The organism is Actinomycetota bacterium (assembly GCA_035640355.1).
Lineage (GTDB): Bacteria > Actinomycetota > UBA4738 > UBA4738 > HRBIN12 > CALGFI01.
In genome coordinates this window covers 1-113,659 of the sequence record DASQWI010000001.1, presented here as the reverse complement: position 1 = coordinate 113,659, position 113,659 = coordinate 1, and the positions used below count along the sequence as shown (strand labels likewise).

The window sequence follows — 113,659 nt, the reverse complement described above, 5'->3', positions numbered from 1 at the left end:
GCGCGCCGGTGGTCGCGATCGTGCGTCCTTCTGTGAGGTCGCCCGGGGTGAGCAGGTCGTAGAGGCCGAGCGCCCAGGCGAGCCCGGCGGAGGGACCGCCGATCTCGCCGCTCGATATGCGGACGTCGAACGGGAAGCTCTCGATCATCGAGATGCCGACGAGAGGTCGCCCTTCGCCGCCGCAAGGCTCGCGAACGAGCGAGACCATCTCACGATCGCCCTCAACCGTGACGTCGAATACCAGCCTGCTGCCCGCCGGTGCGGCTCGGATGATCAGTCTCGCCTCGAGCACCGTGTCGACAGCGCTCCCGTCGATCGCCGTAACGAGGTCGCCCGGGTACAGCTCGCCGTCCGCGGCGCACCCTCCGACGACTCCTTGGATCAGCACGCCCTCGCCGTGGTCCTTCGGGTAGTCGGTGAGGTCCTCGAGCACCACGTACGCCGCGTCGAGCTTGCTCTGATCCATCTCGGAGATGGTGCGTTCCCGCTCCTGCTGCTCGGTTTCGCCGGGTGCGAACAGCTCGTCTCGAGAGACCACCGACTCGTCGGGGTCGATCCACGCGTCGACGACACCGAACGGCGTGAGCTGGTTGAACCGGACGGACGTGAGCACGAACGTCCCGTCGGATTCGTACCGCGTTCGCTCATCGAAACGGATCAGCGGTTGGACGGCGCGCGCCGGTCCCGGCCCGAGCGAATAGAAGGGCAGGTAGACGGTCCCGCCCACCAGGACGACGGCGGCGGCGGGCACCACGAGCCATGCACGGGAGAACCGGCGCACGACCCGATGGTAGGCGCGCCCCGCCGAATGAACGCGCTCCGCGAGGCTTTGGTGTACCCGGAACCGAGCGGGGTAGGCTCCGGTCGAACACCCCATGGCCTATTTCGTCGTTGTTCTCGCGTCGGTCCTCGTCGGTGCGGGCGCGTACCTGGCGACGGTGCGGCTTTCGCGCGAAGAGGCGGTGCCGGTCGGCGTCGAGCCTGAGTCGAGGTCACAGGGTGATGTGCGCGCGGAGCTTCCGCCCGAGCCGGGCTACACGTACCTGCGCGTGCCGACCACCGGCCCGACCTGGCGCGACCGAGCTCAGTGCGTCGTCGAGCTCCTGGCGTTGCTGTTCGTCGGGTCGGCCGCGCTGGCATTCGGCATCTACCAGCTGGGACACCTCATCAATCTGACGATCGAGCGCTTCCTCGCCCAGTAAGGCCCTACCCCGTCAGTGGGGGCGGACGAGCTGGAACGAGCTCCGGTAGTCGTCGAGGCGTTCGAGCATCGCGCCGGCGCCCATCACGACGGTCTCGAGCGGCCGATCGGTCATATGAACGGGCACCTCGCACTCCTGCGAGAGCAGCAGGTCGAGACCGCGCAAGAGCGCACCGCCGCCCGTGAGGAACGTTCCGGTCTCCAGGACGTCGTGCGTGAGCTCGGGCGGCGCTTCGGCCAACGTCCGGCGAGCGGCCTCGACGATCCGACCGACCGGCTGCGACATCGCCTGACGTACCTCGTCCTCGCCGAGTCGGATCTCGCGGGGCGCACCGGACGAGAGCTCCCGGCCGGTGACGATCGCCTCCCGTGCCCGGGGCGAGGGGACCGCCGAGCCGATCGCGATCTTGATCTGTTCGGCCGCCTTCTCGCCGATCGCAACGCCGTACCGCACGCGGATGTGTTCCCTGATCGAAGCGTCGAGGTCGAATCCGCCGACGCGGATCGAGAGCCCCGATACGACGCCGCCCATCGAGACGACGCCGATCTCGGTCGTGCCTCCTCCGACGTCAACGATGAGGTTTCCCACGGGTTCGTGGATGGGCAGGCCGGCGCCGATTGCCGCAGCGAGCGCCTCCTCGACCAGCACGACGCCGCGGCCACCCGCGGACCGCACGGCTTCCTCGACAGCCCGGCGTTCGACCTCGGAGGTCTCGCTGGGGATGCAGACCAATACCCGCGGCTTGGGAAACTTGGAAACCCCGACGCCGCGGAGGACGGATCCGATCATTCGCTGCGTCACGTCGAACTCGGTCATAACGCCGTGACGAAGCGGGCGAACGGCAACGACGCTGCCCGAGCGCGCGCTGATCTTTTGCCAGGCGTCCTCGCCCGTCGAGACGACCTCGCCGGTGGTCGTGTTCATCGCCACGACCGTCGGCTGGTCGAACACGATGCCGTCGCCCTGCCTGTAGACGAGCGTGTTCGCGGTTCCGAGGTCGAGCGCCAGATCGCGCCCCATCAGCTGCCGTCTCCGGTCACGAGCCCATCACCCAACTCGATTCGCCGGAGACCAGATGCTCCTTCTTCCAGATCGGAACGTCCTGCTTAAGCTTCTCGATCGCATGCCGGCAGGCCTCGAACGCGGCCGCTCGGTGGGGGGCGGAGACGGCGATCGCGACGGACACGTCGCCGATCCCCAGATCGCCGAACCGATGCAACAGCGCGACGCGGCGTACGGGCCACGTGTCGAACAGCTCCTGACCGAGCCCCTCGAGCCTCTTGACCGCGAGGTCCTGCCAGGCCTCGTACGTCAGCCCGGTGACATCGCCCGCGTCGGAGTGATCACGCACGGTACCGAGGAAGGAGCAGATCCCCCCGGCACCGGGATCGGCGACGAAGCCGATCGCGCGTTCGGGAGCAATCGCATTGGGCGAGACGTCGACGAGCAGGTCATCGCGCACGCGGTCCATGGTAACGACCGCGTATCTCGTCGCGCAGGCGTAACCGGGTCGCGGCCGTAGGATGGCCGTGTGAGCCAGCGACCCGAGGACAATCCGCTCGGCGTTCCAACGGGCGACATCTGGAACGACGTGCCGCTGTTCCGCGAGATCCAGCGCGTGCTCTCGTCATCCAGCGGACCCGTCAATTGGGAGCTCGCACGTCAGGTCGGCATCGCTTCCGCGTCGTGGTCGGCCGAGGACCCTGCACCAACGCTGGAGGACCAACGCGCGTTCGAGGAGGCTGTGCGCCTCGCGGAACTCCGGGTCGCCGAGTTCACCGGGCTCGAACCGCCGAGCGACGTGGCGCGCGTCGAGACGGTCCGGCGCTCGCGATGGGTCGAGGCGAACATCGAGGGACTCCGGGCTCTCCTCGAGCCGGCGGCGGCGAAGATCGGCGACGCCGTGGTGCGCGCGCAGCGCGAGGCGCTGCCCGAGGCGGAGGAAGCGCGGGGCATGACGCAACTGGTCGGACAGCTCTCGCCGCTCCTGCTCGGCGCGCAGGTCGGCACGGTGCTCGGAACGCTTGGACAACACGTCCTGGGCCAGTACGACATCGCGCTCCCGCGTGCCCGTAGCTCGGGGATATTGCTCTTCGTCATTCCGAACATCGCCGCCTTCGAGAAGGACTGGAGCCTCGACTCGACGGAGTTCCGCACGTGGGTCGCGATCCACGAGGTGACGCACCGGTTCGAGTTCGCCAGGTCGTGGACGCTCCCCCGCTTACGCGAACTCCTCGACGACTACACGTCGACACTCCGTCTCGACGTCGAGGGATTGCAGAGCCGGCTCCAAGCGCTCGACCCGTCGAACCCCGAGGCGATGCAGGACATGTTCTCCGGCGACGAGGGCATCTTCGGCGCAGTGCTCGACGACGAGCAGCGGCTGAAGCTCGGTCGCATCCAAGCGTTCATGAGCGCCGCGGAGGGGTACGGCGATCACGTCATGCATTCTCTCGGCGCGTCGATGCTCCGGTCGTACGGCAAGATCGACGAGGCGATGCGGCGCTACCGGGAGAGCGAGCGGACGGATCCGGTTCTCGAGCGGCTCGTCGGAATCGAGGTGAAGCGGGAGCAGTACCGGCTGGGGCGCGCGTTCTGCGACGCAGTCGTCGAACTCACCGACGAAGCGACGCTCTCGCGCATGTGGTCCGGCGCCGAGGCGCTCCCATCGCTGCCCGAGCTCGAGGAGCCGCGTCTGTGGTTGGCGCGGAGCGCCTGACGAACTAGGGGCTCGCGCTTCGCTATCCTTGCCCACCAATGCCGGTCGGCGAGCTCGTCTTCGCGAACGTCGTGGACGACCGCGTGTGGGCGGTCGATGGTGAGCGCGCCGCACCCGGCTTGTATCTCGTCGGCTCGCCGGGTCGGGCACTCCCCTTCACGATGTACCGCGCGTGGAAGGTGCCGACCGGCGTCGTCTTCGAGGAGGTCCAGTTCTACGGACCCTCCGGGCGCCTTGTCTATCGATGGGGCCCACACGTGCGCCGGATGCTCGGGAGCATGGACCTCACCATCGAGACCGATCGCGTTGCGGATGCTCACTTCGATGAGACGGGCGCCTACCTCGCGTCGTTCGTCCTCGAGGGCGAGATCGTCGGCGAGGTCGAGCTCCCGATCTATGTGCAGACGGCGGCGACGAAGCTTCCGCGCGAGGTCGAGGACGGGTTTCGCAAGTCCGACGTGATCTGGGTCGGGGTCGAGGTGAACGGCACCCGCAGGTCGGTGCCGGCGTGGTTCGCGTACCGCAACGGGAAGGTGTACGTGCTCTCCAAGCGCGAACCGGGACCGGAGGAGCAATCGATTCCAGGACTTCCCGGAGCACACGAGCTGATCATCACGACCAGGCGAAAGGGCCGCGAAACCGCGCTCGAGGAGTTCCCGGCGGCGGTGCGGCTCCTCGAGGGCCCAGAGTGGGAAGAGATCGCCAAGGTCCTCGTCGACCGGCGACGCAGTCGGGTGGGTCCGCCCGCCGACTCGCTGAACCGCTGGCGAGGCACGTGCGACATCGCGGAGCTGACCCCGCTCGTCGCCTGAGCGATCTGGCGGATCGAAACCTTACGGCTGGTTGACCGGGCGTCCGAGCGTCCGGGCGAGGTCCTCGAGCTCCCTGCCGAGGTCGATGATCTCGTCGGGCGTGAGCGCCTGAGGCCCGTCGCACAGCGCGCTCTCCGGATCGGGGTGAACGTCGATCATCACCGCGTCGGCGCCGGCGGCGATTGCTGCCCGAGCCATTGGAGCGACCAGCGCGCGCTTGCCCACCGCGTGCGACGGATCGACGATCACCGGCAGGTGCGACTCGGCCTGCGCGACCGCCATCCCGGCGAGGTCCAGCGTATTGCGCGTGGACGGCTCGAACGTCCTGATCCCCCGCTCGCACAGGATGATCTGCGAGTTGCCCCGTTGTGCGACGTACTCGGCGGCCTGCAGCCACTCGTCGACCGTCATCGCCAGCCCGCGCTTCAGCATCACGGGACGATTGGTGAGACCGACCTCTTTGAGCAGCTCGAAGTTCTGCGCGTTCCGCGTGCCGACCCGGATGCAGTCGGCGACCTGCGCGATGCGCTCAACGTGTGACACGTCGACGACCTCGACGACGATCGGCAGGCCCGTCTGGCGCCGGCACTCTTCGAGGATCTCCAGCCCGCGTTCGCCGAGACCCTGGAAGGAATACGGCGACGTCCTGGGCTTGTAGACGTCGCCGCGAAGGATCGTTGCACCGGCCGCGCGCGCGGCTTTCGTTGCGATCAGCGCCTGCTCGTCGCTCTCGACGGCGCATGGACCGGCGATGAGCGTGAACGTCCCGCGGCCGACCGAGGTGGCGCCGACGTTGACCGTGCTCGGTTCTGGGTGCAACGTCGCGGCGACCATCTTGTACGGCTTGCCGATCTGGATGACGTGATCGACACCAGGCATCTGCTTCCACTCGATCGCCGCGAAGCGATCGGTGTCGCCGACGAGCCCGATGATCGTGTGGACGGTTCCGCGCGAGACGAACGCCTCACCGCCGGCCGCGCGAACGCGTTCCGCGACGGCCTCGATGTCTGCCTCGCTGGCCTCGCGCCTCATGACTACGACCATCCGTCCGCCTCATCCTTTCCGGGGGTCCGCACAGCGTTCGCTTCGCTCACTGCGCTACCCCCGTCCCCCGCCTACTCGGGAGACGAAGAACCCCGGGCTGTGGGCCCGGGGTGGTCGTCTGCTCCGTTCGGCTCAGGCGACTACGCCGGGCTCCAACCGCCGTAGAAGAACCGAACGCCGCCGAACGCCTTCATGGGCTCGTATCGTGCCAGCACCGACACTGTGTGGCAACCGTCCGGGAGAGCTCAGACTCCCAGCCGACTAGGATGCCGCGCGTGTCGGTCACGGTCGTCGACCACGCGCTCGCGGCTCACCTGCTCGCCCAGCTCCGGGACGAGCGGACTCCCCCGCCGTTGTTCCGAACGCTCGCCAAGCGCCTTGCGCTCGTGCTCACGGTCGAGGCGATCCGCGATCTCCCGACAAGCGACGTCGACGTTCGTACGCCGCTCGAGCCTGCCGCGGGGAAGGTGCTCGGCGACCTCGTCGCCGTGCCGATCCTTCGAGCGGGACTTGGCATGCTCGAGGCCGTCACTGAGCTGTTCCCCGAGGTCGCCGTCGGCTACATCGGGCTCGAGCGCGACGAGGCGTCGCTGCAGCCGCAGTCGTATTACCGGAAGCTGCCCCCGGTCGATGGGCGACACGTGCTCGTCCTCGATCCCATGCTCGCCACGGGCGGTTCGGGGTCCGCTGCGACCAGCGCCGTTCGCGACGGACGTCCAAGGTCGATCCGGTTCGTGTGCGTCGTCTCCGCGCCGGAAGGCATCGCGAAGATGGAGGCGGACCATCCCGACGTTGCCATCTTCACAGCGGCCGTCGACCGGCAGCTCAACGACCACGGGTACATCCTTCCGGGACTCGGCGACTTCGGGGACCGGTTGTTCGGAACGTAAATGCGCGTCTAGGTTCCTGCGGCGCCCTCGTATGCTCGACCCGCGGCGGCGGGCGGGCGCACGCGTCCGACGAATCCGGCGATCGCCACGATCGTGACGATGTACGGGAGCATCCTGATGAACTGCGGCGGCACGTCCCGGATGGCCCAGAAGTCCGTCAGCCCGGGCCGCAGCGGGATAGCCACGGCGAACCCAAACAGCCACGCGAAGAACATCAGCCGGATCGGGTTCCAGTTGGACAGGATCAGTGCGGCGAGGGAGATGAACCCGAGTCCGAGCGTCTGCCCTTCGCGCCAGTTTCCGATCACCTCCGCGGCCAGGAACGCGCCCGACATGCCAGCAAAGGCGCCTGAGAGCAGGACCCCCTGGTAGCGGTAGCGTGGGACGCTGACGCCGAGGGACCGGGCAGCCTCGGGGTTCTCCCCGCACGCGCGCAGGCGCAACCCCCACCGGAGGCGGTTCAGCGCGTACCAGACCGGGAAGACCATGAGAGCCGCGAGGATCACGACCGGCGACAGGTTCTCGAAGGCGCGGTCGAGCCCGCCCGGAAGCGACGAGAGACCGGGAATTGCGAGCGGCTCGAGGTGAGGGCCACCGGGATCGGACTGCGTGGACTGCCCGAAGAACGCCTGCGACAGGAACCGCGCAAGGCCCACCGCTACCAGGTTGAGCACGACACCCGACACGATGTGGTCGACGCGGAAGGTGATGGTGGCGACGGCGTGGGCGCTCGCGAACGCGGCGCCGAACGCCGCGCCCGCCAGGAGGCCGATGATCGGTCCCCACGGCGTTCCGAGCTCGAGCGTGTCGGTGAAGTAGCGCGCGCCCCACGCGCCGCTCACCGTCCCCACGATCATCAGCCCCTCGAGGCCGATGTTGACGATGCCCGATCGCTCGCTGAACAGACCGCCCAGGCCAGTCAGGTAGATGGCGGTGAAGTACGTGAACGAGATCTGCAGCGCCACGGCGATGTCCGTGAACGGCATCAGCGCTCCGTCTCGTCGGCCGGCGCGAACGCCTCCGACCCGCGTTCCACGGGTTCACGGGCGGGCTCGCGGTCGGGCGGCGCAGCGGAGTCCTCGAGCTCGCCCGCAGCACCGGCTCGCTGCAGTTGCCGGGCGGCCAACCTGCGCCTCGCGATCTGGTACGTGATGACCACCGAGAGGATCAGGATGCCCTGCAGGATGATGATGAACTCGCGCGGGACGTCGCTCCCGATCTGGAGCGCCACCTCGCCGCGCGACAGCACGCCCCACAGGATCGCGGCGAAGACGATCCCGATCGGATTGTTCTGCCCCAGGAACGCCACCGCGATCCCGGTGAATCCCAACGCGGTGATGAAGTTCTGCGGAAGGTGACCGCGGTCGGCGAGGATCTGCTGCATCCCGACGAGACCCGCCAACGCACCGGAGATGAGGAACACCTTCAGCTGAACCGCGCCGATCGACGCTCCTCCGGCCCGAGCGGAGCCGGGTGACGATCCGACCGCCCGCGCCTCATACCCCAGTCGCGTTCGACGGACGAGGAACCACACGACGAACGCAGCGGCGATCGCCAGCAGCAGCAACCACGACAGGTGAGCGCCCGGCGTGATCCCGAACATGCGACCGAGGTCGCCGACGAGGCCCTGCTCCGGGAAGTTGTTGGTCCGAAGGTCGACGAACGCCCCTTCCGGAGCGTCGTCGAAGTGGAGCGGGAAGTTCAGTGCCCATCCGGCCAGGCTGAGGGCGATGCCGTTCATCATGATCGTCGTGACGACCTCGTGGGCGCCGGTCGTCACCTTCAGGACACCGGGCACCGCCGCCCAGACCATGCCGCCGAGCATCGCTGCGAGGAGCGCCGTGATGACGAGAAGCGGTCCCGGGAGGAACCCCAACTCGACCTCCGCCCATGCCGTCACGACCATCGCCACGATGTACTGCCCTTCGACGCCGATGTTGAACAGGCCGGCCTTGAACGGGACGGCGACGGCGAGCGCCGAGAAGATCAGCGGCGTCGCTATCGCCAGGACGTATCCGATCCCGTCGACCGACCCCACCGACTCCTCGAGGATCTCGGTGTACACCGAGACCGGGCTCTCGCCGTAAGCCACGATGAGGACCGAGCCCGCGAGCACGGCTATCCCGAGGGAGGCGAGGAGCGCGAGCGCCTGACCGAGCAGCGTGTCGAGCCGCGCCGGGCGCGAGCGGGCGATGGCAACCGGTGCGGCGAGTCCCTCGGTCGTCACGACGCCACCGGTTGTTTCTCGCCGCCGAGCATGCCCACACCGATCTGCTCGGGAGGCGCGTCGGGCGCGAACTCGCCCGTGATGCGTCCCTCGTACATCGTGACGATGCGGTCGGCGAGCGCATAGATCTCGTCGAGCTCGGCCGAGATCAGCAGGACCGCGCGTCCCGCCGCCTTCTGGTCGAGGATCTCCTTCCACACGAACTCGATCGCGCCCACATCGAGCCCTCGCGTCGGCTGCGCGGCGATCAGCAACTTGGGATCGACCTCGAGCTCGCGCGCAAGGACGAGCTTCTGCTGATTGCCACCGGACAGGCTCGACGCTCTCACGTCGATGCTGCGCGCTCGAACGTCGAACAGCTTGACCAGCCGAGCGGCGAGCGCCTTGATCTTGCGGATCAGCAGCACGCCCGGCCCCGCCTCGAACTGCGGGTCGTTCTGCCGGCCCAGCACAGCGTTCTCCCACAGCGTCATGTTGAGCACGAGCCCCTGCTCGTGGCGATCTTCGGGGATGTAGCTCACGCCGACGTGTCGGATCTCGGCGACGTGCCGCCCCGCGATGTCTCGCCCATCCACCTCCATCGTCCCGGAGGACGGCCGTCTCAGCCCGATCAGGGTCTCGGCCAGCTCGCGCTGACCGTTGCCCTCGACGCCGGCGACACCGAGGATCTCGCCGCTCCGGACCTCGAGGCTGATGCCGTTGAGCTTGCCCGCGCCGCGTAGGTCCATGACCCGAAGAACCGGGCCTCCGATCTTCACGTCGGGTTTCTCCAGGCGGAACAGCACCGGTCGCCCGACCATCATCTCCGCGAGCTTGGCCTTGGTCGTGTCGGCCGGACGCGTCTCACCGACGACACGTCCGCGACGAAGCACGGTGATTCGGTCGGCGATCTCCATCACCTCGTCCAGCTTGTGACTGATGAAGACGATGGTTCGGCCGGCCTCGCGCAGCTTGCGCAGATTGCCGAAGAGGTCTCGCGTCTCCTGCGGCGTGAGGACGGCCGTCGGCTCGTCGAGGATGAGGATCTCCACGCCACGGTAGAGCGCCTTCAGGATCTCGACACGCTGCTCCTCGCCTACGGAGAGATCCTCGACGACGGCGGCCGGGTTCACCCGGAAGCCGTATTGCTCGGCGAGGTCGGCGACGCGCCGATTGGCGTCGTCGACGTCGAGGCGCGTGCCGCCCTCCTCGCCGAGGATGATGTTTTCCGTGATCGTGAACGGGTCCACCAGCACGAAGTGCTGGTGGACCATCCCGATGCCGACGGCGATCGCGTCGCGCGGCGACGTGATCTTCACGACCTCTCCGCGCACCAGGATGCGGCCCGAGTCCGCGGGATAGATGCCGTAGAGCACGCGCATCAGCGTGGACTTGCCGGCGCCGTTCTCCCCGATCAGGGCGTGGACCTCGCCGCGGCGCAGGTCGAGCGTCACGTCGTCGTTGGCGACGACCCCCGGAAACCGCTTGGTGATGCCTTCGAGAACGACGAGGGGCGGGGTGCTGCTCCCCCCCGCCCCTTCGTCGGTCACTCCCGTCGACCTACGCAGGTTCCTCGGGGACGGTGATCTCGCCGTCGATGATCTGCTGCTTGAACTCGTCCAGGCGCTCCTGGATGTCCGGCGTGAGCTCGTCGGGGTTCGACTTCGAGTAGTCGAGTCCGTCCTCCGCAAGGCCGAAGACAAGGCTCCCGCCGAACGCGTCGTCGCCCGTTTGCTGGATCGCCGTGTACACCGCCGTATCCACGCGCTTCAGCATCGACGTGAGGATCAGTGGTTGCTGCTCCGGACTCGCCGTGAGGTACTGGTCCGAGTCGACGCCGATCGCGAGCTTGTTCGCGTCGACGGCAGCGTTGAACAGACCTGCGCCTGAGGCGCCGGCGGCGTGGTAGATGATCTCGGCGCCGTCGTCGTACATCGACGTTGACAGCGCCTCACCCCTCACCGGGTCGTTGAAGGCCGTCGTGTCGTCGCCGATGTACTCGACGAGCACGTTGATGTCGGGGTTGATCTCCTGTGCACCCGCCTCGTACCCAGCCTGGAAACGCTCGATCAGTCCCGTGCCCTGCTGCCCGCCGAGGAAGCCGATCGTGTCGCACTCGCACTTCAGTGCGGCCGCGGCGCCGACCAGGAACGAGCCCTCGTTCTCCTTGAAGGTGAAGTCGGCGACGTTGGGGATCGCGTCGGCGTCGTTAGTCAGACCGCACGCCGTGCCGCACGTCGCGAACCCGTCCACGATCATGAAGTTCACGTCGGGATAATCCGGCGCGATCGTGTTGATGCCGGGAGAGAACGCGAACCCGACGCCGATCACCAGGTTGAATCCGGCGTCGGCCAGCGCCTGGATGTTCTGGTCACGATCCGATCCGGTCGAGTTCGCCTCGTTCGTCTCGGTGTTCTCCTCACAGACGAGGCCATCCTCGATCGCCTGCTCGAGGCCGGCGTTCGCGGCGTCGTTGAACGATCGATCGCCGAGTCCGCCGATGTCGTACGCGATGCCAACCGTGATGTCTTGGTTGCACTCGGCCGCGGCGCCGTCGCCGGTACCGCCGGCGCCCGTGTCGCCGTCGTCATCACCGCAGGCGGCCGCGACGACGCTCAGAAGGGCTACGAGGACGAGGAGCCTCGTTCGCCAAGAACCCATACCTTCCCCCCTCCTTGCTGGATGCATCGGCCCGCTTGGCGGGCACGGTCGGAGATTGTCGGTGCCCGCTCCGAACCCGTCAATCCAGATACGGTGGGGCGATCGGTTCGGGATGAGCGAAGCGCGAGAGCTCGACATCAGCATCGGAAGGCGGCGAACGGATTTCCCGTCATGAGTTTGGACCCCGGCGTCGAGAAGGTGCGACACTGGTTCGCCCGTTCCGCGTTCCACACGTCGTTCCTGGGCGCCCGGCTCGGAGACGTGGAGCCCGGCTCGGTTGAGGTCCAGCTCGATGTCGGGACCGATCACCTCAACCTGTTCGGAACCTTGCACGGCGGTCTGATCGCCACGCTCGCCGACACCGCAACGGGTCTCGCCATGCTGACGTCGCTCGACGACGGCATGACGCACGTCACGACGTCGCTCTCCGTCACGTTCCTGGCGCCGGCGCGTTCGGGGACGGTGACCGCTCGCGGGCGCGTGCTGAAGCGCGGTCGCCGGTTCGGGTACGCCGAGGCCGACGTGGTTGACGCCGACGGAGCACTGCTCGCGCGTGCCGCCGCGACGTTCAGCGTGATGCCGGAACGCGAACCGTCGACGACGGCCTAGGCGTTAGTAGTCGACGTCCATCTCCTGCATCACCCGCGCGAACTCCGTGAGGGTGCCCTGGAGCTGCATCAGCAACATCATCGACCCGTTGATGCGGATCTTCCCGGTCATGTACGCGCTGACGGGGTTGAGCTCGCTCCGCGCGAGCGCCGCCGCCGTGTCGTAGTCCTGCTCGATCGTCGCGTCCGCTCGTTCGACATCCCCGGCGCTCAGCTCGACCGAACCGTCGGAGATGCGCAGCCAGTACCGCTTCTCGCCCTCGGGTGTCTGGATCACGTTTTGGATCGTCGCGTCCTTGCCCGAGGCCGCCTTCCGGAAGGGCTCGCTCTCGTTGAGGCGCTGCTGCAACTCCGTGGTCCACTCGTCGGACAGGAACTGGACCGGCACGCTTGCCTCCTCGTGAGGGCTCCTCGCTGGACGCGCCGAGTCTAGACCGCCGGGTTCACGCGTCCTCGAACAGCCGTGGATCGGTCAGGTGCAGGTAGTCGTTCAGGAACCGGACGCGGCGAGCGTCGCCGTCGACGATCACGGAGTTCATCGAGGTGTTCTCGGGGATGAAGAACATCTCGTGGTCGACGCCGAGCAGTGGCGCGATGTACGCGTTGATCACGCCGCCGTGGCACACGACGATGATGTTCCCGCCGACGTCCGATCGAAGAATTGCCTCGATCACCGCTTTCACCCTGGCTCGGAAGGGCGTGATCTGCTCGACGCCGGGCGCGTGACCGTAGATCGGTTCTTGGTTGCGAACGCGTTGGAGGAGGCGTTCGTCGCTCGCCAGGATCTCCTCGAACGGCTTGCCCTCCCACTCGCCGACGTAGCCTTCCGCCAGGTCGTCGTTGAAGATGACGTCGATGCCTGCGGCCTCGGCGTACGGCGTGACCGTCTCACGAGCCCGCCGCATCGGTGACGAATGGACGGCGATCGGCTGCGGCTTCATCGACAACAGCCGTTTCGCGAGGAGCTGCGCCTGATCGCGGCCGATCTCGCTGAGCGGCGGATCCCACTGTCGTCCCCGCGGTGTGACCGTGAAATCCCTCGAGTCGAAGTCCGACGCCCCGTGTCGGATGAGATACAGGATCCGCTCCGTCGGTCGCTTCGTCACTGGGCGATCCGGCGACCCTTCCGGCGCGCGCGGTCGCGCGCGAACGACTCCACGTCATCGCGCCGCCACACCCGTCCCGAGGCGAGGCTCGCGAGAGGCGCTGGGAACGCTCCGCGATCGACGTAGGTGACGACGCGCCGTCGGTCCCAGCCGAGGATCGCTGCCGCTTCGCTGACACCGACGAGCTCGGGGCGCTCCTCCACGGTCAGCGCCAGATCGCCGGCCAGGTGGCGAAGCGCCGATATGCACCCGTCGCGCGTGCGAGCGTGGACCTCGTCGTCGCCCAACCGCCCGATCCAGCCGTCGCCACGTCGCTGCATGGACGCCCGGACGTGCCGAACGGTCACGCCCGCGCTCGGTACAGATCTCGCGTGAGCTGGATCTGGCCCCAGTGCTCCCCCGTGTGGGACTGGACGTGCGCGATGCACCAGCCCGTGGTGTAGACCTCGCCGTCCGAGCCGCGACGCGGATCGTGGTGCTCAGACGCCGGATCGACGGCGTCGAGCCGTTCGAACTGACCGCCGAGCGATGAAACGAACTCACGGAGCGCGGTGACGAGCGTCGCCGGGGACTCGTGAACCCGGAACTCGGCGTCCCGATCGCGCTCGAACGGCTCGTCGAGCGCGATCGAGCACCACATCGACGCCGAGCCGATGGTGTGGCGAACGAGCACGGCGATCGAGTTCGAGTCCGGGGCCGGAGGCCGCCAGTTGATCGCGGCCTCGTCGAGCGACTCGGCCAGCGCCACCAGCTCCGAGAAGGTGTCCTCGAGCTCGGACGAGGCACCGCGGAGAACGGCGTTCACGTCACATCACCAGCCGCGGCCCGGGTGTGGGTCGTCTCTTGGTCCACGCCGGTCATCGTACGGGCTGACGAGGACCCGCCCGATGAGCCTCAACGACTCCGGCCTCGGGTGCGGTTGAGCTCGACGCGCCAGCAGCGTTCGTGCCAGTGTCGGCGTTCGTCAGGTGCGTCCTGAGGGATCAGGACGAGGTGCCACGAGCCGGGGCGCACCTCGAGATCGCAACCAGGACACCGGTACGGCTTCTCACTGGAGACACGTCGGACGTCGACGCCCGGGACGAGCGCCCAGAGCGGCGCGGCGGACTGCGGCATCGTGAGCGGCTGCCGCGGCTCGTCCTCGGCTCGGCGGTTCTTCCGAGGCATCAGCGGGACCTCGCCCCGGCCTTGGAGCTGCGGGCCTTCGCCACTCGCTCCACGAAGGGCGCCGCGAGCTCGGCCAGATCCGCACCGACGTCGCGAGCGTCGGCCCTGCGCCCGCGAACGTTGAACGAGTGGTCACCGCCCTCGATCTCGATGAGCGTCGCCCGGTCCCCGAGCTTGCGAAGCACCCGCGTCAGGACGTTCGCGTTGGCGAACGGATCGGCGGTGCCTTCCAGGAAAAGCATGGGCACGTCGATCCGGTACAGGTGCTCGTCGCGCACGCGCTCGGGCTTTCCCGGCGGATGCAGCGGATAGCCCAGGAACACGAGCCCCGCGGCGGGCATCCCGTCCGCCACGCACATCGATGCCATCCGTCCGCCGAGCGACTTGCCGCCGGCAAGCACCGGGCCGCCGCGCGCCTCGGCATTCGCCGAGTCGAACGCCGCCAGCCACGTCGCGCGCAGAACGCGTTCCGGATCGGGAGAACGGCGGCCGCGCTCGATGTATGGGAAGTTGAACCGCATCGTGGCGACCTTCGCATCGGCGATCGCGCGGCAGAACCCCGCCATGAACGGGTGATCGATCCCCGCGCCGGCGCCGTGCGCGACCACGAGCGTCGCGATCGGTTTCGGTGGACGGATCCACGCCGTCTCGACGTCGGTGTTCGCGACGTCGAGCCGACCGCGAGCTTCCGGCGAGGCCATGCCAGAATCCTCGCAGATGGCAGGAACCCTCTACCTCGGGACGTCGGGGTTCTCCTACGACGAGTGGAAGCACGGCGTCTTCTACCCCGAGGGCCTGAAGAACCGCGAGATGCTCTCGTATTACTCGAGCCGGTTCCCGTCGGTGGAGATCAACTACACGTTCCGTCGCTTCCCCACCGAGAAGTCCATGCAGAAGTGGAGGGACGAAACTCCCGAAGACTTCCGGTTCACGCTCAAGGCGAACCAGCGCATCACCCACTGGAAGCGACTCACCGACGTCGACCAAGACGTGCGCGACTTCCTGGACCGAGCGCGGCTGCTCGGCGACCGGCTGGGGACGATCCTGTACCAGTGCCCGCCGACCCTGCACTACGACCCCTCACTGATCGCGTCGTTCGTCGGCTACCTGCCTCCGGTACCACGCGCCGCGATGGAGTTCCGTCACCCCTCATGGGTCGAAGCACGACAGTTGCTACTCGAGCAGGGCGTGGCGTGGTGCGTCGCCGAGACCGACGAGAAGGATCCGGGACCCGACGACCTGTCCTGGGAACCGTTCGGCTTCCTTCGCCTCCGCAAGACTGAATACACCGACGATGAGCTGGCCGGCTGGGCAGCCCGGATCCGGCCGGCCCTCGGAGCCGGGAACGACATCTACTGCTACTTCAAACACGAGGATCAGGGTGCGAGCACGAGGATGGCCGACCGATTGCGCGCGATCGTCGATAGCTAGGTCGCGGACAGCCGGGCGCGCAGCGCGCGTTCGAGCTCCTCGATCCGTTCCGCGTCGTCGACCTTTCGACCAAGCTCGTCACGCACGTAGAAGGCGTCGACCACGCGAGAGCCATACGTGGCCACCTTCGCCAGGTGTACGTCGAGCTGCAGCTCGGCGAGCGTGCGCGTGATGTCGAACAGCACGCCGATCCGATCGGGCGCGCCGACCTCGATAACGGTGAAGAAGTCCGAGGCGTCGTTGTCGACGGAGACGAGCACCGGCACGTCTCCCCGCGGCGCCGGATAGTGCCTCCGCTTCTCGGCAACCCGGTAGGCGAGCGACAGCCGGCCTTCGATCGCACGGCGGAGGATGCCGCGGAACTCGCGCCATCGATCGTCGCCGACCTCCGCCTCGAACGCGCCCTCCACCTCGAACACGTCGACGGCCACGCCGTCCTCCGTCGTGAACACCTGCGCGGTGAGGATGGAAAGACCTGCCAGCGATAGGGCACCGGCGATGAGCGACAGCAGGCCGGCGCGGTCCGCCGCGACGATCGTGAGCGAGTATGTCCCCGGTCGCTGGCCGGTCTCCGACATCGTCCTGACCTCTCGTGCGGCGAGCGGTGCCGCGATGAGGGGGAACTGACGAGCAACACGCTCGACCGGGACGGTGAGGACGTAGGTGTGAGGCAACCGTTCGAGGAATCGCTCGACGTCTTCGGGGTTCTCGGCACCGAGGCCTTCGCGGATCTGGCGTGCGCGTTCGGCGAGTCGCGCCGCGGTGTCGGGCCCCACGTCGCCACGTTCGAGGACGTGCTGCACCTTCGCCACGAGCTCGCGGGCGAGCGTGGCCCGCCACGCTGTCGACGCCAGCGGACCAGTGGCCTCGGCGTCGGCCACCGTGAGCAGGTACAACGCCGCCAGCCGCTCGGGATTGCCGATGCGCGCGGCGACGTCGTTCACGAGGTCTTCGTCCTCGAGGTCGCGTCGCGTCGCGGTGTCCGAGAGGAGCAGGTGCTCCACGACCATGAACCCGGCCAATGATCTCGTGCCTTCGGCCACCCCCATCCGCGAGAGCGTCTCCTCTGCGATCCTGGCTCCTTCGGCGACGTGCCGTCCGAGACCGGTCTTCCCGATGTCGTGCAGGAGGGCTCCGAGCCGCAGGGCATCGTGATCCGTGACGGCGCCTGCCGCTTCCGCCGTCATCGGTTCCTGTTGGTCGCGGCGATCGAGGAGAAGGGACATCGCCTCGAGCGCGTGCAGCAGGTGAACGTCGACGGAGAACCGGTGGTACGGATCGCGCTGGGGGCGGCAGCGAACCGCCGACCAGGCCGGGATGTACCGGGCGAGCAGTCCGATCCGGTCCAGCATCTCGAGCGCCGCCACACCCGCGGATCCCATCGAAAGGAGCTCGAGGAACGCGTCTCGCACGGCGTCGGTCCACTGCACCTCTTCGGCGAAGGGCGCTTCGGAGACGCGATCGAGGAAGGACACATCAGGAAGACCGCCGTTGCGCGCGAGCCGAACGAACGCACGTAACACACCGGCCGGCGTCGGTTCGAACTGCGGCTCCTCCGACGGATGGCGGAGGTAGCGGTCGAACGCCGACCGCACGACGTGCTCGACCTGACGGGCGTGCTCGAACACGACGCGCATCAGCGCGTCGACCGCCGGTAGGTCGGGTTCGTCCTCGAAGCCGAGGTGCCCTGCGAGGCGCGGCTGCTTATCGAGCGAGAGGCGATCGGTTCGTCGCCGGCTTTCCAGGTGCAGGACGCCGCGAACCCGCTCGAGGAACTCGTCGGCCTCGTCGACGGCCTGGCGTTCGGCGACGCGAAGCAGGCCGAGCTCCTCGAGCGGCGCTCCGAGCGCGATCTGGAACCACGCGAGGAGCTGCACGTCGCGCAGCCCGCCCGCACTCTCCTTCACGTCGGGTTCGAGCAAGGACGACGCAGAACCGAAGCGCTCGTGACGCGTCGTGGCGTCGGCCAGGAGCGCGCCGGCGAACGTGTGCGGCTCGCTTCGCACCAGCTCCACGACGCGGCGTTGCGCCTCATCCCACGCCGGAAGGCCGCCCGCCAGGGCACGGCCGTCGAACATCGCCGTTCGCGCATCGAGGCGTTCCGATGCGAGCGCGACACACTCGTCGGGCGTGCGGACGCCGTGACCGACGGTCAAACCGGCATCCCACAACGGATACAAGACGCGTTCGGCGAAAGCCGCGATCTCCTCGGGCCTCGAACCGTCGTGCAGGATCAGCAGGTCGACGTCGGATGCCGGCGACAGCCGGCGACGTCCGTATCCGCCGAGCGCGACGAGGGTCGTTCGGGAGGGCGGATCTGCCGCGGCGAACAGGTCGCCAAGACACGAATCGACGAGCGAGGCGCGCCTCGACGCCGACCACCTGCCGTGATGACCGCCGGAGTACGCGCGCTCGAGCGCGTCGAGGTCATCCAGGAGACGCGCGACGGCCGCCGGCCGATCGACCCGGGCCTCCATCGGCGTTACAGGGCGTCGGGGCCCATCTCACCGGTGCGAATCCGCATCACGTGCTCCGTCTCGGTGACCCAGATCTTTCCGTCACCGATCTTGCCGGTGCGCGCGGCCTTGGCGATCGCGTCGACGACGCCCTGCGCCTCTTCGTCCTCGCAGAGCACCTCGACCTTGACCTTGGGGACGAAATCGACCTGGTACTCGGCGCCGCGGTACACCTCGGTGTGGCCACGCTGGCGTCCGAACCCCTCCACGTCGGTCGCCGTGAGGCCGGCCACGCCAACGCCGCGGAGGGCCTCCTTGATCTCGTCCATCCTGTGTGGCTTGACGATGGCCGTGACGAGCTTCACGTCGACGAGACTAGTGCAGACACGCCGGCGATCGACGCGCGGACAAGGAGTCGGTTGGTGGCGTCACCCGGCCTTGCGGCGCGCGGTCGTCGTCTTCTTCGCGGCCGACTTCTTGGCCGCCGGCTTGGCGCTCGAGCCCTTGGCACCGCCTGCGGACGCGGGCGTCTTCTCTTTCGCCGCTTCGACCGACGCCTTCAGCGCCTGCATGAGGTCCACCACTCGCGCCGGCGCGGCTTCCGCGGGAGCCTCGATCGGCTCCCCGGCGTCCTTTCGCTCGACGATCTCGATCAGCGCCTCGCGGTACTCGTCCTTGAACGACGACGGGTCCCATGGCTCGGTCAAGTTGTCGATCAGCGCCTTGGCCATCTCCACCTCGTTCTCCCGGACCTTCTCGTCGGCGTCGACCGTGTCGAACTCGGCGGCCCGGATCTCGTCCGGCCAGAACATCGTCTCCAGGACGAACACGCGGTCCTTGAACCGCAGCGCCGCGAGGTGCTCCTTGTCACGGAAGCTGACCTTGGCGATCCCCACCTTATTCTCGTCGTGCAAGGCCTTGCGAAGGAGTGCGTACGCCTTGGCTCCGGTCTCGTCGGGGACGAGGTAGTAGGACTTCTTGAACAGCATCGGGTCGATCTCGTCGAGGTCGACGAACTGCTGGATGTCGATCGCGCGTGAGGATTCCACCGGCACCGCGTCGAGATCCTCGTCCGTGATGATCACGTACCGATCCTTCTCCACCTCGTATCCCTTGACGATGTGCTCGAACTCGACCTCCTCGCTGTCGATCGAGCACACCCGCTTGTAGCGGATCCGGCCCATGTCCTTGTCGTGAAGCTGGTTGAACTTGAGCGACTTCTCCTCCGTGGCCGGGTAGACGGCGACGGGGATCGTCACCAGGCCGAACGAGATGGCTCCCTTCCACATGGCTCTGGGTGGCATCGGCGGCTCCTTCGAGAGCGGCGGGGCCCTGCGACCAGGGCGGATGCAGTTTAGCCCGCCGGGCGGACACGACCGTCGGCGAGGGGACGGCTACGCTGGGCCTCGTGCCGACACGGAAGAAGAAGGTGACGAGCGGCCGGTCGTTCACGGTCGAGTTCCCGAAACAGCTCGAGGCCGAGAAGCGCGGCGACGCGTGGTGGGCCGAGGTCGACGGCCGCGAGCTCCGCCTGTCGAACCTGGACAAGGTCTTCTGGCCCGACGAGGGTTACACCAAGGGCGACCTCGTCGCCTACTACCTCAACGTCGGCGACCTGATCCTTCCGTACCTTGGCCAGCGGCCGTTGACGATGAAGCGAATGCCCGACGGCGCGTCCGGCGGGTTCTTCTACGAGAAGACTGCCCCGTCGCATACGCCCGACTGGATCGAGCGGTGTCCGGTCCAGAGCGACGACGCAAGGACGGGCGTCATCGGCTACCTGATGGTGAACGATCTGTCGACGCTGCTGTACGTGGCGAACCTCGGCTGCATCGAGATGCACCCTCTGCATTCGCGATGCATGTCCGTCGAGCAGCCCGACTATCTGTTCTTCGACCTCGATCCGATGGGAGCGCCGTTCGAAGACGTGATCGCCGTGGCGCTCCACGTTCGCGCCGCGCTCGACGCTCTCGGCCTCGTCGGCTATCCGAAGACGAGCGGGGCGACAGGCGTACAGATCTACGTGCCCATCGAGAGCGGGTACTCGTACGAGCAGGTGCGCGAGTTCGTCCGCCGGGTGGGCAAGATGATCGAGCGGGCGGACACCGATCGGGTCACGATGGCGTGGAAGATCGAGAACCGCACGGGAAAGGTGTTCATCGACCACAACATGAACCGCGAGGGCGCGAACATCGCGGCGGTGTACTCGCTCAGGCCCGAACCGCGAGCTACAGTCTCGACGCCCCTCGAATGGGACGAGCTCGCTGCGGGCGTCACACCGCAGGACTTTCGCATCGACAACGTGTGGGCGCGGTTCGCGGAGGTCGGCGACCTGTTCGCGGGCGTGATCGAGAAGCCACAGGACCTGACCGCCGCGCTGGAGGCGCTGGGGATGCCGAGCGAGAAGGCATTCCCGGGCGCGCCGAAAAAGGTGCGGAAGAGCGGTGCGGCGAAGGACGATCCCGAGAAGAGCCGAACCCGGACGTCTGATGAGGTCATCGCGGCGTCGAGGGACCCGAATCTCGGCGAGTACCTGCGTAAGCGCACGTTCGGACCGGGCGGCACCACGGAGCCCGCCGGAGGCGAACGGGAGGGCGAGGGCAACTCGTTCGTCATTCACAAGCACCGCGCGACGCGACTCCACTACGACGTTCGGTTGGAACGCGACGGGGCGCTGCCCTCATGGGCCGTCCCCCGCGGACTCCCCGTACAGCCCAAGGACAGACGCCTGGCCGTTCGAACAGAGGACCATCCGCTCGAGTACGGGAGCTTCCAGGGCACGATCCCGAAGGGCCATTACGGCGCCGGGGAGGTCCGCATCTTCGACGACGGCTGGTACGAGGCGGTCGAGTGGACCGACAAGAAGGTGAGCTTCAAGCTCCACGGCCGGAAGTACCCCGGCCTCGAGTACCACTTCGTCAAGACGCGAACCGACTGGCTCGCGCTGCTCGCGTCCAACCAGGACGCGCCGCTGATCGACGTCCCTGCCGCGATGCAGCCGATGCTCGCCGAGGGCGGATGGAAAGCGTTCGACGATGCGAAGTGGTGGTTCGAGCCAAAGTTCGACGGGATCCGCTCGACGACGTACCTGGCGACGGACGTGACGCGGCTCGTGACCCGCAGGGGTCGCGAGGTGACGTTCCAGTACCCCGAGCTGAAGGACATCCACGAGCTCGTCGATCAGGTGAACGCCGTGATCGACGCCGAGATCGTGGCGTTCGACGAGGAGGGACGGAACTCGTTCGAGGCGCTCCAGCAGCGCATGAACCTCACGAACGAGCGCGACGTGAAGCGCGTCATGCAACGGATCCCGGTAGCGATGGTGGCGTTCGACCTGTTGTGGCTCGACGGCAGGCCCACGATCGATCTGCCCTTGGAGGAGCGACGCGAGCAGCTCGAGCGAATCGCCGAGACGGACCAACGGCTCCAGGTGGTGACTCACGTCGAAGGCGAGGGCACGAGGTTCGTCGAGGTGGCGAAGGGCCTCGGGCTCGAAGGCGTCGTCGCCAAGCGGAAGGGCTCGCGCTACCAGCCCGGCAGGCGGTCGCCCGATTGGCGCAAGATCAAGCTGACCAACACCCAGGACTGCGTGATCCTCGGGTGGACGCCCGGCCAGGGCGGGCGGTCGGTTTCGTTCGGCGCCCTGCTCGTCGGGGCGTACGTCGATGGCAAGTTGCTGTGGATCGGCCAGGTTGGAACGGGGTTCACGCAGTCGACGCTCGACCGCCTGATGAGCGTGCTTCAACCGCTCGTTAGGAAGACGCCGCCGGGAGACGATCCGGAGCTGGTGACGGTGAAGGGCGCGGCGTTCGTCGAGCCGCAGGTCGTCTGCGAGGTCGAGTACCTGGAGATCACTCGCAGCACCCACAAGATGCGGGCGCCGTCGTTCAAGGGCCTCCGCGAGGACAAGGCTCCCGAGGACTGCGTGCTCGAACGCCCGGCGAAGATCGCCTAGAACGCTTCGAACGGCTCGAAACCGGCGCGGACGAGCATCGCGCGGGCCTCGCGTTCGTCGCTGCCCCGCTGGATCAGCTCCCTGTAGAGCCGAACGGCGGCGAGCGTTCGACCGCACGCGGGGCAGTACTGGAAGTGAGCGTCCAGCGGCATCCGGCACCACGGACAGCTCGTCAGGTCGATCCGGTTGTCCGGCTCGAGACCGGTATCGGAGAGCGCGTCGAGGTATCCCTTCCCGTAGTCCCACGCGATGTAGTCGTCCTCGCGGACCTCGAACGCGGGCTCGTGCATCCGCGGCTCACCCGTCTTGATCAGGTGCTCGAGGTTCTCCTTCAACAGTTCCCACTCGTAGAAGTGGTTCTCGCCGCAGTCCGGGCAGGCGATGACGACGCCTTTAACGCCCTGCGCCTGGAAGACCTGGCGCATGCCGGAGAGATCCTCGATGTCGGCTCGGACGCTCTGTTCCTCGTTGGGGTCGAGCGAGCGCTCCGGGCCCTCCTCCTCGATCGGTTCTTCCATCGGCTCTTCCACTGGCTCTTCCATCAATCCTCGGTGAGATCAAACGAGATGAACCCCTCGGCATATTCGCACCCGGCGATCTTTCCGAGCTCGCCGGCACGATGGCGAACCCAGCCGTCGGCGTCTTCGACGCCCTGCGACTCGTGAGCATGCAGGGCCTCGAGCTTGAGATCCATCGTCTTGGTGATGTCTACGAACGTATCGGGCTCTTCCGTCGCGAGCCAAAGGTTCGGGACCTCGAACGGCTCGAGCCCCTCGTCCAGGAGCTCGGGGAACTGAGGCCGGCTCGGTGCGTCGGGCATGATCGCGCACATCGCGAGCGTCCCCGCCTGCTTGTGGTCCCAGTGGTTGATGTATCCGCCCTTGCTCCACAGGCGCGACGGGTCCGGAGCGACGATCACCTCGGGCCGTACGCCGCGGACGACGCGGGTGACCGCCCTGCGGGTGTCGAGATTCACCTCGAGCTCCCCGTCTCGAAACCCGAGGAACGTCAGGTCGGCAACGCCGAGGACGTCGGCCGCAGCGCGCTGTTCGCGCTCGCGGATCGGGATCATCTGCTCGCGCGAGACGCCCGGGTCGTTCGAACCGGCGGAGCCGTCCGTGACGACGCAGTAGTGGACCTCGGTGCCCTCCTTCGCCCATGCCGCGACCGTGCCACCGCACATGAACTCGGCGTCGTCGGGATGAGCGAAGATGACGAGCGCGCTCGCGAACCCCATCGATCAGAGCGTACCCGACCCCGTCGATACGACGGTCCTGTCAGCTGCGGCGTTCGGCGATCACGGGCACGCCATATCGCGGGCGAAGCGTCAACACCGCCTGCGGCTCGATCGGTGCACCGGGTCGAACCCTCAGCCGCCATCGCCTGGCGATGGTCGCGAGCACGAGCGTCGCTTCCGTCTGTGCGAACGGTCGTCCGACGCATGCGCGCGGACCCGCGCCGAACGGCATGTACGCGTATCGCGGCCGGTCGTCGACCTCCAGCCACCGCTCCGGGCGGAACGTGTCGGGGTCGCGCCACCACCGAGGGTCGTGGTGGAGGAGCCACGGCGAGACGACGACGATCGAGCCCTTCGTGATGGTGTGCTCGCCGGCGCGATGCTCCGCGATTGCGGTTCGTCCGATCGCCCAGGCCGGCGGACGGAGGCGGAGCGATTCCGAGATGACGGCGTCGGTGTACCGCAAGCGTGGCAAGTCTTCGAACGTGGGCTCTCGGTCGTCGACGACGTGGTCGAGCTCGGCGTGGAGGGCGCGTTCGCTGTCCCGATGCTCCGAGAGTAACCACCACGTCCAGGCGAGCGCGTTCGCCGTCGTCTCGTGACCGGCGAGGAAGAGCGTGAGCGCCTCATCACGAACCTGGCGATCTGTCATGCCATCGCCGTTGTCCGAGGCGTCGAGCAGCAGCGACAACACATCGTCCCCGCGAGGGCCGTTCCGTCGCTCCGCGATCATGCCCTCGACGACGCGGTTCAGCTGCGACTCGATGCGCCGATAACGGCGCATCGTCGGCGACGGCAATCGAATGATCAGGCGGTACAGCGGCGAGTACACGCGATCGAAGATCTCCAGCGCCTCGGTCAGTGCGCGAGTGACAACGCGGGCACGGTGATCCCCGACGCCGATGCCGAAGAGCGCTTCTCCCACGACCGCGAGCGTGAGCGCGGCCATCTCCGCGCGCGCGTCGAACGACTGCCCGTCGCGCCAGCAGTCGGACGTCGACGTGGCGTGGCGAACCATTGCGCCGGCGTACGACGCGATCGGCTCACGGTGGAACAGCGGCTGGATCAACCGCCGGTGCCGCTGGTGGTACTCGCCTTCGCTCGTGAGGAGGCTCTCCCCGAGGAGCATCTTCGTCGCCTGGATGGTGGGGCCCTTGTGGAACGAGCGGTGGTCGGTGACGAACACCCCCTGGACGAGGTCGGGGTGGTTCAGCAGCCACGAGTCGGCGCCCGGAACGCGCGCTCGCACGACATCGCCTTCGGCCGCGAGGCGTTCGAGCAGCCCGAGCGGGTCCCGGCGAAACGCCCGAAGCGTGCCGAGCGCGCTGAGCCTGCGTGCCCCCACCGCCGACGAGACCATCTCGGTCGCGACAGGTATCACCCTTCCATTGCGGCGCCTAGGTTCGCTCGCTCCTCTCGACCGCTGGACCGAGCAATCGTTCGATCCCCTCGATCTGTTGGCGAACGCTTTCCGCACTGGGGCCGCCCGGAGCCGCATGTGCGCGGACCGAACGGACCGCGTCGAGGAGCTCGGCGCCGTTCGGAACACCGTACGCCGTCCACTCCTCGGCCGAGAGGTCGCGCAGCGAGCGCTCGTCGGCCTCGAGCGACGCGACGAGCCTGCCGACGCGCTCGTGTGCCTCACGGAAGGAGACGCCGCTCGTGACGAGTGCCTCTGCGATGTCGGTCGCGAACAGGCCGTCGGCCTCCGCGGAGCGGCGCATCGCGTTCGGGTGGAACGCCAGCGTGGCAACGCAGCCGGCGAGCGCGGCCCCCGCGGCCTCGAGCGTGTCCGCGGCGTCGAACACCGCTTCCTTGTCCTCCTGCAGATCGCGGTGGTAGCCGAGCGGAAGCCCGTGAAGGATCGTGGATACGGCGACCAGGTCGCCGAGGACACGTCCGGCCTTCGCGCGCGCCAGCTCCGCGACATCGGGGTTCCGCTTGTGCGGCATCATGCTCGAGCCGGTCGCGAACGAATCGTCGATCGTCACCCAGCCGAGCGATTCGTCCGAGAACCGAGCCACGTCCGCTGCGAGACGAGACAGATGCGTGGCGCAGATCGACGCGCAGGCGAGGAACTCCTGCACGACGTCGCGATCGCTCACGGCGTCGATCGAGTTCTCGAACCGTGCCTCGAACCCCAGCCGCCGCGCCGTCGCGTCGTGGTCGAGCCGCAGTGTCGACGTGGCCATCGCGCCGGCGCCGAGCGGAGAGACGCTCGCGCGCCGCCGCCACCCTCCGAACCGATCGAGGTCGCGAACGAGGGCCCACGCGTGCGCGAGCAGATGATGCCCGAGCGTCACCGGCTGCGCGAACCGCGAGTGCGTCGTCCCCGGCATGACTGTCTCGGTGTGGTCGCGGGCGTGACCCATCAGAGAGCGCGCACACCGCTCGATCACCTCCCGGATCCGCTCCTCGGCATCGAGCAGCCAGAGCCGCAGATCCGTCATCACCAGATCGTTTCGCGAGCGGCCCGCATGGAGCTTGCCGCCGACCTCGCCGAGCCGCCGGATCACACCGCGCTCGATCGCGGAATGCACGTCCTCGTCCGCGGGATCGAACGCGAACGTCCCGGCGCCGATCTCGTCGCCCACCTCGCGGAGAGCCTTCTCGATCTGTCCCGCCTCGGCGGCGGTGAGCAACCTCGCATCCTCGAGCGCTCGAACGTGCGCGACGCCGGCCTCGACGTCGTATGGCGCGAGGCGAACGTCGAACGAGAGACTTCGCCCGAGCTCCGCGGCCTCTGCAGCCGGCGGTCTGGTGAAACGCCCGGACCACAGCGGCGTCTCGCGCTCGGTCACGCGCCGCCCTGCTTGGACGACCACACCTTCAATGGCAACCCCCACAGCTTCACGAAGCCTTCGGCGTGCCGCTGGTCGAACGCATCCTCGCCGCCGTACGTCGCCAGCGACAGGTCGTACAGCGACGACGTCGAGCGCCGACCGACGACGCTGCAACTGCCCGGCGAGAACCGCAGACGGACTTCGCCGTCGACGTGTCGTTGCGTCTCCTCGACGAACTCGTCGAGTGCCAGGCGCAGGGGGCTGAACCACTGACCGTCGTAGACGAGCTCCGACCATCTCCGCTCGACGCCGGGCTTGAAGTGCGCCACCTCGCGCTCGAGCGTCAGATCCTCCAGAGCGCGGTGCGCGAGAATCAGCGCGAGCGCTCCGGGAACCTCGTACAGCTCACGGGACTTGATGCCCACGCGTCGGTTCTCGATCATGTCGACGCGCCCGAACCCGTACCTGCCGCCGACGTCGTCCACGTTCCTGATGACCTCGGCGAGCGACGAAGCGGCGCCGTCGATCGCGACGGTGGCCCCGCGTTCGAAGCCGATCGTCACCTCGGTCGGTTCGTTCGGCCGCTCGTCCTCCGGGGCGGTTCGCGCGAACGCGTCCTCGGGCGCTTCCGCCCACGGATCCTCGAGGGGACCGCACTCGATCGTTCGGCCCCATAGGTTCTCGTCCACCGAGTACGACGCCGCGACGCGCGCGATCGGGATTCCCCACTCGGCCGCGAGCGCGACCGCCTTCTCGCGCGGGATGCCCGGATCGCGGATCGGCGCGAGCACGCGAAGGTCGGGCGAGAGCGCGCCGAACGACAGCTCGAACCGCACCTGATCGTTCCCCTTGCCGGTGCAACCGTGGGCGACCGCGCTGGCACCCACCTCGCGCGCGACCTTGACGACCTCGTCGGCGATGAGCGGCCGCGCCAGGCTCGACACCATGGGGTACTTGTCCTCGTAGAGGCCGTTCGCCTTGACGGCGCGCGACAGGAACTCGTTGGCGAATCGGTCGACCGCGTCGACCACGCGGACCTCGGCCGCGCCCGCGAGGTCGCCTCGGCGGCGGATCTCCTCCACGCTCTCGTGCTGCCCCACATCGACGGCGACGGCGTGCACGTCGTATCCCTGCTCGGTGAGCCAACGGATGGCGACCGACGTGTCGAGTCCGCCCGAGTACGCCAGGACCGCGCGTGGCGTCACCGCTCCTCACCTGCCGCGATCCGTTCGAGCGTTCGCTCGATCGAACGCGCCGTCCGTCCCTTGCGCGGGACGACGAGGATCGTGTCGTCGCCGGCCACCGTGCCCGCGACGGCGTCGAGCTCCGCCCGGTCCACGGCCTCGCCGAGCGCGTTCGCCGCGCCGGGGGGCGTTCGAATGACGAGCAGCTCGCCCGCGCCCTGCGAGAGCGACAGCGCGAACTCGTTCAGAGCGTGCCGCAACACCGCCGACGGCGGAGCGGCGTCCGCGCGCCCCGGAACGACGTACCGAAGTCCCCTCGCGTCGTGGACCCGCGCGAGACCGAGCTCCTCGATGTCCCGGCTGATCGTCGACTGCGTTGCCTCCAGGCCGAGGGCGCGGATTCGCGCGCGGATCTCCTCCTGGCTCGCGAGGCGCTCCCGTCCGACGAGCGAAAGGATCGCCTGCTGGCGTTTGGCCTTCGTCGCGGTGCCGTTGCGGTTCACGGCGCGTCGCCTAACGCGGTTCGGTCGGGCGTGATCATCGTGCCGACGCCCTCGGGCGTGAACAGCTCGAGGACCAGCGAGTGCTCGACCCGTCCGTCGAGCAGGTGCACGCGCGAGACGCCGGCCTTCAGCGCTCGAACCGCGCTCTCGAGCTTGGGGATCATGCCGCCGTCGACGACGCTTCCGCTCGCGAGCAGGTCGAGGGCGTCCTGGACGCCCAGCTCGGAGAGCAGGTCTCCCGCCGGCCCGATCACGCCCGGGACGTCATTCGCGTAGACGAGCTTGTCCGCCTCGAGACCGATCGCCAGCTCGGCCGCCATCACGTCGGCGTTCACGTTGTACGGATGGCCCTCCTCGTCGGCCGCGATCGAAGCGACGACGGGGACGAACCCCTTCGCCATCAGCGTGCGGACGACCTCGGCGTTCACGCGAACGATCTCGCCCACGTAGCCGAGATCGGGCTCGGCCTGCCGTCGGACGACGGCCAGTCCCCCATCCACGCCCGACAATCCGACAGCCGGAACGTCACCCGCGATGAGCAGGCCGACGATACGCGTGCTGATCTGACCGGCGAGCACCATCGTCGCCACGTCGAGCGTCTCGCGGTCCGTGACCCGGACCCCGTTCACGAACGACGCCTGGAGACCGAAGCGTTCGGAGACCTCGGTCACCTGCGGACCGCCGCCGTGGACGACCACCGGGTGGATCCCCGCGTGCTGCAGGAGCGAGACGTCCTCCGCGAACGACCTGGAAAGCGGCGCCCGCTCCATCGTGGCGCCGCCGACCTTGACCACGACGACCTTGCCCCAGTGCTCCCGCATGAACGGGAGCGCCTCGATCAACACGCGAGCCTTCGCGATCGTCCGTTCGCGAATCTGCGGCGGATGCGACGGCGCGGTCACGTGGAGTACTCCGCGTTGATCTTCACGTAGTCGTAGGAGAGGTCGACGCCGATCATCCGGCTACGTCCCTCGCCGTTGCCGAGCGCCACCGACACGACGACGTCGCGCTCCTCGACGAGCGCAAGACGCGCCGCCTGGTTGCCGCCGTCGAAGTACGACGGCGCGATCTCGCCGGCGTCGATCACCTGAATATCGCCGATGAATCCGTTCACGAGCTGGGGAAGGAACGGTACGCCCGACGAACCGATCGCCTGGAGGATCCTTCCGGGGTTCGGATCGCCGCCGAAGATCGCCGTCTTCACCAGGATCGACTCGGCGATCTCGCGCGCGACGATCTGGGCGTGCTGCTCCGTCTCCGCGCCGGAGACCTCGATCAGGATGACGTGGTTCGCGCCTTCCGCATCCGCCGCGAGCTGGAGCAGGAGAGAGGTGGCCACCTCTTCGAGAGCGCTCGTGACCTCCACCCACGCGTCCGTCCCAGGAACGACGAGGTCGCCGCCCGCCGCTCCGCTCGAGAAGAGGAGAACGGTGTCGTTCGTGCTGGTGCACGCGTCGACGGTGAGCGACTCGAACCTCGGCTCGAGCGTCTCGGTCGCCAACCGTCGGATCTCCGGTGGCGGGACCGGGGCATCTGTCGTGATGAACACGAGCATCGTGGCCAGCTTCAGGTCGGGAGCGATCATCCCGACCCCTTTCGCGCACCCGCCGACGCGGAAGCCCGCGCGTTCAGCCGCGGCGACCTTCGGAACGACGTCGGTCGTCATGGTCGCTTCGGCGAATGCGTCGCCACCCTCATCCGACAGCGACGACACGAGCTCCGGGATCGCCCCCAGGTATTGATCCATGTGGAGCGGCTCACCGATCACGCCGGTCGAGCACGCGAGCACGTCGGAGGCCTCCAACTGGAGGGCGTCGGCGACGGCAGCGGTCGTCCGTTCGGAGTCGCGGTCGCCGCGGAGCCCGGTCCCGGCGTTCGCCTGTCCGCTGTTCACGACGACGGCGCGCGGGAGACCGCGAGACACGCGCTGCGCCGAGAGCCGAACCGGTGCGGCCGCGAAGGCGTTGGTCGTGAACAGCCCTGCGACGCTCTGGATGGGGTCCGCCACGAGCAGCCCCATGTCCGGACGCCCGGACGGTTTCATACCGGCGGTCGTGCCGGCGGCCCGGAACCCGCGGGGGAACGTGACGGTCACGGGTACACCCCCACGGCCGGCAGCGCGGTCGCCTCGTCGAAGCCGGCCATGACGTTCAGGTTCTGGATCGCCTGGCCGGCGGCCCCCTTGACCAGGTTGTCGACCGCACCGATGACGATCGCCGTTCCGGTTCGCTCGTCGACCGTCGCCTGCAGCTCGACCACGTTCGACGCGCGCACGCGTTTGGTGTCCGCCATGGCGCGGGGCGGAAGCACGCGAACGAACGGCTCGCCGGCGTACGCGTCCGCGAGCGCGTTCGAGAGCACGTCGGTGGTCGCACCGCCGGCGGCTTCCGCGTAGCACGTCGTGAGCACCCCACGGACGGCCGGCACGAGGTGGGGCACGAACGACGCCTGAACCTCGATGCCGGTCGACAGGGCGAGCGCGTGCTCGATCTCCGGTGTGTGCTGGTGGAGTGGGACGCGGTACGGCCGAACGCTCTCTTCCGAGGACGTGTAGGTCGTCGATTCGGTGAGCGTGCGGCCGGCGCCCGACAGGCCGGTCTTGCCGTCGACAACGAGGCGGCCCGGCTCGATCAGGCCCTCGCGCAACAACGGTGCGAGACCGACGACCACGGGCGTCGGGAAGCAGCCGGGGTTGGCGACGAGCTGCGCACCGAGGATCTGCTCACGGAACAGTTCTGTGAGCCCATACACCGCTTTCTCGGTCCAAGACGATGCCGGGTGATCGAACCCGTACCAGTGCGGGTACGCCTGAGGCGGTAGGCGGAAGTCGCCCGCGAGGTCGATCACGCGGGCGCCGCTCTCGAGGAGCTCCGGCGCTCGAGGCCCGCTCTCGCCGTGTGGGAGCGAGAGGAACGCAACGTCGAGCGACGGAGCGTCGTCCAGCGGACTGAGCTCGACGCCCCCCAGCGGCCATGCGGCCAGATGCGGATGCACATCGCCGAGCGAGCGACCGGCCGACTCGCGGGCACCCAGGAACACGAGGTCCGCGCCGGGGTGATCGAGGAGCAGACGAACGAGCTCGCCGCCGGTCGTTCCCGACGCGCCGAGCACGCCGACCGACACGCGAGACATCGCTGACATTCACCGCATATTTATGCAGAGCGTGCATGAATCGTCAACAGGTTCAATCGGGGCCTCGACTCACTCCGCCCGATCGAACCGAACGTCGGCCAGTAGCGACTCGGCTTGTTCGACCGCACTGGCCAACCATGCGCCGTCCTGCGCTCCTCGGAGATCCTGACGCGGATACGCGAACTGGTTCAGCGTCTCGTCGGAGCCGAACTGGATCCCCTTCGTGGCGAGGTACTCCCCCACGGCGAACTCCCATGAGAACAGGGCGGTTCCGTCCTCGAACGCCTGGACGGAGTACGTAAGGAACCGGTTCGGGTGGGCGGCGTAGACGCGAACGCCCCGCGGGGACCGCTCGGAGCTCGGCTCGAACCCCAGTCGCCCCAGTGCCTCGTCGAAGTCCATTAGAAGAAGCCTACGTTCGCGCAGGCTCCTCCACCGCCACGTCGTAGTGGTCCGCGTGGCGCTCGCGATCGACGAGGAACCGCTCGTCGTCTGGATAGAACACCGCGACGCGCTCGTCGTCTCCCGCGAACGCACGGACGGCGTCCATCGACTCCCAGAGGGAGATCACCTGGAACTCCGCGCGGTCCCCGTCGAGCCGAGTGAACACGAAGACCCCTCGGTTCCCCGGTGTTCCTCGGAGCTCCTTCACACCAGTCTCGCGGAGGTACTCAACGTACGGTTCGAGGTCGCGGGATCTCGTCCAACCACGCCACGTTCGTGCGATCAACGTCGTCCTCCCGTTCGAGGGCGACTAGCGAACAGCCTTCAACGCCGCCTCCGCAAGCGCTGGCTCGTCGGAACGCGCTGCGGCGCGGCCCCGCGCGACGGAACCTCGCGCCCTCCCGAGGCACGAGCGGAGCTCGTCGGCGCCGTTCGCGACCATCGTCGCCGCCTTCACGATCTTGTTCTCCAGCGTGACCTCCAGCCCGTCGAGAACGGCTGCGACCTCCTCGAGCGCGACGCGCGCGTCACCGGCGTCGCCGAACCGGTGCACCACGCTGTACAGGAACAGCAGCACCGGCGCCGCGGTCGAGTACGGCACGATGACGACGCCGCGGGCAAACGCTTCGGCGTGTGCGCGCTTCAACACCGCGTACGCGGCATCGGGCACCGCCGCAACGGCGACCGGGGACGTCACCGCCGGGTCGACGTACTGGGCCACCTCGCGAGCGCGGGCGGCGACCTGTCGTTCGACCTCGCGAGCGCGGACATCGAGCTCGGCCGGATCCGCCGTCTCCAGCGCCTCGAGCTCGGCGACGGCAGTCCACTTGGAATCGACCGGCAGCCGCCGTCCGTCCGGCAGCTCGAGCGCGAACTCGACGATCTTGCCGTTCACGCGCAGATCGGTGACGAGCATCGTCGGCGGCAGGTGGGCCAGTTGTTCCCGGAGGACGTTCTCGCCGGCCCGGCCCTTCGACGCGCCCCCCGCCAGCACGGACGAGAGCCGCCGAACGACCTCCCAGGACTCGCGCTCGCGCTCGCGTCGTTCTTCGTCCTTGAGCGCGAGCATCTCGAGCGCCCGCCTTGCGCCCGCGAGCTCGGAGCGCACGCGTTCCGCTCCTCCGTCCTGGACCGTCGCGCCGTCGGCGAGCCGGCGGAGCTCGGCCGCCTGGACCTCCAGCCGCGCTTCGATCCGCGCCGTGTCGGCAGGCGGTTGCCCCGGTCGGCGCGACGAGATGGCCACCGCCGCTCCGATGCTCAACCCCACCGCGAGGGCAAGCACCACGTACCCGAACGTCTCCATGGCGCGACCGTAGCTTGCCCCTCCGACAGCGTTCGCGGAACGCGTCCAGCCCAACATGATCGCGGCACGGCGGGTCGTCGCGCTCGGGTAGGCTCAGCAGCCCAGACCGATCACTCCCCTCGAAAGGCAGACCAGGCCCCGCGATGCTCGATGTCGCCAAGCAGGCCGTAGATGCGGCAATGGCCGCCGGCGCCGACTATGCGGATGGGCGCGTCGTCACCGACGAGTCGGAGTCGTTGACCGTGCGCAACCAGCAGATGGAAGGCATAGACCGTTCGCGGTCGGAGGGGATCGGCATCCGCGTCCTGGTCAACGGCTATTGGGGGTTCGCGGCGACGGCGCGGCTCGCTCCCGACCAGATCGATCGCACGGGCACACTCGCCGTCGAGATCGCCAGGGCCGCCGCACGTCTGCCGATGGACCCGATTCGGCTGGCCGAGATCGAACCGGCGAGCGGCACGTGGCATTCGCCGATGCAAGAGGACCCGTTCCACGTTCCCCTCGAAGAGAAGGTCGCTCTCCTCATGGAGGCGACGCGGCGGATGCAGGAGGTGAAGGGGCTCGCGTTCGCCGAGGGCGGGATCGACCTGTTCCGCCGGCAGACCTGGCTGGCTACGAGCGAGGGCACGGCGGTCGACCAAGCCTCGGTCCACTCGGGTGGCGGCATCGAAGCGACGGCTATCGGCGACGGCGAGATGCAGCGCCGATCGTTCCCCAACTCGTTCCGAGGTCACATCGCCGCGGCGGGGTGGGAGCACATCCAGAAACTGGGGCTCATCGAGGAAGCCGAACGCACCGGCACCGAGGCCGTCGAGTTGCTCTCGGCACCGCAGTGCCCCACCGAGGTCACCACTCTCGTGATCGACTCGGGGCAGATGGAGCTGCAGATCCACGAGTCGATCGGGCATGCGGTCGAGCTCGACCGCGTACTGGGCATGGAAGAGGCGTTCGCCGGTTCGTCGTTCGTTCGGCCCGACGACCGGGGCAGGCTCCGCTACGCGAGCGACCTCGTGTCGATAACGGCGGACGCGTCGCTCCCCGGCGGGCTCGGCTCGTTCGGATGGGACGACGAGGGCGTACCGGCGCAACGGCTTCCGATCATCGTCGACGGGGTCTTCCACGACTTCATTTCGAGCCGCGAGACGGCCAGCGTGCTCGGCCTCCCCAGCTCGGGTGCGATGCGCGCCGACGGCTGGCAGAACTTCCCGCTGATCCGAATGACGAACATCTCGATCGAGCCGCGCGAGGGAACGCTCGGGGACATCATCGGCGACACGAAGGACGGCGTGTTCATGACGACGAACTCTTCATGGTCGATCGACGACCACCGGGTGAACTTCCAGTTCGGATGCGAGATCGCGTGGCGGATCGAGGACGGGCGTCTCACGCAGATGTACCGGAACCCCAACTACACCGGCACCACGACGGAGTTCTGGCAGAGCTGCGACGCCGTCGGCGGCCGCGAGGACTGGACGCTATGGGGGACACCGAACTGCGGCAAGGGTCAACCCGGACAGGTCGCGCGGGTCGGCCACGGTGCATCGCCGGCGCGGTTTCGCAACGTTCAGGTGGGAGTGCGGGGGTAGCACGTGTACGACACGAACGTCGGGCCGACCGCGCGACAGCGGGTGTGCGGCTGATGCCCGGCGTCGTCGGGCCCGACGAGATCCGCCGCGTCGCCGCTGCTGCGCTCGAGATACCGGGAGCGGACGCCGTCGAGGTCCTGTTCGTTCACGAATGGGGTGGACTCACCCGGTTCGCGTCGAGCTCGATCCACCAGAGCACGTCGCGCGAGGACACGGACCTCAGCGTCCGGGTGGTGATCGGCGATCGCGTCGGCGTCGCGTCGACGAACGATCTGTCGCCCGACGGCGCTCGACGCGTTGCCGATAGCGCGAAGGAGATGGCCGGCGTGGTCGCGCCCGATCCGCTGTTTCCGGGACTCGCCCCGCCGAATCCCGTCGAGGACTCGTCGCGGTTCGACGAGGGAACGGCGTCGACGTCGCCCGAGCGTAGGGCGAACGGCGTAGCGGATCTCGTCGGGCGCCTGTCGAACGGACTCGTCGCCGCCGGCGCGTTCGAGACGATCGGGATGGAGGTCGCCGTCGTGAACACCGAGGGCCAGTTCTGCTGGGCGCCGACGTCACGCGCGTCGGTCACCACGGTGGTCACCGGAGCCGACGGTGGGACTGGCTTCTCGGAGGTGTTCGCCGCGAGCGTCGATGACGTGGACGCCGGGACGGTCGGCGAACGCGCCGCGGGCAAGGCGAACGCATCGAAGAACCCGCGCGACGTGAAGCCCGGGCGCTACACCGTCGTCCTCGAACCGTCCGCCGTCTCGACGCTCGTCGGGTTCCTTGCGTGGATCGGGTTCGGTGGCCGGCAGCTCGTCGAGGGACGCTCGTGCTTGTCGGGTCGCCACGGCGAGCACGTCGCTGCGGATCACGTGACGATGTACGACGACGCCCGGCGTGCGGACACCCTCGGCGTGCCGTTTGATTTCGAGGGCGTGCCGCGCTCACACGTCTCGCTCATCGAGGGCGGCGTGTTCCGCGACGGTGTCTACGACCTTCGAACGGCCAAGCAGGCAGGGAAGGCCACGACGGGGCACGCGCTCCCCCCGCCGAACCCCGAAGGTCCGTTCCCGTTGAACGTGGTCCTCGAACCGGGTGACGCATCGCTCGAGGACATGATCTCCTCGACCGAACGAGGCCTCCTGGTCACGCGGTTCCACTACTCCAACGTCGTCCACCCGATCGAGTCGTCGATCACAGGCATGACACGGGACGGCACGTTTCTCATCGAGAACGGCGAGATTGCGCACCCCGTGAAGAACCTCCGATTCACGCAGTCGATCCTCGAAGCACTCCAGGCCACGACGATGATCGGCAAGGAAAGCGAGCTCGCCAGCGAGTTCTTCTTCAGCGCGTCGCTCGTCCCGGCACTCAAGATCGAGTCCTTCAACTTCAGCAGCACCTCCGACCACTGAGGCGCCCCGGCCGCGTTTGGCCCGCCTGAACGGCACCAATAGACTGACTGACCAGTCGTTCTCGATCGGAGGGATCAGGCATGCAGGTCAGGGACATCATGCACGCCGACGTGAAGAGCACCACGGCGGACGGCAGCTTCGCGGACGTAGCTGCGATCCTGCACGACAACTCCATCTCGTCGGTCGTTGTGATGGACGGCGAACGCCTCGCCGGCATCGTGACCGAACGCGACCTGGTGAACCTCGTGGCCGACGGGGAAGATCCGCGCTCGACGCGCGTCGGCGACCGGATGACGACGAACCTCGACACCGTGTCGCCGCGAACGGATATCGCCGAGGCCGCCGAACACATGGCTCGGCTCAAGATCCGACATCTCCCCGTGGTCGAGGACGACAAGCTGCTCGGGATCATTTCGATCCGGGATCTGTCGAACTGGGCGGTTCGCGAGCTGACGGGGGGGCACGAGCTACCCGATCTGGAGCGCAGCCAGGCCGCGTTGTCGGCCGCGGCCGAGGTCAACCGGGGCGAGCGGTAGCCGCCGTCACACCTTCGCCGCGCGCTCGAACGGTTCGCGCGGTCGCTCGAGCGACCCGAGCTGCGCGAGGTCGCGAGGGAACAGCAACGCGACGGTCCAATCCGCCGCGATCTTCGCCCTCCGGGTGAGCGTCGGCATCGCGTAGAGGTGGTAGGTGCGGTGCGCGAACCACGCCGGGAACCCCTTGACCTTCACGCCCCAGATCTGGGCGACGCCCTTGTAGTGCCCGAGCGAGCACACGGCGCCGATGTTCCGATGCTCGAACGGCTCGAGCTCTCGACCCGCCAACGTCGCCGCGACGTTCCGCGCGAGGCGGTGGCCCTGTCGCATCCCGTACTGCGCCGTGGGCGGCGACAGCGCGCCCGTCGTTCGATCGGGAACGGCGGCCGCGTCGCCTGCCGCCCACGCGTCGTCCACGCCCCGCACGCGTAGGTAGTCGTCCGTGAGGATGCGCCCCGCGTCGTCGACGGGGAGGCCGGAGGCCTTGGCAAGCGACGACGGGCGGACGCCGGCCGTCCACACGAGCGTGTCGGCCCTGAACGAACTGCCGCCCGACAACACCACCGTGCCGTCCAAGTACGACTCCAGGCGCGTGTTCACGGCGATCTCGACGCCGCGCTCAACGAGCCGGTCCTGCGCGTACGAGGCGAGATCGTCGCCAAGCTCAGGCAGGATCTTCGGCGCGACGTCGACGAGGATCCACCGCGGGTTCAACGGCGCGAGCGAGGGATATGTGCGTATCGCGTCGCGAACGAGGTCCTCGAGCTCGCCGAGCGCCTCGACGCCCGCGTAGCCGCCGCCGACGAACACGAACGTGAGCGCGGCCCGCCGTCGGTCTTCGTCATCGCTCGCGGCGGCGACATCGAGTCGCGACAGCACGTGGTTGCGGAGGTGGATCGCCTCTTGCACCGTCTTGAAACCGACGCCGTTCTCGGCGAGGCCCGGGATGGGGAGGACGCGGGATGTCGAACCCGGCGCGATGACGATGACGTCGTACCCGAGCTCACGCTCCGAACCGTCCGCGAGCGTCGCGACCGCACGACGTTGTGCGTGGTCGACGCGGTTCACGGTACCGACGACGATTTCGCAATGCCGGAGTGTGGTCCGAAGGGGAACCACCACCGCGCGCGGATCGATCGTCCCCGACGCGACCTCGGGAAGGAACGGCTGGTACTGCATGAAGTTCTCGGGGTTGACGACGGTGACGCGATGACCGTCGCGTGCCGCTCGTTTCAACCCGATCGCGGCGTACAGGCCCGCGAATCCGGCGCCGACGACGAGGACGCGTGTACGGGCCATGTCGCTGTAGGGCTCAGCGGTTCATCGGGCTCGCTCGCGGAGCGCGGCGAAGTCGTCCGGGGCGCACAGGGCGCCGCCGAGCCGGATCGGGTCGTACCGGGTGCCGTGACAGTCCGAACCGCCTGTCGGCACCAGCCCGAGCTGTTCGGCCAGCGCGCGGTAGCGTTCGCGCTGCTCGGGCGTGTGGTCGCTGTGTTCGACCTCGAGCCCCGCGAGCCCGGCGCCCGCCATCAGTTCGATCAGGTCGGGCGGGAGCGGCGCCTCGCCGTCCCACATGCCGGGGTGCGCCACGACCGCCGCACCGCCCGCCTCTCGGATCAGACGGACCGCGTCGACGGGCGCGAGCGCGTGCTTCGCGATGACGGCGGGCCCGTCGTCCCCGATCCAGACGTCGAACGCCTCTTCCTCGGACTCGACGTGGCCGGCCTCGACGAGCGCCTGCGCGACGTGCGGACGAACGACGTTGCCTCCCCGAGCGATCTCCAGCACCCGCTCCCAGGGAACGGGGACGCCGAGATCGGCTAGGCGCTCGACCATGAGCTCGCCGCGGCGGAGGCGTTGGTCGCGGAGACGACGGAGCTCGCTCTGGAACGCGCGATCGTCGACGTCGACCCAGTACGCCAGGACGTGAACGCTCCTGCGGTCGTGCTCGGCCGAGAGCTCGACTCCGGGGACGACGTGGACGCCGGCACTCGTGCCCGCCGTCCTGCCCTCCTCGAGCGCCTCGGTCGTGTCGTGATCCGTGATCGCGATCACGTCGATGTCTCGCTCGGCTGCGAGACGAACCAGCTGGGCCGGGGTGAACGTGCCGTCGGAGCGGTCGGTGTGCGTGTGGAGATCGATGCGTGACATCGCTGGCATGCTCGCAGACGGAGCGAGCGCGCCTCAACCGGTCCGTCAGGCAGGCGCGACGAACGCCGGCGTGATCTCGCCGACCGTTCGAACACCCGCGAGGGCCATGGCGTTCTCGAGCTCGGCCCGCAGGATGGTCAACACGTCCACGACGCCCTGCTCCCCAGCCACCGTGAGTCCCCACACTGCCGGCCGTCCCACCAACACGGCCGAAGCCCCCAGGGCGAGCGCCTTGAACACGTCGATCCCCCGACGGACGCCGCCATCGATGAGAACGGGGATCCGACCTTCTACCGCCGCGACGATCTCGGATACGACCGAGATCGGCGCGGCGACGCCATCGAGCTGCCGCCCGCCGTGGTTCGACACGACGATTCCGTCGACACCGTTGTCGAGGGCGATCTTGGCGTCCTCCGCCGTCATGAGCCCTTTGACCAACAACGGCAGCGGCGCGAGCTCGCGGATCCACGCGAGGTCGCGCCACGAGATGTGCGGGTCGAACACGAGCTCGCTCTGCGTCGTGCCGTACGGCATCTCGAAACCACTGCGCGTGTCGCGGTGGCGCAGGCCCCCGACAGGAAAGTCCACCGTGAAGCAAACGCCGGCGTACCCCGCTCCGTGGACCCGGCGGAGCATCTCAGCGGTGAGCTCGCGATCCGTGAACACGTACAGCTGCCACCATTTCGGGAACGTCGACGCGGTACTCACCTGCTCGAGCCGGTCGAGCGCCGTGGTCGACACGACCATGATCGTTCCCACCCGCGCCGCCGCGCGCGCCGTCGCCGGTTCGCCGTCGGGATGCGCGAGCGCCTGATACGCCCACGGCGCGATCAGGATCGGACACGAGAGCGACGTCCCGAGCAGCTCTGTTGACGCATCCGGGGGGTAGGCCCCAGCGAGTATCCGCGGACGGATCACCCACCGCTCGAACGCGCGCCGGTTCTCCGCGACCGTCCACTCGTCGCCGGCGCCGCCCGCGTAGTAGTCGTACACGTCCGGCGGCAACAGCTCGCGCGCGGCGGGTTCGTACTCGTCGACGGTGAGGTACCGACGCTGCTCGAGCATCGAGCCGAGCCTACCCGTCAGCGCGCGCGGGCGTACCGCCTGGCACCGCCGAGATCGCGTGACAGGCCACGCGCAACTTCCTTCACCGCCGCGACGACGTCCTTGCGGACGTGTTCCTCCGGCAGCAACCGCTCGACCGGACCGACGACGCCGATCGCGCCCACGACGCGCCCCACCTGCCCGAACACGGGCGCCGCGATCTCCGCCTCGCCGATGACCGCCTCCTGGTTCTCGATCGCGACGCCATCGCGCCGGATCGCGTCGAGGCTCGATCGCAGACCGTCCAGCTCCACGATCGTGCGGCCGGTGAGGCGCGGAAGCGGTCCGTCCAGGAACGAGCCGATCGCCGGCTCGTCCTGGTGCGCGGCCGTCGCGCGACCGAGCGCACACGCGTGCCACGGGATCGTCGCGCCGACCTCGAGGATCTGCAGCGAGTTGTCCGGCCGGAACACGTGGTGAACGATCAGCATGCTCGTCCCGTTCGGAACGCCCACTCGGACTGCTTCCGACGTTCGCGTCGCGAGCGAGTCGGCCCACAGCAGCGAGCGCGCGCGGAGCTCGTGCCGGTCGAGGAACGCGTTGCCGAGCAGCAGTAGCGCCGGCCCGAGCCGGTACTTTCCCGTCTCGACGTCGCGCTCGACGAGTTCGTCCTCCTCGAGCGCACGGATCAGCCCGTACACCGTCGCCTTCGCAAGACCGAGCCGCTCCGCGAGCTCCGTCACGCCGAGACGCGGCTGGTCGGCTCCGAGCTCGCGGAGGATCGCCGCGGCGCGGCGTACCGACTGGATCATGCGTCACCACCCGACGCCGTGCGTTCGAGCGCCGTGAACAGGAGCGCCGTCGACGTGGCTCCGGGGTCCTGATGTCCGACGCTCCGAGGACCGAGGTACGACGCGCGTCCCTTGCGTGCATGTAACGGGACCGTCGAGCGCATGCCTTCCTCCGCGGCGGCCCGCGCGCGCCCCGCCACCGTGGCAAAGTCCTCGCCCGATCGCAGGCCGCGCTCGAACGCATCGATCGCCGGGACGAGCGCGTCGACGATGGTCTTGTCGCCCGGCTGCGCGGCGCCGAGCCGCTGGATCTCCTCGAGCGCGGCGCGAAGAAGGACGAGCAGGTCTTCGGCATCGAACGTCTCGCTAGTGTCGAGCGACCGTCCCATCTGCCGGATGGCCGAGCCGTAAAGCGGACCCGCCGCGCCGCCCACCGACATCACCAGCGTGGTTCCGACAACCTCGAGCAGCGCGCCGGGCGGCCTGCTTGCGTCCTCGTCGATCTTTCGCAGCGCGGCGGCGAAGCCTCGGTCCATGTTCACCCCGTGGTCGGCGTCGCCGATCGCCGCGTCGAGCTGGGTCAGGTAGTCGCGGTTCCGGTGGATCTGCCGAGCGACGTCGTCGATCCACCGCGCCACGAAGGCCCCGTCGAGCCGTTCCGGCCGTCCCACGCCCAGTCCGTTTCTCCCGACCTCTTCCAGATCTTTTCCCACACACGAACGCCCCTCGGATCGATGAGGCGCGTGCTTGGCGTTCGACCATACCGAACAACTGACGGATATTCCAGCCTCGTAACGAGCATGTTGCGATTTGACGGCGTCTCGCGGCAGATGTCTGCTACGCGCGAAGTGCCCGCCGGGGCACGACGAGGGGGTGATCGGCGAGATGTTCCTCGGCGAGGTCGTAGGGACCGCCACGCTGATCCTGTTCGGAGACGGGGTCGTAGCCGGGGTCCTGCTGAACAAATCCAAGGCGCAGAACGCCGGGTGGGTGGTCATCACCTTCGCGTGGGGACTCGGCGTGTACATGGGTGTGCTCACCAGCCTCGCCGTCACCGGCGGCGTCGCGCACCTCAACCCTGCCGTGACGATCGGGTTCGCCGTCGCGGACGCCACCGAGTGGGCCGACGTTCCGGTGCTGATCGCGGGCGAGTTCATCGGCGCCGCGATCGGCGCCGTCCTCGTGTGGCTCGCGTACCTGCCGCACTGGGAACAGACCGACGACCCGGGGCTGAAGCTCGCCGTGTTCTCGACGGGACCGGCGATCCGCAACGTTCCCGCGAACCTGATCACCGAGATCATCGGTACGTTCATCCTGGTGTTCGGGATCTTCGCCCTCGTGCCTTCGCTGCTCGGCGCCGACGCGGCGGGAGGGGCGGACATCGGTCCCCTCGGCGTGGCGCTGCTGGTGGTCGTCATCGGGATGTCGCTCGGCGGACCGACGGGCTATGCGATCAACCCCGCCAGGGACCTGGGTCCTCGCATCATGCACTTCGTCCTGCCGATCGCCGGCAAGGGCGATTCAGACTGGAGCTATTCGTGGGTCCCGGTCGTGGGCCCGGTCATCGGCGGCATCGTCGGTGGCCTCCTTGGCAACGCGGTGTTCTTCCAGTAGGCCGATGAACGCGCGACGGACGGGTGAGGAGAGGAGCCCTGGATGAAGAAGCTGATCAACAAGCCCGAGGGCGTCGTAGGCGAAGAGCTGCAGGGCATCGAGAAGGCGCACCCGGACCTCGTGCGCGTCTTCTACGATCCGAACTACATCGTTCGCGCGGACGCACCGGTGCAGGGGAAGGTCGCGCTCGTCTCCGGCGGCGGTTCGGGACACGAGCCGATGCACGGCGGGTTCGTGGGTGTGGGAATGCTCGACGCGGCGTGTCCGGGTGAGGTATTCACCTCGCCGACCCCCGATCAGATGGAGGCGGCGACGAAGGCCGTGAACGGCGGCGCCGGCGTCGTCCACATCGTGAAGAACTACACCGGCGACGTCATGAACTTCGAGATGGCGGCGGATTTGTGCCGCGCCGAAGGGATCGACGTCGAATCGGTCCTCGTGGACGACGACGTCGCCGTGCAGGACAGCCTGTATACGGCGGGACGGCGAGGCGTCGGGACGACGGTCCTGCTCGAGAAGATCGCCGGCGCCGCCGCAGAGGAACGGCGCCCGCTGAAGGAGGTCGCGGATATCGCCCGCGAGGTGAACGCGAACGGCCGCAGCATGGGCATGGCGCTGACCTCGTGCACCGTTCCTGCGGCGGGCAAGCCGACCTTCGAGATCGGCGACGACGAGATAGAGATCGGCATCGGTATCCACGGCGAGCCGGGGCGCGAGCGGACCAAACTCAAGCCGGCAGCAGAGATCGTGGAGATCATGGCGACCGCGGTCGCCGACGATGTGCCGTTCAAGCAGGGTGATCAGGTGCTGGCGTTCGTGAACGGGATGGGTGGAACGCCGCTGATCGAGCTATACATCGTCTTCAACGAGGTAGCGAAGTTCCTGAAGGGCCGCGGCATCACGATCGCGCGGAACCTGATCGGCTCGTACATCACCTCGCTCGAGATGGCGGGCTGCTCGATCACCTTGCTGAAGCTGTCCGACGAGCTGATCCGGCTGTGGGACGCGCCGGTCAAGACGCCGGGCCTTCGCTGGGGCGCGTGAGGATCCCGGGAGTGGCGGCGACGGAGGAACGTGTGAGCGTCGGTTACGACGACGTCGAACGTGCGATCCGCGCGTTCGCCGCCGTCGTCGCGGAGAACAAGGAGTTCCTGACGCAGCTGGACTCCGCGATCGGCGACGCGGACCACGGGATCAACATGAACCGCGGGATGAACGCGGTGCTCGGCAAGCTGGAGGGTCAACCGAGGGGCGATATCGGCGCCCTGTTCAAGACGACCGGCATGACGCTCGTCTCGACCGTCGGGGGCGCCGGCGGTCCTCTGTATGGAACGCTGTTCCTCCAGCTCGGCGCGGCGCTCACCGGTAAGCAGACGATCGAATCATCCGATTGGGCAGCCGCGCTCGATGCGGCCGTCACGGGCGTCCAGGCCCGCGGCAAGGCCGAGCCGAACGACAAGACCATGATCGACGCGCTCGTCCCCGCCCGCGACGCGTTCAAGGCCGCGCTCGGCGACGCTGCGTCGTTCGCGGACGCGTTGCGGCGCGCAGCGGAGGCGGCGGAGGAGGGGGTGAAGGCGACGGTTCCGCTCGTCGCACGCAAGGGGCGCGCGAGCTACCTCGGGGAGCGGAGCGCCGGACATCAGGATCCCGGAGCGACCTCTTCGTGGCTGCTGGTGAAGACGATCGCGGACACGTGGACGCAACGCGTAAAGGAACCACGGTGAACAAGGAGGTGGGATAACGAATGGTGGACTACGTTGGCGCGGTCGACCAGGGCACGACGAGCACCAGGTTCATGGTCTTCGACCACAGCGGCAGCGTCGTTGGGGTGGATCAGAAAGAGCATGAGCAGATCTATCCGAAGCCCGGCTGGGTCGAACACGACCCAATGGAGATCATCGCCCGAACGCACGACGTCATCGACGACGGGCTGAAGAAGGCCGGGATCACCGCAAGCGATCTGGCGGCGGTTGGCATCACCAACCAGCGCGAGACGACGGTTGTGTGGGACCGAACCACCGGAAAGCCGATCTACAACGCGTTGGTATGGCAGGACACGCGCACGCAGGGCGTCGTCGACGAGCTCTCCGCGGACGGCGGACAGGACCGGTTCCGCGAGAAGGCGGGCCTGCCGCTGGCGACGTACTTCTCCGGGACCAAGGCCAAGTGGCTGCTCGAGAACGTCGAGGGGGCCCGGGCGAAGGCCGAGGCCGGCGACCTGCTCTTCGGCAACATCGACACGTGGGTGATGTGGAACCTCACCGGCGGTATGGACGGCGGCGTCCACGTCACCGACGTCTCGAACGCGAGCCGGACGATGCTCATGAACCTGGAGACACTCGACTGGGACGACGAGCTGCTCGAGGCGTTCGGCATCCCGCGCTCGATGCTGCCCACCATCCAGCCCTCCTCCGCTGTGTACGGGCAGCTGAAGGGGACGCTCGAGGGCATCTCGGTCGCCGGTGACCTCGGCGACCAGCAAGCGGCAACGTTCGGCCAGGCCGCCTACGACATCGGCGACGCCAAGAACACGTATGGCACGGGCAACTTCATGCTGCTCAACACAGGCACCGAGATCGTGCCGAGCAAGAGCGGTCTGTTGACGACGCTCGGATGGAAGCTCGGCGACCAGCCCGCGATTTACTGCCTGGAGGGCTCGATCGCCATCACCGGTGCACTAGTCCAGTGGCTGCGGGACAACCTCGGCCTGATCAAGAGCTCGCCCGAGGTGGAGGACCTGGCGAAGACCGTCGATGACAACGGCGGCACCTACTTCGTGCCGGCGTTCTCGGGACTGTTCGCGCCCTACTGGCGCGGCGATGCCCGCGGCGCCATCGTCGGACTCACCCGCTACGTCAAGAAGGGCCACATCGCCCGAGCGGCGCTCGAGGCGACGGCGTGGCAGACGCGCGAGGTGGTCGACGCGATGGAGGCGGACTCCGGCGTCAAGCTGAAGGAGCTGAAGGTCGACGGCGGCATGGTCTACAACGACCTGCTGATGCAGTTCCAGGCCGACTCGTTGCAGGTCCCGGTGATCCGTCCGAAGGTCGCGGAGACGACGGCGCTCGGCGCGGCGTACGCGGCCGGACTCGCTGTGGGCTTCTGGGACTCCTACGACGACCTTCGGAAGAACTGGGGCAAGGACAAGGAGTGGACGCCCCAGATGGAAGCCTCGGAGATCGAGCGCGAGTACGCGCAGTGGAAGAAGGCAGTGACGCGCACGTTCGATTGGGTGGAGTGATCCTCATGGAGGAACGGGAACACACGCACGGCGACTTCGCCGAGGGCCAGGAACGGGACGAGGGCGATCACGAGGACGAGCACACCGGCTCGTTCGCGGAGGGCCAGGCGGACACGCACGAGCACGGCGGCGCGCACGGCGGCGACTTCGCGGAGGGTCAGGAGGAGTCCGAGGAGCACGAGCACGGCGAGGGCTCGTTCGCCGAGGGCCAGGAGGACGAGTCCAAGCACGAGCACTAGCGCGTACGCGTCGGGGTGCCCGATGGCAGACTCGCGGCGATGACGAGCGCATCGGGCACCCGGCCGTTCCACGTGCTGATCGTCGGCGGCGGGGGAACCGGGGGCGCGCTCGCGCACGACCTCACGCTTCGGGGCCTCAAGGTCACACTGGTCGAGCGAGGCGAGTTCACTTCGGGGACGACGGGGCGACACCATGGCCTGCTGCACTCGGGCGCGCGGTACGCCGTCGGCGACGCTGAGTCGGCGATCGAGTGCATCGAGGAGAACACGATCCTCAGACGGATCTGCCCGGGAACGTTCGAGGAGAACGACGGGCTGTTCGTCGCGATCACCGACGAGGACATGGAGTACTACGACGATTTCGTCAAGGCGTGCGCCGACTGCGGCATCCCCGCGCAGGATCTGACGCGGGACCAGGCGCTCGCGCTCGAGCCGAACCTCAACCCCTCGCTCAAAGCCGCCGTTCGTGTTCCGGACGCGACGATGGACGCCATGCGGATGCCCCTCCGGTTCTTCGCGACCGCCAAACGCAACGGGGCGGATCTCCGCAACTACGTCGAGGTGCTCGACCTCGTCGTGAACGACCGCGTCGTCTCGGGCGCGGTGGTCCGCGACCACGTGACGGGCAAGGTGGGCGAGATCTCGGCGGACATCGCGGTGAACGCGACCGGCCCCTGGAGCGAGAAGGTCGCCGCCATGGCCGGCGTCGACGTCCCGATCCGCCCCTCCCCCGGCGTGATGCTCGCTTTGCGGGGCAGGCTCTGCAACATGGTCGTGAACCGCATGCACCGCTCCGGCGACGGCGACATCATCGTTCCGCAGCGAGCGCTCTCGATCGTGGGGACGTCCTCGTGGACGGTCGACGACCCAGAGGAGCTCGACGTCCCTGAGGATCACGTGCAGCGGATGTACGAGGAAGGCGCCAAGCTGATCCCGGGTGTGACACGAGCAGAGTTCCGCTCGGCATGGTCTGCGGCTCGGCCCCTCATCGGCTCGCGCGACGACGCCGACACAGGACGCGAGCTGTCGCGAACGTTCAAGACGTACGACCATGCCGAGACCGACGGCGTCGAGGGCTTCGTGACGATAACGGGCGGGAAGGCGACCACGCTCCGCGGAATGGCCGAGCTCTGCGCGGACATCGTGTGCCGCAAGCTCGGTGTCGAAGCGGAGTGCCGAACGCGCGAGACGGTGCTGGCGCCGCACACGGAGGTGTACGCGGCCTGACATGAGCATGACGATCGACGCGCGGACAGATATCGACGCCGCCGGAACGGCCGCACCGCCGGCGGGAACACGCCGGTTCCGTGTGTTTCGGTACAAGCGAGGAGACGAGCGGCCCCACTACGAGACGTTCGAGGTGCCGGTCGGGTACCGAACGACGGTGTTCGAATCGCTCCGGTGGATCCAGGTCCACCGCGACCGAACGCTCGCGCTCCGTCACTCGTGTCTGCACGCGTCGTGTGGAACGTGCGGCGTGCGTGTGAACGGGAAGGAAGCGCTCGCGTGCGCGACGATGGTCCACGACGTCGGACGCGAGATCACCGTCGAGCCGATCGCGAACGTGCCGGTCCTCACTGACCTCGTCGTCGACATGCGTGACGTCTTCGAGCGGTTCCCTGACGAGCATCCGATCGTCCGCGAGAGCGAGTTCCTCGACGGCGCGGATACACCCGACGGGATCGCGAGCTACGAGCGCTACGAGGACTGCATCGAATGCGGGCTGTGTCTCTCGGCGTGCCCGGTGGTCGTGACCGCGGAGCGCTACGTGGGGCCGGCTGCCCTCGCGTGGGGCGAACGAGTACTCGAGGAGCCGCGCGGCGCCGACGTGGCGAACCTGCTCTCGTGGGCGAACGATCCCGACGGCGTCTGGCGATGCCACGCGACCTTCGAGTGCACGGCCGCGTGTCCTTCCGGGGTGAACCCCGCGGCGCGGATCATGTCCCTGCGCGGGACGCTGCTTGGCGGGCGCCTCCGGAGGCAGCCGCACGGGAACGACCCGACGTGAGCGACGCCATGGACGAGCGCCGCGTCCGCGGGCCAGTGCAGCGCAAAGGCCTCGGGCCCCGGCCGGTCGGCTGGCTCGACCCGCGCGGGCGGACGCTCGGCCACGTCGCGTTCGTGGGGAACCGGATCACCGGTCTCGGGTTGGTCTTCTATCTGTACCTTCACCTGGCCGTGCTCTCGTTGCTGCTCCGCGGCGGAGAGGCGTGGAACGACTTCCTGGAGCTCGCCACGACGACGGTCTTCCTTCTGCTCGACGTGCTGTTGCTGTTCGGACTGCTGTACCACGGGTTGAACGGCCTGCGCGTCACGCTGGTCGGAACGGGCTACGTGCCGAACCGTCAGAAGGCACTGTGGTGGGCGGGCGCCGTCATCGGAACGCTCGTGCTTGCCCTTGCGGCGTTCCACATCCTGGGCGAGAGCTGACGTGGCGGTTCGAACGGATGAAGGCATCGGGACGGAACGTCGTGGCCGACAGACGCTCGTCTGGCGGGCGACCGCTTCCTCCGGCGTGGCGCTCGTCGTGCTCATCACCGTCCACATGGTGGCGCACCACTTCGTGGTGCAGGGAACCGGCGGCCTGCGCAGCTACCGGCAGGTGCTCGAGTACGTCGCGAATCCCGCCATCTTCACGATCGAGCTCCTGTTCCTGGTCGTCGTGACCGTCCACGCGATGCTCGGCCTGCGGAGCGTGCTGTTCGACCTTGCGACCGGCGAGCGCGCGCGGGCATGGATCTCACGCGCGTTGGTGGTGCTCGGCGTGGTCACGGTCGCGTACGGCATCACCCTCATCGTCACGCTCGCGTCGCGAGCCTGACGCCACAGCGTGGTCGGCATCGTTCTCGTCTCGCACAGCCGGTCCATCGCCGAGGGCGCTGCCGAGCTCGCGCGCCAAATGGGCGGCGAAGACGTTCGGATCGAGACGGCGGGCGGGCTCGACTCGCCGGACCGGGTGATCGGGACGGATGCGGCCCTGGTCGTCCAGGCGATCGAACGAGCGTGGTCCGACGATGGGGTCCTGGTGCTGATGGATCTCGGGAGCGCCGTCCTCTCGGCCGAGATGGCGCTCGACCTGTTGCCGGACGGCCAACGCGACAGAGTGCTGCTCACTGCGGCGCCGTTCGTCGAGGGAGCAGTTGCGGCCGCGGTCTCGGCTCGGATCGGGTCGACGCTCGAGCAGGTCGCGGCGGAGGCACAAGGCGGGCTGTCGGCGAAGGCGGTACACCTCGGAGCCGAAGCTCCTCCGGCCGACGCGCCGCCCGGCACCGGCGAGGACGCCGGCGGCAGCGCGACGGCGGAGTTCGTCGTTCGAACCGCTCATGGGCTCCACGCGCGTCCCGCCGCACTGCTCGTTCGAACGGCGTCGTCGTTCGACGCGGACGTCGACGTGACCAACCTCGACACGGGGCGTGGTCCCGTCTCAGCACGGAGCCTCAACGCCGTGGCGACGCTCGGCGTCACGAAGGGACAGCGCGTCGAGGCCTCGGCATCCGGTCCGCAAGCACGCGAGGCGATCGACGCGCTGCGGGAGCTCGCCGACCGCAACTTCGACGAACGCGACGAGGAGGAACGGCCCGAACCCACGCCCGTCGGTCGCCGGGACGTGAGCGCCGCCGTTGCCGGCCGAACGCTGACCGGCCTGCCGGCCTCACCCGGCGTTGCCGTCGGAGAGGTCCGCTCGTTCCGCGCGCCTTCGCTCGAGGTTCACGACGCCCCCAGCCGCGGGGCGCACGAGGAGCTCCGGGCGCTCGATGAAGCGCTCTCCGCGGCCCGGCGCGACATCGAACGCCAGCGTTCGACGGCGGCGGGACGGGCGGGCGCCTACCGAGCCGCGATCTTCGACGCCCACCTGTTGCTCCTGGACGACGAGGCGATCGTCGGCGCGGCTCGCGAGGGCATCGCGTCCGGCGAGAGCGCCGCGGTGGCGTGGCACGACGCGATCGAGGCGGTCGCGACGACGTGGGAGAACATCGCCGACGAGTACCAGCGCGCCAGAGCGGCCGACGTTCGGAGCGTGGGGACGCAGGTCCTCGCGCGTCTTCTCGGCGTCGAGGTGCCTAAGCCGAGTCTCGAGGCGCCGGGGGTGCTCGTCGCGCCGGACCTCGCACCGGCAGACGCGGCGGCGCTCGACCGTTCGACCGCGCTCGGCGTGGCGACGGCGTTCGGGGGGCCGACCTCGCATGCAGCCGTGCTGGCTCGCGCGCTCGGCATTCCCGCGGTCGTCGGTCTCGGCGCCGACGTTCTCGACGTCGCCGAGGGCACGAACGTCGCGCTCGACGGCGAGGCGGGGATCGTCGTTCCGGATCCGGATGCCGATACGGTCGAAGCGTTCGAAGCGCGGCGTCGCGCTCGTGCCGACACGGATCGCGCCGCTCGCAAGCGAGCGGCCGAACAGGCGATCACCCGCGATGGCGTCGTCATCGAGGTCGCCGCGAACGTCGGTTCGCTCGACGACGTCGCGCAAGCGCTCGACGCCGGAGCGGACGGCGTCGGTCTGTTCCGCACCGAGTTCCTGTTCCTCGACCGAGACGACGCACCCACCGAGGCCGAGCAGGAGGCCGCCTACCGCGCGGCCGCCGTCGCCCTCGACGGCCGACCGATGCTCGTGCGAACGCTCGACGCGGGCGCGGACAAGCCACTGCCCTACCTGGCCGAACCCGACGAACCGAACCCCTTCCTGGGGGTTCGCGGACTGCGGCTCGGCCTCATGCGACCGGACGTGCTCGACGTCCAGTTGCGCGCACTCGTCCGGGTCGCCGCGGATCACCCCGTTCGCGTGATGTTCCCGATGGTGGCGACGCTGGAGGAACTTCGCGCCGCCCGCGGTGCCATCGACCGCGCCCAGAACGCCGTCGTGGTCTCCGGCGCTCGCGTTGCCGAACGGCTCGAGGTCGGCGCCATGATCGAGGTCCCCTCGGCCGCCCTCGCCGCCGATCGACTCGCTCCGGCGGTCGACTTCTTCTCGCTCGGCACGAACGACCTGTCGCAATACGTGCTGGCGGCCGATCGAGGGAACGAACGGGTGGCGTCGCTCGCGGACGCGCTCCATCCGGCGGTCCTCGAGCTGATCCGCCGGACCGCCCAGGCGGCGGCCGCCGGGGGCATCTGGGCGGGTGTGTGCGGCGAGCTGGCCGGCGACCCACTCGCGACGCCCCTCCTAATCGGCCTCGGCGTCCGCGAGCTGTCAATGAGCGCGCCGGCGATCCCTCACGTGAAGCACGCCGTCCGCGAGACGGATCTCGACGCCGCCGGCGCTCTCGCCGTAGAGGCGCTTTCGCTCTCGTCCGCTACCGAGGTTCGTGAGCTCCTGCGCACGCGCGCCCACATCTGAACTGCATCGACGATCGTCGTGCGTGAACGAGGCTACGATGCCGCGTGACCCGGACGAGTGAGGTTCATCGCCTGAGCACCGCAGCCGACACACGCGCCGCCGTGTTCCTCACGGCCGTTACGTGGCTGCGGATCGTCCTCGTCCCGGTGGTTATGGCGCTCGTCCTTGCCGGGCCGGACACGAAGTACGCGTTCGCCGTCGCCGCCGCGCTGTTCGCGATCGCGGCGATCACGGACTTCGTGGACGGGTTCCTCGCGCGACGATGGGCGAAGGCATCGACGCTCGGGAGCTTCCTCGACACGACCGCGGACAAGCTCCTCGTGTCCGGCGCGTTGCTCGCCCTCGTTGCGATCGATCGCGCCTCCCCCTGGCTCGCGCTGATCATCGTCGGGCGCGAGCTCCTCATCATGGGACTACGCGGCGCGGTCGCGGCCGGCGGCGATCTCGTTCGGCCGTCGATCTGGGGCAAGGCGAAGACGAACGTTCAGTTCCTCGCCATTTTCCTGGCCATCGTTCGGCTCCCCGAGCGCGCCGGCCCGCTGTTCCTCGACGAGTACGTGATGATCGCGGCCGCCGCGATCACGGTCGTCTCCGCGATCGAGTACCTCGTGCGGTTCCGCGCGGCGCTCACGCTCGACCGGTAGTGGCTCCGTCGGATCCGGTCCTCATCACGGGCGGAAGCGGTTTCGTCGGACGCGGCGTCATCGAACGCCTCATCGCCGACGGTCGAACTGTTCGGGCGCTCGCCCGAAGCGATGCCGCGGCAAGGGACGTGAGCGAGCTCGGGGCAACGCCGGTCCGCGGCGACGTGCTCGACGGGAACTCACTCCGCTCGGCGGCCGCGGGGTGCACGACCGTGTTCCACGTCGCAGGGGTCAACGCCACGTGCGTGCGCAATCCCCGCCACCTGCTCGACACGAACGTGAACGGTTCGGCGAACGTCATCCGAGCCGCAGCCACAGAGGGCGTGAAGCGAGTGGTGCACACGTCGTCGGCCGCCGCCATCGGCGAGCCCGCCGGCGCGATCGGACGTGAGAGCACGCCGCACCGCGGGTGGTACCTCTCCACCTACGAACGATCGAAGCACCTTGCCGAACGCGCCGTCTTTCGGCTCGGCGAAGAGACCGGCGTCGAGGTGGTCTGCGTGAACCCGTCGTCGGTCCAAGGACCCGGCCGGAGCACCGGATCGGCACGACTGATCATCAACGTCGCGGGTGGCAAGCTCCCCCTGCTCATCGACAGTGTCGTCTCGATCGTCGACGTTGCGGACTGCGCGCGAGGGCACGTCCTTGCGGAGTCGAACGGCGAACCGGGCGAGCGCTACATCCTGAACGGGGCGACGATCGGCACTCGCGAGGCGGTCGCGCTCGTCGACAGGCTTTGGGGATTGCCCCGCCGAGTTCGGTGGATACCGCCCTTCGCAGCAAGAGCGGTGGCCGCCGCGATGGACGCGGCCGGCTGGGTTCTCCGTCGCGACATGCCGTTCTGCGGCGAGGCGGTTCGAGCGGTCCTGCAGGGTCACCGCTACGACGGCCTCAAGGCCGAACATGAGCTCGGCCTGCGGTACACGCCGCTCCTGGAGACGCTCGACCGGACGCTCTCGTGGTACGCGGCGCAAGGGCTGGTGCCTCCCAGCTCGAAGCGCGACGAATCGCTCTCTTCATAGGATTGCCTCGGAGCCGCGGAACGCAACGGAGGTTCGTAACGATGACCGAGCGCCCCGATCGCAACCTGGCCATGGAGCTCGTCCGGGTCACCGAGGCGGCGTCGCTGGCGGCCGGGCGGTGGGTCGGACGCGGCGACAAGACTGCGGCCGACCAGGCAGCGGTCGATGCGATGCGGGCGATGATCGACACCGTTTCGATGGACGGCGTCGTCGTCATCGGCGAGGGCGAGAAGGACGAGGCCCCGATGCTCTACAACGGCGAGGCCGTTGGGACCGGAGAAGGTCCCGAGTGCGACGTCGCGGTCGACCCGATCGACGGAACGCGGCTCACGGCGGTAGGCCAGCCGAACGCGCTCTCGGTGATCGCACTCGCCGCACGCGGCTCGATGTTCTTCCCCGGGGCCGCCGTCTACATGGAGAAGGTCGCGGCCGGACCCGACGCGGCCGACGGACTCGACATCACTGCGCCGCCCGAGGAGAACGTGCGCCTCGTGGCGAAGGCGAAGGGCGTCCGACCGGAGGAGATCACGGTCGTCATCCTCGACCGCGACCGGCATGAGGAGATGATCTCCCGCGTTCGCGAGGCCGGCGCACGCGTGTTCCTGATCACCGACGGCGACGTCGCGCCGGCGATCGCCGCGGCTCGGCCCAACACCGGCATCGACATGCTCATGGGGATCGGTGGAACTCCGGAAGGTGTCGTGGCCGCTGCCGCGCTCAAGTGCCTCGGCGGTGGGATCCAGGGGCGACTGTTCCCACGGAACGACGAGGAGAAGCAGCGGCTGCTCGACGGCGGGTTCGACGTCGAGCGAGTGCTCACGACGGACGACCTGGTGAAGGGCAACGACGTGTTCTTCGCCGCCACCGGGATCACTGACGGCTCCCTGTTACGCGGGGTGACGTACGACGAAGACGGGGTGCACACGTACTCGATGGTGATGCGCTCGAGGTCCGGAACGGTCCGCTACGTCGACGCGCAGCACAGCTTCGAAAAGCTCGAGATCTTCACGGGCCGCGAATACCGCCGCTAGCTGCGAAGCCGATAGACGCCCCTCGAGGTCTTCTCGATCGCGCCGGCGCGGACACCGTCGGCGAGAGCTACGAGGAGCCGCTTCCGAACATCCGGTGTCGCAAAGGGATCGATGTAGCCATGCCTCAGGGCGAGATCCTGGATCTTCGTCCAGTGCAGCGGTTCGCCCTCCTCACGCAAGACCGCGATCGCCGCCTCGAGAACGTCCACGGCCTACAGCTCGCGTAGCTGCGGGACGACGGCCTCGGCGAACAGTTCGACCATCGACGCGTCCGGCATCGCGAACCAGAGCGGTGCCGGACACACGATCAGCTCGCTCACCCCGAGCTCCGCGAACCGCGTCATGCGTTCGACGACCTCGTCGGGCGTTCCCGCCAGACACTCGGCGCGCAGCGTCTCGAGCGAAAGCCCCCCGCCGACGCCCTTCGGCAATCGTTCTCCGATCAGCTCGTACCGTCGTCGAACGTCGTCCTCGTCTTCGCCGACGATCGTGAACAGCCCGAGGGACAGACGAAAGCTGCTCGGGTCACGGCCCGCACGTCCGAGCGCTTGCTTCGCGGCTTCCGCGCGTTCGCGATATCCCTCGGGCGTCCATCGCCACACCGCGTTCCATCCGTCCGCGAACCGCGCCGCGATCGACAGCAGACGCGGACCACCCTTGCCTCCGACGAGCAGCGGCGGTCGCGGTTCCTGCAACGGCCGCGGATGGTTGAACGCATCCCGCAACCGGAACCGTTCGCTCTCGAACGACGCGGGCTCGCCATCGAGCAACGCCCCGAGGTATCCGAGCGTCTCCTCGAGCAACGAGAATCGCTCCCCCACCGAGCCGAACTCGTACCCGAACCCGGCGTACTCGTCCTCGAACCATCCCGCTCCGAGGCCGAGATCCAACCGCCCACCCGACGACCGATCGATCGCCGTCGCCGACTTCGCCAGGATCGCCGGGTGCCGAAACGGCGCCGACAGGACGAGCGTTCCGAGCCGCACCCGCTTGGTGAGAGACGCCAGTCCGGCAAGCGTCGTCAGCGGCTCGAGCGCGCCGTACCGCGTGTCGTCTCCGCCGAACCGCTCGAGTGTGGCGAAGAAGTGATCGGACACCCACACGGAGTCGAACCCCAGCCGTTCGGCATCGATGGCCACCTGGGCCACTCGAGAGAACGAGATCGGTCCCGAGCCGTCACCGAACGAGTAGTCGTACTGCGGGAGCGTCAGCCCGACGCGCATCGAACGCGAACGCTACAGGTATCGGAGGACGTCGGCCGGCCCGGTGACGTCCGTGCCCTCGGGGATCCTGATGTCCGAAGGCAATTTCAGGCGGGGGTAGATCGCCACCTCGTTCGCCAGCCGCACGCCCGGATAGACCGTGACCTCGTCGCCGAGCGCCACGAAACCCTCGATCGTCGTGGGGTGGAACGGCTCCGAGCGCACCTCCGTCATCGAACCGACGACGGCCTCGACGATCCGCGCCGACGGGCCGATGATCGCTCCGTCGCGGATCTGTGACCGCTCGATCACCGCGTCCCGCTGCACTTCGATGTCGTCGTCGAGGTTCGAGCCGGAGATGCGCACGCCGGGATGGATCTCGCAGAACCGTCCGATCCGGACCGCGGGTCCGATCTCGACCGAGCCGTCGCTGAGCTTCTCCGCGAGTGACTTGCCGCTCGTTGAGTCGCGCATCGCGAGCGTCTCCGGCTCGATCCAAACGTGCCGATCCGCGTCGTACGGCGGACCGAGGAGCCGGTCGACGGATTCGAACCGCCCGTCGAGAACCTCGAACATAGTCTCGATGAAGTCCTGCACGTTCCCGAGGTCGCCGATCCGCCGAACCGGGAACGCGTGCACGCGGTGACCGTGCCCGACGAGCCATGGCAACAGATCCTTGCCGAAGTCCAACCGGCGCTCGCGCAAGCGCTGGATGTCCGGATGGCTGGCGAGCTTCCGAAGGCGCGAGGCGTCGACGAGGTAGAAACCGGCGTTGGTCATGAGCGGCATCTGGCGGAATTGCTCGTCGCTCTCGGCGTGGAAGTGCTCGCGGAGGTCGGCCAGTGTCGGCTTCTCGACGAAGTCGGAGATCCGCCGGTCCTCGTCGGCCAGCATCACGCCATACTTCTCGGCCACCTCGTCCGGCTCACGTGTCATCGCGGCGATCGTGGCGATGGCGTCGGTCTTCTGGTGGGCCTGCAGCATCGGCGCCAGATCGAAGTCGATGATCGAGTCAGTTGGAAATACGAGTGCCGGACCGTTGATGTCCCAGTAGTCGATCATCCGGAGGGTGGAGTCGGCACTCCCAGTCGACAGCGCGTCGTACTTGACCGGTGAGTACTTCACGTCGACGCCGAAGCCTTCGCCGTAACCGATCATCACCTTGATCTGGTAACGGTTCTCCTTACCGTGGGCGATCACGTAGTAGTCCTTGATCCCTTCGCTCGACAGGATCTGGATCACCCAGCGGATCAGTCGTCGGCCGAGGAACGACATCGCCGCCTTGGAACGAAGGTACCCGGGGGCCTTGAGGGTGAGCGGCCGGGCTCGGAGACCCTGCCCGCCCGCCAGGCCGATGCCAACGACGTCGGACACTCCGGGCATGTGCCTTGGATGATAGCCGGGCGAGTTTGGCAACAGGAAATCGGACGAGCGAGAAGGGGGGCCACGTGCAGCCGTGGAGTCGCGACTACGCAGGACGTTTCCATCAATTCGAGCTCGACAGCGAGGCACTCAAGGGGAACGTGCTCGGCGATCCGCACGTTCGACCACTGTGGGTGTACACGCCGCCCGGCTACGACGACGATCCCGAGCGCCGGTACGGGTGCGTCTACGTGATCCAGGGCCTGACCGGACAGGTCGACATGTGGAACAACCGCGAGGCGTTCCGTCCGAGCTACCCGGAGATGATCGACGAGTTGTTCGCGACGAACGGCGCACCCCACGTGATCGTGGTGCTCGTGGACTGCTGGACCTCGCTCGGCGGGAGCCAGTTCCTGAACTCGCCCGGCACCGGTCAGTATCAGGACTTCCTGTGCGATGAGGTCGTCGCGGACGTCGACGACCGGTTCCGAACCATCGCCGACCGCGACCACCGCGGGATCCAGGGGAAGTCGAGCGGCGGATACGGGGCGCTCGTCGTTCCGATGATGCGGCCGAGCGTGTTCGGCGCGCTCGCGTCGCACGCCGGTGACGCGCTGTTCGAGGCGTGCTACCTGCCGGAGTTTCGCGAGACCGCGCGGATTCTCCGCGATGAGTACGATGGCTCGTACGAGCGGTTCTGGCAGGACGTGCGATCCCGGCCGTTCGGAACGAAGCCGTACGACGGCACGCTGCTGAACGACTGGTGCATGGCCGCGTGCTACTCGGCGGAGGCCGACGGTTCGGTGACGCTGCCGTTCGACGTCGCGACGGGCCGACTCATCCCGGAGGCGTGGGAACGCTGGCTGGCGCTCGATCCGGTTCGGATGGTGCCGCTGCACGCGGATGCGCTTCGCTCGATGCGAGCGATCTGGCTCGACGCCGGGAAGAAGGACGAGTACTACCTGGACAACGGCGCCGTCGCCGTCTCGAAGGAGCTCGACGCGATCGGGGTCTCCCATTCGTTCGAGCTGTTCGATGCGGGGCACATGTCGATCCAGTATCGGTACCCGCGGTCGTTGGCGTTCCTGGCGAAGGCGCTCGCGGCCTGACCACGTCGCCGGAACTGATCTGGAGCCGTCTGCGGACGAGGGCCGTCTCAGGCCCGTACGCCCGCGTGCCGATGCTCTGTGGGACCATCGATGGACGCCAACGAGGAGGAATCGATGAGCCAGTACACGCCGACGAACCCAAGCGTTCCGTCGCCTGAACCGGAGACGCCGTCGTGGTCGATGCCCGCGCCTCCCGAGCAGCCGGCGCCGCGCCGGCGCCGGACAGGACTCATCGCAGGGTCCATCGTGGCCGTGCTCGCGCTCGGGGTTGCCGCGTTCGCGCTCGTGTCGACGCAGGGCGGCGAGTCGGCGAACGCCAAACCTCTCGCGCTCTCGTTTACCCAGGGGCAGACCGCGACGTACGCGATCCACATGACGATGGACGGCCAGATGTCGTCCGAACTGTTCGGCCAGATGCCACTGCAGATGGACATGAGCCAGGTGCAGACGTGGACCGTACGCTCGATCGACGGTGACGGCGTCGCGACCATCGAGGTCACGACCTCCGAGCTGTCTGGGGTCGTGAACAACGCCCCGCTGCCGGCGACCGCGGTTCCGCCCATCGAGATCGAGGTCGCGCCCGACGGCCGCGTCATCTCCGCCGGCGGGCTCGCGCTCGGCGGTGCCGGTCAGACCCAGGGCTTCGGGTTCCCCGGCTCCAGCCAGCTCACGCCGATCCTGCCCGACGAGGGCGACCGTGTCGCGCCCGGCGACTCGTGGGAGAAGGAGTTCTCCCAGGAGTTCCCGTTCGGCGAGGGGACGATCGAGTACACGGCGTCGAGCACCTACCAGCGGAACGAGGACGTGAATGGCCGGCAGGCGGCCGTCATCGTCACCGAGTTGACCGTACCGATGGACTTCACGCTGCGCTTCGACGAGCTGATCTCCGCGCTCGGCGAGGACGCGCTCGCTGGCGCGGGTCCGGCAGAGATCGGGGCGATCAGGGACGCGACGGTCTCGTACGGCGGGCAGGGCGAGTTCAGCCAGACGAGCTACGTGGACCTCGACGCGAAGGAGATGCTCCGGACCACAGGCGCCGGTGACTTCGAGATCTCGATGACGTTCGAGGGCATCCCGGGGTTCTCCGGCGGCATCGACTTCTCGGGCAGCTTCACGCAGTCGGTCGAGCGGCGCTGATCGGAGGGATGGTCGCCGGCTAGATCCCGGCGCCCGCCCGACCCTCGAGCACGACCACGCCGTCGGCGTCGACGACGCGCACGAGCGTGTAGCCCGTCAGGTCGCGGTTAGCGAACTGACGGAACACCTCGGCGTGACCTTCCGCGTCGAGCTCGTCGATGCGGCCGCCACGAACCACCTCACCGGCGCCGTTCTCGAACTCGACGCGGTACGGGAGTCGATCGGTGTCGCGAGGGTCGAGGCCGTTCACGATCACCAGCGAGAAGTCGAGGATCCTGGGAGAGAGAAGTTGCAACGCCATCCCGCCACCTAGTCCGTCCTCGGTCGGCGTCAAACGACCGAGGCGGGTCTGGCGGTTCAGATCCTCCTCGGGAACGAGCGGGTTCGCCAGGATCGTTTGGAACGCTTCGAGCGCTTGCGTGCGTTGGCGATTCGCCTCCGCGGCGCGCTGCTCGAACTCGCCCGCCCGGTCCGCCATGACCGCGCCCCAGCCGAGGCTGCCCAACGCGATAGCTGCGGCGAGGGCGGAGGCGGCTGCGCCGCGGGCGCGCCGTGGTTTCCGTGGGGCCCCCGCGGCGCCCTTCACGTCACGAACCACGCGCTCCCGAAGCGCATCGGGCAGATCCGCCGGAGGCAGGGCAAACGCGACCGTCGCCGCCGCGTCCCCGAGCTCGGCCGCCTCCTTGCGGCAGCCGGCGCACCAGCGCAGGTGCCGTTCGACCTCCTCGCGATCGCGAGCGGGAAGGACCCCGACCGCGAGCTCCGGTAGGAGGTCCCGGACCTCGAGACAGGTCACGGCCGCTCCTTGTCGTGATTCGCGCGGCGCACCTTGATCAGCGCCGTTCGCAATCGCGTCTTCACCGTTCCGAGCGGGATCCCGTCGGCCTCCGCGATCTCGCGCGCCGTGAGCCCGCCGAAGTACGCGCGCGCGAGCAATTGCTTTTCGGCGATCGACAGACACGCAAGCGCGCGGATCGCGGCATCGCGTTCCATGAGCGGCTCGTCCTCACCCGGCGTCGGCAGCTCCGGAACTTCGTCCACCAGAACGAGGTGCGGACGGGTTACACCGGTCTCCCTACGGAGCCGGTCGACCGCGAGGTTGTGTGCGATCGTCATGAGCCACGTCGAAAGGCGCCCGCGCGTCGGGTCGAACCGGGCGGCTTTGCGCCACGCCGCCAGGAAGACGTCCTGGGTGAGCTCCTCGGCCGCTTCTGCGCTTCCGAGCAGGCGGAGCCCGAGCGTATAGATGGGGCGCGCGTACCGCGCATAGAGCTGTCGCACCGCGTCCTCGTTCCCCGCAAGGAGCCCCTCCACCAACTGCTGCTCCTCGCGCGCGAGGAGCGGTCCTTCTGGCCGTCCGGCCACTCGTCTCCTCCGGGTATACGGACTGGCGGTCGCCGCGAGCTTGGGGCGCGCCCTCATCATCCCACGCGGTGCGATGATGCGGCTGTGAAAACGCTTCGGCGTGCGTTCGCAATCGCATGCCTTGCCGCAGCAGCCGGTTCGTTCGTCGCCGCGCCGGCCGGCGCCCAGCAGGAGCTCCGGGGTTCGATCGTCCAGCTCGAGCTCCGCGGCGTCGTCGACCCGTTCGTCGCCGACTACATCGAGGACGCGATCGGCGATGCCGAGGAAGAGGGCGCCGCCGCCATCCTCATCACGATCGATACGCCCGGCGGCCTGATTTCCTCGATGCGCCAGATCACCCAGGCCATCTTGAACTCGAGCGTGCCGGTGATCGGCTACGTTTCCCCTGAGGGCGCCCGGGCGGCCTCGGCGGGAACATTCATCTTGCTCTCGACGCACGTCGCGGCGATGGCGCCGGCCACCAACGTCGGCGCGGCACAGCCCGTCGGGCTCTCCGGCGCGATCGCCTCTGAGAAGGCCGTGAACGACGCGGCGAAATCGATCGTCGCCATCGCCGAACGGCGCGACCGAAACGCTGAGTGGGCCGAGTCCGCCGTCCGCGAGTCGTCGAGCGCGTCCGCCGAGGAGGCGTTCGAGCTCGACGTGATCGACGTGATCGCGGAAAGCCAGTCGGCCTTGTTCCGGGAGATCGACGGGACGGTCGTCGATGTCGCCGGTGGGGGCGAGGTCACACTCGAACTCGCCGGGGCCACGGTACGCGAGCGCCCGCCGGGTGCGTTCATCCAGATCCTGCACGCGCTGCTCGATCCGAACCTCGCGTTCATCTTCTTCTGGCTCGGCCTCGCGCTGATCGCGATCGAGTTCTTCGTGCCCGGTGGCATCGCCGGAACGATCGGCGGTCTGTCGCTGGTGCTTTCTCTCGTCGCGCTCGGGATGCTGCCGGTCCAGCTGATCGGCGTGGCGTTGCTGCTCGCCTCGGTCGTGTTCTTCGCGCTCGAGATCCTGCATCCGGGCATCGGCGCGCCGGCCATCGGCGGCGTGGTGACGCTCGTGCTCGGCGGGTGGTTCCTGTTCGATTCGTCGGTTCCGGACGTGCGCGTCTCCCCGCTCGTCATCGCTCCGGTTGCCGCTTTCGCAGCGTTCTTCTTCCTGATCGTCGTTCGGGCGGCGATGAAGCTCCGAACGCGGCACGTCGTATCGAGGAGCGACAAGCTCGTCGGCACGGAGGGAACGGTGGTGCGCGATCTGGAGCCGAACGGTGTCGTGCGCATAGCCGCGGAGGAGTGGTCGGCCGAGAGCGTCGGCGGCACCGCCCCGCGCGGAGATCGGGTTCGCGTGGTCGCGATGGAGGGGTTGAAGCTGATGGTCGAGCCCATCGAGGAGACGGCGCCCACGGCGCCCGCTCCCGTGGAAGGGAGGCAGACGTGATCCCGCTGGCGATCGGCGTCGGCGTCGTGGTGTTTGTGCTCATCATCCTGCTGCCCCAGGCGATCCGCATCGTGCGCGAGTACCAGCGGATCATGGTGTTTCGACTGGGGCGCGCGCTGGGCGCGAAGGGACCTGGCCTGGTGATCCTGATCCCGTTCATCGACAAGGGGGTGTACGTCGACCTTCGCGAGCTCTACCTGGAGATCCCGCACCAGACTGCCATCACCGAGGACAACGCATCGATCTCGATCGACTTCATCGTCTTCTACCGCGTGATCGACGCGGTGATGTCGATCATCGAGGTGGGGAACTTCGCCGGCGCGGCGCAGAACATCGCCGCCACGACGCTCCGGTCCGTAGTCGGGGACATGTCGCTCGACGACGTGCTCGCCAAGCGTGAACAGATGAACGAGATCCTGCGTGTGAAGCTCGACGAGGTCACCGAGCGCTGGGGTGTGAAGGTCACGAACGTCGAGATCCGCGAGATCATCCCGCCGCCCGCGGTGCAGGAGGCCATGACCCGACAGATGTCGGCCGAGCGCACGCGGCGCGCCGTGGTGACCGAGGCCGACGGCGCCAAGCAGGCCGCGATCACCGTCGCGGAGGGCACGAAGCAGTCGGCGATCCTGACCGCCGAGGGCGACCGGCAGGCCGCGATCCTTCGCGCGGAGGGCTTCGCGCTCGCTCTCACCGAGATCTTCAGCTCGGCCCAACGGGTGGACGCGAAGACGATGAGCCTGCAGTACCTCGAGGCGCTCAAGCAGATCGGAGCGTCACCGTCAACGAAGTTCGTCATCCCCATGGAGTTCACCAACCTGCTCGCGGGCATCAGCGGTTTCGCCGAGCGGACGTTCGCCGATGGCGACGGCGCGAAGGGGACGTAGCGCGATCGTTCGACCGCCGTGAGGGGCGTGGCCCTCGCCGGAACCGGCCGGTGTCGGGCGGTGTAGGCCTGGCGTAGTGGAGGGTCGTCCACGGCAAGAGCGCGAGCTCGTCGAGCTCGCACAAGAGGGCGATGTCCGCGCGTACGGAGAGTTGGTCGAACGGTATCGGGAGGTGGCGTTCCGGGCGGCCTACCTCATCGCGCGGAACGCCGCCGATGCGGAGGACGCTGCGCAGGACGCATTCGTGAAGGCCTACTACGCCCTCGACCGGTTCCGTCGCGGAGATCCGTTCCGCCCGTGGATCCTCAGCATCGTCTCGAACGAGGCCCGGAACCGCCGCCGTGCCGCGGGCCGTCGCGACCGGTTGGTGCTTCGGGAGGCAGAGCTCCGCGGCCCGGGGGATGCGACCCCATCCCCCGACGCCGCGGCCATCGCGCTCGAGAGGCGGTCGGCCTTGCTCGCCGCGCTGGAATCGCTGCCCGAACGAGACCGTGTGGTCATCGGCTATCGGTACCTGCTCGACCTGTCGGAGGCCGAGACCGCGCGAGTCCTCGGGGTTCGGGCGGGGACGGTGAAGTCGAGGCTGTCGCGAGCGCTCGGCCGGCTGCGCGAAGCGCTGCCGCCGGGGTTGTCGCTGCCGGAGGGTGCGGATGAGTGACCCGCGCCTGTCGGACGAGGTGCTCGGTCTCGCGCTGAGCGCGATGTCGGAAGACGTCGCGTTCCCGCGAACGCCCTCGATCGCACCGGCGGTCGTCACGCGCCTGCACGAGGAACGCGAGGCACACATCAGGCCGCCCTTCCCGTCGCTGGCGCTTTGGAACCGACGACGCGCGCTCGTATTGGTGATCGTCGGGATCGCCGCGGTGCTGGCGCTGGCGTTCGCGGCGCGGCTCACGCTCGGGGCGGCCGAGATCCGCCTGCGGGAGGAGATCACTCCGTCGGGTGCACCGCTGGGGCCGATGGGACTCGGATCCCCGATTCCGGTTCCGCAGATCGACGACGCCGTGCGCTTCGACGTGCGCGCGCCGGCCGCTCCGGTCCCGGACGAGGCGTACCTCTTCCGAACCGACTCCGGTCGTCGAGCCGCGCTCCTGGCGTGGAACGCAGGGGACGACCAGGTCGCGTTGCCCGGCACGCCGTGGCGGATGATGTTGATTCAGGTTCGAGGCGACGAGCGAACGCTGGTCAAGGACGTAGGGGCGTCCGAAGACTCGCTCATGGTCGGGGTCGACGGCCGGGACGCGTTCTGGATCGACTCGCCGCACGAGCTGATCGTGCTGACCGACGAGGGCGCGGAGACGTTCCTGATCCGCGCGAACGTGCTGATCTGGGCCGAGGACGGCGTGACGTACCGGCTCGAGACGACGCTCGGCCTGACAGGGGCGATCGCCCTCGCCGAGACCGTCCACTGAACGTCCCGGGAACCCGACGGCCACATCCGGTGTAGACGGCACGACCTCACCCGAGAGGAGACGCCATGCGACGTCGCATGCTGTTCGTCATCGCCGCGACCGCGGTTGCGGCACTCGCGGCCCCCGCCGCCCCTGCGGTCGCCGGTGGAGGTGGCTGTCACGGTGACGCCACGACCGGCGAGGGAGACACCGTGGAGATCGCCGACGGGTGCTTCGGCCCGACGACGCTGGAGGTCGACCCCGGTGACACGGTGACGTTCGTCAACCTCGACCCCTACGCCCACAACGTCTCCGCCGTGACGTGGGGACACCTCAACGACCTGAACCAAGGCGACTCGTTCCAGACGACGTTCGCCGAGGCCGGCGTGTACCCGTTCGCGTGCCAGTACCACCCGGGGATGGTCGGCGCGATCGTGGTGGGGAACGGAAAGGCGCTTGCGGGCGGAACTCCGGTCGTTTCCGAGACCGACACGAGCACCGCTGATACGAGCACCGAGGTCGCGGCCGCGTCGACGACGGAGTCATCATCGACGAGTGCCACGACGGGATGGCTTGCGGGCGGCGCGATCGGCGTCGCGGCCGGCCTGGCGATCGGACTGATCACACGACGGGCCAAGCAGCGGGACGCCTGAGGGTCGCAGTCGGCGGTCCGTCGAGGCCGCGACGGCGGCCTCGACGGACCGTCAGCCCTCGCCTCGGGCGACGAACCGACAGATCGTTCGCTCCGCGAACGGCTCGAACGAGGCGAGCTCGAGCCTCGGCTGGAGTGCCTCGAGCATTCCCTCGACCAGCCCGCGATGGATCACACACACCAGATCTCGATGATCGTCGAGCAGATCTCGAAACGGGCAGTCGCGGAGTGAGACCTCGACCGCCCCGCGGCCCGCTCGGCGGAAGCGCGGGTCGAACCCCGCACGCGCCATCGCGCCCTGGAGCACGGCAAGGTTTCCACGCGCCGACAGGCGAGTGCCGGGCTTGGGGCCACCTTGAACGGCGAGATACCGGCCCCAGTCACGGGCAAGGTCCTGGGCACGACCACGCGCTTTCGTGCCGGTTGCCAGGCCGGTGAGGATCTCGGCGAGCAGGCGGTAGTCACGGCCTTCGTGGTCGTCCCGGTCGACGGCCACGTACAGCGTCTGCGGCCGGCCGACCGTCGTTGCACCCTTTCGGGTCTCACGGCGGACGAGTCCCGCCTCTTCGAGGCGCCGTAGGTGCGGCCGGAGCGTGTTGGGGTGCAGCGAGAGCCGGGTCGAGAGCTCGCGTACGGACACGGGACGGCCGGAGAGCCCCAGATACCGGAACAGCCGGAACCGCGTGTCGTCGGCGAGGGCCTTGTGCACGGCGAGCGATTCCGCCTCATGCGTCGGCATCGGCAACCTCCGCCGGGCTGTCGACGCCACCTTCGGCGGCGTCGACGCCCCCGGCAGCCCGACGTACCATGGGACTAAGCACGGTCAGCACCGTCCGAATCAGGATAAGTCCGAGAGGGTCCCCTGTTGTCAGTCGACGTTCAGCCCGTCAGCGAGGAGCAGGTCCGGCAGGCGCTCCGGAACGTGCTCGATCCCGAGATCGGCCGTCCGATCGAGGACATCGGCATGCTCTCCGGCATCCACGTCGACGACGGAAATGTCCGGGTCGACGTCCTGATCACGATCGAGGGGTGTCCGCTCAAAGACCGCATCACGAGCGACGTCACACAGGCGCTCGCGCCGCTCGAAGGCGTGCGTAGCGTCGACGTCTCGCTGTCCCCGATGAGCGAGCAGCAGCGGGCCGAGCTCGTCTCGAAGCTCCGTGGTGGCGCAGCAGCTGCGCCTCAGCAGCAACGAACCTTCTTCACCGACGGCGAGACGTCCGTCATCGCCGTCGCGTCGGGGAAGGGCGGCGTCGGAAAGTCGAGCGTCACGGTGAACCTCGCGTGCGCGCTCGCGGCCGACGGATACCGCGTCGGCATCCTCGACGCGGACGTATGGGGTTTCAGCGTGCCTCGCATGATGGGCGTCTCGGGCCAACCCGTGGGGTTCAACGAGATGATCCTCCCACTCGAGTCGCACGGCGTGAAGGTCATCTCGATGGGGTTCTTCGTTCCCGAGGAGACCCCGGTCATCTGGCGCGGCCCGATGCTCCACAAGGCCATCGAGCAGTTCCTCGGCGACGTGTATTGGGGCGACCTCGAGTTCCTGCTCTGCGACCTGCCGCCCGGGACCGGCGACGTGTCCATCTCCCTCGCGTCGTTCCTGCCGGGCGCGTCGATGCTCGTGGTCACCACGCCACAGGAAGCGGCGCGGAAGGTCGCCGAGCGAGCGGGCAAGATGGCCGAGCGCACACAGCTCCGCCCCATCGGCGTGATCGAGAACATGTCGTGGTTCGTCTGTCCGCACTGCGGCGAGCGCGAGCGCATCTTCGGCGAGGGCGGTGGTCAGGAAGCGGCAGACACGCTCGGCGTTCCGCTCCTCGCCCAGGTTCCGCTGGTTCCCGACGTCCGTCACGGCGGCGACGTCGGCGCCCCGATCGTCGTCACCGACCCCGACTCGCCCGCGGGTGAAGCGCTTCGGACCGCTGGACGAGAGCTGGCGCGAGCCACGCGTTCGAAGGTCGGCAGGCCGCTTCCGCTCATGGCCAGCCCCGGCGCAGTCGCCGCCGGAGGCCACCACGGGCACGCGCACTAGCGCGGTCCTCGACCCTCGCACCCGACGAAGCGACTCTCATCGCCTCATCGTTCGTCGACGATCGACTCCTCGGCGATCGGTTCGTCTTCATCGTGTGGCGAACCCCGAACGGACCACACGATCAGCGAGGCGATGCAGATCAGCGACACGGTCAGACCCGTCCACTGGCTTCCCGTCAAGCCGAACCACAGCTTGTCCACCCGCAAGAAATCCTCGATCACGCGCGACGCGCCGTACCACGCCCCGAACGTGAGCGTGAGGACGCCCAGGCGCCTCGGCGTCCTGGACAACGCGTAGAGCAACAGGAACAGCAGCGTCGCGCTGAACATGTCGTACAGCGCGGTCTGGTGAACACCCACACCCGAACTGAGAAGCTCGCCGCTGGCGGACGTGAGCGTTGCTCCGTTCCGGGTGATCTCGAGCAGCTGTCCGCCTTCGAGCGTGGCCCGGCATACGTCCGCGACGCACCCGAATCCGGCCAGGTCGCCGCCCTGGTACTGCCATGCGAGGGCCCACGACGTGGGCTTGCCGAGGTGGTCCCCGATGATCAGGTCGCCGATGCGCCCGAACGCGATGCCGAACGACAGACCGATCACCGCGCCGTCCAACACCTGGAAGAACGAGTAGCCGTATCGGCGCATCAACGGGACGTTGATGAGCACGGCGCCAGCGATCCCGCCGAGAAGCGTCAGGCCGCCGCGCCAAAGCGCGAGCGCCTCGCCGACCGAGTCGAACTCCGAGAAGTGGCCGATCACGTAGAACAGTCGGGCGCCGATGATCGTGCCGACGAGCGACCAGAACACCATCGAGTTGATGTGGTCGACCGACAGGCCGCGTTTCGGCCCCTCGTGCGACAGGATCCACGCGCCGAACAGGTACCCGACGGCGATTCCGATCCCGTGCGGGCTGATCGCCAGGTCGCCGAACAGCTGGAATCGGTCGATCACCGGCCACCCGATCGCGCCAAGGACGGCATCCATCGCGCGCGAGTCTATCCCCGGCCGATGTAGCGACCGCCGCGACGGTCGCTAGTCGCCGGCATACACGACGCAGAAGCGGTTGCCCTCGGGGTCGGCGAGGATCACGTAGTCCGCGTCCGGCGGCAACTTGTCCCAGTGCACCTCCGTAGCGCCGAGTGCTTTCAGCCGTTCGATCTCCGCTGCTTGATCCTCCGCGTAGAGGTCGAGATGGATCCTCGGCGGGATGTGCACTTCCGAACGGACGCGGTCCAACGACAAGTTCGGTCCGATGCCGTCTCGCGGGCGAAGCAGGACGAAGTCGTCCGTCGTCGGGTCGTCGCGAGGAACGTAGTCGAGCGCGGCCGACCAGAAGGTCGTCTGCCGCACAAGGTCGTCGACGCGGATTACGATCGAGCCAACACGAAGCATCGAGCCGACTGTAACGAACGAACCGTCAGTCGCTCAGCGCGACGCCGACAGCACGGCCGAGCAGCAACCCCCCGACCACGTCGGACGGGTAATGCACGCCCAGGTACGAGCGTGACACGCCGACGAGCCCCGCGATCGCCGCTAGACCCGTTCGGCCGAGAGCGCCGACGCGGAACTCTCGCCCGGCGACGGTGACGAACGCGACCAACACCGCCGGATGACTGCTCGGCCACGACGTTGCGCGAGGTTCTCCGATGAGCAGTCGAGTACCTTCGCGATCGTCGAGGTACGGGCGCGCGCGGCCGACGACTCGCTTCAGTCCCTGACCGGCGAGCCACGCGACGCCGGCAGCGGCGAGACCGCGGGCGGCTGCGCGACGACGCCCCCCGACAGCGAGCACCGCGGCAGCGCCGGCCGATGCCCAGATCGATCCGAGCTCTGTGATGCCGCCGAACAGAGCGTCGGCGGCGGGACCGCGATCGCGGTTCAGCTCCTTGAACGCCCGCAGGTCGAGCTCGCGGCCCTTCGGCGACGACGTCCACGCGGCCACGCCGAGAGCGGCCCCGGTGAGTGCGATGGCCTGGAACGCGTTGCGCGCCTTCACGTGCGCGATGATATGCGACGGTCGAGCGGCGGCAGCCGCTCGAGGAACCGCCGGCGAAGCCGGCGCGACGAGAAGGGATCGGCGGATGCGACGAAGCGACGACCTCGAGCCCGACGATCGTGACCGCCGCATCGAGGGCGCGCAGCCGCCCGAACCGAAACGCGATGGCATCCGGCCTCGGCACGTGGTCATCGTCCTTTTTGCCATCGTCCTCATCGCGTTCGCCATCGCCAACTTCGTACCCGTACGCGTGAGCTTCCTGCTGTACGAGACGCGGGCGCGTGTGGTCACCGTCATCGTGGTCGCCGCTGCGCTCGGGTTCGTCATCGGCTACTTCACGGGGCGGCCGACGCGGCTTCAACGAAAGTGGCTGCGAAAACGCGAGGAAGACCAGACCGACTAGCCGGATCGGCCGGTCTCGATCTCTCGCTTCTGCGCGAGCGTCCCGTGGCGAAGGACGTAGCGCGCGCCGCCGACCGTTCGAAGGCTCCCCGCCGCGACCGAACCGAGCGGACCCCCGCGAAATCGGTAGTCGACGACGTGCTCCAGACGGCTCCGCCCCCGACCGATCGGCTCGACGGTCGACGTGACGCTCCCGTCGATCACGCCGCGGAGCTCCACCGACACTCGGCGCGGGGGTTCCCATTCCAGAATGCGGGCGCGCACCTTGGCCCGAACCGTGAGGAACCGGAGCTCGATCGCGTAGGTCGTGCCCTGCCGAAGGCCGTTCCGCGGCGCGCCGATCACCCGCGAGATGTGTCGCTGCCAGTGCGGCAGGTTCTTCGGAGCCGAGATGACCTCCCACACGCGTTCGGGTGGGGCGTCGATCTCGACGGCGACCGACACCTGGGTCATGCCGCGGACACCGTTCCGCTGTCCCATCCGTGCCACCACACGAATTGGGATGCACGGATGCGAACGACGACCGAGTCGCCTTCGGCCCCGGCCGCGCGCACCACCGCGCGCGCCGACGTCGCGCCGCTCTGAAGCCGATCGACGACGTGGATCTCGCCCTCGCCCCGGGCCATCGCGCCGACCATCTCTCTCGCGCGCCACGTCGACGGTCGGTCGATGCAGAGCGCGACGGGAACGCTCGCCGTCGTCACGTCGGCGAGTGACAGGGTCCCTTCCGGCACGACCGCGTAGATCGCTGCGCCGTCGACCGTCCACCGCGCCGGCAGAACGACGGGTCCGCTCCCACCGTCGACGGCAAGCGCGCCGGCTCCCATCGTTCCCACCGCATCTCTGACCGACCGAGGGATCGCCTCGAACGCGGCTCGGCCGGTCCGCGACGCGCGGAATCGATCTCGACTATCCACTCGATCGTGCCACTCCCCCCATCTCTGGACGCCGTCTCCTTCGACCAATGCTGAACGTTCGATCGCGAGCTCGACGAACACGCGACCCGGGGGCGTCCATGCAAACGGAACCTTGTGCGCGTCGAACGCGTATCCGGCGAAGAACCGCGCGTTCTTCCGCGTGAACCGCGCAGAGGCCATGGCGAGCAGCGGCGCGCCGCTCAGCGAACGGCGCCAGGATCGCGGATCGAGGGCATCGTGCGTTGTGGCCGTACCGGTGATGATCAGCGCGGTGCTCCCTGCACGGACGAGGCCGGAGTACCGAGGATCGGTCCGCCAGAAGCGCGCCTTGAGCGAACGACGAGACGTCGTCACCCACAGTCGCCCTTCAGCGAACGCGAACACCATCGGCGTGACGTGGGGAACGGCTGCCGGTGCGGCGACGTAGCACAGCTCGCCCGCGTCGAGGAGCCGTCCGGCCGGGAGCGGGATCTCGGTCACAACGAGACGGCCTCGCGCGACACGACGGGGAACGAGAGCATCAGTCCGGTCCACACGACGTGGCAACCGAGCGGCGCGAGTGCGCCGCCGCTCCACCACCCCAGCGCACTCCACACGAGCCCGCCGACGACCGCGCTGGCGAGGACGGCCAGGTTGCGGCTCGGGGCATTCGCCGCGACGAAGGCCGCCCAGGCGACGACTGCCCCGACCGACGGCTCGAACGTCCGCGCCAGCTCGGGCTGCGCGAACCCGCGCCAGAACACCTCCTCCGCCGTCACCGTCACTCCGACCGAGAGCACGAGCGCCGCGGCGAGCGAGAGGTCGCCTCGCAACGCGTAGAGCTCCGCCGTGTGCCGACGGAACGCATGCCACGACCGAGTGACGGCCACGAATGCACGCGTGGCACCGTAGAACGCGACGCCCGCGCCGATCCCCACGGCCGCCGCGACGACCGGGCTCGCCTCGGACGACCACACCGGCGGACCGAACACGAACGCGGCGACGGCCAACGCCACGAGCACGGGCGTGACAACGCGCCACACTTCGGACCCCCGTGCCGAAACGAACCACCACGCCGTCGCCTCGGCCACGACTCCTACGGCGACGACCGTCTCCTCCATCGCTCAGCCGAGGAACCCGACCTTCGCGGCGAACTCCGCCGTCGTCGCCGTGATGACGGCCAGGTAGAAGAACCCCGTCGCGGCCTGAACGGCGGACGCCCGTGGCCCACGCAACGTGATCCGGATCATCACGCCGATCAGCGCGGTCGCAGCGACCATGCCCAGCGCGATCCACGACGCCAGACCGGCGGACGTGAGCAGTGGATTGAACTCGGGCGTCGCCTCCGTCGGCCCGAACCCGCCAAGGACGAGCGCGCTTGCCTCGAGCGCGACGCCTACCAGGAGCAGGTTCGTGTACCGGTTGATCGGCGCCCGTGTGAGCCCCCGATCGGTCAGGTACCAGTGGCCGAGCAGCAGGCCGTCGAGGACCGCGCCGAGGAACGCGGCTCCGGCGAGGAGCTGGAGGAACGCGACGAGCCACGAACCATCTGCGGTTCCGGCCATCGCACCGAGCAACCCCACGGCGAGCGGCGCCGCGGCGTACCCGACGAACCGCGCCCACGTCGCGCGTCGAACGACGAGCAGCACGACCACGGCGAGGAGGACGAACGTGAGGGCGGATGCCAGACGAAGCGACCACGTCCCTGCGTCGTCGCCGGTGACGCGTCCGGCAGAGACCGATCCCCACACCGCGGCCGAGAACAGAGCGAGGATCGAGCACGTGAGGACGAAGAACCCGCGGCGGACCTCGTTCCACAGCGGTGTGACGAAGACCAGTGCGAGGCCGCCGGCGACGGTCTCGGCCAGCACCAGCGCGGTCACGCCCGCGGGCCCGCTCATGCGCTCTCACCCATCACGCGCCAGCCTACGGCGAGCGGTGCGGAGCTTCGCAACCGGACGCCCCGGTAGGCTGGGCAACCGTGAACGACTGGCGCACCTACGACGACATCGCGGAGACGTACGAGCGGATCCACGCTCCACGCCTCGCGCAGCCGGCGCGCGACCTGGTCGAGATCACCGGCGCGACGACGGGGACGCGTGTGCTCGACGTGGGTACGGGAACCGGCGTCGCCGCGGAGGCAGCGATCGGTCGAGGGGCCGACGCCGTGGGGATCGACGAGTCGCTCGGCATGCTTCGAGTGGGCCGAACGGCACGGCCGAACGTGCACACCGCGGCGGCCGAGGCGATCGACCTGCCATTCCGCGACGGTGCCTTTGACGCAGTGATCGCCAACTTCGTCATCGCGCATTTCACGAAGTACCAGACGGCGCTGTTCGACATGACTCGGGTCCTGCGCTCGGGCGGCCGGATGACGCTCAGCGCCTGGGCCGACGTCGACGACGACCTCACGCGGGCGTGGCTCGAGCTCGTGGAGGGCGTGGTCCCGCGCCCGGTGCTGCGGTCATCGCTCGGCGAGGCGCTCCCCTGGCGTGAGCGCTTCCGCGAGCCTGACGCGCTTCAGGAGGCGCTCACCGACTCCGGCCTTCGGAGCGTGCGAACCGAGCTACGGACCTATCAGTTCCAGTACGCGCTCCACGAGTACGTCGAGGGGATGAGCACGTGGGCCACGGGCCGCCTCGTCCGTTCGATGCTCGGACCGTCGGGCTTCGGCTCGTTCCTCGACCGAGCCCAAAGGACGTTCGCCGAACGGTTCGCCGACCCCGTCAACGACTTCCGGGACGTCGTGTTCGTCACCGGCGTGAAGCCTTGACGACGAGCAGCGTCTAACGCCGTCGACTGGCCGCCTGCGAGAGCACGTACCTCACGAGCGTCCTGACCGGGACGCCGGTCGCGCCCTTCGGCCAGTAGTCACCAACGCGATCCGAGAACGCGGGGCCAGCGATGTCGAGGTGAACCCAGGGGATGTCGCCGACGAACTCGCGGAGGAAGAACGCCGCGGTGATCGCCCCGCCGTAGCGCTTGCCGATGTTCTTGATGTCGGCGATCTCCGAGTCGATCAGTTTGCGGTACGGCTCGTACAACGGGAGCTCCCAGCCCGGCTCCCCGACGGCATCGCCGGCCGCGAGCACGTCGCGGATCAGCTGACGGTCGTTGCCCATCGCGCCCCACACTTCGTCGCCGAGCGCGACCATGCATGCGCCGGTGAGCGTCGCGGTGTCGATGATCGCGCGCGGTTCTTGCTCCGTCAGGTACGCGAGTGCGTCCGCGAGCACCAATCGTCCCTCGGCATCGGTGTTCAGCACTTCCGAGGTCTTGCCGCCGCGGTGCGTCAGTACGTCGCCGGGACGGATCGCCGAGCCGCTCGGCATGTTCTCGCTCGAGGGAATCGCCGCGATCACGTTCACGCGAGGTTCGAGCAGCGCGATCGCGCGCATTGCGCCGAGGATCGACGCGGCGCCGCCCATGTCGCTCTTCATCCACTCCATCCCGTCGGCCGGCTTGATCGACAGCCCACCGGAGTCGAACGCGATCCCCTTGCCGGTGAGCGCGATCGGCGCGCCCGAGCCGTTCTCGTAGCGGAGCTCGATCATCCGCGGCGGCCGAACGCTCCCCTGCCCGACGCCCAGGATGCCGCCGAAGCCGCCGCGTTTCAGCTCGGCCTCGCTCCAGATCTTCGCCTTGAGGCCAACCTGGCGCGCCATCTTCTGCGCCTCGCGGGCCAGCTCGGTCGGGGGGAGGTCGAGAGCGGGCGTGTTCACGAGGTCCCGCGCCCACATCTGCGACTCGGCGATCACCTGCCCCCGATTGATTGCCGCTCTCGCCGAACGCGCATCGGCGCGCGAACCGCCGATGATCGCCACCTCGCGCAGCTTCGGCGTGTCGCCGTTCGAGTTCGACTTGTAGCGATCGAACCGGTAGGCCCCGAGGAGGATCCCTTCGACGGTCGCCTGGACCGCCTCGTCGAACGCTCGACCGGAGACGATCTGCGGCAACGTCGTGGCGACCCGCGCCCGCTTCGACAGCTGTCGCGCGACCTTGCCGATCCCGCGGCGGCACGCGTCCGGTCCGGCCTCGTCCCGCTTGCCGACGCCGAGAAGGAGGATCGCCAACGCCTCCACGCCGTCGAGTCCGGTGTTGGGCACGAGGAGGTACTCACCGCGCTTGCCCTTGTTGCCTGCCGCCTCGTACAGCGCAACGAGATCGACACCGCGCAGCTGGCGAACACCTGGACCCGGCTCGAGCCCCTCGAAGATCGGAAGAACGAGGACGTCCGCACGCACGGACTGCGGCGGCTTCGTCGAGAAGGTGAAGTTCGGCACCCGTCACTCCTTGTCTTCGACATCCGGCTGAACGGTGCGTCAGTCTAGCGAGGCGTTCCTGCTCGGGCGCGCCGAGTACCCTTCGGCGCGATGGACGCGCGAGACCTTCGAGACCTGGTTCATTTCGACGAGGACGGCCCGCGGCACGAGTCGTTGTTCGAGACCGAACGGATCTGGTCCGAGGTCGTCTGCCTGGAGCGGAGTCAGGCGCTCGGCCCGATCGCCGATCGCGACTCGGACGCGATCCTCGTCGTCGTGACGGGCAAGGTCGTCGTTCAGGTGGACCGTGGACGGAAGCGGCGCGAACAATGGGAGGCCGCGCTCGTGCCGGCCGGATCCGAGCTCTCGGTCACGAACGCCACCGATGATCCGGCGGTCGTGTTGCTGGTCGCGGCTCCGCCCCCGCCGAGGCGAGCGGTCATCGAGTAGCGGGCCTGCGGTTCGGGAGTGCAAGGGCAAGGGCGAGGGCGAACGCGACGGCGAAGCTCGGGAGGCTGGCGCCGAGGCGCGAGTCGAACAGCGGGAACGGCAGCGAGAGCCATTCGGCGAAGACGGTCTCCACTGCGTCCGTCCAGGCTTGCGGTCCGGTGGGAACGCACCAGTGGAACAGAACGAACCCGGCGATCCACGGGACGAGCGCCCTGGCGTGGACGCCGGTGCGCTCGAACAAAGTCGCTTCGCCGTATCGACCGCGCGCACGAACGAAGTAATCGGCGGCGAACACGCCGAACAACGGCACGAACACCGAGCCGATCAGGAACAGGAAGAACTCGTACCGTTCCATCGTGAAGGCGAGCGCGAGGATGAAGGAGATCGCGCCGACGATCCCGACGAGCGCGCGCTGCGAGACGTTCGGCGCAGCGTTCTGCGTTGACACGGCCGCGGAATAGATATCGGCGAATGCGTTGTCGCTCTCGCCGACGAGGAGCGCGAGCAGGACCACGCCGCCGCCGGCGAGGATGACGATCGACGTTCCGATCCCGGCCACGTCGGGCGTCTCGCCGGCCGCAAGCGCGATCAGAACGCCGAGCGCGTAGAACCAGACGTTCCCGATCAGGTAGCCGACGTACGTGCCGGCGACGGCACGTGATCCGGGCTTGGCGAACCGCGTGTAGTCGGCGGCGAGGGGCAGCCATGAGATGGGCATGACGATCACGAGGTCGACCGCGAGCCAGAACGGCAGCCCACCATCTCCGGCTCTACCCCACAGCCGTCCGAGATCGGTCTCCCCGAGCACCCCCACGGTGATCCACACTGCCGTCGCGATCAGCACGTAGATCCCGAACCGCTCGAGCCACCGGCGGACGACGAGGATCGGACCGCCGAGGGCGAGCGCCGTGCAGACCACCGCGACGGCGGCGACCCAGAACTCGCGCGCGTCGAAACCGAACAGACGATCCGACGCGACGTTCGCCACCTCGCCGATCGCCCAGAACTCGACGGCCGTCCACCCGACGAGCTGCAGGACGTTGAGGGCAGTGGGAAGGAAGGAGCCGCGCTCTCCGAGGACCGGCCGGAACAGCACCATCGTGGGCACGCCCTCGCGCTGGCCGGCGAGCGCGACGAGCGCGAGCGGCGCGCACCCGATCACGCTGCCGACGGCGATCGCCAGGAGCGCTTGGGAAAGCCCCAGCGCCGGTACGAGCAGCGCGCCGGTCACCATCACCAGCAGACCGACCGACAGATCGCCCCACAGCACCGCCAGGTCGAGGCCGTTCAGGATTCGGCGTTCGGTGGGGATCGAACGGATCCCCCAGGCCGGTGCCTCGCGCTCGAGAACGCGTTCGATGCGCTCGCTCACGCTCGCCATCTGTCAGCGCTCAAGTCGGGACGACGAACGCGCGAAGGTTGCGCATCGCGCCGCGCATGAGGTGCAGCAGGAACGGCCGGTACACCCACAAGGCGACCTCGCCGAGCACGGGGATCGGCAGCGAGACGTCCTCGACCCACCGGAAGTGTGTCCCCTCCGCCTCTGGGTCGAGCTCCCACGTGCCGGTGCCATGGATGAAGCTCATGTGCGTCATCTGCAGACGGCGCGGCGGGTCCCAGCCGGTGACCTCGAGCTCTTCCGTGAATATCGGGACGTTGAACACGCGGTTCCTCACGGCGATCCGCACGCCGAGCCCCTCGCGGTTGTCGGTCAGCACGCGAACGGAATCGGCGTCGCGGATCCACTCCGACTGCTCCTCCCAGCGGAGCAGCGTCCGCCACGCGTCCTCCGGCGGAACGGGGAGATGCGTGGACGTCTCGACGCGCACCTCGTTATAAACCGACCTCGCGTCGAACCCGCATCGAGGGCATCGTCTCACGGATCGAGAGCACCAGCGCCAACGCGACGAGCGTGGGCGCGGCATTGATGACGAACGACGTCCCGAACCCGAACGCATCGGCAGCCCACCCGGCGACGAGCGGACCGAGAACGAACCCCAGGTCGCCCACGAAGCGGAACACCGCGACGGCCGTTCCTTTCAGCTCGTCCGGTGTGACATCCGACAGCATCGGCGCCGGTGGAACCCCGGCGTATCCGCTGGCAACACCGAGCACCGCCATCGCGATGAAGAACGGCGTCGGCGAGGACGCGAGCCCCAGGACCGCGGTCATCGCGGCGAGCGCCGCGAGTGACGGAACGAGCACGGCGCGGCGCCCTCGACGGTCCGTTGCCTTGCCTGCCGGGAACAGCGACGCGAGCTCCGTCGCGGTGACGATGGCCAGGGCGAGGCCGACACCACCGAGGGTCAGGCCGACCTCCTCGACCCCGAACAGCGGGATCAGCGTGGAGAACAGCGCGCCGATCATCCACGCATAGGCGCCGTTGGAGACGAGCACGGCGACGAACGGGCGCGTCCACGGGAGCCGGCGGAGCGCGCCTTTGCGCGTCTCCTCGGCGTGCCTCGCGGGGTTGTGGATGGTGCGCCAGAACAAGGCCGCCGCCGCGAAGCACGCGATCCCGTACACATGGAGCGGGCTTGCCAGGCCGAACAGTCGCGCGACGACGCCGCCGAGCGGACCCCCCGCGATGAATCCGACGTTGAACGAGCCGTAGTACACGCTCATCACGCGTCCGGAACGCTCCGACGGGATCGTTCGCAGGAGGAAGGAGAGCAACGCGGCGAAGAACAGCGACGAGCCGATCCCCCCGACCGACCTGAACACGACGAGCAAGGGGAACGTAGGCGCCACCCCCGCCGCGATCGAGCTGGCGCCGACGATGATCGCCCCTGCCGCGGTCGTTCCCCGCTCGCCGTACCGGTCGATGAACCGCCCGACGAACGGATCGGCGACGAGTCGCGTCAGATTGAATCCAGCGATCAGCAGTCCAACCGCGTCGTAGCCGACGTCGAAGGTTCTGGCGTAGGCGGGGAGGACCGGCAACAGGATCCCGAACCCGAGCATGATCACGAACGTGCCGACAAGCGTGGCTCTGACTTCGCGAATCTTGAGGACGTCGCGGAACCCGGGATCGCCGTCGGGCATCGAGTCAGTGTAGAGATGGTGCACCGATCGCCGTCCGCGAAGTCGGCGCGTTCACTTCGAGGGACTCGTCGGCGTTCGTTGGTTCGATTGAGTGTCAGTGGCTCGGTGTAGCGTCGCACGCATGTTCGAACACATCACCGATCGCAACTCGACATGAGCGAACTGCGTTCCGCCGTCGAGATGCTGCGGTCGGAGTCGCTCGCGGAGTTGCCCGACGCGCGGATCGAAGACGACTTCGGCGAACTGCATCGAGCGGTCGAGCAGCTCGAGGTCGAACGGCTACGCAGGCTGGCCGAGATCGATCGTCGAAAGCTGTTCGAGCGCGATGGGCATCTATCGACGGCGTCGTGGTTGGTGTCGGCGTTCAAGGTCGCCTGGGGGGTCGCCCGCGAGCACGTCCGGTTGGCGAAGGCGCTCGAGCAGATGCCGTCGGCTCGTGCGGCGGTCGACGACGGCGAAGTCTCACTCTCGTCTGTGCGGGTACTGGCGAGCGCGCGCGATGCCGATCCTGAGGCCTTCGCCCGCGCTGAGCCCACGCTTGTGGATGCGGCACGGATGCACACGGTAGGAGACCTAGCGCGCGTCGCGTCGCACTGGCGCGACGTTGCGGTCCAAGAGCGAGCACGGAGCGACCACGACGCGGATGATGCTCGGCGCCAGACGCTGTACGCGTCGAAGACATTCATGGGCCGGGTCCGAGCCGATGCGGATCTCAACGCCGAGACCGGCGAGCTGTTGCTGACCGCGCTGAACGCCGTACTGTCGGCTGAGGCTCGCTCTCGAAATGGCGACGACCGCTCCCCGGCCGAGCGTCGTGCCGATGCACTGGGCGAGATCTGTCGCCAGTGGCTCGACCTCGCCGACAGGCCGGTCGTGGCAGCGGAGCGACCACACGTCACGCTCACCGTGGGCGTGGAAACGCTGAAGGGGCTGAAGGATTCCACGTGCGAGCTCGAGCACACAGGTCCCATGGCGAGAGAAACGGCAGAGATGCTGCTCTGCGACTGTTCGGTGGCACGGGTCGTGCTTTCCGGACGCTCCGAGCCGCTCGACGTCGGCAGACGGACGCCGGCCGTGCCGGCTTCGCTGCGTCGTGCGGTGGTCGTTCGCGATCGTCACTGCCGCTTTCCCGGTTGCGACCCCAAAGCTGGTGCGACGCCCACCATGTTGTCCACTGGACAAGGGGTGGGTCCACGGCCCTGCACAACCTCGTACTGCTGTGTCGGCGACATCACCGGCTGATCCATCATCGGAAGTTCGTTGTTGAGATCGCTGGCGGACAGCCGCGGTTCTACCGAGCGGACGGCTCCGTGCTCACGGCGGGCAGTCGCGCGCCGCCGTAGCTGAGAACGCCCGCGTCCACCCGATAATGATGCCGCCGCGGTCGTTGACAGGCGCACGGCGCCATCACTTGCGCGGGAGGCATTCGGACGGTTCGATGACGCGATGACTGAGCCTTCGCGTGGCGCCGTCGCGGCCTCGAACCTGGTCACGGCCACGGGCGACGCGGCGACGCAAGGCAGTGGAGAGCAGACCCCGGTGGTTCGCGGCAACGACGTCGGTGGCACGCGCGAGACCGGCGCCCCCACGGCGGTGGCGTGGGACGACGGCGGCGTCATCACGTTCGTCGGACCGGCGGATGAGCTCACCGGCATCGAGCCGGAATGGTTCGAGGGTTGCACGATCGCCCCCGGGTTCGTCGACTGCCACACGCACCTGCCGTTCATCGGCTGGCGCGCCGACGAGTTCGAGGCGCGCCTGTCCGGCGTCACCTACCGTGACCTGCACGGCGAGGGCGGGATCCGCCGGAGCGCGCGCATGCTCGCCCAGGCGACGGACGACGGCGTGCTCGCCTTCTGCGAGCCGATCGTTCGCGAGATGGCCGACCACGGCACGACAGCGCTCGAGCTGAAGACGGGCTACGGCCTCTCGGTCGAGGCCGAGCTTCGGCAGGCGCGGTTGGCACGCCGCCTCGCGGAGATCGCGCCGCAGACCTGCGTCGTCACGCTGCTCGCGGCCCACGCCGTACCCGACGAAATGGATCGAACAGAGTGGGTTCGCATTGCCTGCGAGGAGCTCATCCCCGCCGCCGTGGGCGAAGGGCTCTCCGACGCAGTGGACGTCTATGTCGAAGACATCGCGTTCTCGCTCGAAGACCTGCGAGCCGTCGCAGAAGCCGCGAGAGCGTATCGGTTGCCGCTGCGCGTCCACGCCGACCAGCTCGGACCATCGGGCGCCGCGGAGGCGGCCGTCGAGCTTGGAGCGCGAAGCGCCGATCACCTGAACCACGTCTCTCCCACCGGCATCGAGTCACTCGGGGCTGCCGAAGCGACGGCGGCAGTGCTCCTACCGACGTCGACGTTGATGCTCGGCTCGCCCCCGCCCGACGTTCCCGCGCTCGACGCGGCGGGCACCGCTATCGCGATCGCCACGGACTGCAACCCTGGAACCTCGCCCGTCGTCTCGATGCCCGAGGCGATCGCGACCGCGTGTTCGCTGTACCGGATGACGCCGCTCAAGGCGCTCGCGGCAGCGACGATGAATCCCTCGTGGGTTCTCGGCTTGAGTGGGACGCGGGGTACGTTGGCGCCCGGACGGCGGGCCGACCTGGTGATCCTCGAAGGGGAGGCGTTCCGTCACGTCCCGTACCGCCCGGGGCACAATCCCGTGCGGCACACGTACGTAGGCGGAACCAGGGTCGGGGGAACGGGATGAGGCTTCGGTCGCTGGCGGCGATTGCCGGCTCGTTCCTGTTGGTCGTCGTCTTCGCCGCCGCGGCGGGTGCTCAGGCGACGAACCAAGGCGTCACGCTCGAGGCGTCTGCCACGAAGATCCTGTTCGGCCGCGACGTTCGGCTCTCCGGCTCGATCTCGCCCGCCACCGGAGGCGAGACGATCGAGATCCGAGACTCGTCCGACGCCGTTGTCGACTCGGTGAGGACGGGAGCGGCGGGCAACTTCTCGCTGACGGTTCGCCCTAACGGCTCCGAAACGTATCGCGCGGTGTGGGGGTCCGCGACGAGTGCCGGCGTCACCGTCCGGGTCGCCGCGATCGTCACCGTTCAGATGACCGAGGCACGCCTGTTCGACGAGGTGGTCGTCCGCGGAACCGTCAAGCCCGCTCGACCCGGCAGCCGCGTCGACGTTGCGCTCATCGCGAACGGTCGCGTCTCGGAGGACCGGCGCGTCGAGATCGGGTCAGCCGGCGGGTTCGAGACGCGCCTTCGCGTCATGACGCCGGGAACGGTTCGCGCGCGTGCGTCGTTCGTCGCGGACGATCTGGTTCGCGCAACGGCACTCTCCGCCGCCGACACCCCGCCGTTGCCGTCACTCAGCTCGGGCTCGCGCGGCGTGTTCGTCCGGCTCCTGGAGGAGCGACTGGTCGAGCTGAACTACCGCCTCGCCGACGCCGGGGACGGTCACTACGACTTTCGAACGGCCGACGCGGTCGTCGCGTTCCACAAAGTGCAGCGGATGAGCCGAGTGTTCTCAGTAAGCTCGGCGACGTGGCGCGCCCTGGCCCACCCGATCCGTCCGCGACCCGAACGCGACTGGTCCGGGTTCCACATCGAGGTCGACCAGACGCGTCAGGTCCTCTACACGGTTCGCGACGGCGAGGTCACCAACATCCTGCACGTCTCGACGGGCGCGAACGGCGCGACGCGCGACGGCTCGTTCCAGGTGTTCCGCAAGCTCGCCGGCCACAGCGAGAACCGTCTGTACTACCCGAGCTACTTCGACGGACTGCGTGCGCTCCACGGATGGACCGAGGTCCCGACGTACGCCGCCAGTCACGGCTGCGTTCGGATCCCCTATTGGAACGCGATCTGGACGTACCGCCAGGCGGAGTACGGAACCCCCGTCGTCGTCTACCACTAGCTCAGCAGGTGAGGTGAAGGGCCGCCGCGGTCTTTGCGGGGTCGCAGGCCGCGAATCGTCGTACGGCCTCCTCTGTCGGGTAGGTCTCGACGTCGATCCCACGCCGGCGGAGCTCGGCGAGCGCTGCCGAGTCCGGACGCATCCGCGACGCGGCTCCACACCCGACGACGAGCCGCTCCGGAAGCTCATCGAGGACGTCGTCCAGATCGTCGAGCGCCAACGCGTGACCGTCTCGCCGCCACCAGCTCGCGACGACACGCCCTGGTAGGACGATCACATCACGGGCGTGTGACTCTCCGTCCACGAGGACGTGCCCAAACCGGTAGCCGCTGATCCGACCCATGACCGTATGGTCCCCCGAACCGCGCAGCGACGAAACCCACTCCGATGAGCGGGTCGCTAATCCAGCGGGCCGACCGCTCCCTCGGCCGCGTCGAGCAAGGCTCCCGAGCGAACGAGCTCGGTAACCGCGGCGATGTCGTCGCCCAGCTCACGGTCCTCGTCGAGGAACGCGACGCGAGCGCGGATCGCTTCTCTCGCCGCACGCGTTCCTGCCGCAGACTCCAGCGCCGCGCGCAGATCCAGCGCTTGTGCCGCGGCGAACGCCTCGAGCGCGATGACGATCTCGGCGTTCGTCACCACCTCCCGAGCGTGTCTCGCCGACGTCATACCCATGCTGACGTGATCTTCCTGACCGGCCGAGGACGGGATCGAATCGACGGACGCGGGATGGGCGAGCGTCTTGCACTCGGAGACGAGCGATGCGGCTGTGTACTGCACGAGCATGAACCCAGAGTTCAGGCCGGTGTCCTCGACCAGGAACGCAGGGAGGCCGTTGTTGCGTGCCGGGTCGAGCAGCCGGTACAGGCGCCGTTCGGCAACACTCGCGAGAGGGACGATCGCCGTGGCGAGGGTGTCGAGCGCAACGGCGACGGGCTGGCCGTGGAAGTTCCCGCCGGAGAGAACCTCGCCGGCGTCGGGCAGGACGATCGGATTGTCCGAGACCGCGTTCGCCTCGACGTCGAGGATCGAGGTCGTGAACCGGAGCGCCTCGCGCGTGGCCCCGTTCACCTGTGGTGCGCACCGGATCGAGTACGCGTCCTGAACGAGGTGCGGACTGTCGCGGTGTGAGGCGACGATGGCGCTGCCATCGAGCAGTCGCCGCAGGTTCGACGTGGACGCCACGACGCCCGGATGTGGTCGCAACGCGGCGAGTCGTTCGTCGAAGACGCGATCCGACCCGAGTGCGGCTTCGATGGTCATCGCCGCGACGACGTCGCTCGTCTTCACGAGCCGCTCGACGCGATCGGCGGCGAGGATCCCGACGGCCAACATGCCCTGTGTGCCGTTCACCAGCGCCAGCCCTTCCTTGGCGCTGAGCTCGAGCGGCTCGAGGCCCGCGGCGGCAAGGGCATCACGTGCCGAGAGGCGTGTGCCGTCCCGAACGATCTCGCCGCGGCCGAGCAACGTGAGTGACAGGTTCGCCAGCGGCGCGAGGTCGCCCGACGCACCGAGCGATCCCTGCTCCGGAACGACGGGAACGAGGTCCCGGTTGAGCATCTCGACCATCCGCTCGACGAGCTCGACGCGGACGCCCGAGTGCCCGAGCGCGAGGACGTGTGCCCGGAGCAGCAGCATCGCGCGCGCCTCCTCGCGGGAGAGCGGCCGGCCCACCGAGGTCGCGTGCGAGCGGACGATGTGCTGCTGGAGCGCGTCCGCCCGTTGGGGTTCGATCCGAACGTTCGCCAGGCTGCCGAAGCCGGTCGTGACGCCGTAGACGGTCGCGTTCGACTCGATCGCAGACTCGATCACCGAGCGGGCGGCTCGGATCCGGTCGGCGGCGGCGTCCGAAAGCTCCACCGTCTCGCCGTGCGCGACCTCGACGACGTCGTGCAATGAAAGCCGCTCGCCGACACGGACAGGCACGGCGGCAAGGCTACGGTCGCGGCGCGTGGCCGGGCAACCGCCGTACGCTGGGACAGACGATGCTCGGACCCTTCGACGATCTCGATCCCGACGACCCCCGCGGGGAGATCGTCCCGTCGACCGCGCTATCCGGACCGGCGACGACGTCGCGCGACAACTCACGGACATCGCAACGACGCCGATCCGCGGACGAGCCAGGAGCGGTGACGGCCTTCTCCCGCGGAGCGATTCGGCGTTGTCCGCGGTGCGGCGGTGGGCGCCTGTTCGAGACGTGGTTCAGGATCAAACGCCGATGCCCGCGCTGCGGCCTCCGCCTGGAACGAGAGGAGGGCGGGTTCCTCGGCGCGATGACGATCAACTATGCGGTCACGGCGGCCGTCTGGCTGATCGTCCTGATCTTTTGGTTGGTCGTCGACCTGCCAGACGTCCACGTCCTGTGGCTCACCCTCGCGTCGATCGGCGTGGCCATCGCCGTCCCTCTGCTGTTCTGGCCGTTTTCGAAGACGACCTGGGCGGCCGTCGACTACCTCGTCTACCGAACCGATCCGGAGTACGCGTCACGGGAAGCGGCCGACCGCGCGAGCGGCAACGGCGGCCGCGCCTAGTCGCTACTCGCGCCAGGGAAGGCGGACGCCGCGCTCGGCCGCGACGGCCAGCGCCTCCTCGTAGCCGGCATCGGCATGACGAACCACGCCCGTCCCGGGGTCCGATGTGAGCACGCGCGCGAGGCGCTCAGCAGCGTCGTCCGTTCCGTCGGCGACGACCACCATGCCGGCGTGGATCGAGTAGCCGATGCCGACGCCGCCGCCGTGGTGCACGCTCACCCAGTGCGCCCCGGCGGCGGTGTTCACCAACGCGTTCAGGATCGGCCAGTCGGCGATGGCGTCCGAGCCATCTTTCATCGCCTCGGTTTCGCGGTACGGGCTCGCCACACTTCCCGAGTCGAGGTGGTCACGTCCGATCACGATCGGTGCGGACAGCTCGCCGGACCGAACCATCTCGTTGAACCGGAGCCCGGCTTTCGCACGCTCCCCGTAACCGAGCCAGCAGATCCGCGCCGGCAACCCCTGGAACGTGACGCGCTCCTCGGCCATGTCCAACCACCGTCGGAGCCGTTCGTTGTCGGGGAACAGCTGGGCGACCGCGACGTCCGTCTTGTGGATGTCCTCGGGGTCGCCTGAGAGCGCGACCCACCGGAACGGTCCCTTGCCCTCGAAGAACATCGGGCGCACGAACGCGGGAACGAACCCCGGGTACGCGTAGGCGCGATCGCGCAAGAGCCCCCCGGCGGCGGCGCCCGCTCGGAGGTTGTTCCCGTAGTCGAACACGACCGCGCCGCCGTCCTGAAAGGCGACCATCGCCTCGACGTGACGAGCCATTGACTCGTATGCGCGACGTTCGTACTCCTGCGGATCGGACGAGCGGAGCGAATCGGCTTCCTCCGGCGACACGCCGGCGGGGACGTACCCGCCGAGCGGATCGTGCGCGCTCGTTTGATCGGTCACCAGGTCTGGCCCGAACCCACGCCGCACGAGCTCCGGTAACACCTCTGCGCAGTTGCCGACGACTCCGATCGAGACCGCCTCGCCGGCTTCCCTCGCTTCAGAAGCCCATCGAACGGCTTCGTCGAGATCAGCCGTCTCGCGGTCGAGGTATCTGGTCTTGATCCGACGTTCGATCCTCGCCGGATCGACATCGACGCACAGCGCGACGCCCTCGTTCATCGTCACCGCGAGCGGCTGCGCGCCGCCCATGCCGCCGAGCCCGCCGGTCAGCGTGATCGTCCCGCGCAGCGAGCCGTCGAAGCTCTGCGACGCAGCTTCGGCGAACGTCTCGAACGTTCCTTGCAAGATGCCTTGCGAGCCGATGTAGATCCACGAGCCCGCGGTCATCTGGCCGTACATCGTGAGCCCGGCGGCCTCCAACTCGCGGAATGTGTCCCAATCGGCCCACTTCGGCACGAGCATCGCGTTCGAGATCAACACGCGCGGCGCCATCGGATGCGTTCGAAACACGGCGACCGGCTTTCCCGATTGCACGAGCAGCGTCTCGTCGCTCTCCAGATCTCGGAGGGTCCGGACGATGGCGTCGAACGCCTCCCAGGACCTCGCCGCGCGTCCGGTTCCGCCGTAGACGACCAGGTCTTCGGGCCGCTCGGCGACGTCCGGGTCCAGGTTGTTCATCAACATCCGGAGCGCCCCCTCCTGCGGCCACGCTTTGCACGTCAGCTGGTTGCCGCGTGGAGCCCGGATCTCGCGAGACGACATCTCGCTCGGGATGATAGGTCGCCGTTCCAGACGCAGCCGACGGCCGAGCGCGGCGGCGGCGCCAACCGCTCTGCGGGTGTGGGTGCCGGGTCGTTGCTTGCCGGGGCACCCTGCCATACCGTCGCGGCCGTGGCCGACGCGCCGATCCGGGTGATGGTCGCCGACGATGAAGCGGTCATTCGAGACACGCTCGCCGAGCTGGTCGCCTCAGATCCGGCGCTCGAGCTCGTCGGCTCCGCTCGGAACGCCGATGAGGCCATCGCCGTCGCCGAGGCGACGCACCCCGACGTTGCTCTCGTCGACGTCCGGATGCCGGGTGGCGGTGGGATGCGAGTGGCGGAGGTCGTCCACTCGAGCCTGCCGAAGACGCGGGTGCTCGCGCTCACCGTGGCCGCCGATCGCACGACCGTCGTTCACATGCTCGAGAGCGGGGCCGTCGGCTACCTGGTGAAGGGAACGGCGCCGACGGAGATCGTGGCGTCGATCGTGCGCGCCGCGCGCGGCCAGCCGAGCATCTCGCCGGACGTGATGACCGGCCTGGTGAAGGGTCTGGCCGAACAGCTCCAGCGCGAGGAGACCGAGTCGATCGAACTGCAGGCGCGAACCGCCCTGATCACCGCGGCGATGGAGGGCGACGGGCGTTCGATCGTGTACCAGCCGATCGTCGAGCTCGAGGACCACAGCGTCGTCGGGATGGAGGCGCTCTCCCGATTCAACGACACCGAGTCTGATTGGACCGTCGATCGATGGTTCGCCGTGGCAGCGGAGATCGGGCTCGGCGCCGAGCTGGAGCTCGCGTGTGCACGAACGGCGCTGTCCGACCTCGACATGATCCCGCTCGACCGGTTCGTCTCCGTGAACCTGTCCCACCGCGCGGCGGAGTCGGAAGGGTTGCTCGAGCTCCTCGACGCGGTCGAGGCGGACCGGGTCGTCGTCGAGCTCACCGAACACGAAGCCGTCGAGGACTATGACCGGCTGATGGCGGCCGTTGCCCGGGTCCGCGATCGGGGGACACGCGTGGCCATCGATGACGCCGGGGCGGGGTTCGCCAGCCTCAGGCACATCCTTCGCATCGAACCCGACATCATCAAGCTCGACATCAGCCTGACGAGAGACGTGCACACTCATCGCCCCCAGCGTGCCCTCGCGGCGGCGCTCGTCTCGTTCGCCGACGAGCTCGGCATGTCCGTGATCGCCGAGGGGGTGGAACGGCAGGAGGAACAAGACACGCTGATCGAGCTCGGCGTGCGGCTCGGGCAAGGCTACTTCATGGGACGGCCCGCCCCGCTACCGAAACCGAGCTAAGAGCTCCGACGGTCTACGGCCCACGATGAGCCGGGCGTCAACTTCGTGTACATCTTCATCTCCGTGGCGATCGCAACGGCCTCGGCAAAGTGCTCGAAGGACCGGTGCGCCGTGGTCGCCACGCCGATGGAGATCGACAGGAACGGGAACTGCTGCACCTCACCACGGCGGTTCGTCACCTCGATACAACCGCGCTCGCGATCGTCGTCGTCGTACAGATCGGGAACCGCCACATCGAACCGCTGCACGAGAAGCTCGGCGATCTCCTCGGCCTCACCGGCGTCGCATAGGACGACGAAATCGTCGCCACCGATGTGCCCGACGAACGTGTTGGGACCGCCGCGATCGCTCGCCGTGGTCTGGATCAGTCGGGCCGTGACCTGGATCGCCTGATCTCCCCGCAGGAAGCCGTAGTGGTCGTTGAACGCCTTGAAGTGGTCGAGGTCGGCGTACAGGATCGCGAACTCGGCACCCTTCTGGACGCGCTGCTCGATCTCCTCCTCGATCCGAACGTTGCCGGGAAGGCCCGTGAGCGGCGACTGTTGGCGCATCTCCTTCGCCCGCCGGAGGACGCCACGGATCCGGGCGAGGAGCTCCGGCGTGTCGAAGGGCTTGACGATGTAGTCGTCCGCACCAGCCGCAAACCCCTGGAGCTTGTCCTCGGAGAGACCTCGCGTGGTGAGCATGATCACGCTGACCGAAGCCGTTCGGCTGTCCCGCCGGAGCTGTCTCGTGAGCTCCAAACCGTCCATGTTCGGCATCATCACGTCGGCAAGGACCAGCTCCGGGCAGTTCTCCCTGGCCATCTCCAGCGCGCGAGCGCCGTCACTCGCCACCCGGACGTCGTACCCGGACGCCTTCAGCTCGATCTCGAGGAGCCGGGCGATGAACGGGTCGTCGTCCACCACGAGCACCGAACCGCCGCCTGCGACGGCGGCCTCGTCGCTCACGTCGTTCGACTCCCTTCCCTGGTCTCTCTGGCCCCGGTCACCGCGCTCAACCGGCGTCCCCCATGAATCGGTCAGCGTCGTCGTTTCCGAGAGCCGTTGGTGGCGCCGGGTTCATGGGACGATAGGAAGCGCCGACCGCCGGAGGGATAGCACAGCGAGCGACTGCTTTGCGAGTTTCTCGCTGAAGGAAGGGGTGCATTGGAGGTTCTCGACTCGTTCCTGGATGCCGTGGGCGATACGCCTCTCGTCCGCCTGAACAAGATCTCCCGCGGCCTTCGCCCGACCGTCCTGGCGAAGCTCGAGATGCTGAACCCCGGCGGGAGCGTCAAGGACCGGATAGGCCTTCGGATGATCGAGGCCGCCGAGCGGGCCGGCCTGCTGAAGCCGGGCGGCACGATCGTCGAGCCGACATCCGGCAACACGGGCCACGGGCTGGCCATCGCGGCGGCGATCCGCGACTACAAGTGCATCTTCGTGATGCCGGACAAGATGAGTCAGGAGAAGATCTCGCTCCTGCGCGCGTACGGCGCCGAGGTCGTGATCACCCCGACGGCCGTCGCGCCCGAGTCGCCCGAGTCGTACTACCGCGTGGCGGACCGCCTCACGGAGGAGATCCCCGGCGCGTTCCAACCGAACCAGTACTTCAACGAAGACAACCCGGCTGCCCACGAGGCGACGACGGGTCCGGAGATCTGGCGGCAGACCGACGGGCGGGTCACGGCGTTCATCGCCGGCGTCGGCACCGGTGGCACGATCACCGGCGTCGCCAGATACCTCAAGAAGCAGAACCCGGACATCCTGGTCGTCGGAGCCGACCCCGAGGGGTCCATCTTCTCCGGCGACGTCCACCCGTACCTCACCGAAGGTATCGGCGAAGACTTCTGGCCGCGGACGTTCGACCCGTCGACCGTCGATCGGTACGTGCGGGTCACCGACCGCGATGCGTTCCGAATGGCACGACGGATAACGCGCGAGGAGGGCATCCTCGTCGGCGGCTCGTCCGGAACGGCCGTCGTCGCGGCGGTAGAGGTCGCGCGCGAGCTCGGCCCGGACGACGTCGTGGTCGTGATCCTTCCTGACACCGGTCGGAACTACTTGTCGAAGCTGTACTCGGACGCGTGGCTGCTCCAGTACGGGCTGACCGAACGGCCCGAGGTGGTCCGCGTCGAGGAGGTGCTGGGGGGCCGCCACGGCGAGGTGCCACCGCTCGTGACGGTGAACGCTCGCGACAAGGTTCGGCAGGCCATCGACGTGCTTCAGCGATATTCGATCTCCCAGGCGCCGGTGGTACGCGAGGATTCCATGGACGTCGCGCAGTTCGTCGGCTCGATCCGCGAGCGAGAGCTGCTCGACCGGATCTTCCGCGATCCCGATGCGCTGCAGGCCGACGTGGCGGAGGTCATGGGGCCTCCGATCACGATGGTCGAGTTCGACGAGCCGGTCGACGTGGCGTTCGAGGGGCTCCAGCACGGGCCGGCTGTCCTCGTCGTCAAGGCCGGCCAAGCGCTCGGCGTGCTGACGCGGAGCGACTTCCTGGAGTACCTCGCGCACCGGCCCCGCGACTGATGGAACGGGACGGTCCCCGATAGCTCCGCGCGACGAGCCGGCGGGCATGCGGTTCGAGACCCGGGCCATCCACGTCGGGCAGGACCCTGACGCCGAGTTCGGCGCGGTCAGCGTCCCGATCTATCAGACCTCGACGTACGCGCAACCGGCGGTCGCCAAGCCGAAGGCGTACGACTATGCCCGCAGCGGAAATCCCACGAGAGAGGCGCTGCAGGAGGTCCTCGCCTCCCTCGAGGGTGGAACGCGCGCGCTGTCGTTCTCGAGCGGTCTGGGGGCGACGACGACACTCCTGCTGACGCTCCGCCCCGGCGACCACGTCGTGCTCGGCGACGACGTCTACGGCGGGACGTACCGGCTGCTCGCCCGAGTGATGAACGGGTGGGGCGTCGAGTTCGACACGGTCAATCTGGCCGATGAGGTGTCACTCCGCTCGACGATCCGTGATCGAACGCGGATCGTGTGGCTCGAGACGCCGACCAACCCGTTGATGAAGATCGTCGACATCGAGCGCGTCGCCGCGATCTCGCGCGAAGCGGGCGCGATGTGCGTCGTCGACAACACCTTCGCCACGCCATACCTCCAGCGGCCTCTCGAGCTCGGCGCCGACGTCGTCGTCCATTCGGTGACGAAGTACCTCGGCGGCCACTCCGATCTGATCGGCGGCGCGATCGTCACGAGCGACGACGAGCTGATCGAACGGCTCACGTTCCTGCAGAACGCGGCGGGGGCGGTTCCGGGACCGATGGACTGTTTCCTCGCGTTACGGGGAGTGAAGACCCTGGCCATCCGGATGGAGGCGCACTGCACGGGCGCCGAGCGCGTCGCCGGGTTCCTCGCCGGCCATCCAAAGGTGGCCCGGGTCCATTACCCGGGGCTGCCGGATCACCCCGGCCACGATGTCGCCGCGCGGCAGATGCGACGGTTCGGAGGCATGCTGAGCTTCGAGACCCGCTCGCGCGACGACGCGATCGCCGTGGCCGAACGCACGAGGATCTTCTTCCTCGCGGAGTCGCTCGGCGGCGTCGAGTCGCTGATCGAGGTTCCCGGGCCGATGACCCACGCCAGCGTGGCCGGCTCGCCGCTCGAGGTTCCCGAGTCGCTCGTGCGGGTCTCGGTGGGGATCGAGCACCCCGACGACCTCGTCGCCGACCTGGAACAGGCGCTCAGCTGATCACGAGCTGACCGTCGTGCGTCGCGAGCGCGACGGAGATGATCCGCGCGCCAGCATCCGTCACGCGGATGGGGAGATCATCGCCACCGAGCCACGAGCGCAACGAACGCTCGTCGCCCTGAACGTCGATCCGCGCGATCCCCGTGGCCTGAACGCCATGACCGGCGCGAAGGCGGCCTGGGTGAGATGCACCCGCTCCCTCCCAGGAGATGAAGAACGGCAGGAACGCCTCGCGGCGCGGATCCTCCAGACCGGCGCTCCGCCATCTGACCTCGGTCCCGTCGGGACGTTCGCGCGCGCCTGCGGTCACGTCGAGCCCAAGTCTCCCGGCCACGGCATCGAGGTCGTCCGTCGATACGGAAATGGCGAGCCACCCGCCGCCCCGCTGCGCTCGCTCGTCCACCGCTCGTCCGAACCGCGTTCCCGCCGCGACGGCCTCGTCTTCGACCGCGATCAGCTCGACGTACTCGTCGCCCAGGGGAACGATGCGGTTTGCCGTTCCCCACCCTGGATGGCGCCCTCCGGGCGCCGAGTCGAGACCGTGTTCGCGACGGAAACGATCGGCGGCGGCGTCGAGGTCAGGTACGGCAAAGACGACGTGGTCGATCCGGAGCACGACGCAGGAGCGTACGTCAGGGCCGACCGCCTACGCGCGCGGCCGCTTCAGGTAGGCGACGAGCGACTGGCCGCCCATCGGGTTGGTGATCTGTGCGACGCCCACGAGCTCCCAACCGTCCTCGCCGAACGTGTTCAAGATGTCGCCGGGATTGTGCTCGAGCAGCGGCGCCACGAAGTACTCCCACTTCTGCATGCTTCGCGTCCCCCTCGATAACGACGGCCGGACTCTTTACGCAGGCGGCAGCAGCCGCCTCACTTCCCTCTTGATGCAGTCGTCCATCACGACCCTCAGGCCCGCGTCCTCTGCGATCCGGCGCGCTTCGTCATTCGCGATGCCGTCCTGCAACCAGAGCATCTTCGCGCGTCGGGCGACGGCATGCTCGGCGATTGGCGGCGTGTGCTCCGGGCGACGGAACACGTCGACGACATCGATCGCGACGTCGTCCGGAACATCGAGCAGCGTCGGATACGCACGCTCGCCGAGGATCTCGGTCTCGTTCGGGTTGATCGGGACGATGCGGTACCCGCGTTGCTGCAAGAACTCGGACACCTCGTACGACGGCCGATCCGGCTTGGACGACAGGCCCACGACGGCGATCGTCTTCGCCTCGGACAGGATCTCGCGAAGCTCGTCGTCCGAGGGGGCGTCGGGCTTCGTGTTCGATTGGCTCATGCGTCCACCCGCCGGACGACCTCGAGGAGACTCCCAAGGATCTTCGCCGTCGCTCCCCAGATCGTGTGGTCCCCCATCTCGTAGGCCTGCCCCACATAGACCCCCTTGCCGCGGCGCCATTCGACCTGCGTCTCTGCCGCCATGAGCTCGTCGACGCGGTAGGTGAGCACCTCGGCGATCTCGCCCGGGTTCGGGTGGAACCTCCGACCGGCCTGGAGGACACCGACGAACGGAACGATCAAGATCCGCGAGACGAACGTGGCCACCGGCGGGAGCGCACCGAGCACGTCGACGCTCGACGGCGCGATACCCAGCTCTTCCTCGGTCTCGCGGAGCGCCGTGTCGAGCGGGGACGCGTCGTCCTGGTGCCGGATCCCTCCGGGGAACGAGATCTCGCCGGGATGCCGCGGGAGCTCTTCGGTTCGTCGCGTGAACACGATGGACGCAGCGTCCACGATCGGGACGAGGACGGATGCCAGGCGGTCGCCTGGAGCCGGCTCGTGCCGAGGATCCTGGTCGAGCGCGGTTGAAAGACCGGCGAGCAGCGCCGTGGAGGCCATCACGGCCATGGTAGAGCAGCCGCGGGTTTCGGCCGTCTGGGGCGCTATCCTGGATCCATGGAGCGCACCGCCACCGTGATCGAGGTCACCGACAAGGCGGCGACCAAGATCCGCCAGCTCGCGGAGAAACAGGGCGCCGAGCCCGTGCTTCGCGTTCGCGTCGTCGCCGGCGGTTGCTCCGGCTTCTCCTACGACCTGTCGTTCGACATGCAGACCGGGAGCGATCACGTCGTACCGGCCGCCGGCGGTGTACGCGTTCTGGTCGACGAGAAGAGCGCGCCGATCGTCGAGGGCTCGACCCTCGAGTTCAACGACGCGCTCCTCGGCGGCGGTCTGAAGATGCTGAACCCGCGCGCGGTGCACGAGTGCGCGTGCGGCGAGTCGTTTTCGATCTGACCGGCCGCCACCGCGGCCTCGGCTCGATCTGATTGGTCGGCGGCGCTTCGCTTGCCGCGACCGGATCGTCCCCGTCGGCGGTTAGGCGACCTCGACCGTACCGGTCATCTGCGGGTGGATCCTGCAGAAGAACCCGGTCGACTCGGACACGTCGATCGTTGCCGTACCGCTCTCCCCTCCGGCGAGCTCCAGGTCGACGCTCTCGTCTTCGAGCGTGAACGTATGCGGTGTGGAGTCCTCGTTCGTCACGGTGACGTCGGTGGGGCCCGACACGGTGATCGTCGAGGGCTGGAACGTGAAGCCCTGGATCACGATCTCGTTCTCGCCGCCACCGGCCGTGGTCTCGCCTGTCGCACCGCCGTTCGTCGCTCCGGTCGCTCCACCGTTCCCCTCGTCGTCCCCGCCGCACGCAGTGAGGATCAGTGAGAGCGCGAAGACCCCAGCCACCAGACGGACCCACGTCGTCGAACGCATCGATCGCTCCTTTTCTCGCTGCCGGTCGAGCCTAATGGACGGGGGTACTACGAGGCACTGAGGGCGTCGGATGGCTCCGCCTATACTTGCCTCGCGGATGGCCTCCACCGCCGACAAGACGCAGTGGCGCGACCTGTACGACGAGGTCGTCCTCACCGGACTGTGCACCGGCTGTACGGCGTGCATCGTCGCCTGTCCGTTCCACGTGCTCGGCTACGCGAACGACGAACCCGTGCAGTTGCAGGAGGACGGCCCGGCCGCGTGCACTCACGGCGATCGAGGCTGCGACATCTGTACGCGGGCGTGCCCTCGGTTCCGCGAATGGGAGGGCGAGATCGACCTCCGCTTGTTCGGCCGCACCCGCGGCCCCGAGGACGTGATCGGCCAGCACCGCGAGATCGTCCTTGCCCGCGCCGCGTCGGCCGAGGCGTTGATGCAGGGCCAGGACGGTGGTGTCGTGTCGGCACTGCTGATCTGGGGCATGAAGAACGGCGAGATCGACGGGGCACTCACGTCGAAGCTGTCCGAGGACCGTCCTTGGGACGCCGAGCCAACGGTGGTCACCGACGAGCGCGGCGTCCTCGAGACGGCCGGCTCGCGCTATACGTACTCGGCGAACCCGCTGGCACTGACCAAGGCCGCCGAGATGGGTCTGTCGAAGCTCGCGCTCGTGGGGATGTCGTGCCAGGCGAGCGTGACCGGTGCGCTGAGTGCGCGTCGCGTCAACAAATGGGCGCGAAAGATCGCGTGGACGTTCGGACTTCTGTGCTCGAAGTCGTTCACGTACGACGGTTTGATGGTCGAGATCGCGCAGCGGCGGCTGGGACTCAAGCTCGACGACCTGGCCCGGGTGAACGTGAAGGGCAAGCTCTTGTTCTACACGCGCGACGGCGAGGAGATCACGTACTCGCTGAAGAAAGCGCACGAGTTCACGCGCCCCGGGTGCATGAAGTGCCCCGACTTCGCGGCGGAGCACGCGGATATCTCGTTCGGAGGGCTGGGTCAGAGCGACGGCTGGACGCTGACCGTCATCAGGACCGAGAAGGGTGCCGACCTGTGGGAGCGGGCGGTCGCCGATGGCGTCGTGGAGTGGCGACCGTCCTCGGAGGATCCCGCCGCGGTGGCGCTCATGGCCAAGCTCGCGGCGAAATCACGGGAGAGGTGGCCGGATGACGCGGCGTTCGCCGGGCCGGGCGAGCTCCCGCCGAACGGCGACGCGCCCGCGAACGGTCAGCCGACGGACGCCCAGCCCGCGACGACCGGGTGATCGACCGCAACGGGCCCCACCTGGGCGGCCCCGCCCGGTGAACCGATCGCGCTGACGTTCTCGGCGAAGAACTCGGCGTTGACGGGCGTGAACTGCTTCCACTCCGCGGGCACGTCGTCCTCGTAGAAGATCGCGGTCACGGGGCAGACCGGCTCGCACGCCCCGCAGTCGACGCACTCGTCGGGGTGGATATAGAGCATCCGCCCACCCTCGTAGATGCAGTCGACCGGGCACTCGTCCACGCAGGCCCGGTCCTTCACGTCGATGCACGGCTCGCAGATCGTGTACGTCATGTCCGTCCCCTTTGGCGTGTCCGTTCGCCCATACCTTGCCGTTTTCCCCGTTTCGACGGTGCGGACCTTGGAAATCCCGGCTGTGAGTTTATACCCGTTCTGTGCTCGTCAGATCGGCGCAAGGGCCAGGAGCGTCGCCTCGATCGAAGCAGCCGATCCGTCGACGGCCACGGGATAGATGACGGGATGGGCTCCCGCCTCGGCGAAGTCCGAGACCCGTGTCGCCGCGTCATCTCCGAACGCGGTGACGGCGCTGACCAGCCCTTCGGGGACGTCATCCGGCCGGCCGGCGCGGTGCGCCTCCGCGGCCGCGGCGGCCTCGGTGCCCAGACCGACCTGCTCGAACTGACGCGCGTACGCGGGGTATGAGGCGTACTCCGCCGCTGCGGCGCGCATTGCGCTCATGCCGCCCGCTGGATCATCACCGACCCACGAGCGCACGTAGACGGCGATCGCGACCTGGGCAGCGTCGCGTCCCGCGGCCTTCGCGCCCTCCGCGATCCGCGCCCGCGCGAACGCCACGCGTTCAGGGGGACACCAGTTCAGCAGCGCGCCGTCGGCGATCTCACCGGCGAGACGCATCGATCTCGGCCCGAGCGCCGAGATCCAGATCGGAGGGGGGCTCGGTAGCGCGAGCGACAGCCGCACCGGCCGGCCAGCGCGCTCGTCGATCTCTCCCGAGAACAGCGATCGAACGGTGTCGACGTAGCGATGAAGCTCGTCGAGCGCTCCTCGGCCGGCGCCACCCGTTCCGATGCCGAGAACCAGCCGCCCATCCGAGCGCTCGTGGACGGTCGCGGCTGCCATCGCCGTGGCCATCGCCGTGCGCGAACGCATGGGCACCACGCCCGTCGCGAGCAACAGGTCTCGCGTCTCTCCCGCGAGAGCGCCGAGCGCGACGAACGGATCACGAGCGGTGACCTGCGGGAGCCAGAGCGTGCCATATCCCGCCGTCTCGGCGGCACGGACGATCGCGGAGAGATCGCTCCACGGCAACGGGTCGCGCAGGGCGAATCCCGCCGTGCCCACTCGCACCGGCTAGTCGCGGCGCTCGCGGCGCCGCCCAAGACCCCCGACCCAGATGAACGGCAGCAGCAAGAACGTGAACCCGAGCAAGCGCGGCGCGACGACGAGGCCGAGCACGAGCAGGACGCCGCAGACGATCAGCCACGTCGGCACCGCGCCCCACCACGGCCGCTCACGGAGCTCGGTTCGCTCACGAATGGCGAGGAACGCCACGACGGCACTCGCGAACAACGCCGCCGGGATCAGGATCAGCGCGAGCGTCCCCATGAAGCCAGCGTACCCGCCCGGGCCCCGCGGGCTGCGGAGGAGGATCGTCTACAGCGGCACGTGCGAGAGGACCATGATCCGAACCTCGCTCATCTCCTCCATAGCGAAGCGCAGACCCTCGCGCCCGAACCCCGATTCCTTCGACCCTCCGTACGGCATCTGGTCGGCCCGGAACGCCGACACGTCGTTCACGATCACGCCGCCGACCTCGATCGAGCGATGCGCTTCGAACGCGCGGTTGATGTCGTTCGTGAACACGCCGGCCTGCAGACCGAAGCGCGAGTCGTTGACCGCCGCGATCGCTTCGTCGAACGTCTGGTACGGGCTGATGGTGACGACCGGGCCGAATATCTCCTCGCGGCACACCTTCATCTCCGGCCGGACGTCCGCGATCAGCGTCGGCTGGTAAAAGGGCGGGTCGCCCTCGCCACCCGTCAGCACGGTTGCGCCCTCCGATACGGCCTCCTTGACCCACCCATCGATCCGGTCGACCTCCTTGCGCTGGATCACCGGACCGACGTCGACCATCGGGTCCATGGGGTCGCCGACCTTCAGGCTCTCGACCTGCTTGACCAGCCGGTTGGCGAAGGCCTCGTACACCTCGGACTGCACCAGCACGCGTTGGACGCTGATGCAGCTCTGGCCCGCCTGGTAGTACCCGCCGAACGCGACGCGCTGCGCCGCGAGGTCGAGATCCGCGTCCGAGTGCACGATCACGCCGGCGTTGCCGCCGAGCTCGAGCGTCACTCGCTTCTTTGGATCGAGCCCCTTCAGGTACCAGCCGATCTCGGACGAACCGGTGAACGAGATCTTCCGGAACCGGTCGTCGCGAGCCATCGTGTCGGCGACCGAGCTGGAGACAGGCAGCACCTGAAGCATGCCCTTCGGCAGGTCGGTCTCCTTGAACAGTTCGGCGAGGCGGAGCGCGCCGATCGGCGTCGCCGACGCGGGCTTGATGACGATCGGCGCGCCAACGGCGAGCGCCGGCGCGACCTTGTGCGCGACGAGATTGAGCGGGAAGTTGAACGGCGTGATCCCGAGGACGGGTCCGATGGTGAACCGCCGCAGCAATCCGATGCGCGAACCCAGCGACGCTTCTGTGTCGAGCCGCATGAGCTCGTCGTCGCCGTGCCGGATCACCTCGGACGCCCAGCGGAACGTCGACACGGCTCGGGTGGCCTCGACGGTCGCCCACTTGAGCGGCTTTCCGCCCTCCCTGGCGATCATCTCGGCGTTCTCGTTCACGGACTCCTTCAGCCGGGCAGAGATGTGGTCGAGCGCCTCCGATCGCGCGTGGACGGGGAGCCGTCGCGACTCCTCGAACGTTGAGGCGGCGGTCGCGACCGCCTCCTCGACGTCGGCGCCGGTGGGCGTGCCGATCTCGGCCACAACGGAGTCGTCGTAGGGACTCCGAACCTCGAACGAGCCGTCGCCCGTTCGCCACTCTCCGTTCACGAGGTACGGCCGCACCGTCACCGAGATCGCCTCCTGTGGGACGTTGTCTGTCAGTCGAGCGATGCCATCACGTGCTTGACGTTCGTGTACTCCTCGATCGAGTAGATCGACATGTCCTTGCCGTAGCCGGACTGCTTGTAACCGCCGTGCGGCATCTCCGGCGTGAGGGGGATATGCGTGTTGATCCATACCGTCCCGAACTGGAGCTTGCGCGACATCCGGAGGGCACGGCCGACGTCGCGGGTCCACACCGATGCGGCGAGGCCGTAATCGACGCCGTTCGCCCACGCCAGCGCCTGCTCCTCGTCGTCGTACCGCTGAACGGTGACGACCGGACCGAACACCTCGTTCTGGACGATCTCGTCGTCCTGCTTCACGTCCGTGACGAGCGTTGGCGAGTACCAGGAACCGGGTTGGTCGATGACCTCGCCCCCGATGTTGACCGTCGCGCCCCGCTCCCGGGCACGGTCGACGAACCCGGTCACGCGCTCGAGCTGAGCACGCGAGACGAGCGAACCCATCGCCGCCTCGTCGTCGAAGATATCCCCGACCTTCATCTCGGAGACCTTCGAGGTCACCTCGGACACCAGGTTCTCGTACACGCGCGGACCGGCGAGCACGCGTGTGGCGGCGGTGCAGTCCTGTCCGGAGTTGAAGTAGCCGGCGATCTGGATCCACTCGGCCGCGGTGGAGATGTCGGCGTCGTCGAACACGATGACCGGCGCCTTTCCGCCGAGCTCCAGATGCACGCGCTTCAGCGTCTCGGAAGCGTTCCGCGCGATCAGCTTGCCGGTCGTCGTCTCGCCGGTCAGGGAGACGATGCCCACGTCCTTGTGCTTGACGATCGCGTCACCCACCGGCTCGCCGTCACCGGTGACCACATTGAACACGCCGGGCGGGAAGATCTCAGCCTCCGCGATGTACTGCGCGAACCGAAGCAGGGTGAGCGGGGTGTTCTCCGCGGGCTTGATGACGATCGTGTTGCCGGCCGCAAGCGCGGGTCCGAGCTTCCACGCCGCCATGTACAGCGGGTAGTTCCACGGCGCGATCAACCCCGCAACGCCGATCGGCTCGCGCCGCAGCATGCTCGTGTACCCCTTCATGTACTCGCCCGCCGCGAGGCCCTCGAGGACGCGGGCGCCGGCGGCGAAGAAACGGAACTGGTCCGCGATCACCGGCACCTCTTCGGACATCGTCAGAGCGAGGACCTTGCCGACGTTCTCCGACTCGAGGCGGCCGATCTCATCGCCGTGTTCCTCCACCAGGTCGGCCATCTTCAGAAGTGCTCGAGACCGTTCGCCGGGCGTGGCGTCGGACCAGGTCTCGTCGAACGTGGTCTTGGCCGCTCGGACGGCCTTGTCGACGTCCTCGGCGGTGGCCTCCGGCACCTCGGCGATCACATCTCCGGTGGCTGGACTCTCGATCTTCCTGGTCTTGCCGTCGGAGGCGTCGACCCACTCTCCGCCGATGAACATCTTGCAGGACTTCACGTCCGCCATCGTGCGACCCCCTCGCTCGGTCGGCTCGGCCGCGGTGAGCAGCGGCGTAGAAAGGAAGTATGCCCGTCCCGGCGGGAACGTGACCAGCGGAGGTCGCTCATGCCTCGGCGCCGCTGCCTCGCGCGACACATCTGCCGGTCGTACCATCGACACGAGGGAGGTGGTGCCCGTGCGCCGGTACCTGGTCGTGGCCAACCAGACCCTCGGCGGCGACCCGCTCCTCACGACGATCCAACGCCTTCACCGGTCGGGGCCGTCCGCGTTCCGCATCGTCGTCCCCGTCACTCCGCCTCGAGACCACGTCTGGACGGAGGGTGAGGCTCGGGCAGTGGCGACCGACCGTCTCGACGCCGCTCTCCAGCGTCTGCGACGGGTCGGCATCGAGGCCGATGGGAGCGCCGGGGACGAGAGCCCGATGCTCGCGATCGAAGACGCGATCCGAGACGACGGTCCGTTCGACGCGATCGTGCTGTCGACGCTTCCACCGCGGCTGTCGCGATGGCTCAAGGTCGACCTGCCGCGACGCGTCGAGTCCGCCTTCGGTCTGGAGGTCATCCACGTCGTCGGCGATCCCGAGCGCGCCGGCACGTCGAGGCGCTAGCCCGGCCACGTCTCGTCGCTTCGTGCCAGACTAGGTCCTTCGCGAGGAGGAGGCAGGCGTGGACATCCTGCAGGAGCGCAAGGTCGTCACCGAGATCCCGGGACCCAAGTCGCGCGAGTGGTTCGAACGACGAAAGGCCGCCGTGCCACAGGCGGTGTTCAACATCCATCCGATCGTCACGGCGCGAGCGTCGGGCGCCATCATCGAGGACGTCGACGGCAACCGGCTGATCGACTTCGCCACCGGCATCTCCGTCCTGAACGTGGGACACACGCCGCCGGAGGTCGTCCGCGCAGCGCAGGAGCAGCTCGAGCGAGACACGCACACGTGCTTCCACGTCACGGCGAACGAGCCCTACATCGAGCTCGCCGAACGCCTGAACGCGCTCGCGCCAGGCGACTTCGAGAAGAAGACGATGTTCGCCAACTCCGGGGCCGAGGCCGTCGAGAACGCGGTGAAGATCGCCCGGAAGTTCACCGGCCGGCAGGCCATCGTGACGTTCGACCACGCGTTCCACGGGCGAACGTTGCTCGCGATGTCCCTGACCGCGAAGTCCATGCCGTACAAGCAGGGCATGGGACCGTTCGCGCCCGAGATCTACCGTCTGCCGTTCGCCTACCCCTATCGCTGGCCCACCGGTCCGGAGAACGCGGCGCGCGAGGCGCTCGCCTACGCGCGTGACGAGATGCACAAGGTGATCGGCGAGGAGAACATCGCCGCCGTCATCGTCGAACCGGTCCAGGGCGAGGGCGGGTTCGTGTTCCCGGCGCCCGGGTTTCTCAAAGGTCTCGCCGAGATCTGCGCACAGCACGGCATCCTGTTCATCTCCGACGAGATCCAGAGCGGGATGGGTCGTGCCGGCCGATGGTTCGCCATCGAGGACGAGGACGTCGTCCCGGACCTCATCACCAGCGCGAAGTCGCTGGGCAGCGGACTTCCGATCAGTGCGGTGACCGGACGCGCCGACGCGATGGACAGCGTGCACGTCGGCGGCCTCGGCGGCACGTACGGCGGGAACCCCGTCGCGGCCGCTGCCTCGCTGGCGGTGCTCGATCAGATCGAGCGCGAGAACCTGCTCGAGCGCTCGAGGACCCTCGGCGATCGCGTGCTCTCGAGGCTCCGCCAGATGCAGGAGCGTCACACCGTGATCGGAGACGTTCGCGGCCGCGCGATGATGACGGCGATGGAGCTCGTCAAAGACCAGCAGTCGAAAGAGCCGATCGACGCCGAGACCGGCAACGCGATCGTCCGGACCTGCCTGGAGAACGGCGTGGTCATCCTCAAGGCGGGCACGTACGACAACGTGATCCGACTGCTCCCACCGCTCACGATCGAGGAGTCGCTGCTCGATGAGGGGCTGGACATCCTCGACGAGGCGTTCGGCTCGGTCGCGTAAGACTCGTCCCCTCGTTCGGCTGTCCGCCTCGGCCTACACTCGCGCCGTGCGCGCCTGTCCGAGCTGCGGCCGCGAGAACTCCGACGAGGCTCGCTTCTGCCAGTTCTGCGCGACGCCGCTCGGCGAGGCGGAACCGGTCCATGAGACGCGGAAGATCGTCACCGTCGTCTTCACCGACGTAACGGGCTCCACGAGCCTCGGCGAGCGCCTGGATCCGGAGACGCTTCGACGCGTGATGGCGCGGTACTTCGACGCCATGCGTGTGGTGATCGAGCGCCACGGAGGCGTAGTCGAGAAGTTCATCGGTGACGCGGTAATGGCCGTATTCGGCATCCCGCAGGTGCACGAGGACGACGCCCTTCGCGCGGTGCGCGCTGCCGCCGAGATGCGCAGTGCCCTCGAGGCGCTGAACGCGGAGCTCGAGCGGGATCGTGGCGTCACGATCCTTACGCGCACCGGCATCGCGACCGGCGAGGTCGTCGCGAGCGGTGACGCATCCTCGGGCGAGCGGCTCGTGACCGGCGACACCGTGAACGTCGCCGCCCGTCTCGAGCAGTCGGCGGATCCCGGCGAGATCCTGATCGGCGCGTCGACGCACGCGCTCGTCCGGGACGCGGTCGAGGCGGAGCTGCTCGAGGCGTTGGAGCTGAAGGGCAAGTCCGAGCCGGTGCGGGCCCACCGGCTGATGGGCGTTCGCGCCGGTGCCGCCGGACGCGAGCGATCCCTCGAGTCGCCGATGGTCGGTCGGGAACGGCATCTCCGGATGCTCCTCGATGCGTTCAACACGTCGGTGCAGGAGCGGACGTGCTCCCTCGTGACCGTCATCGCGTCGCCAGGAGTGGGCAAGTCGCGATTGGTTCGGGAGTTCGCTCGAGAGATCTCGGATCGGGCCTCGACACACGTCGGCCGTTGTCTCTCCTACGGCGAGGGCATGACGTTCTGGCCGCTGAGCGAGATCGCGCGGTCGATCGCACAGGTGCCGGAGGGGGCCCCGAGCGACATGATCGTGGCAGGCCTTCGCGCCGCGCTCGTGGGAGCGGACGAGGCCGACGTCGTCCTCGCACGGGTCGCGGGGCTACTCGGCCTGTCGCCAGGACCAGTCGCTCTCACCGATGCGTTCTGGGCCGTCCGAAAGCTGTTCGAGCGCGTCGCCGCGGAGCGTCCTCTCGCGCTGGTGATCGACGATATCCATTGGGCCGAGCCGACGATGCTCGACTTGATCGAGCAGGTGGTCGATTGGTCCAGGGCGGCGTCGATCGTCTTTCTCTGTACGGCGAGGCCCGAACTTCTAGACGCCCGGCCGACGTGGGGAAGCGGTAGGCCCAATGCGACGTCGATCTCCCTCGAGCCGCTCGCATCGGCAGACTCCGACCTGCTGGTCGACAACCTGCTCGGCAGCGCGGAGCTCGCGGCGGGTATGCGCGACCGGATCACCACGGCCGCCGAGGGCAACCCACTGTTCGTCGAGGAGATGCTCGGCGTGCTGATCGACGACGGTGTGCTCCTCCGCGACGACGGCCGGTGGGTCGCGACCGGCGACGTGTCCGACATCACGGTGCCGTCGACGATCCAAGCGCTAATCGCGGCGCGTCTGGATCGCCTCGGTTCGGAAGAGCGCACAGTCATCGAGCGCGGCGCGGTGGAGGGAAGGCTGTTCCACACCGGCACCGTGACCGCGCTTGCTCCTCAGGAGATGCGAACGAGCGTTGGGCGCTGCCTGATATCGCTTGTCCGGAAGGAATTCATCCGTCCGGATCGCGCCGAGTTCGCCGGCGACGACGCGTTCCGGTTCAGGCACGTGCTTATCCGAGACGCCGCGTACGAGTCCATGCCCAAGGAAACGCGGGCCGAGCTCCACGAACGCTTCGCGGAGTTGTTGGCCTTACGGGTCGCGGCCGCGCCCGGAGGGCTCGACGCGATCCTCGCGCACCACTATGAGCGGGCGTACCGGTATCGCACGGAGCTCGGCGGCGCGGGGGAGCGCGAACGGGAACTCGCGCGGATCGCCGGGAGGCGGTACGCGTCCGCCGGCACGGCAGCGCTTTCTCGCTCGGACGCCTCGACGGCGATTTCCCTCCTCGTACGTTCCGCGTCGCTCATGCCGGACGACGACGACGTCCGGCTCGAGCTGGTCGAGGCGTATCACGTCGAAGGGTCGATGGCCCGGGCGGCGAAGCTCGCCGCCGAGATCGAAGAAGCGGCGCAGCGCAGCGGCAACCGATTCGCGGCGCTGCGTGCTGGATTCATCCGAAGCGTCATCCGATCCCGGACGGACCCCTCCGCGACGGTGCAACAGCAGCGAGAAGCCGCGCAGGCGTTCGCACGCGAGTTCGAGGCGCTGGGTGATCACCGCGGAGCGGCTCAGGCGCTGATCGAGGTCCAATGGCTCACGCCCCGATCCGACCTCGGGTTGCTTCGACGCGCAACTGAATACGCGCGTGCCGCTGGGGACGCTCGCGTCGAGGCAGACGCGCTGGGGTACGAGGCCATCGACCTGTTCTGGGGTCGAACCACAGCGGCCGACGCCCTGCCTCGATGCGAGGCGATGCTTGCCGCGGGCCTTCCCGACCGATGCGCCGAATCGTTGGTCCTGGCGACCCGCGGTGGGCTGCGCGCGATGTTTGGCGACTTCGAAGGGGGTCGCGCCGATGTGTCCCGAGCCCGGTCGCTCCTGCTCGAGCTCGGCATTCGCAACCGCGCCCACCCGTTCTTCGTAGGCGGCTACGTCGGATGGCTCGCCGGCGACGTGGACCAGGCAGAGATCCGGTGGCGAGAGGGATACGAGATGTTTGAGTCCATGGGCGAGACGAACCGCCTGTCGACGCTCGCTGGTTTGATCGCTACCGCCCTCGCGGTCCAGGGTAGAGGCGAGGACGCGCTCGAGTTCGTACGGATCGGAGGCAAAACCGGCGCGCCCGACGACGAGGACACGCAATCGCTGGTACGAATCGCTGAGTCGATCGTGCTCTCCGCAGCGGGGCAGCACGACGACGCCGTGCGCCTCGCGAGCGAGGCCGTTGCGTATCTGGCAGGCCGCAGCGATTGGCAGGAAGGCGAGGCGCACCGCTCCCTTGGCGACGCACTGGCCGCGGCAGGCCGTCGGCCAGAGGCAGCCGCCTCGTACGCGCGCGCCCTCGCCCTGCACGAGGCGAAGGGCGTCATGCCGCTCATCGAACGCACGACGGCTGCGCTCGCGGCGCTCTAGCGCTGAGACCGCCGCCGTCGGCCGCGCTGCTAGCGTCGCATCATGTCGACCGAGGCGCCCGAACCGATCGCGTCGACGAGACGGTCCCGAGTGAGGCGAACCGTTCGCCGAGTCGCCGTCGACATCTCGCCGCTCCGTACCTCGGCCGACTTCCGACGACTCTGGTTCGGGCTGGCGATCTCCGAGGTCGGCTATCAGTTCACCGTCGTCGCGACGTTCATCCAGGTCTTCAGGCTCACCCGGTCGCCCGCGGCCGTGGGTCTCACGGGGCTCGTCGGCGTGACGGCGCTCGCCGTCGGAACGCTCGCCGCCGGCGCCTTCGTCGACGCATTCGACCGCAGGAAGATCCTGATCGGCGCTCAGTTGGGGTTCATGGTCGCGTCGGCGACCCTGTTGATCGGCGCACTCGCCGGTCGGCCTCCCGTAGTCCTGGTGTACGGGGCGATCGCCCTGATCGCCATGCTCTCCGCGATCGACTCTCCGACCCGTTCGGCCATGACACCGCGCCTGGTAGGTCGGGACCTCCTTCCCTCAGCGCTGGCGCTGAACCAGGTCGCATGGAACGCGACGGCGTTGCTCGGTCCGGCGCTCGCGGGAGTGGTGATCGCGGCCGGCGGCAGGTTCGGCCTCGCGTGGGCGTACGCGATCGACCTCGTGACGTACCTCGCGATCCTGGCCGCGGCGGTTTCGATCCATCCCATACCGCCCGAACGCGGCGAGACGGTCGCGACGGGTTGGCGCGCCGTCGTCGAGGGGTTCGCCTACCTGCGCCGGCGGCCCGTCCTCCAGTCCACGTTCGTGATCGACGTCGTGGCGATGGTGTTCGGCATGCCGCGGGCGCTCTTCCCCATCCTCGCCGTAACGCACTTCCATCGCAGAGCGGCCGTCGTCGGGCTGCTGTTCGCAGCGCCTGCCGTCGGCGCGCTGATCGGCGCGCTCACTACGGGCTGGGTCAAGCACGTACGTCGCCAGGGTATGGCGGTCGTGTGGGCCGTCTTGCTGTGGGGTGCGGGCATCGCCGCGTTCGGTCTCATCGGCGCGAACCTCTGGCTCGGCCTGTTCTTCCTGGCGCTCGCCGGCGCCGCCGACGTCATCTCGGCGGTGTTCCGCTCGACCATCCTTCAGCTGTCGGTCCCGGACTCGCTCCGCGGGCGTCTGTCGAGCATCCACATCTTGGTCGTCACGGGCGGTCCGCGTCTCGGCGACCTCGAGGCTGGGCTGGTGGCGTCGGCGTTCTCGCCGACGGTTTCCGTCGTCTCCGGCGGACTCATGTGCATCGTCGGTGCCGGCCTCCTGGCGTGGCTCGTTCCGTCGTTTCGCCGCTACCGGGCGGGCGAGACCGCATGACGATGGCCACGCCTCGCGCGGAGCTCGTCGAGCTCCGGGTGCTGGAGGGCCCGAACCTGTACTTTCCACGGCCCGCGATCAAAGTGCAGCTGCGCGTCGGCCCGTGGCTTTCAGTGCGCGAGGATCGGTTCGTGCGAGCGTTGGAGGTTGCGCGGGCGCGCGGCCGGGCGGGCCGGCCGAATACCGAGGAACGTCGTCGCGCGGTGGCCCGGTTCGCGGCGACGCTCGCGCGCCGGCTGGCCACTGAGGGCAACGTCCGCCTGGCCGTGCGAGGCCGGCCGGGGCCCGGGGCCGACGAGATCGTCGTGTCGTTCCCCTGGCGACGCCGTGGTACGGCTGAGGCTGCCGGGAACGAGATCGCGCGCCTGCTGTCGACGTTCGACGCACGCCGGTCACTCGACCGAACGCTCGCCGAAGTCGCCGAGCGGGTCGCCGCCGCGGAACCTGGCGAGGAACCGAGCGTGCCCGACCCGATGATCCCGGTCGTGTCGGTCACCGGGACGAACGGCAAGACGACGACGGTGCGCTTGCTGGCTCACCTCGTGCGGTCGGCCGGCAAGCGCGTCGCGTATTCGTCGACCGACGGCGTGTACCGCGACGACGAGCTCATCGAGGAGGGCGACTACTCGGGGTTCGGCGGCGCGGCGAAGGCCCTCGAACAGCGGCCGGACGTTGCCGTACTGGAGACGGCGCGTGGCGGCATCCTGCTCCGCGGGATCGGGGTGTTGCACAACGACGCGGCGATCGTGACGAACGTGTCGGCCGATCATCTAGGACTGCTCGGCATCCGAACGCTCGACCAGCTCGCCGAAGTGAAGGCGACGATCACGAAGATCACGCGATCCGAGGGATGGGACGTCCTGAACGCCGACGACCCGCGCGTGCTCGCGATGCGGCGCGGTGCGAGCGGCCGCATCTGGATGTGTTCGCTCGATCCCGATCACCCCGCGGTGCGCGAGACGCTCGTGGAGGGCGGACGCGCCACGGTCCCGCTCGACGGGTGGATGACGGTGCTGGAACGCTCGCACTCGCGCGCGCTCGTGCCGCTCGTCGACGTCCCCGTGACGATCGCCGGCATCTCGAGCATGAACCTGATGAACGCGATGCAGGCGGCGTCGGCCGCGCTCGGGATCGGGCTCCCCGAGCGGGCCGTCGTGCAGGGGCTCCGCTCGTTCGTCCTCGATCCCGAGCGGAATCCCGGACGGGCGAACCTGTTCGAGCTCGACGGTCGCGCGGTCGTCGTCGACTACGCGCACAACGAAGCCGGCATGCGGGGCCTCCTGGAGCTGTGCGACGGGCTCCGGCCCGCAGGCGCCGAGATCTGGCTGGCGATCTGCGCCGCCGGTGACCGAACGGACGAGATCTTGCATCGGGTCGGGTATCGCGCGGCTCGCGGCGCGGACCACGTAGTGATCGCGGAGCTGTTGCGTTACCTGCGCGGTCGCGAACGCGAGGACGTGATCGACGGGCTTCGAGCCGGCGCGATCGACGCTGGAGCGGACGATGTGGACGTCCATCCGGACGAGCTCTCGGCACTCCGGGCGATGCTGCAGCGCTCGCGCCGCGGCGACGTCGTCGCGGTGACGGCGCTCGGAATGCGGCCGGAGGTGTTCGCATGGCTCGGGGAGAACGGCGGCGTGCGCCTCACCCCTGCCATGGTTCGGCGGCACGTGGCGGCGGCCCGTCGTTCACGCGCCGCCAAGTAGCATCGACGTTGACGTCCAACAGACGAAGGTTCGAGCAAGGAGCGAGAATCGAATGGCCGCGACTTCCACGATGTCGGAGCTCGGCAGCCAGCTGCCTTCATTCGCGTTACCCGACGTGACGACCGGAAGGACGGTGAGCGACGCCGACGTCGGCGGAAGCAGCGCCCTGCTCGTCATGTTCATCTGTCGGCACTGCCCGTACGTCGCGCACGTTCGGGAGGAGCTCGCGCGCCTCGCCGTCGACTATTCGGACGCGGACGTAGCCTTCGTCGCGATCAGCGCGAACGATCCGGAGACCTACCCCGAGGACGCGCCGGAGAGCCTCGCCGAGGAAGCCCGGCTCGCGGGCTACCGGTTCCCGTACCTCTTCGACGAATCGCAAGAGGTGGCCAAGGCGTTCGGCGCCGCCTGTACGCCCGACTTCTTCCTGTACGGCCCGGCGCGGGAACTCGTGTACCGGGGGCAGCTCGACGACAGCCGGCCCCGCAACGGGATCCCCGTGACGGGAGAGCATCTGCGCGCCGCGATCGACGCCGTGCTCGAGGGACGGGAAGTGCCACCCGACCAGCGACCGAGCGTCGGCTGCAGCATCAAGTGGAAGCCGGGGTCCGGGGGGTAGCACAGCGAGCGGAGCGAGCGTTGTGCGTACCCCTGGAAGACGATGGCAACGATCCGCAGTAGATCTCGCTACGCTCGAGAGGTCCTTCGCGCGGCACGCTCCGCGACGCGAACCGACCGCGCGCGGTCGCGTGCGCGCTCGGCCAGTTCGAACTCCGCGGTCGTGCGTTCATGGACAAGCAGGTAGACGATCAGCGCGTCGACCACGCCGATGACGATCGCGACGGCGACGCTGCGCTCGACCTCTTCGGACATCAGCTCCGCGATCGACAGGATCAACGTGACCGCGGCGAAGACGAGGAAGGTTCCGACGGCCGCGTGACGAACGCCCTCGCGGCTTCCGAGCACGCCGATCGCCTCGATCGTGGTCACCACGCACAGCGCCAGGATCACGATGCCGACGATGGCGAGGAAGTTCTTCATCTCCTCGACGTTGAGGCCGAAGCCGACGGCGGTGAGGTAGGTGTCCCGATCGAGCCGCCCGGTCACGAACGCGTCGAGGACGGCGTCGATTCCGATCACGACGAACACCGCCGTGAGCGCGAGCATCAGCATCCCGGCGAGGATCGAACGCGGGCGCGTCATTCGCCCGAACCCACGCTCGTTCAAAGGCCGGTCTCGTCGACGATGGTGACGAGATCAGGGTCGCCCCCCGCCACCTGCCACCCGTCCTGCCCGTTGCCGGCGCGCATGACGGTCGGCGCCGCGAGCGAGCGCCTCCGCTCCAGCTCCTTGTACACGTCGGTCGCGTAGTCGACGCACAGGACGACCAGGTCACCGGGACGCGAGCGATCGAGCGCGCGGCGGGTCGCGTCCATCTCGTCCGGGACGACCTCGACGTTGCCCGCGCGGGCGCCTTGAGTCATGGCGTCGCGAACGCCCTCGACGATCAGCTCGGCGGTCACGCCGCGAGCCCGGCCGCGCGTGTTCCGGTCCTCGCGCACGATGATGTCGTCGAAGTACCGGCCGGCGACCCGCCCGAGCTCGCGCATGTCCTCGTCGCGCCGGTCCCCCGCCGTGGCCACGACGGCGACGCGCAGGTTCGCGTTCCACGACGGCGCTCCGGCGCGGGGGCCCGGTTTCGGGTCCGAGGTGAGACGTTCGACGAACTCGCCGAGCTTCTCGAGCCCAGCCGCGTTATGCGCGTAGTCGATCAACACCTTCACCCCGTCGAGGTCGAACAGGTTCAGCCGCCCCGGCGCCTGGTAGATCGACGTCGTGAACGAACGCAGGCCCTGTCGGATGTCGTGCAGGTGCGCACCTGCCGCGTGCGCGGCCGCCGCCGCGGCCATCGCGTTCTGCACCATCATCCGCGCGCGGCCCTCGAACGTCGCCGGCAGCGTGTGGACCCATGCGATGGGCATCGTGCGCCGACCCTCGCGGATCACCATCTTCTCGCCGAGCGGTCCTCTCTCCAGGACGATCGCTTTGCGCCCCCGTCGCACCCACCGCTCGACGAGCTCGTTCTCGTCCTGCATCGAGAACAGGATCACGCTGCCGCTGCACGCCTTGCGCATCTCGGCGACGAGCGGATCATCTGCGTTCAGCACCGCCCACCCGGTCTTCGGAACCGCCTCGACGATCACCTGCTTCACGGCGGCGAGCTGCTCGATCGTCTCGATCCCGCCGAGCCCGAGATGGTCGCCGGTCACGTTCAACACGACCGCCACGTCGTTCTCGCCGTATCCCAGACCCTCGCGGAGGATGCCACCACGCGCCGTCTCGAACACGGCGAAATCGACCCGCGGGTTCTGCAGCACCATCTGCGCGGACTTCGGACCCGACGCGTCGGCTCGCTTCACGAGACGCTCGTCGATGTAGATCCCATCGGTCGTGGTGAACCCGACGGAACGTCCCATGCCCTTGTAGATGTGCGCGATCATCCGGACGGTCGTGGTCTTGCCGTTCGAGCCCGTCACCGCGACGATCGGGATGCGGGCCGGCGTTCCGGGTGGGAACAGCAGGTCGACGACGTCCTTCGCGACGTACTGCGGCTCGCCCTCGGTGGGATGCGTGTGCATCCGGAAGCCCGGTGCGGCGTTCACCTCGACGATCGCGCCACCGGTCTCCCGGACCGGTTGCGTGATGTCGGGTGCGAGAAAATCGATCCCGGCGACGTCGAGGCCGACGACGCGCGCCGCCTCCTCGGCGATCTCGATGTTCTCCTCGTGCGCCTCCCACGTGCGGTCGATCGAGATCCCTCCGGTCGACATGTTCCCCGTCTCCGCCAGCTTGACCAGGGCGCCCTCGGGTGGGACGTCGTCCATCTGGTACCCCTGCTTCCGCACCAGGTCGACCGCGCGCGAGTCGACCTTGATCCTGGTCAGCACCTTCTCGTGACCGATCCCGCGTCGCGGGTCCTGGTTCGTGACATCGACGAGCTCATCGACGGTGTGAGTCCCGTCGCCGATCACGTGTGCGGGGACGCGTTGTGCCACGGCGACCATCCGCCCGCCGACGACGAGCACGCGGTAGTCGTTGCCCGTCACGTAGCTCTCGACGACGACCTCCCCGCGCCGTGATTCCTCGATGGCGCGGGCGAACCCCTCACGCACGTCGTGCTCGGTCCGGAGGTCGAGGCCGACGCCGCGACCGTGGTTGCCGTCGATCGGCTTCGTCACTGCGGGAAAGCCGATGCGGTTCGCCGCCTCGACGGCACCGTCCTCGGTTCGAACGATCTCGCCGCGCGGGACCGGAAGACCGGCCGCGGCGAGCAGGCGCGTCGTCATGTCCTTGTCGCCGGCGATGTCGACGGCGAGCGAGGAGGTCTTCGAGGTCATCGTGGCCCGGATGCGCTGCTGGTACCTCCCCCATCCGAGCTGCACGAGGGACTGTTCGTTCAGTCGGATGAACGGGATGCGTCGACTGGCCGCTTCGTCCAGGATCGCCTGTGTCGACGGCCCGAACGCGCGACGTTCGGCGAGCAGGATGAGCTTCTCGAGCTCTGCGAGGAAGTCGAACCCGTCCTCGGGTTCGACCAGGTGGTTGACGATCCGAACCGCGAGTTCACCGGACGCGACGCCGACGCGCTCCTCCCAGTACCCGTAGATGACGTTGTACCGGCCGGGTTCACCGGCGCTCCGCGTCTTGCCTCGATAGACATGCGCGCCGGACTCACGCTGGAGCTCGATCGCGACGTGCTCGGCGACATGGCCGAGCCACGTTCCCTCCGCCAGACGCTCGCGGAACCCGCCGCGCCGCCCCAGCGAGCACGAATGCTCGCCGACGCCCGGGAGCATCTCCAGCAGACCCTCGACGAACCCCTCGATCGTGTTCGAGGGCCACTCTTCCAGGACGCCGAGGTCGACGAGGAGCCTGACGCAGGGCTCGTAGCTCCAGTAGTTCGGACCGCGGAAGACCTGTTTCTGGACGATCCGAAGATCGGCCTTGAGGGGCGGTTTGTCGGCGACGGGCTCGCGTTTGGTCCGCTGCCGATCAGCCCTTGTCCCCGTCTTGCTACCGGTCTTGCTACCGGAAGCAGGAGCCACGTTCGCTCGCTCCCGCTCGCTCACTTCTTGGGCCCCCGCGCCCCCGTCGATGCGGGGGCCACGTTCGCTCGCTCCCGCTCGCTCACTTCTTGGGCCCCCGCGCCCCCCTGATCACTCAGACGCCTCGCGTTCCACGCCGGGCTCGCCCGCGAGCAGCCGTCGCGCCCGCAGATCGAACCACGTCCCGGCAGGAAGCGAATGCACGACGGCCCCCGACACCATGATCGGACGGTGACCCTTCGCCTGGTGCGCGTCGGTGACCACGTGCGAGCCGTCGATGAGCGTCACGGCGCCGCGTCCGATGACCTCTATCGTTCGATCGGCGTGGACGATGGCGCACGTGTCCTCGTCGAGGCCGATGCCGACGAGCGACGGTGACTGCGCGACGACCGCGAGTAGGCGCCCGAACCGACCGCGCTGCTGGAAATGCTGGTCGATCACGACGCCCTGAACGATGCCGAGCCCCGCCGCGAGCTGTGCCATCCGCGTCTTGGGCGTTTCACCCGAGCGACCGAACGCCATCATGTGCGCGGCCATCGCGCTCGCGCCCGCGGACGTCCCGGCGAGGACCGCGCCACGGTCGTGCGCGCGCTGGATCGCGTCGGCGAGACGCGTGCCCGCTACGACGGACGACAGCCGCAGCTGGTTGCCGCCGGTAAGGAAAACGGCCGTGGCATCCGAGAGCGCCTGGGCGACCTCCGGCGAGTCCGCCTCCGCGCGCTCCTCGGGCCGAAGGCCGGTGACGCGACCAATGCCGAGACCGCCGAAGAGGTCCCGGTAACGCTCGGACGCCAGGTCGCCCAGCGACGACGCGGTGGACACCACCACGACGTGTCCGTGGGCGCCGCCTGCGTCGTTCGCGAAGCGAGAGAGGACGACCTTGTCGCGTACCTTGTCCTCGGCGCCGCCGATCAGCATGACCGGACCCGCGCCGCCCAGGGCGCGAATGGCTTGAACGCGAACGTCATCCGAAGACACGGTGACGAAAGTGTAGCCCCGGTCCCAGCGCGGGCCGCTGGTGGCGCGAAACCTAGTGGCGAGCGCTTCGCTCGGGATCGCCCGGGGGGCGAAGGATCAGGCGGTCGTGCGGCTCGACGACGTCGACGGTTCCCTCCAGGCCGGGCTCGACCCACAGCTCGAACCCGTCGCCGGCGATGAGCTCGTCGCCGTCGTGGCGCTCGTCGATCAGCGCGAACTCGACGCCGTCCGCGCCGCGGTGGACCCGCACGGTGGCCTGGGGGTTGAACCGACGGGCCGCCGAGTGGGTTCGCTGGAGGATCTCCGTCGCCCAGGCCGTGAACTCGAGCCGCACCGGGTCATCGTACGAACCGCGGCGCCTGTAAGCTCGGCCGTCGTCTTCGATCATGAGTGTCACCACGCGCGAGCTCCGGCTGGTCGGCGCGGGCGGAGAGCCGGTCGATCTCGTTCGAACCCTGAACTCGCACGGCTTCGTCGACCTCCCCCCGATGAAGCCGGATCCGAACTACCGTGCGACCGAGCTCACCGTGCGGACGCGGCGAGGGAAACCGCGCCGCGTCCGCATCGAGTCCGGCCGTCGTGGTTACGCAAGACTCTCGATCCTCGGGCCGGCCTCGTCGAACGGCGTCGCCGACGACGTCACCGACGCTGTCCGCTACGTCCTCCGGCTCGACGCCGACCTCTCTTCGTTCTACGCGGCGGCCGCCGACGACGAGCAGCTGTCGTGGGTGACGACGGGAGCGGGGCGAATGGTGCGGAGCGCAAGCGTGTTCGAGGACGTCGTGAAGACCATCTGCACGACGAACTGCACGTGGTCAGCGACGGTTCGCATGGTCCACGCGATCGTCGCCAATCTCGGCGAGCCGGCCCCAGGCGCCCCGCCTAACACTCCTTGGGGCCGCGCGTTCCCCACGCCCGAGGCGATGGCCGAGGCCGGCACGGGCTTCTACCGCGATGTCGCACGCGCGGGCTATCGCGGCGCCTACCTCGAGTCGCTCGCCCGGTCGGTCGCCGCCGGCGAGGTCGACGTGGAATGGTTCGGCCGCGCGTCGGCGGACGAGCTCGACGACGAGGAGCTCGAGCGCCGGCTGCTTGCCCTCCCCGGCGTCGGTCCGTACGCGGCCGCCCACATCATGATGACCCTCGGCAGGTATCACCGGTTGATCCTCGACTCGTGGACGCGGCCGACCTACGTGAAGCGGGCGGGCCGCAAGGCGGCGACGGACGCGGCGATACAGCGGCGGTTCCGCCGGTATGGACCGTACGCGGGGCTCGCGTTCTGGATGTTCCTGACTCGCGACTGGGTGAACGAGGCGTAACTAACCGGTCCTTGTCCGGCGTTGCGCGCCGCCGCATACTTCCCGCGGTCCACCATGATCGTGGTGAAGGATCCCGTCTTGAGCGAGCCCTTATGGCCTTTCGTCCGCGCGCACGCAACATCTGGGCGTCCCTGCGAGCCGAGCGCCGAACGCTCCGGCAGGGTCTGGTCGCGCTCGCCCTGTCGACGGTCGCGTCGTTTGTCGCCGGCCTGACGCTCGGCGCGATCACCGACACGCTGTCGCTGCTCCCCGGCCTGCTCGTCCTGATCCCTGCTTCGGTCGGCATGCGGGGAACGATCTTCGGGGCGATGGCGG

120 protein-coding genes (1 of these 120 cut by a window edge) are annotated in these 113,659 nt (G+C 68.6%); 51 read left to right on the top strand and 69 right to left on the bottom strand.

Features of this window, described 5'->3' with window-relative positions:
* Window positions 1-781: the 5' portion of a S16 family serine protease gene (locus tag VFA08_00600; GenBank protein HYZ12095.1), read on the bottom strand. 194 nt of this gene lie to the left of the window's left edge; the window shows 781 of its 975 coding nt (coding positions 1-781); its start codon is at window positions 779-781; the stop codon falls past the left edge of the window.
* A 94-nt stretch (window positions 782-875) separates the two neighbouring features.
* Between VFA08_00600 and VFA08_00595 the strand changes: the two genes are divergently transcribed.
* Window positions 876-1,202 (top strand): hypothetical protein, encoded by a 327-nt coding sequence (locus tag VFA08_00595; protein HYZ12094.1) that lies wholly within the window; start codon window positions 876-878, stop codon window positions 1,200-1,202.
* A 12-nt stretch (window positions 1,203-1,214) separates the two neighbouring features.
* Here VFA08_00595 and VFA08_00590 read toward each other — a convergent pair whose 3' ends face one another.
* A complete protein-coding gene (locus tag VFA08_00590; protein ID HYZ12093.1) occupies window positions 1,215-2,222 on the bottom strand; it encodes a rod shape-determining protein in 1,008 nt (335 codons plus the stop codon).
* A gap of 16 nt (window positions 2,223-2,238) precedes the next feature.
* Window positions 2,239-2,664, bottom strand: coding sequence for a molybdenum cofactor biosynthesis protein MoaE (locus VFA08_00585; GenBank protein ID HYZ12092.1), 426 nt, complete (start codon window positions 2,662-2,664; stop codon window positions 2,239-2,241).
* Window positions 2,665-2,733: 69 nt separating this feature from the next.
* Here VFA08_00585 and VFA08_00580 point away from each other — a divergent pair, with 69 nt between their 5' ends.
* Together VFA08_00580 and VFA08_00575 are read left to right on the top strand one after the other, a co-directional pair.
* Window positions 2,734-3,921: a zinc-dependent metalloprotease gene (locus VFA08_00580; GenBank protein ID HYZ12091.1), complete on the top strand. Its 1,188-nt coding sequence runs from the start codon at window positions 2,734-2,736 to the stop codon at window positions 3,919-3,921.
* Window positions 3,922-3,959: 38 nt separating this feature from the next.
* Window positions 3,960-4,733 carry a hypothetical protein gene (locus tag VFA08_00575; GenBank protein HYZ12090.1) on the top strand — a complete coding sequence of 258 codons (774 nt, stop codon included), beginning with the start codon at window positions 3,960-3,962 and terminating at the stop codon, window positions 4,731-4,733.
* A gap of 21 nt (window positions 4,734-4,754) precedes the next feature.
* Here the strand turns inward: VFA08_00575 and aroF are convergent, their stop codons facing one another.
* Window positions 4,755-5,765, bottom strand: a complete 1,011-nt coding sequence (aroF, locus tag VFA08_00570) for a 3-deoxy-7-phosphoheptulonate synthase (protein HYZ12089.1) — start codon at window positions 5,763-5,765, stop codon at window positions 4,755-4,757.
* A gap of 278 nt (window positions 5,766-6,043) precedes the next feature.
* Between aroF and upp the strand changes: the two genes are divergently transcribed.
* Window positions 6,044-6,667 (top strand): uracil phosphoribosyltransferase, encoded by a 624-nt coding sequence (gene upp / locus VFA08_00565; protein HYZ12088.1) that lies wholly within the window; start codon window positions 6,044-6,046, stop codon window positions 6,665-6,667.
* Window positions 6,668-6,675: 8 nt separating this feature from the next.
* Here the strand turns inward: upp and VFA08_00560 are convergent, their stop codons facing one another.
* The 4 genes from VFA08_00560 to VFA08_00545 are packed head-to-tail and all read right to left on the bottom strand — an operon-like array spanning window position 6,676 to window position 11,534.
* Window positions 6,676-7,653 carry an ABC transporter permease gene (locus tag VFA08_00560; protein ID HYZ12087.1) on the bottom strand — a complete coding sequence of 326 codons (978 nt, stop codon included), beginning with the start codon at window positions 7,651-7,653 and terminating at the stop codon, window positions 6,676-6,678.
* Entirely contained in the window at window positions 7,653-8,894 is a 1,242-nt protein-coding gene (locus VFA08_00555) for an ABC transporter permease (protein HYZ12086.1), read from the bottom strand. Before VFA08_00555 ends, VFA08_00560 begins: the two co-directional genes overlap by 1 nt.
* On the bottom strand, window positions 8,891-10,423 hold the full coding sequence (locus VFA08_00550) for an ABC transporter ATP-binding protein (protein ID HYZ12085.1): 1,533 nt from the start codon (window positions 10,421-10,423) through the stop codon (window positions 8,891-8,893). The genes VFA08_00555 and VFA08_00550 overlap by 4 nt, the downstream gene beginning before the upstream one ends.
* Window positions 10,424-10,433: 10 nt before the next feature.
* Complete coding sequence (locus VFA08_00545; protein ID HYZ12084.1) at window positions 10,434-11,534, bottom strand: BMP family ABC transporter substrate-binding protein; 1,101 nt, start codon at window positions 11,532-11,534, stop codon at window positions 10,434-10,436.
* 171 nt (window positions 11,535-11,705) lie between these two features.
* Between VFA08_00545 and VFA08_00540 the strand changes: the two genes are divergently transcribed.
* Window positions 11,706-12,143: a PaaI family thioesterase gene (locus VFA08_00540; protein ID HYZ12083.1), complete on the top strand. Its 438-nt coding sequence runs from the start codon at window positions 11,706-11,708 to the stop codon at window positions 12,141-12,143.
* A 3-nt stretch (window positions 12,144-12,146) separates the two neighbouring features.
* On the opposite strand, the gene VFA08_00535 is transcribed toward VFA08_00540, so the two are convergent.
* From VFA08_00535 to VFA08_00510, 6 genes are all read right to left on the bottom strand, one after another.
* A complete protein-coding gene (locus VFA08_00535) occupies window positions 12,147-12,530 on the bottom strand; it encodes an SCP2 sterol-binding domain-containing protein (GenBank protein ID HYZ12082.1) in 384 nt (127 codons plus the stop codon).
* Window positions 12,531-12,585: 55 nt separating this feature from the next.
* A complete protein-coding gene (locus VFA08_00530; GenBank protein ID HYZ12081.1) occupies window positions 12,586-13,248 on the bottom strand; it encodes a histidine phosphatase family protein in 663 nt (220 codons plus the stop codon).
* Window positions 13,245-13,595, bottom strand: coding sequence for a hypothetical protein (locus tag VFA08_00525; protein HYZ12080.1), 351 nt, complete (start codon window positions 13,593-13,595; stop codon window positions 13,245-13,247). The genes VFA08_00530 and VFA08_00525 overlap by 4 nt, the downstream gene beginning before the upstream one ends.
* Window positions 13,592-14,053 (bottom strand): DinB family protein, encoded by a 462-nt coding sequence (locus VFA08_00520; GenBank protein ID HYZ12079.1) that lies wholly within the window; start codon window positions 14,051-14,053, stop codon window positions 13,592-13,594. Before VFA08_00520 ends, VFA08_00525 begins: the two co-directional genes overlap by 4 nt.
* A gap of 89 nt (window positions 14,054-14,142) precedes the next feature.
* The gene (locus VFA08_00515; protein HYZ12078.1) at window positions 14,143-14,415 is read right to left on the bottom strand and encodes a hypothetical protein; all 273 of its coding nucleotides are present in this window, start codon (window positions 14,413-14,415) and stop codon (window positions 14,143-14,145) included.
* Window positions 14,415-15,116: an alpha/beta family hydrolase gene (locus VFA08_00510; GenBank protein ID HYZ12077.1), complete on the bottom strand. Its 702-nt coding sequence runs from the start codon at window positions 15,114-15,116 to the stop codon at window positions 14,415-14,417. Before VFA08_00510 ends, VFA08_00515 begins: the two co-directional genes overlap by 1 nt.
* A 16-nt stretch (window positions 15,117-15,132) precedes the next feature.
* Between VFA08_00510 and VFA08_00505 the strand changes: the two genes are divergently transcribed.
* Window positions 15,133-15,846 (top strand): DUF72 domain-containing protein, encoded by a 714-nt coding sequence (locus VFA08_00505; protein ID HYZ12076.1) that lies wholly within the window; start codon window positions 15,133-15,135, stop codon window positions 15,844-15,846.
* Here VFA08_00505 and VFA08_00500 read toward each other — a convergent pair.
* The 3 genes from VFA08_00500 to VFA08_00490 form a co-directional block, all read right to left on the bottom strand.
* Window positions 15,843-18,323: an ACT domain-containing protein gene (locus VFA08_00500; GenBank protein HYZ12075.1), complete on the bottom strand. Its 2,481-nt coding sequence runs from the start codon at window positions 18,321-18,323 to the stop codon at window positions 15,843-15,845. The two genes, VFA08_00505 and VFA08_00500, sit on opposite strands and share 4 nt — an antisense overlap.
* Window positions 18,324-18,328: 5 nt before the next feature.
* The gene (locus tag VFA08_00495; GenBank protein HYZ12074.1) at window positions 18,329-18,667 is read right to left on the bottom strand and encodes a P-II family nitrogen regulator; all 339 of its coding nucleotides are present in this window, start codon (window positions 18,665-18,667) and stop codon (window positions 18,329-18,331) included.
* A gap of 63 nt (window positions 18,668-18,730) precedes the next feature.
* Entirely contained in the window at window positions 18,731-19,606 is an 876-nt protein-coding gene (locus VFA08_00490) for a Ku protein (GenBank protein ID HYZ12073.1), read from the bottom strand.
* Between the two features lie 104 nt (window positions 19,607-19,710).
* Between VFA08_00490 and ligD the strand changes: the two genes are divergently transcribed.
* Complete coding sequence (gene ligD / locus VFA08_00485) at window positions 19,711-22,257, top strand: non-homologous end-joining DNA ligase (protein ID HYZ12072.1); 2,547 nt, start codon at window positions 19,711-19,713, stop codon at window positions 22,255-22,257.
* Here the strand turns inward: ligD and VFA08_00480 are convergent.
* From VFA08_00480 to rmuC, 12 genes are read right to left on the bottom strand one after another with little or no spacing between them, the layout of a single operon-like run.
* Window positions 22,254-22,775, bottom strand: coding sequence for a DUF5319 family protein (locus VFA08_00480; protein ID HYZ12071.1), 522 nt, complete (start codon window positions 22,773-22,775; stop codon window positions 22,254-22,256). The two genes, ligD and VFA08_00480, sit on opposite strands and share 4 nt — an antisense overlap.
* Before the next feature lie 23 nt (window positions 22,776-22,798).
* On the bottom strand, window positions 22,799-23,494 hold the full coding sequence (locus tag VFA08_00475; GenBank protein ID HYZ12070.1) for a PIG-L deacetylase family protein: 696 nt from the start codon (window positions 23,492-23,494) through the stop codon (window positions 22,799-22,801).
* A gap of 40 nt (window positions 23,495-23,534) precedes the next feature.
* Window positions 23,535-24,839, bottom strand: coding sequence for a cytochrome P450 (locus VFA08_00470; GenBank protein HYZ12069.1), 1,305 nt, complete (start codon window positions 24,837-24,839; stop codon window positions 23,535-23,537).
* Between the two features lie 52 nt (window positions 24,840-24,891).
* On the bottom strand, window positions 24,892-26,295 hold the full coding sequence (gene argH, locus VFA08_00465) for an argininosuccinate lyase (GenBank protein ID HYZ12068.1): 1,404 nt from the start codon (window positions 26,293-26,295) through the stop codon (window positions 24,892-24,894).
* On the bottom strand, window positions 26,292-27,482 hold the full coding sequence (locus VFA08_00460; GenBank protein HYZ12067.1) for an argininosuccinate synthase: 1,191 nt from the start codon (window positions 27,480-27,482) through the stop codon (window positions 26,292-26,294). Before VFA08_00460 ends, argH begins: the two co-directional genes overlap by 4 nt.
* A complete protein-coding gene (locus tag VFA08_00455) occupies window positions 27,479-27,964 on the bottom strand; it encodes an arginine repressor (GenBank protein HYZ12066.1) in 486 nt (161 codons plus the stop codon). The genes VFA08_00460 and VFA08_00455 overlap by 4 nt, the downstream gene beginning before the upstream one ends.
* Window positions 27,961-28,866, bottom strand: a complete 906-nt coding sequence (gene argB / locus VFA08_00450) for an acetylglutamate kinase (protein ID HYZ12065.1) — start codon at window positions 28,864-28,866, stop codon at window positions 27,961-27,963. Before argB ends, VFA08_00455 begins: the two co-directional genes overlap by 4 nt.
* Window positions 28,863-30,059 (bottom strand): bifunctional glutamate N-acetyltransferase/amino-acid acetyltransferase ArgJ, encoded by a 1,197-nt coding sequence (gene argJ / locus VFA08_00445; protein ID HYZ12064.1) that lies wholly within the window; start codon window positions 30,057-30,059, stop codon window positions 28,863-28,865. Before argJ ends, argB begins: the two co-directional genes overlap by 4 nt.
* On the bottom strand, window positions 30,056-31,105 hold the full coding sequence (gene argC / locus VFA08_00440) for an N-acetyl-gamma-glutamyl-phosphate reductase (GenBank protein ID HYZ12063.1): 1,050 nt from the start codon (window positions 31,103-31,105) through the stop codon (window positions 30,056-30,058). The genes argJ and argC overlap by 4 nt, the downstream gene beginning before the upstream one ends.
* Before the next feature lie 60 nt (window positions 31,106-31,165).
* Complete coding sequence (locus tag VFA08_00435) at window positions 31,166-31,498, bottom strand: hypothetical protein (GenBank protein HYZ12062.1); 333 nt, start codon at window positions 31,496-31,498, stop codon at window positions 31,166-31,168.
* Window positions 31,499-31,508: 10 nt separating this feature from the next.
* On the bottom strand, window positions 31,509-31,826 hold the full coding sequence (locus VFA08_00430; GenBank protein ID HYZ12061.1) for a hypothetical protein: 318 nt from the start codon (window positions 31,824-31,826) through the stop codon (window positions 31,509-31,511).
* 24 nt (window positions 31,827-31,850) lie between these two features.
* Window positions 31,851-32,843 carry a DNA recombination protein RmuC gene (gene rmuC / locus VFA08_00425; protein ID HYZ12060.1) on the bottom strand — a complete coding sequence of 331 codons (993 nt, stop codon included), beginning with the start codon at window positions 32,841-32,843 and terminating at the stop codon, window positions 31,851-31,853.
* A gap of 143 nt (window positions 32,844-32,986) precedes the next feature.
* Here rmuC and VFA08_00420 point away from each other — a divergent pair, with 143 nt between their 5' ends.
* The 3 genes from VFA08_00420 (at window position 32,987) to VFA08_00410 (ending at window position 36,368) form a co-directional block, all read left to right on the top strand.
* Window positions 32,987-34,429, top strand: a complete 1,443-nt coding sequence (locus tag VFA08_00420) for a TldD/PmbA family protein (GenBank protein HYZ12059.1) — start codon at window positions 32,987-32,989, stop codon at window positions 34,427-34,429.
* A gap of 53 nt (window positions 34,430-34,482) precedes the next feature.
* The gene (locus VFA08_00415; GenBank protein ID HYZ12058.1) at window positions 34,483-35,832 is read left to right on the top strand and encodes a TldD/PmbA family protein; all 1,350 of its coding nucleotides are present in this window, start codon (window positions 34,483-34,485) and stop codon (window positions 35,830-35,832) included.
* Between the two features lie 80 nt (window positions 35,833-35,912).
* A complete protein-coding gene (locus VFA08_00410; protein HYZ12057.1) occupies window positions 35,913-36,368 on the top strand; it encodes a CBS domain-containing protein in 456 nt (151 codons plus the stop codon).
* Between the two features lie 6 nt (window positions 36,369-36,374).
* Here VFA08_00410 and VFA08_00405 read toward each other — a convergent pair whose 3' ends face one another.
* From VFA08_00405 to dhaL (VFA08_00385), 5 genes are read right to left on the bottom strand one after another with little or no spacing between them, the layout of a single operon-like run.
* Window positions 36,375-37,667: an NAD(P)/FAD-dependent oxidoreductase gene (locus tag VFA08_00405; GenBank protein HYZ12056.1), complete on the bottom strand. Its 1,293-nt coding sequence runs from the start codon at window positions 37,665-37,667 to the stop codon at window positions 36,375-36,377.
* 21 nt (window positions 37,668-37,688) lie between these two features.
* Window positions 37,689-38,519 (bottom strand): PHP domain-containing protein, encoded by an 831-nt coding sequence (locus tag VFA08_00400; GenBank protein HYZ12055.1) that lies wholly within the window; start codon window positions 38,517-38,519, stop codon window positions 37,689-37,691.
* A gap of 45 nt (window positions 38,520-38,564) precedes the next feature.
* Complete coding sequence (locus VFA08_00395) at window positions 38,565-39,584, bottom strand: alpha-hydroxy acid oxidase (GenBank protein ID HYZ12054.1); 1,020 nt, start codon at window positions 39,582-39,584, stop codon at window positions 38,565-38,567.
* A gap of 17 nt (window positions 39,585-39,601) precedes the next feature.
* On the bottom strand, window positions 39,602-40,375 hold the full coding sequence (locus tag VFA08_00390; protein ID HYZ12053.1) for an IclR family transcriptional regulator: 774 nt from the start codon (window positions 40,373-40,375) through the stop codon (window positions 39,602-39,604).
* The gene (dhaL, locus tag VFA08_00385) at window positions 40,372-41,067 is read right to left on the bottom strand and encodes a dihydroxyacetone kinase subunit DhaL (GenBank protein HYZ12052.1); all 696 of its coding nucleotides are present in this window, start codon (window positions 41,065-41,067) and stop codon (window positions 40,372-40,374) included. The genes VFA08_00390 and dhaL (VFA08_00385) overlap by 4 nt, the downstream gene beginning before the upstream one ends.
* 172 nt (window positions 41,068-41,239) lie before the next feature.
* Between dhaL (VFA08_00385) and VFA08_00380 the strand changes: the two genes are divergently transcribed.
* Genes VFA08_00380 through glpX form a run of 13 tightly spaced genes read left to right on the top strand, consistent with a single transcriptional unit; the run spans window position 41,240 to window position 53,483 of the window.
* The gene (locus VFA08_00380; protein ID HYZ12051.1) at window positions 41,240-41,968 is read left to right on the top strand and encodes an MIP/aquaporin family protein; all 729 of its coding nucleotides are present in this window, start codon (window positions 41,240-41,242) and stop codon (window positions 41,966-41,968) included.
* A gap of 42 nt (window positions 41,969-42,010) precedes the next feature.
* A complete protein-coding gene (gene dhaK, locus VFA08_00375) occupies window positions 42,011-43,012 on the top strand; it encodes a dihydroxyacetone kinase subunit DhaK (GenBank protein HYZ12050.1) in 1,002 nt (333 codons plus the stop codon).
* A gap of 11 nt (window positions 43,013-43,023) precedes the next feature.
* The gene (gene dhaL / locus VFA08_00370) at window positions 43,024-43,695 is read left to right on the top strand and encodes a dihydroxyacetone kinase subunit DhaL (protein HYZ12049.1); all 672 of its coding nucleotides are present in this window, start codon (window positions 43,024-43,026) and stop codon (window positions 43,693-43,695) included.
* A gap of 20 nt (window positions 43,696-43,715) precedes the next feature.
* Window positions 43,716-45,212, top strand: coding sequence for a glycerol kinase GlpK (glpK, locus tag VFA08_00365; GenBank protein ID HYZ12048.1), 1,497 nt, complete (start codon window positions 43,716-43,718; stop codon window positions 45,210-45,212).
* 5 nt (window positions 45,213-45,217) lie between these two features.
* Window positions 45,218-45,451, top strand: coding sequence for a hypothetical protein (locus VFA08_00360; GenBank protein HYZ12047.1), 234 nt, complete (start codon window positions 45,218-45,220; stop codon window positions 45,449-45,451).
* A gap of 15 nt (window positions 45,452-45,466) precedes the next feature.
* Entirely contained in the window at window positions 45,467-46,678 is a 1,212-nt protein-coding gene (locus VFA08_00355) for an FAD-dependent oxidoreductase (protein ID HYZ12046.1), read from the top strand.
* 1 nt (window position 46,679) lies between these two features.
* Window positions 46,680-47,459, top strand: a complete 780-nt coding sequence (locus VFA08_00350; GenBank protein HYZ12045.1) for a succinate dehydrogenase/fumarate reductase iron-sulfur subunit — start codon at window positions 46,680-46,682, stop codon at window positions 47,457-47,459.
* Window positions 47,456-47,881 carry a succinate dehydrogenase, cytochrome b556 subunit gene (locus VFA08_00345; GenBank protein HYZ12044.1) on the top strand — a complete coding sequence of 142 codons (426 nt, stop codon included), beginning with the start codon at window positions 47,456-47,458 and terminating at the stop codon, window positions 47,879-47,881. The genes VFA08_00350 and VFA08_00345 overlap by 4 nt, the downstream gene beginning before the upstream one ends.
* A gap of 1 nt (window position 47,882) precedes the next feature.
* Window positions 47,883-48,272: a hypothetical protein gene (locus tag VFA08_00340; GenBank protein ID HYZ12043.1), complete on the top strand. Its 390-nt coding sequence runs from the start codon at window positions 47,883-47,885 to the stop codon at window positions 48,270-48,272.
* 9 nt (window positions 48,273-48,281) lie between these two features.
* Entirely contained in the window at window positions 48,282-50,786 is a 2,505-nt protein-coding gene (gene ptsP, locus VFA08_00335; GenBank protein ID HYZ12042.1) for a phosphoenolpyruvate--protein phosphotransferase, read from the top strand.
* Window positions 50,787-50,830: 44 nt separating this feature from the next.
* Complete coding sequence (gene pgsA / locus VFA08_00330) at window positions 50,831-51,430, top strand: CDP-diacylglycerol--glycerol-3-phosphate 3-phosphatidyltransferase (protein ID HYZ12041.1); 600 nt, start codon at window positions 50,831-50,833, stop codon at window positions 51,428-51,430.
* Complete coding sequence (locus VFA08_00325) at window positions 51,430-52,452, top strand: NAD-dependent epimerase/dehydratase family protein (protein ID HYZ12040.1); 1,023 nt, start codon at window positions 51,430-51,432, stop codon at window positions 52,450-52,452. Before pgsA ends, VFA08_00325 begins: the two co-directional genes overlap by 1 nt.
* Before the next feature lie 41 nt (window positions 52,453-52,493).
* On the top strand, window positions 52,494-53,483 hold the full coding sequence (glpX, locus tag VFA08_00320) for a class II fructose-bisphosphatase (GenBank protein ID HYZ12039.1): 990 nt from the start codon (window positions 52,494-52,496) through the stop codon (window positions 53,481-53,483).
* On the opposite strand, the gene VFA08_00315 is transcribed toward glpX, so the two are convergent.
* The 3 genes from VFA08_00315 to VFA08_00305 are packed head-to-tail and all read right to left on the bottom strand — an operon-like array spanning window position 53,480 to window position 56,059.
* The gene (locus tag VFA08_00315; protein HYZ12038.1) at window positions 53,480-53,692 is read right to left on the bottom strand and encodes an HTH domain-containing protein; all 213 of its coding nucleotides are present in this window, start codon (window positions 53,690-53,692) and stop codon (window positions 53,480-53,482) included. The two genes, glpX and VFA08_00315, sit on opposite strands and share 4 nt — an antisense overlap.
* 3 nt (window positions 53,693-53,695) lie before the next feature.
* Complete coding sequence (locus VFA08_00310) at window positions 53,696-54,706, bottom strand: LLM class flavin-dependent oxidoreductase (GenBank protein HYZ12037.1); 1,011 nt, start codon at window positions 54,704-54,706, stop codon at window positions 53,696-53,698.
* Between the two features lie 12 nt (window positions 54,707-54,718).
* Window positions 54,719-56,059 carry an NDP-sugar synthase gene (locus VFA08_00305; GenBank protein HYZ12036.1) on the bottom strand — a complete coding sequence of 447 codons (1,341 nt, stop codon included), beginning with the start codon at window positions 56,057-56,059 and terminating at the stop codon, window positions 54,719-54,721.
* Window positions 56,060-56,133: 74 nt separating this feature from the next.
* On the opposite strand from VFA08_00305, the gene VFA08_00300 reads away from it, so the two are divergent.
* Together VFA08_00300 and VFA08_00295 are read left to right on the top strand one after the other, a co-directional pair.
* Window positions 56,134-57,156 (top strand): alpha/beta hydrolase-fold protein, encoded by a 1,023-nt coding sequence (locus VFA08_00300; protein ID HYZ12035.1) that lies wholly within the window; start codon window positions 56,134-56,136, stop codon window positions 57,154-57,156.
* A gap of 114 nt (window positions 57,157-57,270) precedes the next feature.
* Window positions 57,271-58,293, top strand: a complete 1,023-nt coding sequence (locus VFA08_00295) for a hypothetical protein (GenBank protein HYZ12034.1) — start codon at window positions 57,271-57,273, stop codon at window positions 58,291-58,293.
* A gap of 19 nt (window positions 58,294-58,312) precedes the next feature.
* Here VFA08_00295 and VFA08_00290 read toward each other — a convergent pair whose 3' ends face one another.
* A complete protein-coding gene (locus VFA08_00290) occupies window positions 58,313-59,089 on the bottom strand; it encodes a zf-HC2 domain-containing protein (GenBank protein ID HYZ12033.1) in 777 nt (258 codons plus the stop codon).
* A complete protein-coding gene (locus VFA08_00285; protein HYZ12032.1) occupies window positions 59,086-59,658 on the bottom strand; it encodes a sigma-70 family RNA polymerase sigma factor in 573 nt (190 codons plus the stop codon). Before VFA08_00285 ends, VFA08_00290 begins: the two co-directional genes overlap by 4 nt.
* 84 nt (window positions 59,659-59,742) lie before the next feature.
* Here VFA08_00285 and VFA08_00280 point away from each other — a divergent pair, with 84 nt between their 5' ends.
* The 5 genes from VFA08_00280 (at window position 59,743) to VFA08_00260 (ending at window position 64,014) form a co-directional block, all read left to right on the top strand.
* Complete coding sequence (locus VFA08_00280; GenBank protein ID HYZ12031.1) at window positions 59,743-61,086, top strand: nodulation protein NfeD; 1,344 nt, start codon at window positions 59,743-59,745, stop codon at window positions 61,084-61,086.
* The gene (locus VFA08_00275; GenBank protein HYZ12030.1) at window positions 61,083-61,970 is read left to right on the top strand and encodes an SPFH domain-containing protein; all 888 of its coding nucleotides are present in this window, start codon (window positions 61,083-61,085) and stop codon (window positions 61,968-61,970) included. Before VFA08_00280 ends, VFA08_00275 begins: the two co-directional genes overlap by 4 nt.
* Before the next feature lie 76 nt (window positions 61,971-62,046).
* On the top strand, window positions 62,047-62,628 hold the full coding sequence (locus VFA08_00270) for an RNA polymerase sigma factor (protein HYZ12029.1): 582 nt from the start codon (window positions 62,047-62,049) through the stop codon (window positions 62,626-62,628).
* Complete coding sequence (locus VFA08_00265) at window positions 62,621-63,382, top strand: hypothetical protein (protein HYZ12028.1); 762 nt, start codon at window positions 62,621-62,623, stop codon at window positions 63,380-63,382. Before VFA08_00270 ends, VFA08_00265 begins: the two co-directional genes overlap by 8 nt.
* Window positions 63,383-63,447: 65 nt before the next feature.
* The gene (locus VFA08_00260) at window positions 63,448-64,014 is read left to right on the top strand and encodes a plastocyanin/azurin family copper-binding protein (protein HYZ12027.1); all 567 of its coding nucleotides are present in this window, start codon (window positions 63,448-63,450) and stop codon (window positions 64,012-64,014) included.
* Between the two features lie 51 nt (window positions 64,015-64,065).
* On the opposite strand, the gene VFA08_00255 is transcribed toward VFA08_00260, so the two are convergent.
* Window positions 64,066-64,752 carry a helix-turn-helix domain-containing protein gene (locus VFA08_00255; protein ID HYZ12026.1) on the bottom strand — a complete coding sequence of 229 codons (687 nt, stop codon included), beginning with the start codon at window positions 64,750-64,752 and terminating at the stop codon, window positions 64,066-64,068.
* A 126-nt stretch (window positions 64,753-64,878) separates the two neighbouring features.
* Here VFA08_00255 and VFA08_00250 point away from each other — a divergent pair, with 126 nt between their 5' ends.
* Entirely contained in the window at window positions 64,879-66,048 is a 1,170-nt protein-coding gene (locus tag VFA08_00250) for an Mrp/NBP35 family ATP-binding protein (protein ID HYZ12025.1), read from the top strand.
* A 44-nt stretch (window positions 66,049-66,092) separates the two neighbouring features.
* Here VFA08_00250 and VFA08_00245 read toward each other — a convergent pair whose 3' ends face one another.
* The 3 genes from VFA08_00245 to VFA08_00235 are packed head-to-tail and all read right to left on the bottom strand — an operon-like array spanning window position 66,093 to window position 68,040.
* Entirely contained in the window at window positions 66,093-67,028 is a 936-nt protein-coding gene (locus tag VFA08_00245; protein HYZ12024.1) for a prolipoprotein diacylglyceryl transferase family protein, read from the bottom strand.
* Window positions 67,029-67,076: 48 nt separating this feature from the next.
* Window positions 67,077-67,436: a VOC family protein gene (locus VFA08_00240; protein HYZ12023.1), complete on the bottom strand. Its 360-nt coding sequence runs from the start codon at window positions 67,434-67,436 to the stop codon at window positions 67,077-67,079.
* Between the two features lie 25 nt (window positions 67,437-67,461).
* Window positions 67,462-68,040 carry a phosphatase PAP2 family protein gene (locus tag VFA08_00235; GenBank protein ID HYZ12022.1) on the bottom strand — a complete coding sequence of 193 codons (579 nt, stop codon included), beginning with the start codon at window positions 68,038-68,040 and terminating at the stop codon, window positions 67,462-67,464.
* A gap of 85 nt (window positions 68,041-68,125) precedes the next feature.
* On the opposite strand from VFA08_00235, the gene VFA08_00230 reads away from it, so the two are divergent.
* Window positions 68,126-68,443: a lipopolysaccharide assembly protein LapA domain-containing protein gene (locus VFA08_00230; protein HYZ12021.1), complete on the top strand. Its 318-nt coding sequence runs from the start codon at window positions 68,126-68,128 to the stop codon at window positions 68,441-68,443.
* Here VFA08_00230 and VFA08_00225 read toward each other — a convergent pair.
* From VFA08_00225 to VFA08_00210, 4 genes are read right to left on the bottom strand one after another with little or no spacing between them, the layout of a single operon-like run.
* On the bottom strand, window positions 68,440-68,895 hold the full coding sequence (locus tag VFA08_00225) for an SRPBCC family protein (GenBank protein ID HYZ12020.1): 456 nt from the start codon (window positions 68,893-68,895) through the stop codon (window positions 68,440-68,442). The genes VFA08_00230 and VFA08_00225 overlap by 4 nt on opposite strands.
* On the bottom strand, window positions 68,892-69,839 hold the full coding sequence (locus tag VFA08_00220) for a hypothetical protein (protein HYZ12019.1): 948 nt from the start codon (window positions 69,837-69,839) through the stop codon (window positions 68,892-68,894). Before VFA08_00220 ends, VFA08_00225 begins: the two co-directional genes overlap by 4 nt.
* The gene (locus VFA08_00215; GenBank protein HYZ12018.1) at window positions 69,836-70,459 is read right to left on the bottom strand and encodes a CPBP family glutamic-type intramembrane protease; all 624 of its coding nucleotides are present in this window, start codon (window positions 70,457-70,459) and stop codon (window positions 69,836-69,838) included. Before VFA08_00215 ends, VFA08_00220 begins: the two co-directional genes overlap by 4 nt.
* A 3-nt stretch (window positions 70,460-70,462) precedes the next feature.
* Window positions 70,463-71,239, bottom strand: a complete 777-nt coding sequence (locus tag VFA08_00210; GenBank protein HYZ12017.1) for a hypothetical protein — start codon at window positions 71,237-71,239, stop codon at window positions 70,463-70,465.
* Between the two features lie 80 nt (window positions 71,240-71,319).
* Between VFA08_00210 and VFA08_00205 the strand changes: the two genes are divergently transcribed.
* Window positions 71,320-72,111 (top strand): methyltransferase domain-containing protein, encoded by a 792-nt coding sequence (locus VFA08_00205; protein HYZ12016.1) that lies wholly within the window; start codon window positions 71,320-71,322, stop codon window positions 72,109-72,111.
* Between the two features lie 13 nt (window positions 72,112-72,124).
* On the opposite strand, the gene VFA08_00200 is transcribed toward VFA08_00205, so the two are convergent.
* Complete coding sequence (locus VFA08_00200) at window positions 72,125-73,621, bottom strand: leucyl aminopeptidase (GenBank protein HYZ12015.1); 1,497 nt, start codon at window positions 73,619-73,621, stop codon at window positions 72,125-72,127.
* A 90-nt stretch (window positions 73,622-73,711) separates the two neighbouring features.
* Here VFA08_00200 and VFA08_00195 point away from each other — a divergent pair, with 90 nt between their 5' ends.
* Window positions 73,712-74,050 (top strand): hypothetical protein, encoded by a 339-nt coding sequence (locus VFA08_00195; protein HYZ12014.1) that lies wholly within the window; start codon window positions 73,712-73,714, stop codon window positions 74,048-74,050.
* Here VFA08_00195 and cytX read toward each other — a convergent pair.
* Genes cytX through VFA08_00180 form a run of 3 tightly spaced genes read right to left on the bottom strand, consistent with a single transcriptional unit; the run spans window position 74,040 to window position 77,095 of the window.
* Complete coding sequence (gene cytX, locus VFA08_00190; GenBank protein HYZ12013.1) at window positions 74,040-75,422, bottom strand: putative hydroxymethylpyrimidine transporter CytX; 1,383 nt, start codon at window positions 75,420-75,422, stop codon at window positions 74,040-74,042. The genes VFA08_00195 and cytX overlap by 11 nt on opposite strands.
* A 19-nt stretch (window positions 75,423-75,441) precedes the next feature.
* Window positions 75,442-75,879, bottom strand: coding sequence for an SRPBCC family protein (locus VFA08_00185; GenBank protein HYZ12012.1), 438 nt, complete (start codon window positions 75,877-75,879; stop codon window positions 75,442-75,444).
* Between the two features lie 4 nt (window positions 75,880-75,883).
* The gene (locus VFA08_00180; GenBank protein HYZ12011.1) at window positions 75,884-77,095 is read right to left on the bottom strand and encodes an MFS transporter; all 1,212 of its coding nucleotides are present in this window, start codon (window positions 77,093-77,095) and stop codon (window positions 75,884-75,886) included.
* 153 nt (window positions 77,096-77,248) lie between these two features.
* Here VFA08_00180 and VFA08_00175 point away from each other — a divergent pair, with 153 nt between their 5' ends.
* From VFA08_00175 to VFA08_00165, 3 genes are all read left to right on the top strand, one after another.
* Window positions 77,249-78,337 (top strand): DUF222 domain-containing protein, encoded by a 1,089-nt coding sequence (locus tag VFA08_00175; GenBank protein ID HYZ12010.1) that lies wholly within the window; start codon window positions 77,249-77,251, stop codon window positions 78,335-78,337.
* A gap of 204 nt (window positions 78,338-78,541) precedes the next feature.
* Entirely contained in the window at window positions 78,542-79,810 is a 1,269-nt protein-coding gene (hutI, locus tag VFA08_00170; protein ID HYZ12009.1) for an imidazolonepropionase, read from the top strand.
* Complete coding sequence (locus VFA08_00165; protein HYZ12008.1) at window positions 79,807-80,973, top strand: L,D-transpeptidase; 1,167 nt, start codon at window positions 79,807-79,809, stop codon at window positions 80,971-80,973. Before hutI ends, VFA08_00165 begins: the two co-directional genes overlap by 4 nt.
* Window position 80,974: 1 nt before the next feature.
* Here VFA08_00165 and VFA08_00160 read toward each other — a convergent pair whose 3' ends face one another.
* Together VFA08_00160 and hutH are read right to left on the bottom strand one after the other, a co-directional pair.
* On the bottom strand, window positions 80,975-81,316 hold the full coding sequence (locus tag VFA08_00160) for an Mth938-like domain-containing protein (GenBank protein ID HYZ12007.1): 342 nt from the start codon (window positions 81,314-81,316) through the stop codon (window positions 80,975-80,977).
* A 56-nt stretch (window positions 81,317-81,372) separates the two neighbouring features.
* Window positions 81,373-82,899: a histidine ammonia-lyase gene (hutH, locus tag VFA08_00155; protein ID HYZ12006.1), complete on the bottom strand. Its 1,527-nt coding sequence runs from the start codon at window positions 82,897-82,899 to the stop codon at window positions 81,373-81,375.
* A 59-nt stretch (window positions 82,900-82,958) separates the two neighbouring features.
* Between hutH and VFA08_00150 the strand changes: the two genes are divergently transcribed.
* The gene (locus VFA08_00150) at window positions 82,959-83,504 is read left to right on the top strand and encodes a DUF983 domain-containing protein (protein HYZ12005.1); all 546 of its coding nucleotides are present in this window, start codon (window positions 82,959-82,961) and stop codon (window positions 83,502-83,504) included.
* Window positions 83,505-83,507: 3 nt separating this feature from the next.
* Here VFA08_00150 and hutU read toward each other — a convergent pair whose 3' ends face one another.
* Window positions 83,508-85,166: a urocanate hydratase gene (hutU, locus tag VFA08_00145; protein ID HYZ12004.1), complete on the bottom strand. Its 1,659-nt coding sequence runs from the start codon at window positions 85,164-85,166 to the stop codon at window positions 83,508-83,510.
* Between the two features lie 129 nt (window positions 85,167-85,295).
* Between hutU and VFA08_00140 the strand changes: the two genes are divergently transcribed.
* Window positions 85,296-86,471 carry an EAL domain-containing protein gene (locus tag VFA08_00140; GenBank protein HYZ12003.1) on the top strand — a complete coding sequence of 392 codons (1,176 nt, stop codon included), beginning with the start codon at window positions 85,296-85,298 and terminating at the stop codon, window positions 86,469-86,471.
* Here the strand turns inward: VFA08_00140 and VFA08_00135 are convergent.
* Complete coding sequence (locus VFA08_00135; GenBank protein HYZ12002.1) at window positions 86,468-87,421, bottom strand: response regulator; 954 nt, start codon at window positions 87,419-87,421, stop codon at window positions 86,468-86,470. The two genes, VFA08_00140 and VFA08_00135, sit on opposite strands and share 4 nt — an antisense overlap.
* A gap of 198 nt (window positions 87,422-87,619) precedes the next feature.
* On the opposite strand from VFA08_00135, the gene VFA08_00130 reads away from it, so the two are divergent.
* Both VFA08_00130 and VFA08_00125 read left to right on the top strand, forming a co-directional pair.
* Window positions 87,620-88,987 carry a cystathionine beta-synthase gene (locus VFA08_00130; GenBank protein HYZ12001.1) on the top strand — a complete coding sequence of 456 codons (1,368 nt, stop codon included), beginning with the start codon at window positions 87,620-87,622 and terminating at the stop codon, window positions 88,985-88,987.
* A 46-nt stretch (window positions 88,988-89,033) separates the two neighbouring features.
* Complete coding sequence (locus VFA08_00125; protein HYZ12000.1) at window positions 89,034-90,158, top strand: cystathionine gamma-synthase; 1,125 nt, start codon at window positions 89,034-89,036, stop codon at window positions 90,156-90,158.
* On the opposite strand, the gene VFA08_00120 is transcribed toward VFA08_00125, so the two are convergent.
* From VFA08_00120 to VFA08_00105, 4 genes are read right to left on the bottom strand one after another with little or no spacing between them, the layout of a single operon-like run.
* Complete coding sequence (locus VFA08_00120) at window positions 90,151-90,774, bottom strand: VOC family protein (protein ID HYZ11999.1); 624 nt, start codon at window positions 90,772-90,774, stop codon at window positions 90,151-90,153. The genes VFA08_00125 and VFA08_00120 overlap by 8 nt on opposite strands.
* A 30-nt stretch (window positions 90,775-90,804) precedes the next feature.
* A complete protein-coding gene (locus tag VFA08_00115) occupies window positions 90,805-90,969 on the bottom strand; it encodes a hypothetical protein (protein ID HYZ11998.1) in 165 nt (54 codons plus the stop codon).
* A 36-nt stretch (window positions 90,970-91,005) separates the two neighbouring features.
* Window positions 91,006-91,449, bottom strand: a complete 444-nt coding sequence (locus tag VFA08_00110) for a CoA-binding protein (GenBank protein ID HYZ11997.1) — start codon at window positions 91,447-91,449, stop codon at window positions 91,006-91,008.
* On the bottom strand, window positions 91,446-92,009 hold the full coding sequence (locus tag VFA08_00105; GenBank protein ID HYZ11996.1) for a CoA pyrophosphatase: 564 nt from the start codon (window positions 92,007-92,009) through the stop codon (window positions 91,446-91,448). The genes VFA08_00110 and VFA08_00105 overlap by 4 nt, the downstream gene beginning before the upstream one ends.
* A gap of 57 nt (window positions 92,010-92,066) precedes the next feature.
* On the opposite strand from VFA08_00105, the gene VFA08_00100 reads away from it, so the two are divergent.
* On the top strand, window positions 92,067-92,405 hold the full coding sequence (locus VFA08_00100; protein ID HYZ11995.1) for an iron-sulfur cluster assembly accessory protein: 339 nt from the start codon (window positions 92,067-92,069) through the stop codon (window positions 92,403-92,405).
* A gap of 81 nt (window positions 92,406-92,486) precedes the next feature.
* On the opposite strand, the gene VFA08_00095 is transcribed toward VFA08_00100, so the two are convergent.
* Window positions 92,487-92,879, bottom strand: coding sequence for a cupredoxin domain-containing protein (locus tag VFA08_00095; protein HYZ11994.1), 393 nt, complete (start codon window positions 92,877-92,879; stop codon window positions 92,487-92,489).
* A gap of 97 nt (window positions 92,880-92,976) precedes the next feature.
* Here VFA08_00095 and VFA08_00090 point away from each other — a divergent pair, with 97 nt between their 5' ends.
* Complete coding sequence (locus VFA08_00090; protein HYZ11993.1) at window positions 92,977-94,146, top strand: Coenzyme F420 hydrogenase/dehydrogenase, beta subunit C-terminal domain; 1,170 nt, start codon at window positions 92,977-92,979, stop codon at window positions 94,144-94,146.
* On the opposite strand, the gene fdxA is transcribed toward VFA08_00090, so the two are convergent.
* The 5 genes from fdxA to VFA08_00065 form a co-directional block, all read right to left on the bottom strand.
* A complete protein-coding gene (gene fdxA, locus VFA08_00085) occupies window positions 94,110-94,439 on the bottom strand; it encodes a ferredoxin (protein HYZ11992.1) in 330 nt (109 codons plus the stop codon). The two genes, VFA08_00090 and fdxA, sit on opposite strands and share 37 nt — an antisense overlap.
* A gap of 108 nt (window positions 94,440-94,547) precedes the next feature.
* Window positions 94,548-95,468 carry an LLM class flavin-dependent oxidoreductase gene (locus VFA08_00080; protein ID HYZ11991.1) on the bottom strand — a complete coding sequence of 307 codons (921 nt, stop codon included), beginning with the start codon at window positions 95,466-95,468 and terminating at the stop codon, window positions 94,548-94,550.
* Between the two features lie 9 nt (window positions 95,469-95,477).
* Window positions 95,478-95,732: a hypothetical protein gene (locus VFA08_00075; GenBank protein HYZ11990.1), complete on the bottom strand. Its 255-nt coding sequence runs from the start codon at window positions 95,730-95,732 to the stop codon at window positions 95,478-95,480.
* A 48-nt stretch (window positions 95,733-95,780) separates the two neighbouring features.
* Complete coding sequence (locus VFA08_00070; GenBank protein ID HYZ11989.1) at window positions 95,781-97,208, bottom strand: aldehyde dehydrogenase family protein; 1,428 nt, start codon at window positions 97,206-97,208, stop codon at window positions 95,781-95,783.
* 29 nt (window positions 97,209-97,237) lie between these two features.
* A complete protein-coding gene (locus tag VFA08_00065; protein ID HYZ11988.1) occupies window positions 97,238-98,686 on the bottom strand; it encodes a gamma-aminobutyraldehyde dehydrogenase in 1,449 nt (482 codons plus the stop codon).
* Between the two features lie 169 nt (window positions 98,687-98,855).
* Between VFA08_00065 and VFA08_00060 the strand changes: the two genes are divergently transcribed.
* From VFA08_00060 to VFA08_00035, 6 genes are read left to right on the top strand one after another with little or no spacing between them, the layout of a single operon-like run.
* The gene (locus VFA08_00060) at window positions 98,856-99,287 is read left to right on the top strand and encodes a hypothetical protein (GenBank protein ID HYZ11987.1); all 432 of its coding nucleotides are present in this window, start codon (window positions 98,856-98,858) and stop codon (window positions 99,285-99,287) included.
* Window positions 99,288-99,345: 58 nt separating this feature from the next.
* Window positions 99,346-100,683 carry a 4-aminobutyrate--2-oxoglutarate transaminase gene (gabT, locus tag VFA08_00055; GenBank protein HYZ11986.1) on the top strand — a complete coding sequence of 446 codons (1,338 nt, stop codon included), beginning with the start codon at window positions 99,346-99,348 and terminating at the stop codon, window positions 100,681-100,683.
* Window positions 100,684-100,729: 46 nt separating this feature from the next.
* Window positions 100,730-103,888, top strand: coding sequence for an adenylate/guanylate cyclase domain-containing protein (locus VFA08_00050; GenBank protein ID HYZ11985.1), 3,159 nt, complete (start codon window positions 100,730-100,732; stop codon window positions 103,886-103,888).
* A gap of 42 nt (window positions 103,889-103,930) precedes the next feature.
* Window positions 103,931-105,235 carry an MFS transporter gene (locus VFA08_00045; GenBank protein HYZ11984.1) on the top strand — a complete coding sequence of 435 codons (1,305 nt, stop codon included), beginning with the start codon at window positions 103,931-103,933 and terminating at the stop codon, window positions 105,233-105,235.
* 2 nt (window positions 105,236-105,237) lie between these two features.
* Entirely contained in the window at window positions 105,238-106,941 is a 1,704-nt protein-coding gene (locus VFA08_00040; protein HYZ11983.1) for a Mur ligase family protein, read from the top strand.
* A 52-nt stretch (window positions 106,942-106,993) separates the two neighbouring features.
* Window positions 106,994-107,560 carry a thioredoxin family protein gene (locus VFA08_00035; GenBank protein HYZ11982.1) on the top strand — a complete coding sequence of 189 codons (567 nt, stop codon included), beginning with the start codon at window positions 106,994-106,996 and terminating at the stop codon, window positions 107,558-107,560.
* A 68-nt stretch (window positions 107,561-107,628) separates the two neighbouring features.
* Here VFA08_00035 and VFA08_00030 read toward each other — a convergent pair whose 3' ends face one another.
* The 4 genes from VFA08_00030 to VFA08_00015 form a co-directional block, all read right to left on the bottom strand.
* Complete coding sequence (locus VFA08_00030) at window positions 107,629-108,144, bottom strand: hypothetical protein (protein HYZ11981.1); 516 nt, start codon at window positions 108,142-108,144, stop codon at window positions 107,629-107,631.
* 20 nt (window positions 108,145-108,164) lie between these two features.
* On the bottom strand, window positions 108,165-110,933 hold the full coding sequence (cphA, locus tag VFA08_00025) for a cyanophycin synthetase (GenBank protein ID HYZ11980.1): 2,769 nt from the start codon (window positions 110,931-110,933) through the stop codon (window positions 108,165-108,167).
* 225 nt (window positions 110,934-111,158) lie between these two features.
* Window positions 111,159-112,025: a cyanophycinase gene (locus tag VFA08_00020; protein HYZ11979.1), complete on the bottom strand. Its 867-nt coding sequence runs from the start codon at window positions 112,023-112,025 to the stop codon at window positions 111,159-111,161.
* Window positions 112,026-112,077: 52 nt separating this feature from the next.
* Window positions 112,078-112,359 carry a hypothetical protein gene (locus tag VFA08_00015; GenBank protein HYZ11978.1) on the bottom strand — a complete coding sequence of 94 codons (282 nt, stop codon included), beginning with the start codon at window positions 112,357-112,359 and terminating at the stop codon, window positions 112,078-112,080.
* A gap of 52 nt (window positions 112,360-112,411) precedes the next feature.
* Here VFA08_00015 and VFA08_00010 point away from each other — a divergent pair, with 52 nt between their 5' ends.
* Window positions 112,412-113,344, top strand: a complete 933-nt coding sequence (locus VFA08_00010) for a Fe-S cluster assembly protein HesB (protein ID HYZ11977.1) — start codon at window positions 112,412-112,414, stop codon at window positions 113,342-113,344.
* A 92-nt stretch (window positions 113,345-113,436) separates the two neighbouring features.
* Window positions 113,437-113,659: divalent cation transporter (locus tag VFA08_00005; GenBank protein HYZ11976.1), on the top strand; the 223-nt coding region annotated here is incomplete at its 3' end.

Bases quoted from the DNA above. Each gene is read 5' to 3' on its own strand.
- VFA08_00540 (HYZ12083.1), top strand. From the start codon at position 11,706: ATGAGTTTGGACCCCGGCGTCGAGAAGGTGCGACACTGGTTCGCCCGT.
- dhaK (HYZ12050.1), top strand. From the start codon at position 42,011: ATGAAGAAGCTGATCAACAAGCCCGAGGGCGTCGTAGGCGAAGAGCTG.
- VFA08_00405 (HYZ12056.1), bottom strand. From the start codon at position 37,667: ATGGCCCGTACACGCGTCCTCGTCGTCGGCGCCGGATTCGCGGGCCTG.
- VFA08_00500 (HYZ12075.1), bottom strand. From the start codon at position 18,323: ATGGAGGCCCGGGTCGATCGGCCGGCGGCCGTCGCGCGTCTCCTGGAT.
- VFA08_00040 (HYZ11983.1), top strand. From the start codon at position 105,238: ATGGCCACGCCTCGCGCGGAGCTCGTCGAGCTCCGGGTGCTGGAGGGC.
- VFA08_00065 (HYZ11988.1), bottom strand. From the start codon at position 98,686: ATGGCGGACGTGAAGTCCTGCAAGATGTTCATCGGCGGAGAGTGGGTC.
- VFA08_00030 (HYZ11981.1), bottom strand. From the start codon at position 108,144: ATGACGCGCCCGCGTTCGATCCTCGCCGGGATGCTGATGCTCGCGCTC.
- VFA08_00160 (HYZ12007.1), bottom strand. From the start codon at position 81,316: ATGGGTCGGATCAGCGGCTACCGGTTTGGGCACGTCCTCGTGGACGGA.
- VFA08_00010 (HYZ11977.1), top strand. From the start codon at position 112,412: ATGAGTGTCACCACGCGCGAGCTCCGGCTGGTCGGCGCGGGCGGAGAG.
- VFA08_00390 (HYZ12053.1), bottom strand. From the start codon at position 40,375: ATGATCCAGTCGGTACGCCGCGCCGCGGCGATCCTCCGCGAGCTCGGA.
- VFA08_00415 (HYZ12058.1), top strand. From the start codon at position 34,483: ATGCCCGGCGTCGTCGGGCCCGACGAGATCCGCCGCGTCGCCGCTGCT.
- VFA08_00090 (HYZ11993.1), top strand. From the start codon at position 92,977: ATGGCCTCCACCGCCGACAAGACGCAGTGGCGCGACCTGTACGACGAG.
- VFA08_00115 (HYZ11998.1), bottom strand. From the start codon at position 90,969: ATGCAGAAGTGGGAGTACTTCGTGGCGCCGCTGCTCGAGCACAATCCC.
- VFA08_00545 (HYZ12084.1), bottom strand. From the start codon at position 11,534: ATGGGTTCTTGGCGAACGAGGCTCCTCGTCCTCGTAGCCCTTCTGAGC.
- upp (HYZ12088.1), top strand. From the start codon at position 6,044: ATGCCGCGCGTGTCGGTCACGGTCGTCGACCACGCGCTCGCGGCTCAC.
- VFA08_00395 (HYZ12054.1), bottom strand. From the start codon at position 39,584: ATGCTCGAGCAGCGTCGGTACCTCACCGTCGACGAGTACGAACCCGCC.
- VFA08_00045 (HYZ11984.1), top strand. From the start codon at position 103,931: ATGTCGACCGAGGCGCCCGAACCGATCGCGTCGACGAGACGGTCCCGA.
- VFA08_00295 (HYZ12034.1), top strand. From the start codon at position 57,271: ATGAGCCAGTACACGCCGACGAACCCAAGCGTTCCGTCGCCTGAACCG.
- rmuC (HYZ12060.1), bottom strand. From the start codon at position 32,843: ATGGAGACGTTCGGGTACGTGGTGCTTGCCCTCGCGGTGGGGTTGAGC.
- VFA08_00150 (HYZ12005.1), top strand. From the start codon at position 82,959: ATGCTCGGACCCTTCGACGATCTCGATCCCGACGACCCCCGCGGGGAG.
- VFA08_00595 (HYZ12094.1), top strand. From the start codon at position 876: ATGGCCTATTTCGTCGTTGTTCTCGCGTCGGTCCTCGTCGGTGCGGGC.
- VFA08_00435 (HYZ12062.1), bottom strand. From the start codon at position 31,498: ATGGACTTCGACGAGGCACTGGGGCGACTGGGGTTCGAGCCGAGCTCC.
- VFA08_00410 (HYZ12057.1), top strand. From the start codon at position 35,913: ATGCAGGTCAGGGACATCATGCACGCCGACGTGAAGAGCACCACGGCG.
- VFA08_00575 (HYZ12090.1), top strand. From the start codon at position 3,960: ATGCCGGTCGGCGAGCTCGTCTTCGCGAACGTCGTGGACGACCGCGTG.
- VFA08_00210 (HYZ12017.1), bottom strand. From the start codon at position 71,239: ATGAGCGGGCCCGCGGGCGTGACCGCGCTGGTGCTGGCCGAGACCGTC.
- VFA08_00105 (HYZ11996.1), bottom strand. From the start codon at position 92,009: ATGGCCTCCACGGCGCTGCTCGCCGGTCTTTCAACCGCGCTCGACCAG.
- VFA08_00420 (HYZ12059.1), top strand. From the start codon at position 32,987: ATGCTCGATGTCGCCAAGCAGGCCGTAGATGCGGCAATGGCCGCCGGC.
- VFA08_00480 (HYZ12071.1), bottom strand. From the start codon at position 22,775: ATGGAAGAACCGATCGAGGAGGAGGGCCCGGAGCGCTCGCTCGACCCC.
- VFA08_00245 (HYZ12024.1), bottom strand. From the start codon at position 67,028: ATGGATGCCGTCCTTGGCGCGATCGGGTGGCCGGTGATCGACCGATTC.
- VFA08_00475 (HYZ12070.1), bottom strand. From the start codon at position 23,494: ATGGGGTTCGCGAGCGCGCTCGTCATCTTCGCTCATCCCGACGACGCC.
- VFA08_00175 (HYZ12010.1), top strand. From the start codon at position 77,249: ATGAGCGAACTGCGTTCCGCCGTCGAGATGCTGCGGTCGGAGTCGCTC.
- VFA08_00400 (HYZ12055.1), bottom strand. From the start codon at position 38,519: ATGTCACGCATCGATCTCCACACGCACACCGACCGCTCCGACGGCACG.
- VFA08_00225 (HYZ12020.1), bottom strand. From the start codon at position 68,895: ATGACCCAGGTGTCGGTCGCCGTCGAGATCGACGCCCCACCCGAACGC.
- argC (HYZ12063.1), bottom strand. From the start codon at position 31,105: ATGTCAGCGATGTCTCGCGTGTCGGTCGGCGTGCTCGGCGCGTCGGGA.
- VFA08_00180 (HYZ12011.1), bottom strand. From the start codon at position 77,095: ATGCCCGACGGCGATCCCGGGTTCCGCGACGTCCTCAAGATTCGCGAA.
- VFA08_00195 (HYZ12014.1), top strand. From the start codon at position 73,712: ATGGACGCGCGAGACCTTCGAGACCTGGTTCATTTCGACGAGGACGGC.
- VFA08_00230 (HYZ12021.1), top strand. From the start codon at position 68,126: ATGCGACGAAGCGACGACCTCGAGCCCGACGATCGTGACCGCCGCATC.
- VFA08_00215 (HYZ12018.1), bottom strand. From the start codon at position 70,459: ATGGAGGAGACGGTCGTCGCCGTAGGAGTCGTGGCCGAGGCGACGGCG.
- VFA08_00095 (HYZ11994.1), bottom strand. From the start codon at position 92,879: ATGCGTTCGACGACGTGGGTCCGTCTGGTGGCTGGGGTCTTCGCGCTC.
- glpX (HYZ12039.1), top strand. From the start codon at position 52,494: ATGACCGAGCGCCCCGATCGCAACCTGGCCATGGAGCTCGTCCGGGTC.
- VFA08_00255 (HYZ12026.1), bottom strand. From the start codon at position 64,752: ATGCCGACGCATGAGGCGGAATCGCTCGCCGTGCACAAGGCCCTCGCC.
- VFA08_00360 (HYZ12047.1), top strand. From the start codon at position 45,218: ATGGAGGAACGGGAACACACGCACGGCGACTTCGCCGAGGGCCAGGAA.
- aroF (HYZ12089.1), bottom strand. From the start codon at position 5,765: ATGAGGCGCGAGGCCAGCGAGGCAGACATCGAGGCCGTCGCGGAACGC.
- VFA08_00035 (HYZ11982.1), top strand. From the start codon at position 106,994: ATGGCCGCGACTTCCACGATGTCGGAGCTCGGCAGCCAGCTGCCTTCA.
- VFA08_00515 (HYZ12078.1), bottom strand. From the start codon at position 14,415: ATGCCTCGGAAGAACCGCCGAGCCGAGGACGAGCCGCGGCAGCCGCTC.
- fdxA (HYZ11992.1), bottom strand. From the start codon at position 94,439: ATGACGTACACGATCTGCGAGCCGTGCATCGACGTGAAGGACCGGGCC.
- VFA08_00490 (HYZ12073.1), bottom strand. From the start codon at position 19,606: ATGCCACCCAGAGCCATGTGGAAGGGAGCCATCTCGTTCGGCCTGGTG.
- VFA08_00260 (HYZ12027.1), top strand. From the start codon at position 63,448: ATGCGACGTCGCATGCTGTTCGTCATCGCCGCGACCGCGGTTGCGGCA.
- VFA08_00505 (HYZ12076.1), top strand. From the start codon at position 15,133: ATGGCAGGAACCCTCTACCTCGGGACGTCGGGGTTCTCCTACGACGAG.
- hutI (HYZ12009.1), top strand. From the start codon at position 78,542: ATGACTGAGCCTTCGCGTGGCGCCGTCGCGGCCTCGAACCTGGTCACG.
- VFA08_00100 (HYZ11995.1), top strand. From the start codon at position 92,067: ATGGAGCGCACCGCCACCGTGATCGAGGTCACCGACAAGGCGGCGACC.
- VFA08_00075 (HYZ11990.1), bottom strand. From the start codon at position 95,732: ATGGGGACGCTCGCGCTGATCCTGATCCCGGCGGCGTTGTTCGCGAGT.
- VFA08_00310 (HYZ12037.1), bottom strand. From the start codon at position 54,706: ATGCGCGTCGGGCTGACGCTCCCGCAGTACGACTACTCGTTCGGTGAC.
- VFA08_00350 (HYZ12045.1), top strand. From the start codon at position 46,680: ATGAGCATGACGATCGACGCGCGGACAGATATCGACGCCGCCGGAACG.
- VFA08_00590 (HYZ12093.1), bottom strand. From the start codon at position 2,222: ATGGGGCGCGATCTGGCGCTCGACCTCGGAACCGCGAACACGCTCGTC.
- VFA08_00125 (HYZ12000.1), top strand. From the start codon at position 89,034: ATGCGGTTCGAGACCCGGGCCATCCACGTCGGGCAGGACCCTGACGCC.
- VFA08_00110 (HYZ11997.1), bottom strand. From the start codon at position 91,449: ATGAGCCAATCGAACACGAAGCCCGACGCCCCCTCGGACGACGAGCTT.
- VFA08_00240 (HYZ12023.1), bottom strand. From the start codon at position 67,436: ATGCTTCGTGTTGGCTCGATCGTAATCCGCGTCGACGACCTTGTGCGG.
- VFA08_00510 (HYZ12077.1), bottom strand. From the start codon at position 15,116: ATGGCCTCGCCGGAAGCTCGCGGTCGGCTCGACGTCGCGAACACCGAC.
- VFA08_00165 (HYZ12008.1), top strand. From the start codon at position 79,807: ATGAGGCTTCGGTCGCTGGCGGCGATTGCCGGCTCGTTCCTGTTGGTC.
- hutU (HYZ12004.1), bottom strand. From the start codon at position 85,166: ATGTCGTCTCGCGAGATCCGGGCTCCACGCGGCAACCAGCTGACGTGC.
- VFA08_00560 (HYZ12087.1), bottom strand. From the start codon at position 7,653: ATGCCGTTCACGGACATCGCCGTGGCGCTGCAGATCTCGTTCACGTAC.
- glpK (HYZ12048.1), top strand. From the start codon at position 43,716: ATGGTGGACTACGTTGGCGCGGTCGACCAGGGCACGACGAGCACCAGG.
- VFA08_00380 (HYZ12051.1), top strand. From the start codon at position 41,240: ATGTTCCTCGGCGAGGTCGTAGGGACCGCCACGCTGATCCTGTTCGGA.
- VFA08_00265 (HYZ12028.1), top strand. From the start codon at position 62,621: ATGAGTGACCCGCGCCTGTCGGACGAGGTGCTCGGTCTCGCGCTGAGC.